This window comes from Xanthocytophaga agilis, assembly GCF_030068605.1.
Lineage (GTDB): Bacteria > Bacteroidota > Bacteroidia > Cytophagales > 172606-1 > Xanthocytophaga > Xanthocytophaga agilis.
The window spans coordinates 346,029-461,371 of the sequence record NZ_JASJOU010000004.1 but is presented as its reverse complement, the minus strand read 5'-3'; the positions used below and the strand labels follow the sequence as shown (position 1 = coordinate 461,371).

99 protein-coding genes and 2 pseudogenes (2 of these 101 cut by a window edge) are annotated in these 115,343 nt (G+C 40.1%); 40 read left to right on the top strand and 61 right to left on the bottom strand.

Translation table 11 applies throughout. The features are described from left to right. Window positions 1-532, top strand: partial view of a glycosyl hydrolase family 28-related protein gene (locus QNI22_RS15150; protein ID WP_314511804.1) — the final stretch only. The gene continues 1,628 nt to the left of window position 1, outside the view; the window shows 532 of its 2,160 coding nt (coding positions 1,629-2,160); its start codon lies off the left edge, out of view; it ends in the stop codon at window positions 530-532. 270 nt (window positions 533-802) lie between these two features. Here QNI22_RS15150 and QNI22_RS15145 read toward each other — a convergent pair whose 3' ends face one another. From QNI22_RS15145 to QNI22_RS15065, 17 genes are all read right to left on the bottom strand, one after another. Further along, the gene (locus QNI22_RS15145; RefSeq protein WP_314511802.1) at window positions 803-2,863 is read right to left on the bottom strand and encodes a glycosyl hydrolase family 28-related protein; all 2,061 of its coding nucleotides are present in this window, start codon (window positions 2,861-2,863) and stop codon (window positions 803-805) included. Between the two features lie 769 nt (window positions 2,864-3,632). After that, on the bottom strand, window positions 3,633-4,865 hold the full coding sequence (locus tag QNI22_RS15140) for a glycosyltransferase family 4 protein (protein ID WP_314511799.1): 1,233 nt from the start codon (window positions 4,863-4,865) through the stop codon (window positions 3,633-3,635). A 75-nt stretch (window positions 4,866-4,940) separates the two neighbouring features. Beyond that, on the bottom strand, window positions 4,941-6,071 hold the full coding sequence (locus QNI22_RS15135; protein WP_314511797.1) for a glycosyltransferase: 1,131 nt from the start codon (window positions 6,069-6,071) through the stop codon (window positions 4,941-4,943). A gap of 868 nt (window positions 6,072-6,939) precedes the next feature. Continuing rightward, window positions 6,940-8,340, bottom strand: coding sequence for a hypothetical protein (locus QNI22_RS15130; protein WP_314511795.1), 1,401 nt, complete (start codon window positions 8,338-8,340; stop codon window positions 6,940-6,942). Window positions 8,341-8,370: 30 nt separating this feature from the next. Continuing rightward, window positions 8,371-9,393, bottom strand: a complete 1,023-nt coding sequence (locus QNI22_RS15125; protein ID WP_314511794.1) for a glycosyltransferase family 4 protein — start codon at window positions 9,391-9,393, stop codon at window positions 8,371-8,373. 41 nt (window positions 9,394-9,434) lie between these two features. After that, window positions 9,435-10,901: a lipopolysaccharide biosynthesis protein gene (locus tag QNI22_RS15120; protein WP_314511792.1), complete on the bottom strand. Its 1,467-nt coding sequence runs from the start codon at window positions 10,899-10,901 to the stop codon at window positions 9,435-9,437. A 657-nt stretch (window positions 10,902-11,558) separates the two neighbouring features. Further along, window positions 11,559-12,467 carry a polysaccharide pyruvyl transferase family protein gene (locus QNI22_RS15115; RefSeq protein ID WP_314511790.1) on the bottom strand — a complete coding sequence of 303 codons (909 nt, stop codon included), beginning with the start codon at window positions 12,465-12,467 and terminating at the stop codon, window positions 11,559-11,561. 58 nt (window positions 12,468-12,525) lie between these two features. Next, window positions 12,526-13,434: a glycosyltransferase family 2 protein gene (locus tag QNI22_RS15110; protein ID WP_313986933.1), complete on the bottom strand. Its 909-nt coding sequence runs from the start codon at window positions 13,432-13,434 to the stop codon at window positions 12,526-12,528. Between the two features lie 61 nt (window positions 13,435-13,495). Continuing rightward, a complete protein-coding gene (locus QNI22_RS15105; protein WP_314511788.1) occupies window positions 13,496-15,832 on the bottom strand; it encodes a GumC family protein in 2,337 nt (778 codons plus the stop codon). A gap of 9 nt (window positions 15,833-15,841) precedes the next feature. Continuing rightward, window positions 15,842-16,627, bottom strand: coding sequence for a polysaccharide biosynthesis/export family protein (locus QNI22_RS15100; RefSeq protein ID WP_314511786.1), 786 nt, complete (start codon window positions 16,625-16,627; stop codon window positions 15,842-15,844). 276 nt (window positions 16,628-16,903) lie between these two features. Further along, complete coding sequence (locus QNI22_RS15095; RefSeq protein ID WP_314511785.1) at window positions 16,904-17,953, bottom strand: NAD-dependent epimerase/dehydratase family protein; 1,050 nt, start codon at window positions 17,951-17,953, stop codon at window positions 16,904-16,906. Window positions 17,954-17,984: 31 nt separating this feature from the next. Further along, window positions 17,985-19,442, bottom strand: coding sequence for an exopolysaccharide biosynthesis polyprenyl glycosylphosphotransferase (locus tag QNI22_RS15090; protein WP_314511782.1), 1,458 nt, complete (start codon window positions 19,440-19,442; stop codon window positions 17,985-17,987). A 1,086-nt stretch (window positions 19,443-20,528) separates the two neighbouring features. Continuing rightward, window positions 20,529-21,479, bottom strand: a complete 951-nt coding sequence (locus QNI22_RS15085) for a ring-cleaving dioxygenase (protein WP_314511780.1) — start codon at window positions 21,477-21,479, stop codon at window positions 20,529-20,531. Window positions 21,480-21,514: 35 nt separating this feature from the next. Then, a complete protein-coding gene (locus tag QNI22_RS15080) occupies window positions 21,515-22,225 on the bottom strand; it encodes a pirin family protein (RefSeq protein ID WP_314511778.1) in 711 nt (236 codons plus the stop codon). Between the two features lie 222 nt (window positions 22,226-22,447). Beyond that, a complete protein-coding gene (locus QNI22_RS15075) occupies window positions 22,448-23,737 on the bottom strand; it encodes an IPT/TIG domain-containing protein (RefSeq protein WP_314511776.1) in 1,290 nt (429 codons plus the stop codon). A gap of 920 nt (window positions 23,738-24,657) precedes the next feature. After that, window positions 24,658-25,653, bottom strand: coding sequence for a phosphatase PAP2 family protein (locus tag QNI22_RS15070; protein ID WP_314511774.1), 996 nt, complete (start codon window positions 25,651-25,653; stop codon window positions 24,658-24,660). Window positions 25,654-26,406: 753 nt separating this feature from the next. Further along, window positions 26,407-27,276 carry a DUF5694 domain-containing protein gene (locus QNI22_RS15065; protein WP_314511772.1) on the bottom strand — a complete coding sequence of 290 codons (870 nt, stop codon included), beginning with the start codon at window positions 27,274-27,276 and terminating at the stop codon, window positions 26,407-26,409. A gap of 176 nt (window positions 27,277-27,452) precedes the next feature. On the opposite strand from QNI22_RS15065, the gene QNI22_RS15060 reads away from it, so the two are divergent. Continuing rightward, window positions 27,453-27,671 carry a hypothetical protein gene (locus QNI22_RS15060; RefSeq protein WP_314511770.1) on the top strand — a complete coding sequence of 73 codons (219 nt, stop codon included), beginning with the start codon at window positions 27,453-27,455 and terminating at the stop codon, window positions 27,669-27,671. An 85-nt stretch (window positions 27,672-27,756) separates the two neighbouring features. On the opposite strand, the gene QNI22_RS15055 is transcribed toward QNI22_RS15060, so the two are convergent. Further along, window positions 27,757-28,233, bottom strand: a complete 477-nt coding sequence (locus QNI22_RS15055; RefSeq protein ID WP_314511768.1) for an SUKH-4 family immunity protein — start codon at window positions 28,231-28,233, stop codon at window positions 27,757-27,759. Between the two features lie 546 nt (window positions 28,234-28,779). Between QNI22_RS15055 and QNI22_RS15050 the strand changes: the two are divergent. After that, window positions 28,780-28,878, top strand: a pseudogene (locus tag QNI22_RS15050) (acyl carrier protein); the annotation flags it as partial. Between the two features lie 504 nt (window positions 28,879-29,382). Further along, window positions 29,383-29,862, top strand: coding sequence for a hypothetical protein (locus tag QNI22_RS15045; protein WP_314511766.1), 480 nt, complete (start codon window positions 29,383-29,385; stop codon window positions 29,860-29,862). A gap of 259 nt (window positions 29,863-30,121) precedes the next feature. Here the strand turns inward: QNI22_RS15045 and QNI22_RS15040 are convergent, their stop codons facing one another. The 3 genes from QNI22_RS15040 to QNI22_RS15030 all read right to left on the bottom strand — a co-directional run bounded on the left by QNI22_RS15040 (window position 30,122) and on the right by QNI22_RS15030 (window position 31,860). Beyond that, window positions 30,122-30,472 (bottom strand): hypothetical protein, encoded by a 351-nt coding sequence (locus tag QNI22_RS15040; RefSeq protein ID WP_314511764.1) that lies wholly within the window; start codon window positions 30,470-30,472, stop codon window positions 30,122-30,124. Between the two features lie 14 nt (window positions 30,473-30,486). Next, window positions 30,487-31,125 carry a hypothetical protein gene (locus tag QNI22_RS15035; RefSeq protein ID WP_314511762.1) on the bottom strand — a complete coding sequence of 213 codons (639 nt, stop codon included), beginning with the start codon at window positions 31,123-31,125 and terminating at the stop codon, window positions 30,487-30,489. Between the two features lie 90 nt (window positions 31,126-31,215). Beyond that, a complete protein-coding gene (locus QNI22_RS15030; protein ID WP_314511760.1) occupies window positions 31,216-31,860 on the bottom strand; it encodes a hypothetical protein in 645 nt (214 codons plus the stop codon). Between the two features lie 692 nt (window positions 31,861-32,552). On the opposite strand from QNI22_RS15030, the gene QNI22_RS15025 reads away from it, so the two are divergent. The 14 genes from QNI22_RS15025 to QNI22_RS14960 all read left to right on the top strand — a co-directional run bounded on the left by QNI22_RS15025 (window position 32,553) and on the right by QNI22_RS14960 (window position 41,145). After that, entirely contained in the window at window positions 32,553-32,750 is a 198-nt protein-coding gene (locus QNI22_RS15025; RefSeq protein ID WP_314511759.1) for a hypothetical protein, read from the top strand. A 916-nt stretch (window positions 32,751-33,666) separates the two neighbouring features. Then, a complete protein-coding gene (locus tag QNI22_RS15020) occupies window positions 33,667-34,032 on the top strand; it encodes a helix-turn-helix domain-containing protein (RefSeq protein WP_314511757.1) in 366 nt (121 codons plus the stop codon). A 3-nt stretch (window positions 34,033-34,035) separates the two neighbouring features. Next, window positions 34,036-35,628 (top strand): DEAD/DEAH box helicase, encoded by a 1,593-nt coding sequence (locus QNI22_RS15015; protein ID WP_314511755.1) that lies wholly within the window; start codon window positions 34,036-34,038, stop codon window positions 35,626-35,628. Next, a complete protein-coding gene (locus QNI22_RS15010) occupies window positions 35,625-36,044 on the top strand; it encodes a hypothetical protein (protein ID WP_314511753.1) in 420 nt (139 codons plus the stop codon). The genes QNI22_RS15015 and QNI22_RS15010 overlap by 4 nt, the downstream gene beginning before the upstream one ends. 72 nt (window positions 36,045-36,116) lie before the next feature. After that, window positions 36,117-37,292 carry an AAA family ATPase gene (locus QNI22_RS15005; protein WP_314511752.1) on the top strand — a complete coding sequence of 392 codons (1,176 nt, stop codon included), beginning with the start codon at window positions 36,117-36,119 and terminating at the stop codon, window positions 37,290-37,292. Between the two features lie 197 nt (window positions 37,293-37,489). Continuing rightward, a complete protein-coding gene (locus QNI22_RS15000) occupies window positions 37,490-37,987 on the top strand; it encodes a hypothetical protein (RefSeq protein WP_314511751.1) in 498 nt (165 codons plus the stop codon). Between the two features lie 136 nt (window positions 37,988-38,123). Next, on the top strand, window positions 38,124-38,399 hold the full coding sequence (locus QNI22_RS14995; protein WP_313979493.1) for a helix-turn-helix domain-containing protein: 276 nt from the start codon (window positions 38,124-38,126) through the stop codon (window positions 38,397-38,399). Between the two features lie 6 nt (window positions 38,400-38,405). Then, window positions 38,406-38,552: a hypothetical protein gene (locus tag QNI22_RS14990; RefSeq protein ID WP_314511750.1), complete on the top strand. Its 147-nt coding sequence runs from the start codon at window positions 38,406-38,408 to the stop codon at window positions 38,550-38,552. 40 nt (window positions 38,553-38,592) lie between these two features. Further along, the gene (locus QNI22_RS14985; protein WP_314511749.1) at window positions 38,593-39,009 is read left to right on the top strand and encodes a hypothetical protein; all 417 of its coding nucleotides are present in this window, start codon (window positions 38,593-38,595) and stop codon (window positions 39,007-39,009) included. Between the two features lie 137 nt (window positions 39,010-39,146). Beyond that, window positions 39,147-39,401 carry a hypothetical protein gene (locus tag QNI22_RS14980; RefSeq protein ID WP_314511748.1) on the top strand — a complete coding sequence of 85 codons (255 nt, stop codon included), beginning with the start codon at window positions 39,147-39,149 and terminating at the stop codon, window positions 39,399-39,401. 241 nt (window positions 39,402-39,642) lie between these two features. Then, window positions 39,643-39,828 (top strand): hypothetical protein, encoded by a 186-nt coding sequence (locus QNI22_RS14975; RefSeq protein WP_314511746.1) that lies wholly within the window; start codon window positions 39,643-39,645, stop codon window positions 39,826-39,828. Between the two features lie 45 nt (window positions 39,829-39,873). Beyond that, the gene (locus QNI22_RS14970) at window positions 39,874-40,137 is read left to right on the top strand and encodes a hypothetical protein (protein ID WP_314511745.1); all 264 of its coding nucleotides are present in this window, start codon (window positions 39,874-39,876) and stop codon (window positions 40,135-40,137) included. Window positions 40,138-40,239: 102 nt separating this feature from the next. Continuing rightward, window positions 40,240-40,746 (top strand): N-acetylmuramoyl-L-alanine amidase, encoded by a 507-nt coding sequence (locus QNI22_RS14965; protein ID WP_314511744.1) that lies wholly within the window; start codon window positions 40,240-40,242, stop codon window positions 40,744-40,746. Window positions 40,747-40,758: 12 nt separating this feature from the next. Next, window positions 40,759-41,145, top strand: a complete 387-nt coding sequence (locus QNI22_RS14960; RefSeq protein ID WP_314511741.1) for a hypothetical protein — start codon at window positions 40,759-40,761, stop codon at window positions 41,143-41,145. Between the two features lie 108 nt (window positions 41,146-41,253). On the opposite strand, the gene QNI22_RS14955 is transcribed toward QNI22_RS14960, so the two are convergent. The 4 genes from QNI22_RS14955 to QNI22_RS14940 all read right to left on the bottom strand — a co-directional run bounded on the left by QNI22_RS14955 (window position 41,254) and on the right by QNI22_RS14940 (window position 43,901). Next, the gene (locus QNI22_RS14955; protein ID WP_314511739.1) at window positions 41,254-41,976 is read right to left on the bottom strand and encodes a hypothetical protein; all 723 of its coding nucleotides are present in this window, start codon (window positions 41,974-41,976) and stop codon (window positions 41,254-41,256) included. A 61-nt stretch (window positions 41,977-42,037) separates the two neighbouring features. Next, entirely contained in the window at window positions 42,038-42,610 is a 573-nt protein-coding gene (locus QNI22_RS14950) for a hypothetical protein (RefSeq protein ID WP_314511736.1), read from the bottom strand. A gap of 67 nt (window positions 42,611-42,677) precedes the next feature. After that, window positions 42,678-43,193 (bottom strand): hypothetical protein, encoded by a 516-nt coding sequence (locus tag QNI22_RS14945; RefSeq protein WP_314511734.1) that lies wholly within the window; start codon window positions 43,191-43,193, stop codon window positions 42,678-42,680. A 393-nt stretch (window positions 43,194-43,586) separates the two neighbouring features. Then, entirely contained in the window at window positions 43,587-43,901 is a 315-nt protein-coding gene (locus tag QNI22_RS14940) for a hypothetical protein (protein WP_314511733.1), read from the bottom strand. Window positions 43,902-44,216: 315 nt separating this feature from the next. Here QNI22_RS14940 and QNI22_RS14935 point away from each other — a divergent pair, with 315 nt between their 5' ends. After that, window positions 44,217-45,164, top strand: a complete 948-nt coding sequence (locus QNI22_RS14935) for a Cif family virulence factor (RefSeq protein WP_314511732.1) — start codon at window positions 44,217-44,219, stop codon at window positions 45,162-45,164. Between the two features lie 107 nt (window positions 45,165-45,271). Here QNI22_RS14935 and QNI22_RS14930 read toward each other — a convergent pair whose 3' ends face one another. From QNI22_RS14930 to QNI22_RS14915, 4 genes and pseudogenes are all read right to left on the bottom strand, one after another. Next, window positions 45,272-45,703, bottom strand: a complete 432-nt coding sequence (locus tag QNI22_RS14930; protein WP_314511730.1) for a MarR family winged helix-turn-helix transcriptional regulator — start codon at window positions 45,701-45,703, stop codon at window positions 45,272-45,274. Between the two features lie 26 nt (window positions 45,704-45,729). After that, entirely contained in the window at window positions 45,730-46,230 is a 501-nt protein-coding gene (locus QNI22_RS14925) for a GNAT family N-acetyltransferase (protein WP_313976512.1), read from the bottom strand. A gap of 377 nt (window positions 46,231-46,607) precedes the next feature. Beyond that, window positions 46,608-47,456 carry a CheR family methyltransferase gene (locus QNI22_RS14920; RefSeq protein ID WP_314511728.1) on the bottom strand — a complete coding sequence of 283 codons (849 nt, stop codon included), beginning with the start codon at window positions 47,454-47,456 and terminating at the stop codon, window positions 46,608-46,610. 115 nt (window positions 47,457-47,571) lie between these two features. Beyond that, window positions 47,572-49,164 (bottom strand): annotated as a pseudogene (locus QNI22_RS14915) (methyl-accepting chemotaxis protein); the annotation flags it as partial. An 868-nt stretch (window positions 49,165-50,032) separates the two neighbouring features. Between QNI22_RS14915 and QNI22_RS14910 the strand changes: the two are divergent. From QNI22_RS14910 to QNI22_RS14880, 7 genes are all read left to right on the top strand, one after another. Further along, complete coding sequence (locus QNI22_RS14910; RefSeq protein ID WP_314511725.1) at window positions 50,033-50,614, top strand: leucine-rich repeat domain-containing protein; 582 nt, start codon at window positions 50,033-50,035, stop codon at window positions 50,612-50,614. A 142-nt stretch (window positions 50,615-50,756) separates the two neighbouring features. Next, window positions 50,757-51,140 carry a hypothetical protein gene (locus QNI22_RS14905; RefSeq protein WP_314511723.1) on the top strand — a complete coding sequence of 128 codons (384 nt, stop codon included), beginning with the start codon at window positions 50,757-50,759 and terminating at the stop codon, window positions 51,138-51,140. Window positions 51,141-51,183: 43 nt separating this feature from the next. Beyond that, the gene (locus QNI22_RS14900) at window positions 51,184-51,828 is read left to right on the top strand and encodes a hypothetical protein (RefSeq protein WP_314511721.1); all 645 of its coding nucleotides are present in this window, start codon (window positions 51,184-51,186) and stop codon (window positions 51,826-51,828) included. Window positions 51,829-52,129: 301 nt separating this feature from the next. Beyond that, on the top strand, window positions 52,130-52,615 hold the full coding sequence (locus QNI22_RS14895; RefSeq protein ID WP_314511720.1) for a hypothetical protein: 486 nt from the start codon (window positions 52,130-52,132) through the stop codon (window positions 52,613-52,615). A 266-nt stretch (window positions 52,616-52,881) separates the two neighbouring features. Then, on the top strand, window positions 52,882-53,370 hold the full coding sequence (locus QNI22_RS14890; protein ID WP_314511718.1) for a hypothetical protein: 489 nt from the start codon (window positions 52,882-52,884) through the stop codon (window positions 53,368-53,370). A 15-nt stretch (window positions 53,371-53,385) separates the two neighbouring features. Beyond that, on the top strand, window positions 53,386-53,730 hold the full coding sequence (locus QNI22_RS14885; RefSeq protein WP_314511717.1) for a hypothetical protein: 345 nt from the start codon (window positions 53,386-53,388) through the stop codon (window positions 53,728-53,730). Between the two features lie 131 nt (window positions 53,731-53,861). After that, window positions 53,862-54,344, top strand: coding sequence for a YybH family protein (locus QNI22_RS14880; RefSeq protein WP_314511716.1), 483 nt, complete (start codon window positions 53,862-53,864; stop codon window positions 54,342-54,344). 226 nt (window positions 54,345-54,570) lie between these two features. Here the strand turns inward: QNI22_RS14880 and QNI22_RS14875 are convergent, their stop codons facing one another. Both QNI22_RS14875 and QNI22_RS14870 read right to left on the bottom strand, forming a co-directional pair. After that, complete coding sequence (locus QNI22_RS14875; protein ID WP_314511715.1) at window positions 54,571-55,026, bottom strand: hypothetical protein; 456 nt, start codon at window positions 55,024-55,026, stop codon at window positions 54,571-54,573. Window positions 55,027-55,210: 184 nt separating this feature from the next. Then, window positions 55,211-56,053, bottom strand: a complete 843-nt coding sequence (locus tag QNI22_RS14870; RefSeq protein ID WP_314002293.1) for a DUF3667 domain-containing protein — start codon at window positions 56,051-56,053, stop codon at window positions 55,211-55,213. 292 nt (window positions 56,054-56,345) lie between these two features. Here QNI22_RS14870 and QNI22_RS14865 point away from each other — a divergent pair, with 292 nt between their 5' ends. Beyond that, on the top strand, window positions 56,346-58,532 hold the full coding sequence (locus tag QNI22_RS14865; protein WP_314511714.1) for a TonB-dependent receptor plug domain-containing protein: 2,187 nt from the start codon (window positions 56,346-56,348) through the stop codon (window positions 58,530-58,532). A 326-nt stretch (window positions 58,533-58,858) separates the two neighbouring features. Next, a complete protein-coding gene (locus QNI22_RS14860) occupies window positions 58,859-59,128 on the top strand; it encodes a hypothetical protein (RefSeq protein ID WP_314511712.1) in 270 nt (89 codons plus the stop codon). Between the two features lie 60 nt (window positions 59,129-59,188). Here the strand turns inward: QNI22_RS14860 and QNI22_RS14855 are convergent, their stop codons facing one another. Continuing rightward, complete coding sequence (locus QNI22_RS14855) at window positions 59,189-61,300, bottom strand: hypothetical protein (RefSeq protein ID WP_314511711.1); 2,112 nt, start codon at window positions 61,298-61,300, stop codon at window positions 59,189-59,191. Between the two features lie 229 nt (window positions 61,301-61,529). Between QNI22_RS14855 and QNI22_RS14850 the strand changes: the two genes are divergently transcribed. Continuing rightward, window positions 61,530-62,636 (top strand): helix-turn-helix domain-containing protein, encoded by a 1,107-nt coding sequence (locus QNI22_RS14850; RefSeq protein ID WP_314002300.1) that lies wholly within the window; start codon window positions 61,530-61,532, stop codon window positions 62,634-62,636. A gap of 81 nt (window positions 62,637-62,717) precedes the next feature. Next, a complete protein-coding gene (locus tag QNI22_RS14845) occupies window positions 62,718-64,754 on the top strand; it encodes a DUF4932 domain-containing protein (RefSeq protein WP_314511709.1) in 2,037 nt (678 codons plus the stop codon). Between the two features lie 613 nt (window positions 64,755-65,367). Here the strand turns inward: QNI22_RS14845 and QNI22_RS14840 are convergent. The 9 genes from QNI22_RS14840 to QNI22_RS14800 all read right to left on the bottom strand — a co-directional run bounded on the left by QNI22_RS14840 (window position 65,368) and on the right by QNI22_RS14800 (window position 80,478). Further along, window positions 65,368-65,889: a hypothetical protein gene (locus tag QNI22_RS14840; protein WP_314511706.1), complete on the bottom strand. Its 522-nt coding sequence runs from the start codon at window positions 65,887-65,889 to the stop codon at window positions 65,368-65,370. 377 nt (window positions 65,890-66,266) lie between these two features. Further along, window positions 66,267-68,495 (bottom strand): rhamnogalacturonan lyase family protein, encoded by a 2,229-nt coding sequence (locus QNI22_RS14835; RefSeq protein WP_314511705.1) that lies wholly within the window; start codon window positions 68,493-68,495, stop codon window positions 66,267-66,269. 88 nt (window positions 68,496-68,583) lie between these two features. Beyond that, window positions 68,584-69,651, bottom strand: a complete 1,068-nt coding sequence (locus QNI22_RS14830; protein ID WP_314511703.1) for a glycoside hydrolase family protein — start codon at window positions 69,649-69,651, stop codon at window positions 68,584-68,586. A 133-nt stretch (window positions 69,652-69,784) separates the two neighbouring features. After that, window positions 69,785-72,658: a glycosyl hydrolase gene (locus QNI22_RS14825; RefSeq protein WP_314511702.1), complete on the bottom strand. Its 2,874-nt coding sequence runs from the start codon at window positions 72,656-72,658 to the stop codon at window positions 69,785-69,787. Between the two features lie 45 nt (window positions 72,659-72,703). Beyond that, entirely contained in the window at window positions 72,704-73,837 is a 1,134-nt protein-coding gene (locus QNI22_RS14820) for a glycoside hydrolase family 88/105 protein (protein WP_314511700.1), read from the bottom strand. Window positions 73,838-73,879: 42 nt separating this feature from the next. Then, window positions 73,880-75,235: a rhamnogalacturonan acetylesterase gene (locus QNI22_RS14815; RefSeq protein ID WP_314511698.1), complete on the bottom strand. Its 1,356-nt coding sequence runs from the start codon at window positions 75,233-75,235 to the stop codon at window positions 73,880-73,882. Between the two features lie 44 nt (window positions 75,236-75,279). Continuing rightward, window positions 75,280-76,671: a glycoside hydrolase family 88/105 protein gene (locus QNI22_RS14810; RefSeq protein ID WP_314511697.1), complete on the bottom strand. Its 1,392-nt coding sequence runs from the start codon at window positions 76,669-76,671 to the stop codon at window positions 75,280-75,282. Between the two features lie 432 nt (window positions 76,672-77,103). Further along, a complete protein-coding gene (locus QNI22_RS14805; protein WP_314511695.1) occupies window positions 77,104-78,744 on the bottom strand; it encodes an alpha-L-rhamnosidase-related protein in 1,641 nt (546 codons plus the stop codon). A 93-nt stretch (window positions 78,745-78,837) separates the two neighbouring features. Continuing rightward, complete coding sequence (locus QNI22_RS14800; RefSeq protein ID WP_314511693.1) at window positions 78,838-80,478, bottom strand: carboxylesterase/lipase family protein; 1,641 nt, start codon at window positions 80,476-80,478, stop codon at window positions 78,838-78,840. Window positions 80,479-80,855: 377 nt separating this feature from the next. Between QNI22_RS14800 and QNI22_RS14795 the strand changes: the two genes are divergently transcribed. Together QNI22_RS14795 and QNI22_RS14790 are read left to right on the top strand one after the other, a co-directional pair. Beyond that, window positions 80,856-81,578, top strand: a complete 723-nt coding sequence (locus QNI22_RS14795) for a 3-ketoacyl-ACP reductase (RefSeq protein WP_314511691.1) — start codon at window positions 80,856-80,858, stop codon at window positions 81,576-81,578. A gap of 64 nt (window positions 81,579-81,642) precedes the next feature. Beyond that, window positions 81,643-82,680 (top strand): aldo/keto reductase, encoded by a 1,038-nt coding sequence (locus tag QNI22_RS14790; RefSeq protein WP_314511690.1) that lies wholly within the window; start codon window positions 81,643-81,645, stop codon window positions 82,678-82,680. Between the two features lie 76 nt (window positions 82,681-82,756). Here QNI22_RS14790 and QNI22_RS14785 read toward each other — a convergent pair whose 3' ends face one another. From QNI22_RS14785 to QNI22_RS14760, 6 genes are all read right to left on the bottom strand, one after another. Continuing rightward, a complete protein-coding gene (locus QNI22_RS14785) occupies window positions 82,757-83,188 on the bottom strand; it encodes an acyl-CoA thioesterase (protein ID WP_314002318.1) in 432 nt (143 codons plus the stop codon). Between the two features lie 286 nt (window positions 83,189-83,474). Beyond that, window positions 83,475-84,041 carry a hypothetical protein gene (locus QNI22_RS14780; protein WP_313975915.1) on the bottom strand — a complete coding sequence of 189 codons (567 nt, stop codon included), beginning with the start codon at window positions 84,039-84,041 and terminating at the stop codon, window positions 83,475-83,477. 39 nt (window positions 84,042-84,080) lie between these two features. Beyond that, window positions 84,081-84,449, bottom strand: coding sequence for a hypothetical protein (locus QNI22_RS14775; protein ID WP_313975913.1), 369 nt, complete (start codon window positions 84,447-84,449; stop codon window positions 84,081-84,083). Between the two features lie 150 nt (window positions 84,450-84,599). Beyond that, window positions 84,600-85,010 carry a globin domain-containing protein gene (locus QNI22_RS14770; RefSeq protein WP_314002326.1) on the bottom strand — a complete coding sequence of 137 codons (411 nt, stop codon included), beginning with the start codon at window positions 85,008-85,010 and terminating at the stop codon, window positions 84,600-84,602. Window positions 85,011-85,090: 80 nt separating this feature from the next. Continuing rightward, the gene (locus QNI22_RS14765; protein ID WP_314511687.1) at window positions 85,091-85,633 is read right to left on the bottom strand and encodes a heme NO-binding domain-containing protein; all 543 of its coding nucleotides are present in this window, start codon (window positions 85,631-85,633) and stop codon (window positions 85,091-85,093) included. A gap of 62 nt (window positions 85,634-85,695) precedes the next feature. Then, complete coding sequence (locus tag QNI22_RS14760; RefSeq protein ID WP_313975907.1) at window positions 85,696-86,139, bottom strand: response regulator; 444 nt, start codon at window positions 86,137-86,139, stop codon at window positions 85,696-85,698. Between the two features lie 411 nt (window positions 86,140-86,550). On the opposite strand from QNI22_RS14760, the gene QNI22_RS14755 reads away from it, so the two are divergent. The 4 genes from QNI22_RS14755 (at window position 86,551) to QNI22_RS14740 (ending at window position 91,358) form a co-directional block, all read left to right on the top strand. After that, window positions 86,551-88,350 carry a tetratricopeptide repeat protein gene (locus tag QNI22_RS14755; RefSeq protein WP_314511685.1) on the top strand — a complete coding sequence of 600 codons (1,800 nt, stop codon included), beginning with the start codon at window positions 86,551-86,553 and terminating at the stop codon, window positions 88,348-88,350. Between the two features lie 95 nt (window positions 88,351-88,445). Beyond that, complete coding sequence (locus tag QNI22_RS14750) at window positions 88,446-89,873, top strand: hypothetical protein (RefSeq protein ID WP_314511683.1); 1,428 nt, start codon at window positions 88,446-88,448, stop codon at window positions 89,871-89,873. A gap of 136 nt (window positions 89,874-90,009) precedes the next feature. Further along, window positions 90,010-90,459, top strand: a complete 450-nt coding sequence (locus QNI22_RS14745; protein ID WP_314031417.1) for a hypothetical protein — start codon at window positions 90,010-90,012, stop codon at window positions 90,457-90,459. Window positions 90,460-90,494: 35 nt separating this feature from the next. Next, window positions 90,495-91,358: a hypothetical protein gene (locus tag QNI22_RS14740; RefSeq protein WP_314511681.1), complete on the top strand. Its 864-nt coding sequence runs from the start codon at window positions 90,495-90,497 to the stop codon at window positions 91,356-91,358. Window positions 91,359-91,528: 170 nt separating this feature from the next. Here QNI22_RS14740 and QNI22_RS14735 read toward each other — a convergent pair whose 3' ends face one another. Beyond that, a complete protein-coding gene (locus QNI22_RS14735; RefSeq protein ID WP_314511679.1) occupies window positions 91,529-92,302 on the bottom strand; it encodes a pentapeptide repeat-containing protein in 774 nt (257 codons plus the stop codon). A gap of 191 nt (window positions 92,303-92,493) precedes the next feature. Between QNI22_RS14735 and QNI22_RS14730 the strand changes: the two genes are divergently transcribed. Continuing rightward, a complete protein-coding gene (locus QNI22_RS14730) occupies window positions 92,494-93,351 on the top strand; it encodes an alpha/beta hydrolase (protein ID WP_314511676.1) in 858 nt (285 codons plus the stop codon). A gap of 81 nt (window positions 93,352-93,432) precedes the next feature. On the opposite strand, the gene QNI22_RS14725 is transcribed toward QNI22_RS14730, so the two are convergent. From QNI22_RS14725 to QNI22_RS14715, 3 genes are all read right to left on the bottom strand, one after another. After that, complete coding sequence (locus QNI22_RS14725; RefSeq protein WP_314511674.1) at window positions 93,433-97,071, bottom strand: PAS domain S-box protein; 3,639 nt, start codon at window positions 97,069-97,071, stop codon at window positions 93,433-93,435. Then, the gene (locus QNI22_RS14720; RefSeq protein ID WP_314511671.1) at window positions 97,068-98,279 is read right to left on the bottom strand and encodes an ATP-binding protein; all 1,212 of its coding nucleotides are present in this window, start codon (window positions 98,277-98,279) and stop codon (window positions 97,068-97,070) included. The genes QNI22_RS14725 and QNI22_RS14720 overlap by 4 nt, the downstream gene beginning before the upstream one ends. An 839-nt stretch (window positions 98,280-99,118) precedes the next feature. Continuing rightward, the gene (locus QNI22_RS14715) at window positions 99,119-99,532 is read right to left on the bottom strand and encodes an EamA family transporter (RefSeq protein ID WP_314511670.1); all 414 of its coding nucleotides are present in this window, start codon (window positions 99,530-99,532) and stop codon (window positions 99,119-99,121) included. Between the two features lie 191 nt (window positions 99,533-99,723). On the opposite strand from QNI22_RS14715, the gene QNI22_RS14710 reads away from it, so the two are divergent. The 3 genes from QNI22_RS14710 to QNI22_RS14700 all read left to right on the top strand — a co-directional run bounded on the left by QNI22_RS14710 (window position 99,724) and on the right by QNI22_RS14700 (window position 102,110). Further along, window positions 99,724-100,734, top strand: a complete 1,011-nt coding sequence (locus tag QNI22_RS14710) for an NAD(P)/FAD-dependent oxidoreductase (RefSeq protein ID WP_314511666.1) — start codon at window positions 99,724-99,726, stop codon at window positions 100,732-100,734. A 2-nt stretch (window positions 100,735-100,736) separates the two neighbouring features. Then, complete coding sequence (locus QNI22_RS14705) at window positions 100,737-101,057, top strand: 2Fe-2S iron-sulfur cluster-binding protein (RefSeq protein ID WP_314511665.1); 321 nt, start codon at window positions 100,737-100,739, stop codon at window positions 101,055-101,057. A gap of 111 nt (window positions 101,058-101,168) precedes the next feature. Beyond that, window positions 101,169-102,110, top strand: coding sequence for an EamA family transporter (locus tag QNI22_RS14700; protein WP_314511663.1), 942 nt, complete (start codon window positions 101,169-101,171; stop codon window positions 102,108-102,110). A 27-nt stretch (window positions 102,111-102,137) separates the two neighbouring features. Here QNI22_RS14700 and QNI22_RS14695 read toward each other — a convergent pair whose 3' ends face one another. The 10 genes from QNI22_RS14695 to QNI22_RS14650 form a co-directional block, all read right to left on the bottom strand. Next, the gene (locus QNI22_RS14695) at window positions 102,138-102,959 is read right to left on the bottom strand and encodes a CheR family methyltransferase (RefSeq protein ID WP_314511662.1); all 822 of its coding nucleotides are present in this window, start codon (window positions 102,957-102,959) and stop codon (window positions 102,138-102,140) included. A 39-nt stretch (window positions 102,960-102,998) separates the two neighbouring features. Continuing rightward, a complete protein-coding gene (locus QNI22_RS14690; protein WP_314511660.1) occupies window positions 102,999-105,320 on the bottom strand; it encodes a PAS domain-containing protein in 2,322 nt (773 codons plus the stop codon). Window positions 105,321-105,408: 88 nt separating this feature from the next. Then, window positions 105,409-105,990, bottom strand: coding sequence for a hypothetical protein (locus QNI22_RS14685; RefSeq protein ID WP_314511657.1), 582 nt, complete (start codon window positions 105,988-105,990; stop codon window positions 105,409-105,411). Then, a complete protein-coding gene (locus QNI22_RS14680) occupies window positions 105,987-107,786 on the bottom strand; it encodes a chemotaxis protein CheA (RefSeq protein ID WP_314511654.1) in 1,800 nt (599 codons plus the stop codon). The genes QNI22_RS14685 and QNI22_RS14680 overlap by 4 nt, the downstream gene beginning before the upstream one ends. A 74-nt stretch (window positions 107,787-107,860) precedes the next feature. Further along, the gene (gene cheB / locus QNI22_RS14675) at window positions 107,861-108,910 is read right to left on the bottom strand and encodes a chemotaxis-specific protein-glutamate methyltransferase CheB (protein WP_314511652.1); all 1,050 of its coding nucleotides are present in this window, start codon (window positions 108,908-108,910) and stop codon (window positions 107,861-107,863) included. A gap of 10 nt (window positions 108,911-108,920) precedes the next feature. Beyond that, on the bottom strand, window positions 108,921-109,280 hold the full coding sequence (locus QNI22_RS14670; protein WP_313975876.1) for a response regulator: 360 nt from the start codon (window positions 109,278-109,280) through the stop codon (window positions 108,921-108,923). 65 nt (window positions 109,281-109,345) lie between these two features. Beyond that, a complete protein-coding gene (locus QNI22_RS14665) occupies window positions 109,346-109,870 on the bottom strand; it encodes a chemotaxis protein CheW (protein ID WP_314511650.1) in 525 nt (174 codons plus the stop codon). 55 nt (window positions 109,871-109,925) lie between these two features. Beyond that, the gene (locus tag QNI22_RS14660) at window positions 109,926-113,618 is read right to left on the bottom strand and encodes a PAS domain S-box protein (protein WP_314511648.1); all 3,693 of its coding nucleotides are present in this window, start codon (window positions 113,616-113,618) and stop codon (window positions 109,926-109,928) included. Window positions 113,619-114,294: 676 nt separating this feature from the next. Beyond that, window positions 114,295-115,281, bottom strand: a complete 987-nt coding sequence (locus QNI22_RS14655) for a Kelch repeat-containing protein (protein ID WP_314511646.1) — start codon at window positions 115,279-115,281, stop codon at window positions 114,295-114,297. A gap of 12 nt (window positions 115,282-115,293) precedes the next feature. After that, window positions 115,294-115,343, bottom strand: partial view of a Gfo/Idh/MocA family protein gene (locus QNI22_RS14650; protein WP_314511643.1) — the 3' end only. The gene runs 1,084 nt beyond the window's last position; only the last 50 of its 1,134 coding nucleotides appear in the window; its start codon lies beyond the right edge, outside the window; its stop codon occupies window positions 115,294-115,296.

Genomic DNA, 115,343 nt, shown 5'->3' with positions numbered 1-115,343 from the left:
TGGCAAAACAGAATTACTGGGAGGGTTGATCTATCCAGCCAAAAGTATGACAACATCTGATCCGCCTGCTTTTATCTGTGAAAATGCACAACATTCGCTTGTATTTGGAGCCAGCTCCTACACTACAGGGATGATGCATCCGGTATTGATTCGGGAAGTACAAAATGGTATAACCAAAGAGCTCAAATACAATGGTGCCATACGCTTTATGATGCCCTTGCATGTAGGTATCAATGGTGCCTGCTCTGGAGGTTCTTCGGCCAGAGTGATAGCAGATACTCTTCAAAGAGAGACAATCTCTATATGGCCTGTCCCTACAGATCAGGCAGTTGAACTGGAATGGCCAGAGCAGGAAGAGGAAACAGTAACTATACAGGTAGTCTCCTTACAGGGGTCGGTTGTCTATGAAAAAACTGTATCCCATACTACCCACCACCAGTTAGCCACCAATCAACTGATGAATGGGCTTTATATTGTTAAAATACTAGTGGGTCAAAAGGTCTTTACAGAGAAGATGATAGTTGTGCATTAGAGTTAAATAAAGAGTTACTGACGAAGATATCCACTGAATGTTGTCAATTTAAGGATTTTTTTATCCTTACCTTTTTTGTCCTCCTGAAAGGATCTCGTGGCAAGACCGGTGGCTTTTGGATTTGGAAATAATTATTTTCTCCAAAACCAAACACAGCTCTATTTGTCACGAGGTCCTTTCAGGAGGACAGGAAGGGATTTTTTAAACCCATTCTTCTTGAGTTGACAGCATTGGATACCAACCTATGCTAGTATTTTTCACAAAGCAAACTCATTTTTCTCCTGTTGTTATATACAGTGGTACAGCAGTACCTGCGCCTCTGTTGCTGAACTGCTTTTTATCAGTAGTAATACTCTTTCTGCTACTTTTATTTCCATTGCTTACCATAGAAGTATAGCTAGCAGCAGGATTGTAGGCATTAACCACATAGGTTAATTTTAGCTTTGCCTTATTGGATATAAATGCAGGGAGGTCTCTGTTCTGAATGTTTTTTACAGGATACAAAAAACCACCTAATACTTCCACAGAGCCCTGATCGGATTCCAAAACTGTTCTTGGACCTTCTGTTTTTAAGCCCAATATCCATAAAGATCCTCCTTTCTGTGTAATAATAGGCTTACCTAATGGGACAAAATGTGCCTCAGGATTTAGCTGGCGAGCCCATACATGTTGTGCATATGCAAAGTTCCAGGGCATAATTGTCGCTACATTTTCCAGAAATAAGTCCCCTGCTCCTTTTGTATTCTGATAAAAATACTTTCCTCTGGCATACACATCATTGTCTATATCCTTTACCACCAACACCTGCGAAGAAGCATGTTCAATAAATACTCCACCCCAGAAAGGAGATTTGCGTTCGTCACTCAAATTAAACCGCTCAAAGTATACTGTATCATGCTTGCCTTGTTCAAACCGAAATACAGGTGCTATCTGTGTAGAGTCACTAAAATCGTTCTTACCTCCAATATCTATTCCTGACTGCATTCCCATCAACTGTCGTACATTACCCTTAATGACAAGTGTTTTGGAAATAACATACCGGAATTTGCCTTTTGGAAAAAAGATGACTTCTTTACCAGAGTTAAGCGCTTCCTGAATAGCCTGAGTGTCATCTCCATTCGGGTCATCGGCAGAGGCTCCATAGTCGGTTACACTGGCCCATTGAGTAAGGTCGTTCTGATGAAATTGAGGTGTTTCTTTAATGGATAACGAAAAAGTCTCAGGTTTGTCTGCCCGGTTACCAGAGGCAGAGCCATTTACGGATGTACTGACAAACTCTTTGATCGCTGTACCTTTGGCGACGACACTCTGATTTTCCATAGTACGCTGATAGCCCTTAACTGCTACATTCCGTATATAAAGATTACCTGCCTGGGTATTTGTATCACTCTCATTCACAATAGGACTGATTGTTGCAGGTTCGCCATTTTTAACAAATTCCGCATCCAAAAGTGTAATCAAACCATAATTATCAGGCCGTTTAGCACTCTTAAGATCTTTCCGACGTGCATTCAGAATAACAGGAACCGCATTTTTGTTTTCGCTTCGGATTTTTCTTAGCGAAAGGACGTTGCTCGTATTTCGGATAGAAGCTTTTTTCTGATCTTTTAGGGTAATGTATTCGTATGTCTGGCTATATTCTGAGCCATACACATCAATGCCATAATCAAAGCCTTGAATAGTTACATTCTTAAATAGACAGGGACCTGCACCCTGGCGTTTGAGAAGAATACCTGCTACTCCCTCACCATCCCCAGACACAATAGTGACATTTCGCAGACCTGCCAGATTAGTCCCTACGAAATCCAATGCTACAGCTCCCGGATTTCCATTACCGGTATGTATGGTCAAATCATAGATCAGGTTGTTAAAAGCATTGATGCCTCCTCCATTTTTGCTCTCTTTGTTATTAACTTTATTGGAACCTGTAGCCAGACAAGCTTTGGGAGTTTCCGGATTTGAAAATTCAGACAAATGGTCTTTTAATCGAATGATTGTTTCCTTCTGACTTTGTCCCTGTATCGTTAGCCGGGCTCTCCACAAGCTATCTTGTTCTACAATATGCACCCACTTGATAGGTTGGGTAACCAGATAGGTACCTTTGGGAAAATAGAGTGTTCTGTCTTTGCCTATATTCTCGCTGATGGCTTGCTGAATGGCTTGGGTATCATCGGTAGAGCCGTCTCCTTTGGCGCCATACTTTTCCCTGACATTGATGACAGCTGTTGCCGGAAAGTGTTTCTCTCCACTGGGATAGGCTTGTCCTGCACAGGTTTCAGGTTGTAGGCTTAGCAGCAATCCGATAAGTATATAAATATAGTTGGTTGGCATACATACTGATTTTTAGCTGGTTGTAGTATTTTATTGATCTTTACCTGAGTTTACTCTTTGTCCTTGTCTTCATTCTTCTTCGTTTTTTGCTCTTTTCCTTCGTTTATTAAGTCTCCCGATCATTACTATTCCATAGGCTTCTTCATTTTTTGCTTGTCTCTGTCTGAGTTGGTTTCTAGTCCAGAGCATATCTCTGCTTATTGCCTTGTCACTTTTTTACTTGTCTTTTCCTAGATTGGTTTATTGTCCTTTTCATCACTCTGCCTACCATGTTACTTTTTTGCTTGCCCAAAAGAAGGGCACCAAATGAGAATTTGGTGAGCCAGATTTGTGTGTTAGCAAAAAGGGCACTTTTTCCCGATCCTTCTGCCCGCAGGCCAAAGGCCAACCTCGTGGGAAAAAGATTGCCAACGCACCTACACTACCTTACACGATTGAAATTATCGCAACTCTCTTTGTACCGATTTTAGTATTATTAACTTTCAACTTCATTCCTTTGTCCTGCCTCTTTTGTCATATATGCGTCCTCTCCTTCCCTATCTTCCTCTCCACTTTTGCCTTTCCTCCCTCTCTGTCCTCCTGAAAGGAACTCGTGGCAAGACCGGCGGCTTTTCCTACTGGAGAAAATATTTTCAGAAACCAGAGACCACTCTATTTGTCACGAGATCCTTTCAGGAGGACAGAGAGAGGAGAGATAGAGAAAGAGGCGATCCTTTCAGGATAGCCCAAAAAGGAATTATACCATATAATCAATTCACCTAGAAAGTTGTTAAGCGGATTTAGCTTTGCTGGTTCCGGATACGAGTTCTTTTCCAACAACGGGTTTAACCGATTCCAGTATTGGTTTGACTGACTTCTCTTTCTGAAACTGGCGTTTGTACCCTACTACAGTCTCGATGGTTTCTTCCATAGCTTTCAGGTGTTTTTGTAGAGAGAAAGATTGCAGATAGCGTTCACGTCCTTTTTTACCCATGCTTTTTTGTAATGCAGGATCTGACATCAACAACAGTAGTTTCTCTGCAATTAATTGAGGCTGTTGAACCTGCACCAGAAAGCCTGTGTCTCCTTCCACTACAATATCCGGTATACCTCTCCAGAGAGTAGACACAACCGGTAACTCAAACATCATGGCTTCTACCAGTACATTTCCGAAAGATTCCGATTCGAAATAGGAAGGAAAACAGAATATATCCGCCTTCACAAACTCCTGCCACTTTTCATCACCCGTCTTTGTACCCAAAAACTGCACATGATCCTGCAGATTATATTCCTGAACTTTTGCCCTTACATCGTTCTCATACTCATTGGATACAAACTCGCCAACCAATGAAATACTGAAGTTATGGATTATGTTTTTCAGCAATCGGGCCGCTTCAATCAGCACGGTTACGCCTTTGTCTTCACGCAAAACTCCCACAAACAGGATGTTAGTCTGCTCCTTTTGTGCTCGTACCAGAGGCAGGTATGGAGTGGCAGCATCTTCCAGGCCATTGTGGATGATATATACCCGATCAGAGTTAAAGTACTTTCCATCAGCCGGATTTAATGCCGAGAGCTGAATAGATGCATCCGGAGAACCATAAGCCCACCTTGCAAGCTTTTTAAAGAGTCCGGGCTGCTGCTCTAAATAATCAGAAATACCCGCAGCCCGAAAGTGATAGATAACCTTCTTGAAAAACACACGGGTAATACCCAGTAAAATAATATCCCGTATAATAGGTGTCCGGTTAGGACCTGCCGGAGGATAATACAATGTATTTACATTCTTACTAAAGCGTAGTTTCAATACCTTCCAAATCACTTCAAACAAGTGAAATATCTTCTTGAATCTGAAGTTACCTACGGATTTAAACGAATCCGAGAAAGACATGCGCACATGATAAATTTTGATTCTGTCAAACTCTGCATCTACCAACCGCTTAATCATCATGGCTTGTCCCATATACGGTGGAGGGGTCTGCCCTACCACTAAAATTTTCACAGGTTTTTCGTTCATTTGCATGGTATTTAACTGAAGTTGTATAGGGTATTTTTACAACAGCGAATTACCCTATACAGCCTCTAATAAAAGAAAGAGTTACAGACACAAAGGCACCGGATTCTGTTCAGTATATTTATCTAGAAGAACCTGTGCAATCTGATTAATAATAGCCTTTACAGACTGTTGTTTGGTTGTTATAATAATCATCAGTTCTTCCCCTGTCAGTTTATCCGGATCTGTAATATCCAGAGCCAGAACAGGCAGATTATGCATTTTGGCCTCTACCATCGTAAAGCTTCCTCTTCCATGCATATCCAAGCTCACAAACAAATCATGTGAGGCATAATAAGAGGATAGATCACGTCGTGGCTTAGCCCCTAAAAACGACACTTTTAATTTGTATTTTTCTGCATACTGTTGAAATACAGCCCTATCAGGGCCTTCTCCTATAATGGTGAACTCATAATTTATCTTTCCTTCCAGTTGTCTTAGCGCTTTCAGAATAAACATAATACCTTTCCATTCCAGCAACCGACCTACAAATAGTAACTTAAGCACTCCTTCTTCTTTTGCTTTATAAGCAGAAAAGTCAACCTGAAAATCATTTTTATTGACTACATAATAGTCAGGTTGCAGGTATGCTTTCTTTCTCACAAAAGGTGGCAGAATATTTCGGGTAGCGGTTGTGGCAACTCCTATTTTCTGTGCCTTGTATAATCCGCTTAATACAAACGGATCAACAAAGGATGTATGCTGGAGAACCAACCTCAGCACCTCTTGTACACGTCCTTTCCAACTGAATACAGATAAAAAGCGAATGGGAACGATTTCGCCACTGGCAATAGGTCCCCAGGTAAAGTATGGCGAAAAGTACCATAACAGGGAAGGAAACCTATACGAGCCTACACTCGCCCGATGTGCATGCTGAAACTGGTTTCGGGAGTACCTTTTGAGTAAAAAGAAAAACAAAATAAGCTCCCAGATATAAGGGACTACCTGCTTACCTACTGACGTTTTCTTGAATCCGTTAACGGCTACCGGCAAATCAAAAAAAAGAAACGTAGTATTGCTGATTCCTTTTTCCCTGAACACCTTCTCCGCTTTTTCCCGGTTGAAAGGACGGGTTACAACAATAAGATCAGAACATTTTGCCGCTAATTGTAACAGCTCTTGCCAGCCTGTTTCAAACTCACTACCCCGGTCTGGCTCGCAGTGGTAGGATGACATAATGGTTTTCATATCCATAGCCTGTAAAAAATATAAAAAGAACAGAAACTGCTTCATGAATACAATCCTATGCCTATACTGAATGGATTATGAAAAATCGATTATTTCATGTCCAGTCAGTTTATTCAATTGTATAGGTTTTCCTATACTGATTACATTACTCTGCTCCATATCTTTGAATCTATTTTCTCAGATATGTTATCATTCTTTTGTTTATAGGTTGTTCCTGGTTTAAATTGTTAGATGATTTATTATTCCAAACACGGTGGTTCAGTGTTTAGACTATTAACAATGCCATTGCTTTATTTCCTCTCTTCTTTCATTGTTCAAAACATTCTTCCTACAATCTGTTACTGTTTTGCTTGCTAGTATCCATCTTTGTTTATAGCCCAGAATATCTCTCTTCCTACGGCCTGTTACTTTTTTTGTCACGCCACGGCGTGATAACCAAAAAAGGGCACTTTTCTCCGATCCTTCCTCCCGCAGGCCAAAGGCCAACCTCGCGGGAAAAAGAAGCCTCATACACCTACACCACCACTCGCGATTAAAGTTTCCATGGCTCTCTTTGTATCAATAAAAAACCTTTCTCATACCCTATCCTCCTACTCAACCGCTCTCTGTCCTCCTGAAAGGATCTCGTGGCAAGACCGGCGGCTTTTCCTACTGGAGATATTTTTTTCCTCAAACGGTAAGCTTGGCTCTATTTGTCACACGTGTCCCGCCGTGGTGGGAAGATTCTTTCAGAAGGACAAAAAGAGAAAGCCTGTCGCCTGAACAAAAGAGTAACGTCTGTGTCCACACAAGGTGTTTGTTTCAGAAAGACAAAGGATATTCCTTTCTCAAAGAATGCTCTCTGAGTATCCCTTTTCTAAGCAGATACTAGTTCTTTCTGTATTAATTCTTCCTGTGGTTTTTGTTTGGCTTTGGTCAGTAGTTGACTATATAAAACTTTGAAAAGCATCATTCCAGGCAATAAGGCCTGTACAGTTTCCAGGTAGTTTTCGAATGTCGAGATAAATACCAGCATGATCAGTAATACGCCCATGGCAAAAGCCAGATAGGTATTGACCTTGTTTTTTCTCTCTTTAAAAAACACAAAGAGCAAACGGATCTTCATAAAGAAATACAGGATACATCCCAGAAAAAGACCAATTCCTATAAATCCAAACTCAGCAAACAGAGAAAGTATTGAAAAGAATGGTCTGTGCATGGTTGAGTTTCCATACCGATCGGAACCGTGGGTATACTCTAACCATGTATGCTGAAATAGTTTCCGGAAAGGCTCAGATACTTCATTGGGCAGGAAATTCATTTTTGAACCATAGTAATTGCCCGAGCTAATCAAGCCAGCCCTGCTGGAATATTGCCCTGGCCCCAAGCCGATCAGAGACACCAGCGGATATTGCTCTGGTAGCTTATCAAAAGCATTATCCATCGCTTCGAACTTGGGGGAATCCCGATCCTGGTAAATCTGAAAAAACACAGCGGTTGTTTTTGAAATACCCGGAAAGAAAAACTCCAGCGGAAGCAGCATCAGCAAGGCCATAGCCACACCTCCTATTATCTTGGATAAGTCACTGAAAATAAGGTTTTTTCGATAAAACAAAATGGTAAACAATAACGCCCAGACCAGACTCACAAATACATGTAACACTCCAGCCAGCATGATCGACAACAGACCTATCAGTACTACATAATAATATTTGCGTTGCTGTAATACATAAGGTATAAACAGGAAGATGAAGAAAATCATACTGATCACAAAGATCTGATTTCCAAATCCGGCATTGCCATTCAGTATAGCATCTATCCCAATAGTACCCTGTACCGAGTCGCCATTGATGATGTAGGTGATGCCTGTTACAGTCACAATCACAAACTGCAGAATGCCTATGATTCCTTCTATCAAGATAATCCACTTTAAAACAGGAGCATATTTCTCATAGGAAAAAGCCGAACTGATACCTCTTCCGGGAATTACCAGCAAGAGAAAAAAGGTACTGTAGGTAAAGATGGCAACTACACTGTTTCCCAACAGAAAAGATGTTCCCTGATATAGGTAAATGATATAATAAAATCCCAGCAGTACTACTATGCCTGTGATAGCCATTAAGGTACGTTGCAGCACTCTACCTGAAGAAGAACGTACAATAAACCAGAATAACGCAACAAATGGCACTACATATGAAAAGATCTTGATAGGCAATAAGCTGAGGCTCAATGCCACCATGAAAGATTCAAAATAGGGCTTTGCATATTTTTCGTTCATATAGCTGACTTAGTAATAATATGCCCTCTGTCAGGCGATTGCTTCATGCAGTTGCTCTAACCGATTGGCGTACATTTCGATATATAATTCACTATACAGATGTGCAATGGACTGGGGAGTAAACCGCTCGCGGTTAACACGCCCGTTTTCCAGCAACTGTTCCCGGTATTCATCATCTTCAATCACCCGCAGGATACCCTCCCGAATGGAGGATATATCAAAGGGGTCTACGAGACAAGCTGCGTTGTCTGCAATTTCAGGCATAGAAGAAACATTGCTTGTCACTACTGGCCGTTCCACCATGTTTGCTTCTACAATAGGCAATCCAAACCCTTCGAAGGTGGATACAAATACCAGCATATCGCTCTGTATGTATTCCTGAAGTACCTCTTCATCTGTCAGATTGGATTTCCAGGAGTAATCAATTTTATGTTTTTCCAGTAAAGCCAGCATATCTGCAGAAGGCTGTCCGATAATCCGAAGTGCACACGAAATGCCTTCCAAGGCTGGAATCAAACGACTCAGGTTTTTATTGGGTTTTACGCCTATATGCAGCAATACAGGCTTACGTTTAGTAAAAGCTTTTGGATGTGGTGTAAAGTGGGGAGAGATGCAGTTATAAATCACACGTATCTTCTCTTCCGGATAATCGACATGTTTGAGCAACTCGTTTTTGGTTGTTTGTGAAATCACTGTTACCATCCCAGATCTGTACATAGGAATCTTTAACCAGAACCACCGGTGAACGGCCTTCTTCAAGGCGTTGGTAGAGTACATCAGGTTTATATCGTGAATCGTCAGGATGGTTTTGTTTTTTCTCAGAAAGAAAGTCAGATAATGTACATCGCCTGTCACATGGTTGATATCCCCCTGTGGCCTGAACAAGACTTCCAGTATATTGTATAACTTCTTGGTAATCCCGCTATTCACCTTTGAACTCACAATAGTTGTTGCTTCGATAAAAGAAGGCAAACTGTTACGAATGCTCTTGAACAGTATTTCTATACTGAACAACTTGGTTCCGGGATTTCTCTGAAAAAAAACAACTTTCATAGCCTATAGAAATAATAACTAATTGACATACAAAACCGGCTCTATACTTTCCGACTTCCTGAAACACGCAGGTACACACGTGATACAGAGTTAAACACAGGTGTTAATACAGATGGAAGAAGGAAATACAGCGCAACAAAAACAGTAACACTCCAGATCACACCCTGAATAGCAAACCAGATCCATTCCGGAGAGAGTACAGGAATTACTGCTGAAGAGATTGCCAGAATCAGGAATGTAACTCCCCCCATCCAAAATGGACGCGACAAATGTTGTAATGATCCCTGAATGCTTATTGGCGCTGTTTTTAAGGATAGCACATACGCCACAGGCAACAAGAGTAGACTTCGTACAATAGAAATATACCCCACATAAATCAATGGCAACTTACTTACAGCGGCTAACAATGCCAGGTTAATTACCACATTAATCAATGTAAATCGGACAACCAGATCAGGTCTTCCGGTACTGATCCATAAGGTATTTGTATAATAATAGATCATGTAGATAGTACCTCCGATAGACACCAGCTTAAGCAGATCTGCACTTTGTGCCCAGGTAGCGTTAAAGAAATACAGAATTGCCTCAGGTGACAGAAATACAATCAAGGCCAGAACTGGCAGCAACAAGGTAAAGCTGGATTCTATAGCCTTATAGAAATACTTTGTCAGTTGTGCTTTGTCATCTTGCACGGATGAAAAAAGTGGTAGCATTACTTTGTTGACAGATGTATTGGCGGTTTCGATGGTTGACTGAAATACCTTGTAACAGAAAGAGTATATACCTACGGCCTCTGTACCATGAAAGAATCCTATCAGTAGCTCAATGGAGTTCCGGCTGAAGTAGGTTAAAAAGTTGTTGATCATCATCTTGTAGGAGAAAGGAAACAGCTCCCGAAAATGATCAATGGAAAACGATAGCCGCGGTATCCATTTGGTCCAGAACCAGAACAATACGGTAGACAATCCCATAAATACCAGTTTCTGAAATACCAGTGCCCATACACCATATCCCATAAATGCCATCGTTAAGCTAACGACAGCCGCAGCCAGCAGACCTACAATCCGGATTCTGGCGATAAGCTTGAAATTCATCTCCCGGGTTAGCTGAGCTACTTGTACCAATCCGGATGGACCGATCAGAAAGACGAGGCCGGAGGTTTGTAGTACGGGTGTAAGCGAGGGTTCTTTGTAGATGTCTGCAATAAAAGGAGCAGACAAACAGAGTATCGCAAATACACTAGCCCCTAACCCTATATTGATCCAGAAGGCGGTATCCAGATGGGCACGTTCCAGTTTTTCTTTTTGTACAAGGGCAGCTACCATTCCTTGTTCTACCAGCACGTTTCCAAAATCAATAAAGGCGGTAGCAATGGCGACCAGTCCAAAATGGGTGGCACCTAATAATTTTGCCAGAATAAAGAAAACAAGTGTGGAGATGATCTTTATTCCAAAACCTTCAATGAAAGACCATACAATGCCTGTTTTTACTGTTTTCTGTTTATTCATTTGTAAGGGTTTTAAGCTGTTTACAGCATTTTAGATCTCTCTTCCTATATTTGTTCAGATTCCTGAACTTTGCTCTCCCGCTAACTTTTTCATTTTTTTCACTCTTCCTTCGTCTATTCATTGTCCCTCACATCATTCTTCCACAGGCCTCTTCATTTTTTGCTTGCCCAAAAAACAGGGCACCAAATGAGAATTTGGTGAGCCAGATTTGTGTGTGTGCAAAAAAGGGCACTTTTTCCCAATCCTTCCGCCCGCAAGGCCAAAGGCCAACCTCGCGGGAAAAAGACTCCCTACGCACCTACACTTCCGCACACGATTGAAGTCAACGTCACTCTCTTTGTGACGATAAAAAACCTTTCTCATCTCTATCTTCCTCCTTTTCCTTCTTTGTCCTCCTGAAATGAAAGTTCTCTTTTCATTCCTTCAGCCCCCTTCGCTGTCCTCCTGAAAGGATCTCGTGACAAGACCGGCGGCCTTTCCGACTGGAGTATATTTTTTTTCTCCCAGAAAGTAAATGCAACTCTATTTGTCACGAGTTTCTTTCAGAAGGACAGGGAGAGAAAGCCTGTCACCAGGACAACACTATCAACAGAGTGACGAGTACGTCCAAAAGAGAGTATTCTCAAAGTGTTTTTTCTTTATTACAGGCATCTTCTCCTAACTAAGAATGGTTGTGTACTTGCTCTTAACCTTTTCCAGGCGGTCTCTTAGTTCATCGGCGAGGGAGGTTACTACGCCGTTCTGGCTTAGAGAGGGTTTCGTATTTTTTATATCTGCGAACTGTTTCAGGGTTTCTTTCCACTTAAAATTTTTCTGATAGGATACAAAAGCCTTCGCCAGGTATTGGGTAGCCATATCACCGAGCATACCTTTGGTTTTTACCTGGATGATCTTTTCTGCTTCCTTGACTTCGCTATAGAGAGGAGGCATCTGAACAGGATTGTAGGTGGTCTGTATGGATTGTGTCCAGTCCTGCCATTTGAATTCACTGATATTCTTGTACCCTTTTACAGGTATCCAGGGTACTCTAAGTGTATCGGCTACTATGGCTCCATGCATGGCTTCGGTAATGATAACTTCAGACTTGAGTATCTCTTCCAGAATTCTGTCTTTGTGCCACATGGGGCTTATATAGTGGTAGCCAGCCTGTTCGCACAATCCGGCCCAGTCAAAGCGGGTTTCGCTTTCCCAATGCGGCATGTACGAAAAAGCATAGGTCTTTTTGTAGGAAGGGAATGAAAAATGTGACAACAACAAGGCTCCATCGGCTACTGCCATGGACTTATCCAGTCCCAGGTATTCGGCAGTGAGTGGCCCTCTTACACACATGATTTCATATGATGAATCTAGGCGGGGCTTCACACCATACTTACCATAACCTGTACTAAAGATTATCTTTCGGACGGCACTGCTGTTTTCCAGCAAGGGCAATCCAAACAATGAGCCTATACCAAAAAAGGAAACAGACGGATCCTCGTCAAAAAAGTCAGCTAACAATGTAGGAAAGATGGTTGCATTCAAGGCATCTCCAAAATTCACATTATCATCAAAATAGCAAAGTTTCATAAGCAAAAAGGTATAGGTTGTAGGATGTCACATCTAGGGTATTGGCAATTCCTTTCTTTCAGGAAGGTTGCGGCTGTACACGTCGAAACTTATTCAGAATCAGATCATAAAATTCCTTTCGGTTCCAGAGATACTTAAAATACATTTGAGCAGGGATGCTCACACTACGATCCCGAAGGCTATCTACAAAAGTTTCCAGAGCAAACTTTGTAAATGACCGTTGTTTAAATTGATGAAAAGAACTTTCCTTCCCCTGTTGTCTGAAATATGGTTCCCATTTGGCAAAGAAGGGTTCTACCTTCTTGAACTTTGCACGATACTGTTTGGATAGTCGCCCTGTTGAGTTATACATAAAATATGTCAGGCGTTCGTCACAATAATCTATTTTCATATCGTGCAATGTCATCCGCATCCATAAATCAATATCTTCTGCATGTTTTAATGTCAGATCAAACGCATTCAACTTTCGAATGGACGCATTTCGCATCAACATCGTAGATGGATTGGGCGGAGTCCAGCAATTGTCTACCAGCTGATACCATATATTGTCCTTAAACAGCTTGGTATGAGATGGAACCGTCTTATTTTCATACACTACCCAGGTTCCATTGTATACCAGATCCAGTTCCGGCTTCTTTGTAAAAAGCGCCATCTGCTTTTCCAGCTTGTGAGGGTCCCAGTAATCATCCGAATCCAGAAAGGCAATAAACTCTTCTTTCGCATGCATCACTCCTGTATTCCGGGTACCACTAGGCCCCTGATTTATTTCGTTTCGGACTACCCGTACCCAATCCTGATCCAGGTAATTGCTCTCTCTGAGAAAATCCTCTATCAGAAAAGAAGAGCAGTCATCCACTACAATAACCTCAGATGGTTGCAGTGTCTGTTTCTTCACAGAATCCAATGCCCGAATCAACTCCTCTTTGCGGTTAAAAACAGGTATTACTACAGAAATGGATGCAGCCATAAATTACTTCTGTTGAATAAAATCGGTTGTTAAGTTATTTGTTGAAGCCCTGCCAGATTCACTAGCTTGCAATCTTCTTATAGTAATTGGTAAGCTCTTTAGATACACGGGTTGCGTTGTATACAATCGCACTTTTATTCTTGAGATTATGGCGATTCAGAATAGTGTTCAGCCTTCCAATGTTCTCCCGTTTGGTGACATCACTGCGCACAACCACCAATGTATAATCCACACAACTTGCAAAAAGCAGGTAATCTGAGATTAACCCTACCGGACATGTATCTATAATAATATAGGTGTAGGTATGCCGTAGTTCTGCCAATAACTTCTCAAGAGAGCTACGCAGAAAGGCAGCCCGTGAACTTTCAGAAGCCTGTCCTGCACTGATTACATCCAGCGAAGGAATAGAAGTCTGGCTCACTACCACTTTTGATGGATCAGGAAGGAAGTCAATCAGACCAGGAGCGGTTTCCAGATTGAATACTGTCCCTACATCAGACTGATAAAAATCTGTATCGATCAGCAGTGTTTTATGTCCGGCTTTGGCAAAAGCTACGGCCAGGTTAATGGCACAATAGGTTTTACCCTCATTGCTGGCCATAGAGGTGATAGCTATTACCTGCTGATTTTTAAATCGTATGTAGTGACGGATTTCCTGAAAAGCACTGTCATTATACGGATGCGTAGTCAGTGGTCTGTATTTCTTGCTGTTAGAATCGAACATGATAGATGCAACCACAGAGAGGTTTGTCTCTTTTTCCAGCTGATCTTCACCTTCAATCCGCTTATGCATATAATCTTTCACAGATAAATAACCTGCCGGAAAGATCAGTCCCAGCAGAATAGCCATCAGATACGTCAGGGTTGCATTAGGCGAAACAGGTTTACTACCGACTTGGCGTGCCTGATCCACAATGCTTTTGTCTGGTGCACTGGAGGCAATAGCAATACTTGCCTCTGCACGTTTCTGAAGCAGGTACTTATAGACATCATCGTTTAGCTGAAACTTACGCTGAATTGTATTCAGATTGCGTTCGTTGGCAGGCAACTGGTTAATTCTGGCTTTTACTTCATCTACCCGATGCTGGTTTTCATTGAGAGCAATTTGCGAAGATTGAATCAAGCCCTGAACATTATCAGCTAATGTCTTTTTGGTATTGGAAATCTTCTGATCCAGCACTTTCAGTACAGGGTTGTTATCTGCGTTGGAGTTATAAGCCACAGATACCCGTTCCTTATTCAACGTATTGAGATCTTCGAGCAATTTGGTTAGACTAGGATCATTTATTCCGGCTGCAGAGGGCGTTACTACACCATCCATGGTAGCACTACGGGCCAGATAGTCAGCTATATACTGGTAGTACATAAGCTGTGTTTTACGGTCTACCTGCTTCTCTTCCAACTGGTTCAACAGATCTGTATAGGATTGAGCTGAAACACCTACATCAATCACATTGCTTTGTGACCTGAACTTTTCCAGCGAGCCTTCCACTTTGTTCAGTGTGTTCGATACCTTATCAATCTGGTTGTCTATGAAGCTGAGGGCGTTCATACCCAGCTGATTTCTTTTTTGCAGGTCATTATTGACATAGACACTGGAAAGCATATTCAGAAACAAAGCTTCCTTTTCCGGAACTGTTCCCTGCAATGATAAGCTCACAATGTTTGATTTTTCTGCAATGGGTGCCACACCCAGCTTTTGCTGATAGGATTCTGCCAGATCTTTTACCGAACGGTTTACAAAATAATAGTCATTCTTCCAGAATTCGGCTTCTCTGGTTTTTGCAGGCACCAGCATAAAACTGATAAGAGGGCTCACGAAAGGCTTGCCAATTACCCCTTTTTGAGAGAAGATAACTTCGTCCTGTATTCCCAACGGCTTTTGGGACCGATAGTCATATATGGTAGCATTGTGCTCCTGCACCTCTACAAGAAATGTATTCTTATCCAGAAAAGAGATTTGTATTGGGGCATCAATCAGTTGTGGTCTGTTTTTCAGCAACCGAATCTCGATGTCCTGATGATATACTTCTTTGGAAAAAAACTTTTCTACAGGTTTAAACTTTAACTTGCTGTCTGTCTTATATACGTTGGTATAGTTTTCAAGCTTCTCTACCGTTTGTTTTACTACAGAGTAAGAAGTAAGTATCCCAATTTCATCCTCTATAGCCGCGTTATTCTCCAACAGTTCAAGTCCATTGATAAACTTTTTGTCATCACTACCTTTTTCATTCAGGTTCTGTTCCTTTAGCTGCACAGAAGCCTGCACCATGTATTTTTTCTCAGTTGATCGTAAATATATAAATGCGACTACCAGCATCAGTCCTACACTGATAGCGAAAAAGTGCCACTTCCGAAGAAACTTTGCGAGCACTAATCGTACATCAATATCTTCCATAGCTTTATTCTATTTTAAATAATTGAGTATTAAAATTGTGCTGGAAATGGCACCAAAGAGTACCCCAAGTACTGACAAGGTATTGACATTGCTTCGGGCATATTTTGCTTTAAAAGGCTGCACATAAATAGCATCGTTAGGCATCAGGTAATAATATTTTGATGAGAGCACATCAGGATCATTTAAATCTATTACAATGGATTGGGTTCCCTCCTTTGTTTGTCGTACCAGCACAATGTTGGTACGGTTCCCGAAATCTGTAAGGTCACCTGCCATGGCTAAAGCATTCAACAACGTTGCATTGTCATTGTATATGTAATAGTATCCCGGATTATTCACTTCACCGAGAACGGTAACTTTGAAGCTAATCAGCTTTAAGAGAATGGTCACATTGCCGACATAGGTTTTCACTTTTTCCTGCACTGCTTTTTGTGCTTCTTCAACAGTCATACCAGCCACCTTTACTTTTCCTACTTCTGGCAAGGTTATATCTCCTTCGGCATTAATGGAATATCCATTTATATACAAACCCGCCGGATTCCACTGCTGCACACCATTTTCCGGTACTATATTGAAATAATCGGAGGTTTCTTTGTTTAGCGTTTTTATGCGTATTGATAAAACATCTGTTGGTTGCAGCTTGTACACAGGTAATGTGTTAGGCGTGGTAACAGGCGAACTTTTATTTAGTGACGGATTAGGAAAATAAACTATATGATGTTTGGGTATACAAGCATTTACTAAGAACCATAGCGCTATTATCTTGACTAAATTAAGTGCGTTTTTTATTCTCATAAGGTAAGTGGTATAATATGAAATTTGGTGTCTGATCTCACCCTGCCGTTTTAATCCTGTGTTTCAATCCGATTTGTGACTTTACACAAACATTTCTTATGAATTATGATCTCTTTTTTCCAACATATCTGTACTGAATGGCTAATAAGTGTCCTGTATTACCACCTAACACATGATTAAAGCGTAGGTGGTAATGTTGTTTATACTAGAAATAACCTGATATGGCAGACTGAGACAAGGCGTTTTTGCAGTATAGGGTCTATACTGTTTTAAAAATCATGCTTGCTGCATCTGATATGTTGGAGCAGTATAGAAATACCTCTTTCTCGGAATGTCAGGTTCAGGTTTACTCACCTGAGCACTGATGGTTTTGTACCAGTTTATAGTTTCTTCTACTCCCTGCTGGATAGAATATGGAGCTTTGCCCAATACGTTAATGGTGTCATCCATAGGAGTCACATAACTACTGGTCATACTTCGAAAGCGTCCACTGGTAATTGGAAAACGAATTTTAAAGGCAGTGAGAATATCCCCAATACTAGCCATAGTTTTTACCAGTCCTGTAGGGATTATATTTACTTTTTTACCTGTCAGAACCTGAGAAACTGTATTTACCCATTCTTTTAGTTCAAACGGCTCATCGCCAACATAAAAAACCTTTCCATTTACTTTTTCTTCTTCCAGCGTCAGTATCTGCATAATCTGAAAGACTACGTTATTTACATATCCATAGGATCGGATAACATTTTCCTTGGAAGGATGGAAGTACAGGCCAGACTTAAGCGTCTTAAAGAACACATCCCGATACCGTAAAGACCAAGGTCCCCAGATGGTTGTAGGACGAATAATGGTCCAGGAACAGGACAAGGAAGCGTGACGGGTAAATTGTTCTGTCAGGATTTTAGTCATCCCATACAGATTGACAGGATTATAATCTTCATCGTGTTGTGGATAATAGCCTGGCTGACATACAAACTGTGTAGAAGTTACGATAAGCCGCTCTATTGAAGGCGTGTTCTTCACACATTCCAGTACATGTCGCGTACCCTCGGTATTCTGAAGATAAGCAGCCATATCCTGTTGTTCGTCTGTATCAGCACGTGCAGCCAGATGTACTACATGTGTGGGTTGGTAATCAGAAAATACTTTTTGCAGTGCATCCTGATCCAGGATGTCACAATTGATCCAGTGTGGTTTATGCGACACATCCAAAGGCGGATTCCAGTCTACATTCACTACATCAATAGCATGTTTCAGGCAATAGGTTATCAGATTAGTCCCGATGAATCCAGATCCACCAGTAACTAAAAGTTTTGTATTGGTCATAAGTACAGGAAAAATTGACTACATGGATTTATTAATAGGCAAATTTCTCACCTACTATCATGTTCTTCACTGTGAGGAATATGATCTTGATGTCAAACCAGAAATTCCATTTTCTGATATACGCCAGGTCAAAATCAACCCGCTTCTGCATCAGATAGAGTTCTCTGGTTTCGCCTCGGTATCCTTTTACCTGAGCATAACCTGTAATACCAGGAGCTACGGCATGTCGCAAAGGATACTCCGGAATCAATTTGGAATAGTACTCCAGTTGACTGACCATATTAGGCCGGGGCCCTACAATAGACATATCACCTACAAGTACATTAAAAAACTGAGGCAATTCATCCAGGCTGGTCTTACGTAGAAACTGCCCTACAGCAGTGACACGAGGATCTTTGAAAGTAGCCTGAACTTCTGATTGATTATTAACACGCATGGTACGGAATTTCAGACATTTGAATGCCTTGTTCCGTTTGCCAGGCCGATGTTGCACAAAAAATATAGGACCTGGAGAAGACAGTTTTACTGCCAGTGCAATAATGGGTATCAGCCAGGAGAATATAAATACAATCACCATCAGCGAAAACACTATATCAAAGATGCGCTTCAGGATTGTATTGAATTTATTCTGCAATGGATGCAACCATTGATCGCACACCACCAGATCACCTACGTAACAAATGTTTTTTTGTTCTGGCCAGATATATCCTGAATTAGGTAGTATCAGACACCGGATAAAACATTGACCTGCAAAGTGTGAAATGGCTTCTACCTGTTCCTGCTGATGAGCGGGCAAGCTGATAAAAATATGCTGAATCTGATGTTCAATGCAATATTCTCTAAATTTCTGAAACTCTTCTTCAAAGTCTTTGTTCGGGTCAACCAGATGATCAAAGCTTCCGGCAAATTTACTTTCTCCCCACTTTCGTGTCAGTTTGTTAACTAGTTCCTGACTATAAATACCACTACTCACTACCACAAATTTTCCTGAAGCCAGTTGCAGTCCTTTCTGATAGGATACCTGATAGATACCACGGGCAACAATCAAAAGAACAATAATTCCCAGGTAACTCTGAATGAAAAAAGGATAATAGCCAATAGGCAACCGAAGAGCAGACAGTATCAATCCTACCATACTGCCATGAAGCAGCAAAGGTCCCCAAAGATTGGAAAAAGAAATTCCTTCTTTAAAGGAAAAACCTCTCCTCAGGTAGGATTTACTGGGCAAAAACGCAAACACCCACCATGCCAGGCAAAAGACAAGGGCAATAAGTGGGTAGGTAATTTTGAGGTGTACAGTGCGGGCCGGGTGCAGATCCAGCAGAAATTTGAATACACCATAGATAATAAGCGATTCAATACCTAATAACAAAAATCGGCCCCACTCATTACTCCGGGTATCAACCGCAGAATTAGCCTTTGACCATGCATAATTAGTTATGCCGAGGCTATTCCCCTGTACATTGTTTTGTAAAACGAATTCTTTCATAGCAACAGGTTTGTATGGTTTATTACAAATTCCTATGGTTTGATGGATCTGTTTGTTGTCTGTAAAAAGTGATGATAACAACAAACCCAGCCTGCCTGAAGAAAGTCCAGGCCTTTGAAACGGCTCAACATATTCCAGAACTAACACCGGTACCTTACCAGACTTAGATTGCTGAAAGCACCTGAAAGATGCAGTCACCCGGAATCAAAAATATGCACTTAAAAATACTTAGAATTCTAGGGTAAAGTCGCTTGTAAAAGCATGTTTACCTATTCCAGTTATAACCTATTTAGTAGTGATTATTGGCTTATACGCACACAAATATTTAAGGTTACACTACATTCTAAATTTGAGGCTTTATGTAAATCTATTGGAAAGGGGAATGAAAAGCAGCATTTTTAGTATTAAGAAAATGTTAATTCTAGTTAATATTCCGCTAATGTTAAGTTAATGTTACGGATTTAATCATCAAATAGGAATAATACAATTGATTTACTAGATCTTCATACTCTTAAATGAATTCTATATGCAATAAGGCAAAAAAAAGACCTGAAAGTTTTTTCAACTAAACCAGAAAAACACAATTGCACCCCCAATAGCATCCCTCTCCATACAAACTACATCACCCTTCAATAATCTAATTACCAACCCTGTAACTCTATAAATGGCCTTTCAATAAGTCTGCTTTTTTCTATTCAATGTTAAGTACACGAAATATTTTCTTAACATTGGCTTAAAAATAGATCAACCCAAAAGAAAGACACTAAATCAAAAAATCATCAAAAAGTTACATCAATAAAAGTAGCTTTATTCATAAAAATAATTTCAAACAATTTACTACTCATCCCTTCCAAGGCAACTAAATAAGTATCAGATAACCTACTCTTATAAAAATCCTATTATAGCCTATAATAGCCTGCAAATGAATAGTATCCAAAAAATCTCCCTATATATTTTTCACTAGCATCCGGATCATATAAAAATGGGTGATAGAATGTATACTTTCAGCAAGTATAGCACTCTATCACCCATTAAAACTGGTAATCAATCTGACTTACTAGTTACTGAACAGCGCCATCGAATCCATTAGTCTGCCAGTTGTACCAGACGTTTTTCGATATCCGCCCGATGTGCTTCATATTGACTAGGTAATTTTAAATTGGTACCTAATTCCAGTAAAGGTTCATCAGCAGTAAAGCCTGGATTGTCTGTAGCTACTTCAAACAACACTCCGCCTGGTTCACGGAAATAGATAGCATAGAAATAATTACGATCTATTTGTTGCGTCACGTTAAAGCCTTTTTCAGCAATTTTTTGACGAAACTGTTGTTGAATCTGATCATTGGCAACCCGGAAGGCCACATGGTGTACTGTACCACCTGCTACCTGACCTGGTTTTTCACCAGCTGCTTCTACCAGATCCACAATGGAAGCATTCGGAATAGCATCAGTAGCAAACCGATAACGATTCACATGCTGGTCTATGAGTTTGTATCCAAAGATGTCTGTCAACACATCGGCTGTACCTTTGATGTCTTTCAATGTCAGCGTAATATTATGAAACCCTTTGGTAGCAACATTGGCATTCACCTCTGGCGTTTCCCAAGGCTTACGTATATCAGGTGTTTTGGAAACAATCAATTCCAGTTTCAACCCATCCGGATCAAGGAAAGGAACATACGTCTCACCAAATTTCTCAGCAGGTTTGTTAAAAATGACATTGTGCTGCTCAAATCGTTTCAACCAGAAATCCAGACTTCCTTCAGGTACAGAATAACCGATTTCCGTAGCCATTCCTGTTCCTCTTCTTCCGGGAGTGATTCCTTCCCAGGGGAAGAAAGTAAGAATAGTACCAGGGGTTCCTACTTCATCTCCAAAATAGAAGTGGTAGGTATAAGGGTCGTCAAAGTTGACAGTTTTTTTCACAAACCGTAATCCCAGTACATTTTTGTAGAAGTTGAAGTTACGTTGTGCATTACCTGCTATGGCAGTAATATGATGTATACCTAATATGCGATTTTCAGTGTTGGTTTCCATGGTAATAAATAGAATAGAATGAAATAATAAAGTTTTTAGTGATTCACAGGTACTTCAATAATCAGGAAGCGACTTTCTATGTTGGTTTGGATAGAGATACTGTTAGTATCCCATATTTCTAAAGAATCTTTTTCATTGAGTGTCTGATCTCCTATCGTCAGGTTACCACTGATGGCATACACAAACAAACATTTGTTCAGTGGGTTAAAGGTATAGTCTATATTTTTGCCAGCGTCAAAGTATCCTAGTGACAGCTTTGCATTCTGGTTAATCCAGCAATGCGCCTGTCCCTCTTCGTTGCTGACAATAGTTGTAAGTTGATTTTTACGTTTTTCTTCCGGAAAATACCTGCGTTGATAACGGGGCGAAATGTTTTGCAACTTGGGCTCAATCCATATCTGCAGGAAGTTCACTTCCTCCTCTCCTTCATTGTATTCTTCGTGCCGGAGTCCGCTGCCTCCACTCATAATCTGAACCCAATCTTTTTCCACTACTTCCGAATATCCCATTGAGTCTTTGTGATTCATCTTGCCAGCCAGCATCACTGAGATAATCTCCATGTTGGTATGTCCATGAAGCCCAAATCCATTGCCAGGGGTTACATAGTCGTCGTTAAAAACCCGTAACAAACCGAAGCCACTGCGTTCAGGATTATAATAACTCGAAAAGCTAAATACGAAATTGCTTTGTAGCCAATCCAGTTTTTTGAGGCCACGTTCACCAGCAGGGATAAGTTTCGTTTTCATTTTCTACAATATATAGGTTTGTGTATCTATTTTCTTTATCTGTCAGATTAGCGATCTCTTTTGCAATTCTGATGATACAAAGATACGGCATTAGTCAGGGCGACTCCAATAAGGTAGATTAAGAAAAAAGCTTAATGTAGATTAAGTGTGAGACATACGGTCTAAAATAAAAAAGCACCACATCACTGTGGTGCTTTAACGATTATAGTTAAGTATATTTTATTAAGGGGCAACAATACCGTATGCTACCGTTGCTGAAGTTTTACCATCTGTAAGATCAACAGCTTTGCCGTCTTTCCAGTATCTGACTACACCAAGGTCACCAGCATTATAATCATGTCCTAATACATATACATGGTTGTTTAACACATAGATTCCTTTTGCATAGCTACCACTAGTACCATGCTCAAGATTTTGAGCAGTTCCGTTTTTCCAGTATGTAGCAACAGGAATGCTGTTTTTGTATTCATACCCTGCCACATACACATCAGATCCAACCACAGCAAGAGCTGTTGCTGCTGAACTAACTGTAGAAAGAGGCGCTTCCACTCCATTTTTCCAAAAAGTAGCAATTTCATTTCCACTTGCATTATATACATACCCTGTCACATACACATCCCCGTTTACCACAAATATACCTGTTGTTCTGGCTTCCATAGACCCATCTGTCAGATTCATCTGCTGGCCATTTTTCCAGTATTTAGCTACATATTCATCTTTACCTGCTTCGTATCCATAACCAGCTACATATACATCGCCATTTACTGAAGCAATACCAGTAGTATAATTGTGATAGTCTCCATTGGTTAGTTTTACTACTGTGGTATCGTTTTTCCAATATTTAGCTACAAGAGCACTTTTGCCTGCTTCGTATCCATAGCCAGCTACATATACATTACCATTGCTAGCAACTACAGATGTGGCATATGTGTTATATACACTGTCTGATAGGTTTTTGGCTGTACCATTTTTCCAGTACTTCGCAACAAGCACTCCATTATAAGACTGACGTCCGGCAATATACACATTACCATCTGACACGCTCATAGCAGCAGAATAATCACGTATAGTTCCATTGCTTAATGCAGTAGATGCAGTAGTAATGGGAGAAGATATCCAATACTTGGAAGCATTGTTATCGTATCCGGCAAAATACATCTTCATCAAAGTAAAATCTGTTGCTGTAGTAGTAGCTTTACCATCCATGTTCAGACTGATTTTGCTGGAGAATGCCTCTTTCGGTACAATCACCTTCATTTCGGTAGCACTGATGCTTACAATTTCTGCAGCACGGTTGCCAAATGCGATAACGTTTTTCTCAATGTTTGTATTGAAATTATTACCTGTAATGGTAATGGTATCACCTACAAAAGCACTGGCTGGACTAAAGGATGTTACCTGAATAGCTGGTGCTTCATCATCTTTACAACCTGTCATGGCAAAAGCGGCTAGACCCATGGCTATACCGAAGCGAAGTAAATCAAATCTGGTTTTGCTGTAATTGAAAATCATTGTCTGGTACTGTTAAATTAATTGATCCGGTGAATCCTTCAGTATGAAGAATTTACAGCAATGCTACTTACAAAAACAGACGTCACCAAAATAGTAATTTCCAACAACAGGTAATATTTTTCTGTAAAAGAACCCACACGATTAGCAGAAAACTATCATCGGACTGGAAAATAACATACTATCCATTAACTTTACATAGAATTGTTACTGTAACAAATAAACCAATATTTCTAGAAAAAGCTTGTAATGAGGCTGTTCTAAAGCCCATTATTAAACAGACAACAAATACTCCATATTGATCTAAAAACATAATATGGCCTGGTATTATAATTCAAAACTTTATAACCCTGTTATATTTTCTTATCATACATACAATCGTGCTCGTACAGTATTTATACTATACTCTGGCATCACATACACTGTTTGGTAAATCAATCCATCTATAAATCAATTATAAGACTATCATATACTACACTAAACTATCTATACATACCACGGTTAAAATACTAGTTATCCAAGCGCTAGTAACACTGATTTTTCTTATGAAAATCTCCAGGATAGGAACAGAGTACCAGATATATCCTTATCGTGTCCCGTCACAATCTACCCTTTTTGTCCTCCTGAAAAGAACTCGCGCCCAACCACACTGCTTTTGGATTTAGAGAGGATCTTTTCTCTCAGAAACCGCAGATGGCTCTATTTGTCAAAAGATTTTTCGGAAGGATATAAAGAAGGGATGAGCCTTCTGGACAGGAAGGACAGATTTCCTTTCAGAATAATAAAAAAGAGAGGGAACAGAGAAAAGAGATTTTTAAGTGACAATCTATGGAGCAGATACAGCGCCATAGTAAACGCAAACATCCTGCACTCCTTCTGGTATAAAGGAATGCAGGATGTAAAGGCAAATAGAAATGATATCACTACTCTGATGTATGCTGCCAGGCAACTTTAGACAATACAGGATTTGAAGAAGGGATTGTCTTCTTTCTCCTGCCTGCTATTTTCTCATGGAGTTTTGGCACCAGCAATCCTGTAGCTGCTCCGATCGCATAACCAATTACAATATCAGAGACGAAATGTTTTCCGGCTGTATACCGATAATAGCCAGTAGCAGCAGGCCACACAATAGCATATGACCATACCAGCGGCTTCCATTTGGAATCGGGATAATAGCGCGAAAAAGTACTGGCTGTAAAAAACGACATAGCAGCTGTCATGGCTACGTGTCCGGAAAAGAAGCTTTCCCGTCCTGCCTGTGTCAGCTTTACTTCATTGGATACATGTGGGTTATATACATAAGGACGAGGACGAAATACCATTGCCTTTGTTAGTCCGGTAATACCCCAGCAAATCATAAAGGTTTCTGCATGCATCAGCGAAATCTTGCCAAAATCTTTACGCGTTTTCTCGCCTGCCAGATACAGCCAGGGCGACATTACGGATGAATATAAAAGCACATTACTGGCTGCATGAGCCGATGAAGAATAATGATAGGTAGCCCCTCTGTCAACAGTCCAGATAGACTCTCTCTGCAAAGAAGCCAATTTATTAGCTGTAATAGCTCCTGCATTATTCTTTGCAACCAAAGCCGCCCCGGCCAGTACAACCGAACTGGTAAGAAAGCCTACTTCACGCACCGGATGAATCACATACGGAGATGTTGATTCTGTTTTTTGAGCAGGCTCTGACTGGAGCAACCATCTGGAAGGAGTGTCTTTTAACGAATAGTTGTCCGATAACGAATATTCTCTCGTTGTTAAAAGTTCTGAAGTCTGATTCAGGCTTATCCTGGAGTTGACACCAGATACAGACTCTTCCTGGTATACGGTATCTTTTAGCTCCAAGGATTGTCCACTGGCTTGAATCATTCCTACGCATGCATACATCAGCAGGCTCACTCCAACTATTTTTTTCATTCTTTACAAGTAGATTAACAGAAACTTTACAAAATTAAGTATACAGATTACGTTATCCGAATTTAAGATTGCAGGTATGATAGCAGAATTAAAAAGATAGACAGTCTAGCTTTATTAAACTACTACTCACCAAATGGTTATTTGTTGTAAATCTTGACGCAGAGCATCTGTACTATTCTTGGGAGAGGTTGTATGGTAGTCTAAGTTCGTATTTAGACTATAGGTTTGTTGTGTGACCAGTGTGCAGGAACACATTCTGGCCAACAGTTTCTTTCTAACGTACAAATATACAAATTCGTATGTCTGTATAGATTTTTGTGAAGATTTTTGTAGAAGGTAAACTACTATACATGTATTAGTGCAGATTTGGATGTGTGTTGTTCTTGGAAGTATTCTACTACAAAAAAGCCCAAGCCAGTGAAACTCCCTGAAAGTGCCTTCGGGGCTAGAATACCCTAAACACTCCCTCTTTGTCCTCCTGAAAGGATCTCTTGACAAATAGAGTTGTGTTTACTTTCTGAGAGAAAAAAATATCTCCAGTAGGAAAAGCCGCTGGTCTTGTCACAAGTTCCTTTCAGGAGGACAGGAAGGAGAGATAGGTTCTTTCAGAAAGACAAAAAGGGAGTGGAGTATTCCTTTCCCTTCAGGAGAACAGCGAGTCATCCTTGTTGTCCGTCGTTGCGTGTTATCACCAACGACTTGTTTTTCACTATCCAGAGTAATAACACTAACCTGGGAGTAGAAAATAGACGATTATTTCAGGTATTTATCGGCGTCTACCAGAGTATACTCTATATCATCCCGGAAAATGCTTTTCAGTGATCCTATATGGGCTACTCCTATGATCACCAGAATCCGTTTGGCATGGGTTTGCATCTGAGTAGTTACAATATTGGAATAGATCTTATAATCTCTGTTTTTAAATACAGAAATCAATTCAGCACCGATATATTTAGGATTTACAAAAGCGGTATCTACCATTGCATCCGGATTTTTAAACTTCCCGTTTGTAACCCGTGCAGGCACCATATAGCGTAATCTGTAAATCAAATTATAGCATTCCGGCTTATTCAGAAAAATCATATAGTCTTTCAGCGAAAGGCTATTGTTGCCCAGGGCCGTATATTTTTCTCCGACAACTTTTCTCAGATCAGTAGTAGCCTGTTTGTACAGATCAATGTGCTCTCCATTATCCAGTATACTCTGTGAAGTACCACCGGGAGCATTGACACCGTATATTTTTTTGAGATTGGCTTTTTTGGCTAATGGAAAAGCCAGCTGATATATCTCACCTCTCCCACCGTCCATATCTGCAATATCCAGTTTGTTTTGCTGATACAAGGTATACAGGCTGTCGAGTTCGGTCTGCTCTTCCGGCAACCGTTCTACCAGAATCAGGTCAGGGTGATAAGCATTGATTGTGCGAATCACTTCAGCCAGTTCTTTTTGTCTGGAAGGAGTCAAAACATCAGTATTGGGATTGTCTTTTTTATAAATCTGCGCCAGGTGATCTGATCCAAGCAGTAAAATATCTGTTTTGGGTTGTTGTGCCTGAGCAGGTAAAATGGCAATCAGTATTAATGCGATCAGCCAATAGCCTATGTACAGTTTTACAGAGAGCATAGTGTATGGATTTGTTGGAACTTAAAATACACCACTCTATGATCACCACGCTAAAAAGTAACCGGAACATCTTTCAAACCATCGGGCGCAGTTTTTGTAACAATTAGATTTTCAACATCTTATAACACATAAAAATTTGTAAGGATATTCGATTATTCACTTAGACAAACCCGATCATGAAAATCTATTCTGTTATAAAACCAGCCTTCTATGGTGTAGTCGGTATGACACTTTACCTGATGGCATCCTGTGGCTCCTCTGCCAACAAAGATACAGATATGAACCAAAGTGATAGCACAACGACAGATAGTACTGCTGTTCCGGCTGATACAGCATCTGCCAGTACTAAATCCAACAACGCAGCAGAGATACTGGCAATGCTGAGAAGTAGATAGTAGTAACAAGATATATCTTAACAGATTTGTTCTTTCTGGTTTGAACCAAGATTGCTGGTAAGCACTTACTAAATCACAAATACTATTACCAGAATTCTATTTTCCACTCCCAAGTAAAAATATTCCACAAACTCAGTTCTTCTTGAATGGCTTTGGGATCTATTTTGTGAAGTTCGTTTATCAATAACTCTATGTCACTTTTACGATTTGAGGCTATTGATTCATAGAATGTATCCAAAGCCTGAAAAGATAAATTCATGCACATCAAATCAGCATTAAGATATTGTTTGATCTCCTGATTATCTGCATCAGGAAGTCGCCATATTTCGCGGGTTTCAACTTGAATACAATAATAGGCGCCACTATCACTTTCTCCTATAGCAATATAGGATTCTTCCTCAAAGAAACGATAATGCCATTGGGTACAAGAGTCATAAAAGCTAATAAATAAATCAGGACGATCTTGTAAACCACAGTGCATAAGAAAATTGGTTTCATCCTCTGAAAGTTCAAATAAATCCAGGCAATGACGATCAAACTTTATTATATTGGCGTTTTGCATATATTAATGTCTCTTTCTCTCTCACTATTTGTATGCAACCAAGGTAGCAAAACACGCGGAAAGAATTAGATAGGACATATCTAAAAGAAGACCAGAATTTCCATTTTTTAGTAATTCTTCTTTTTTTACTATCTAAGTCTATTTAGACAATATATAATTCATTGTGTTCCATATCTTTCCTGAAAATGAATTCTGCAAACAAAAAAACACCCGCTTTCCTCTTTTTGTCCTTCTGAAAGAACCTTGTGACAAATAGAGCCATGTTTAGTTTTTGAGAGAAAAATATATCTCCAGTCGGAAAGGCCGCCGGTCTTGTCACAAGGTTCTTTCAGAAGGACAAAGAACGAATGAAGGAGATACAGAAGGTTGCTACTTTCAAGAGGATAAAAAGGAAATCGGAAGAGAAAGGACACTTTCTTGATAAGAATAAAAAAGGGTAAAAGAGTGAGAAAAGAAATTTTTCCTTAAACCCCTTAAATGAAAAAGATATAAGACAAGATAAGCCCTATAGCTCTGTATAACTAATCACCAAACGGCACTCCTATGAGCCTTGACAGTGTAGAACTACTAATAGAATGGGAAAATGCTTTTGCTATCTCGATTCCAGATCTGGAAGCAGAAAATATAGTTACAGTCAGCGACGCTACAGAGGCGATACTTCGTCAGGTGGCATTATCTCCGACTCCTCATTGTAAGTCACAACGGTTATTTTATCAGTTTCGAACGTATTTTGAACAAACATTTCATATACCCAAAGAAAAATTCCTCCCATCAGCACATAGTATCAATGTATTTCCGGCAACGGATACACTATGGGATACAATAGAAGCTGACACCGGATGGTTAGTTCCCAGAGTTCATAAAGATGAAAGACCGTCAGAGTTCCGGTTTATGGGTTTTACCTGGGGAGAGTATAAACAGTCTACACCCTATACAATCCGACACTTTATTGACTATGTATTTGCACTAAACTACACAAAGCTGGTCTCGTTGCCTGTTGTCTGCAATCGCTATGAAGTAGAGAAAACCATTATGGGCATCACCACACACTGTCTAGGTGTACCTATTCATCGCATCAGACTGGATACCCGGTTTGTGGATGATCTGGGACTTGATTAACTTTCGGAGCAAATCATACCATTCCGATATATGCAGTTATCCTGGAACGACCTGACCATTGACATTTCAGCCATAGATACAAGTGTATTGTTTCATAACTGGCAATGGCTTATTGGCAAGGATAAACATGTAATGATGATTACCAGTCTGGGAGATGCTTTTCTACAGGACACAAAAGGCTACATATTCTGGCTGGATGTAGCTCAAAGGCAAATGCACCTGATAGCTGACTCCTATGATACCTTTCAGTTACATCTTCAGAAAGCGGTCCATATAGACGAATGGTTTTCTCCTGAGTTTATCTTTGAGCTGAAACAACAAGGACTCCATCTGGCTCCTCAACAAATTTATACACATCAGAATCCATTGATGATAAGCAATACTACACAGACTACCATTAAACCCGCTAATGTCATGCTGTATTTCCAAGCAATGGGCCTAATCAGCCAGCAGCTCAAAAATATAACGACGGGTATAGAGGTTAATGGCGTCCCTCTTTGCGATAACTGATTCATTATCAAGATAATGAAAAGGAGTAGTAAAGTAATACTAAGAATATTATTCTTATTTAAAGGGTATTTCCTTTCGGAGTTAACTAAACCACCAGCTTAATAACCCCAACCCCATTTTGAATACTATATCGATTTCAACCTTTAGGCTCACAGACTACATCTGCATTTATATTAATTCCTGTAGGATACACAATCTGATAGAACTTTATCTTTCCATTCTGCCATTTGGTTAATTAATCTAAAAAGTACTCTGTATTTTACTGCTCAGTTTTATATCCATCATTAGCACCACTGACAGGAAATAGATATATGTGTTTCATCACTTCATCCACAAGACCATAGACACTCACCAAATCATCGTTATAGGAGACAAAATACAACTCCTCTCCCTGCATGTAAGACAAACCAGCCAGTATATCATCACATAGAGTCAAGGCTTTCTCACTTTTCCGTTCCACTGCATGTATACGTCTAAACTGGTACAGATCTACCATATAATTTAGCGTTGTATTGTTGACATACATCTTATCAGGATCTATAGGCAGATCTTTCAAAATACTATTTTGCTTAAAAAAAGCAAACACCTCGTGCTTTTTCTCTTCTGTCATACTATATATAAGATTTAGCTATTCATCACCAGTTTTTCAAATAGACGCTCTACTTCACCCTGCCCAATCTCAACCATATACAGAGTCTCTCCAAACTCCATTTTTATTTGTTTAAGTGCCTCAGTCCTTTGTTTATATCGCCACCGATCCATATCAAGAACTTTTATACCCTGAACCCAATAATTATAATACCCAAAAAGATCAGAAAACTCGATCAGATAAATACTGTCAGGAGCTTCTTTTTCCAATATAGACTGACTCGAAGGATGACCTCGTTTAATCTTGCAAGCGGGCGAATAGTAAAATGCTCTATTTTCCTGTTGTATAATTACTTTTGTAATAGCAATTGGAACCAAACGTTTAAAATCCTCCAATACCTGGTAGAAAACATCCAGTGCCCGAGCCTCATCACCTTCACATTCCTCCAGAATGATATTTTTCCACCCTGCTGTGGACTCACTCCATTTGAACCGATAAGCTGACCATTCATGAAACATATGAAATGGTGGCATTTCAGGATTATCTATACCCAGACTATGGAAGGCATAGTCGTACCCTCCAATAAACTGAGCTAACGCACTGATGCTATTTTTTCCCAGATACATCCCAGGACAAGGTTTAATTCTATCTAATAATTGGTAAATGTTTTCCATGAATGTGCAAATGTTTTTCTAATCAATAGGCATTGCTCAATGTTGCCAACGTAAGAAATATCCCTTACGAAAATCAGTAATATAGCATTCTCATTGTTTCTTTATCGTTTGGATATATTCATTATATTCTTCGAAAAAATGAAACAAACCAGGTGAATAGTTGGAACTATAATAGGAAATAATCTTTTGCCAGGAAGGAGGTCCAGGATAGAATTTATTTTTCGCAATGAGCCAACTTTCAAAGCCTTCCATGATATGCCAATCGGTAATTCCATCCGGATCTCTCAGATACCAACCACGTAGAAACGAATCCAAACAAGTAAGTGTATTGTGACCAATATACATAGGTGTTCGTGTTTGAAGTTTTTCAAGTAGTGCTTCTATCGAATAGTGATCATAAGGGGCTACTCTGGAATAAGGGACTTCTTCATATGCTTGAAGGTCTACTTCCTGATAAAAACGATCAAACAACTCAAAGAAATGAAAGAAAGCGTCATACTCATCCTGATTTACTAGACAGATTATCCTTGCCCAGGAACATGTACAATGCGGACCTGCCTCCAGTTTTTCTTCAATCCAGGATTGGAATTTATATTCTAAATATGCTTCTGAGACTGGTGGCACTTTTCGAAAATACCAGCCATCAAAAAACGCCTTTAAGCAGAAAACAGATTTTGTTCCTACCAGATTTGGATTGATCCGAATCTGATCTATTAGTTCTTTGGCTGAGTACATACATATTGAATATCTATATTCTGTGATTGAGCAAGTTCCAAGCCTAACCGGATATTTTCCAGCTGGTCAGAATTGAGTAGTTTAAATAGATTGTCGGCTTCAGTTTGAGTAAAATGCAACATACAGAAAGAAATGATTTAACTCTTAAAAATAGTCATTTCTTCCGTTTTTTATAAGATGATTTTGTAAAAAATTATCAACTCAAAAAGCATATTTTCCAAAGCAAAAAAGCCAAAAATATAATACACTGAAAATCAGCACATAACAAAAATCACTCAAAAACAAGCTTTCTCCTACCCTTGCTTTTTAAAAGGCATTACAGACCATTAGAAGCCTTTAGAGCGATTTTGCTATGTTTCGGAACTATTAATCGACTCGTAACGAAAAATGGCTTATAAACGATCTTTCATGCCTTAAATCGCATTTCTGAGCCAAATCGCCCAGACCCCTAAAAAAATATATAACCTGAAACGCGCTAGAATCGCGTATTTGAGAGAAATCCTGACCCAGAACGCGTATACGCCATTCTCAGGCGGTTTAGGAATCGACGTTTTTCGGTTTTTGGACATCCGAACATTTGGTTTAATCAGATTCCGTAGGACGCTGATTTCGTGTAGGTACTATTTGGATTTGTAATCCAACACAGGAATGTAGGGGCGACTGGCAGTCGCCCTGTTTCCCACAGGTACAGCATGGGATCAATCCGAAATAGTTGTCTGATAAACCTGAGCATTCGTGTATGGAACCAGGGCGATCTGCCAATCGCCCCTACATTTTATGCCTCTAATGCCCTATTGCTGGTCAAATCTACCCTCTCTCACGCTTTTAGAACACATGAGAGCGATTTTAAGGCAAAATCGCATTCTGTATTGACCGCACGGATATTTTAGCTTATAGAGCCTCTTTGGGGCCTTAAATTGAATATTTCATATAGATCGCGGACCATGCCTCCATACCATAGCCATTTTTTGGCTTTTTCCTAGATCAACTATTCAGAACATAGTTTAATTTTGGATGAAATCAATCGTATTCTGCTTCTTATGGGATCTTGTTATTACACAGTTATAAACATCTCATCTTATCCCATCTGAATATCAGCAAAATACAGAAAATTTTCTTATTATAATGTTTAAACATTTCTTTCCACAGAATAATACAACAACTAACCCATCAATAATTTTCGCACAATTTCAGATAAAAAGTAGCTTTTTTACACAAAAATGTTTGGCAGATATTGTTCGATCTACTATATTTGTTTCCATAAGAAAATCACTGTTCCGGATGTATTTTTAGGACAAAAACAAGGTTATAGATTTCTAACAATCACTATCCTTTGTTTGTCTTACAGTACTGAGGGGGCAAAAAAAGAGCCCGTTACGAGAACGAGCTCCCTGATACCAAAGGATGTTTAGGCCTAGGAAACTTGACCATCCCTTGGCGGAATAAACCTCTCTTCTGCGCTAACAGAAAAGTGTTTTATTTTTATCACTTACAAACAGATTAATTAAATAAACACTGCTGTAATGAGTTGACTATGCAAAGGAAAAACTGTTATAAAAAGCTATTGAAAGATAGATAACAAACAGGAAAACAACTTCATAGGAATCTTATCTGCTGCGGTGCTATACAAAGATAGTGAAAAGTTTAGAAATGCAAGTTCAGACTTGTCATTTTTCGTAGTGTCTCTCCTGGACACATCAACACACTGTTACTATCTCATATTTTTTTATCTGTTTTACATCGTTCTCTCAGCGGGTTTCTGGTCGATTATTTCTGATCGTTTTTCACCACTAACCCCAAACGTATATGCACACTTCCTACAAAGAAGTTATCAGCTGTTTATCACGCATTGAAATCCTATTGTCTGACATCAGACCCAATCTCTCACAAGTATCCGACCTATTACAGGACAATGAACGCCTGGGCGGAATAGAGCTGGCTATGGAAATTACAGGCCTGGCTAAATCGACCATTTATCATCTGGCTGCCGATGGACTCATCCCTTTTATGAAGCAGCGCAAAAAGCTCTACTTCAGCTCCCGTGACCTTTACCAATGGATCAAGGATGGCAAGCACAAAACCCTTCAGGAAATGGAGGAAGAAATCCAACGCCATCTGTCGCAAACTCATCAGTCGCAAACTTCTAATCTGCTAGCTACCTCAACCCGCTAATCGATGCAACAAACGGATAATTTGACTCACGCCACTAGCGTGAATGGCGAAGCTTTGCCCTTACCAGCCAGTGAGTTGCCTAAAAACAAGCAAGCTTTCTCCTTACGGGATTATCAGGAAAGTAGTATTACAGAACTGACCAGACGGCACCAATCCGGTGCCAGTCGTCTGATCTTGTGCCTGCCTACGGGAGCCGGTAAGACGGTCACCTTTGCGGAGATGACACGGCGTACGTTAGAGACAACACCTGAGGCACGTGTATTGATCCTGGTGGATCGCATGGAACTATTGCATCAGGCGGCAGCTACATTGGAACGATCCGGATTGCAGGCTGGTATAGTAGATGCCAGCAGCAAACAGATGCCAACTACACAGGTAATAGTGGCAATGGCAGAGACCTATTACCGGAGAGTACAGAAAGGCTGGTCATTACCGGATCTTAAGCTACTCATTATAGACGAAGCGCACAAAGGTAATTTCCGGAAAGTAATCCAGCTGCATCCGGATACGCCTATTGTAGGCGCTACGGCTACTCCCCTGTCTGCCAGTAAGCGAATTCCCTTAAACACCTACTTTAATGACATTGTAGTCGGAACTCAGATTCATAGCCTGATCGAAGCAGGACATCTGGCGTTGCCACGTTATTTTGCTGTCCCTATGGAGATTAAAGCGGGTAGAGCGTTTGATGGGGACTATAAAATCAATGAACTCTATGCCGACTTTGACAAACCGGCCCTGTATCAGGGGTGTGTTTCCAACTGGCAAAAGCATGCGGAAGGTAAAAAGACGGTGATCTTTTGTGTGAACAAGCTACATACACTGCGCACTACCCAAGCCTTCCTGCAAGTACATGACCAGGTCAGATACATCACTTCAGACACCCCGACTGATGAACGTCACGCAACACTGCAGTGGTTTGCTCATACGCCTGATGCCATTCTGGTGAACTGTGGTATTCTGACTACGGGCTTTGATGAGCCAACGATAGAGTGTATTGTCTTAAACCGGGCTACCCGTTCATTGTCTCTCTATCTGCAAATGTGTGGACGCGGATCACGTACGACAGCCACCAAGGAGGAGTTTATCATTATAGACATGGGTAACAATATCAGAGAGTTAGGCTTTTGGCATGAACCCTATAACTGGGAATCTATTTTCCGCAATGGTTATGCAGCAGTGCTTCAGCATGCACCTGTCAAGTCGTGTCCGGAGTGTCAGTCTATTGTAGCGCTGAGCACGCAAACCTGTCCCTATTGCCAGCATACCTTTAAGCGCAAATTAGTGAATGGAACGTATGTGTATGAGGTAGAAACACAGGAAATTGTGGTAGACTGGACCTATCTGATGCAGAAAGAATGGCATACAATGAATGTCATCGAACTGATTATGCGGGCATCAATGGGTGATCCGAAAAATAAACGCAAACAATACCCTGTCCAGTGGATTATCAGCTGTATCCTCAAGCGGGAAAATCCCCGTCCGATGCTCGAAGAGTTTGCCCGACTGCGTGGCTACCAATCGCACTGGGTAGATTATACGCTGAAAGCGGCAGGTATCTCTACCCGAAAAACAGCCCCGAAAGGAGGCAAACGATGAGCCACTCATCGAAGAAAAAGCAGTCTGAGTATAGTTTGCCACTGGCAGCTCAACTGGCTGTAGATGACTTTAACAGGGTATTGAAACTGATCAAGAAAAAAGCACTCGACAAGCTGGAACAACTCAACAAATCACAACAAGCGGACTTTATGCACGATGAAAAAGCCTTTCGCCGGTATACTGCTATCCAGGCTGATTTCGATGTACTTGTCCAGTTTATCCAGGTCAGTGAACTGACTATCCAGTGCTTATGTGAGCAGTTGTTGTATGCTCCTTTACAGATCAAACATTACCAAAAACTATGGATTGCCAATGATGCTCTTAAGCGGCATAATCAGTCACTGGACGAGGCTAATGAAACGCTGATGGATATGCTGCTCACTTACTATGAACAACAGCAAACCGTCCCTTTTTAATACAATTTATAAACTTTCAATACAGTACCTTTTTTCCAATCTAACACCACTTTTCATTTTCTTTTTTTCTTTATGCAAGACGAATTTTCACGCCGGGTATCTCAATTTCGTAATGAACAAATGCAACAGTTTTCTGGGCAGATAAACGGACAATTTAACAGCAAAAATGAATTCAGAAACGAATTTACACATTCTACCGCTGCTGTTAAACAAAGTATTGAGATAACCTTAGCCTATCAGGTACGCAACACCAAACCTGCACTAAGCATCGGAGAAAGCAAGCTGATAAACAAAGGCGAGTTTGTTACTGTAATTGGCGCTCCTGGCTCAGGAAAATCCAATTTGATTGAAGATCTAATGGCAGGCTTTATCTGCCATGTGACGAACACTCCCTATCCGCACAGTCTGGTAGATTTTCATTATCCGGCAGCTACCGCTGACAGTCGCGGATTATTCATCGATTTTGAACGCCCATTAGATGATGTGGCCTGTTCACTGGGACGAACGCTCAAAAGGGTTTCTATCAATGAGTCGTTAATCCGCAATAACCGTTTTCGCAATGTAGAGGTACGCTCCATGCTTGAACTGGAAACCGCTGAGCAAAAACGCAGTGAGATACGGCTTCTACTGACAGAATCACTTAAACAGGGAGCACCCTTTGACTACCTGATACTGGATGGTTGCCTGGATCTGACCACCGACATGAATGACTCAAAGGATGCGGTTCTGGTGGTTCGATGGATCAGAAAACTGGCCTCAGAATTTAATCTGGCTATCATCTGTACACTTCATCCCAACAAAAACACCACCACAGCAGCAGGTCATTTTGGCTCGTTTCTGCATCGGTATAGCCGGGCGTTCTTACTGCTTCAGATGATGGAGCAGGCCGATGGCATGCGTCAACTGACTTCTGACTTTGATATGGGCAAACTATCCCATAGTCATTTGCCAGTAGAGCAATATTTCAAGTGGGATGCCAGACATCACTTTTTCGTGTCCGCAGCACAACCTCAGGTTTCTAAAAACGGAAATACCATCAAGCTAAAAGAAGTAATTCATCAGGTATTTACCCGCCAGATGAGTACCCAGATTCCCTCAGCTGACTTTAAGCGACTGTTACTGGAAGTGTCTGCTCAGAATGAAAGTAAGGTAAAGCGCCTGATTAGCGAAGCAGTTGAATTTGGCTATATCCGCCTGGAAGGTGAACGTAACACAGGCATGTATTACTTAACCAGTTCTACTGACTGACACTACTTATTGGTTCAATGATGTTGTTAGTTCATAGGGTGGGTTGGTGCATATATACCCCCTTATAGGGGGGTATATATGCACCAACCCACCTTACGAACAAATGAGTCAACTTGCACCAGCTTTGAGCCAACTTTGAACCAGCATCTGACTTTACTTTCATATATGATTTCAAAACCTGTTTACAACTCTTATTCATGCAACAGACTACTCCCATACAACCGTCCGAAACCCGTATCCAAGCTTTATGCTTTCAATGGCACTGGAATACGTTTCCTGCTTACAGAGGATTACTACATACCCATAACAACAACAGCCATAATGCCATCAAAGGTGCTTTAAACAAAGCTTTAGGGATAGTGAAAGGCGTATCTGACCTGGAATACTTCTTTGCAGGCAAAAGCTACTTTATTGAACTCAAAAACCTTGTAGGGTATCAAACCTCTGAACAAAAGCAGTTTCAGAAACTGGTAGAATCACAGGGAGGTTCTTACCAGATTGTGCGCAGTCTGGAAGAGTTTCAGCACCTGATAGAGGGTATTCATACACACTGCAATCATCCAGTAAGCAGGCATCAGGCAACCTGTATCCAGGTTATTTCTGAAACCAACCGTAACTCCGGTTGCAGTGTTGACTCTTGCTCACCCCTAACCTGTATACAGGTTAAGCAGCAAAACGACTGTGACTCCAATTAGGTTTTTATATAACCGGAGTTGCAGTTGTTTCTCTGGATAACTGGAACTCCGGTTGCTCTTTTCGATAACTGGCATACAGGTTAAAAACCTTTCAAACCCTACGAATCCTACAAACGCTACTAACCCTTTGATCACGATGAGTTTACAACATATCGGCCAACGTATTTATCATTTACGGGTAGAAATCCTGCAAATACCCCAATGGGAGTTTGCTCAACGTACCGGAACGGCACAAGGCAATCTGTCCTCGCTGGAAAAGGGACGTTCGCTGCCCTCCTGCTTTTTCCTGTGGTCGCTACAAACCACTTTTCACACAGATCTGAACTGGTTGATCACCGGAGAAGGCGAACCCATTCGCCCTTCTGGCAACAAACGCAAAAACACACTACAAACCACTGAAAACCAACCATAAACGTAGTTGCGATTATCGCAAGTACGGTTGGACTGGCGTTTGGATAATGCCGACCTTTGTATCACTAAATCGGTCAGAAAAGGGGCTTACCTCTCTGCCTGCAAGCGATCCGGAACCTTGACAGCAGCACAACCCAAAGCCCCACTCTCCTGACCCTTTGTATACTCACATTTTCCATCAACCAAACAAAGCTATGGCATTAACTTTAACATTATTAACCTCAAGAACAGACTGTGACAAAGTCCTTGACCAACTTTCAGACCTCAAAAGCGATCTGGAGTTCAAGCAGATCTCCCTGACTCGTAGCCGTGAAAATGCTGCTGACCGGGCCTCTGACATCGAAGCTACCTTAGCCTCCTCTGAAGCTGAAGTAGATTCACTTACATCCATCATCGCCGTATTGCCGGAAGGTACGACCAAAACCGAAATGGAAAACCGCAAAGTAAAAGCGGAATACAAGCTCTTTACAGCACAGCAGCGCAAGCAGCAATACGGTACAACGGCGGTAGTGCTCTATGAATCGCAGCTGGATGAGATCGAGCAACGGTTATCAGTAGTGGATGGTTCGATGTCGACTATCACCACCCACAAGGCGACGCTACCCGCCTAATCCAGGTAGCAAAAAGTAAGGATTAAAACGAGAAATACTAACTGGAGAAGCAGTAGACTTTTAGTTTACTGTTTCTTTTTTTGCGAAAGATGCCTGCTCCAATTCCCTTATCCACTTTCTAACCATACATACAAATTATGCAACTACGACTTTTATTAAGCGCCCTGTGTTTCGTCTTCGGTCTGGCTATTGGAGTCTTTATAGAGCATAGACTTAATCCATCTGAGGTATACGAATGCGAGGTGATTGACTACAGCCAGATAGAGTCCATCGTAGCCAGACAGGTAGTCTCCCACCCAATTCAGCCATTAGATGTAGAAAAGATCAAACATGTGAAGAGCTTTACCTATGCACCTGTTTTTCAGATTGTGGATACGTGTAAAGGGCCGTAAATGGCTAAAGTTGGTACAGAAGAGGTCAATATAAGAGACTGTCTCTATTTCTCTTCTCCACAAAAACACTCTTCTTTTTTGTCCTTCTGAAAGAATCTTGTGACAAGACCGGCGGCCTTTCCTTTTGGAGTGTTTTTTTCACAAAACAAACAAGGCTCTATTTGTCACAAGATTCTTTCAGAAGGACAGGGAAAGAGCTTTTAGAAGGACAGTGGAAGTGTATTTAACCCAAATAACCCCTATGGCAAAATCAATATACGATTACCTCCAGTTTGTGTTAGACAACTGGAAAACCTCAACCCTGGGTTTATTTACCTTCTCAGGATACATTCTCTGGCTGATGAATCGCATCGACACACAATCGTTCGTTTCGCTGCTAGCCTTTATTTCAACAGTCGGTTTCTTCTCCATGAGAGACCCCAAATAACGTTACTCATTCACAATCTAAACCACCAAAACACAGCTTGTTTCTATGTCTGCTACCTCTGCTTCCAATATATCAGCTCTTGACCAAAAGTTGCTTATGAAAAACCTTACCCTTGCCAACGATCACCTGGCTTCCGAGAAAAAACGGCTTGAAAACGAAAACCTACACCTTCAGTATAGGCTTAGTAACCAAGAGATGGAAATGGAAACACTCAGAGAGCGAATCGAGGAGCTGGAAGGCGAAAACGAGGTATTGCATACAGAAGTCACCGAGCTGAAGGAGACACTCAACAACCTGCCATCAGCTTAACCACTATTCCATTTCCCGTCGTTGCGTGTTCTCACCAACGACTTGTTTCCCACCATTCAGGTTGGTGATACTATAAGATAACTATTCTCTAACTACAAGCCTATGCACTTTCAATACCTGATCATTCACTGTACCGCCACTCCTGCCGGACGCTGGGTTTCGCCAGAAGACGTCAAACGTTGGCACACTGCACCCAACCCCTACGGCAACGGCTGGAAACAAGTCGGCTACTCTGACCTGATCCTGCTTGATGGCTCCCGTCACCAGTTCATTAAACACAACAATGATCAGATTATAGACTCGTTCGAGATCACCAATGGTGTAACAGGCATCAACTCTATCTCCCGCCATCTATGCTATGTAGGCGGTCTGGACAAAACTTTAAAACCGGAAGACACACGTACCCTTCAGCAAATCGAAACGATGTTAGCCATTATTCATGAGGTGCTTACCTACGCCCCTCATGTAAAAATTGCCGGACATAACCAATTTGCCAACAAAGCCTGTCCCAGCTTCTTTGTCCCAACCTGGCTCAAACAGGCAGGCATTCCCGAACACAACATTGAATGGAGAGGCTCAGTACCAGCTAATAATCATGTAACACAGTAAACCAATAGTACGATGACAAGGACTTACACTCGCAAAGACGACAAAATTAAGATTCGCAGAAGAGATCACATTTATGGCTTTCTGCTGATAGACGGCTATGCCTATGAGTTTAACCGCTATTACCTCCCACTAGGAGAACGCCAGAGCCGCATACCCTATGAGGAATGGAGAGACCTCATACGCAAACAAGCACGCTATCGCCTTGAGATTTCGAAAGAGGAAATACAAAAACTCACACCTTTCTTCAAAGACAAAGCAGGTTTTCAACCAACCAGCAAGGGACTATCTTTTGAAGAGGACAGATGTTTCTATCTCTACAACGATGGCTGCCTCCCCGATAAAGCAGTCCACCGAAAGAAATATGAAGCACGCCTGGAAGCGGTATTGCAATTTGCCTAAAGGGCACTGGTGACGGTATAAAACAACAGGTTCGGATGTGTGTCCGAACCTGTTTGGTTTTAGTAGTATTATTCTCTCAGAAACTAAGTAATCATTTATTGAGAGTTATTATCTCCTTAACGTTCCCTGATCAGAGACAAGAATTCCTCCTGCTTCCTCCTTCCATTTGAATGTATATACTTTCATTAACTCCATATCTACATAGCAGTCAAGCTCTGGATTAAATACTTCATCCAATTTGATCTTCAGAATTTTTTTATCTGGTTCATATGACCAGAATCCCTTTGCCTTGTTTACTACAGAACTATTTACAATCTTTTGCAAACTAACCTCTTGCCCTTTAATACCTCTAAAGAAAAACTTAAAGATTGTATCCCCTACACTCATTTTATAAATTCCGGAAAGTTGTTCAATACCATCTTTTTTTATTTTTCGATCTACTACTATGAGGCAATTAGCATCTAATGATACATTTGCTTTCATGCGAACAAGCTTTTGGGATTTAAAATCTTCCGATTGCTTTATCTCAGCCAAATTAATCTTATAAATACAAGAATACGACGCTTTGGGACTTGCATCAGGAGTAAGAGAGAAGTCAAGAGTTTTACTACGTTTCTTCTTTATCTCCTTTCCAGACAAACATAGTGAGTAAGTTCGGGTAGAATCATAGGTAATAAACCTCTTTTCATTAAATGACTTTCCATTTGTAGTATAATAAAGTTTATTATTTTTATCTGCATCATATCCATAGATTTTCCCCGATAATTCAAGCTCTTGACCCCAGCAGTAAAAGGAGCAAAGAATAAATCCAAACAAAACACAAACTCTCATATGTTAGTACGAAATTCGGCTTATACTCATTCTTCATGAAAATATTTTCATATCTAGCATATCAAAAATTTAGTGCTAAATCCAAAATAGTTGCCTGTAGAATCATGTTCTCCAACATAATCTCACTAACAGTTTGATTAGCCATACTACTATCAGAAAAAACGCAATTTTCCTTACAAAAATGAGAATCAATAATAAAATACAAATTCTTATCCTGTCCCTCTTCTAACAACTTTGCTTTAAGAAGAACAGCAACAAAATTTTTGTATTTCAATTTATTAAAATTCATCCGTGCTAAAGAGACTATCTTATCATCTTTTCGACATGGATCTACCAGATTGATAGTATAGCCAGGAACAAATCCTCCAGCAGCAATGATAAACTGATTATTAATGTTAGTAAAGTCTGATATATAGTAATTCAAATCTCTTATAGCTGCACTATCTACTCCCTTCACATTTTCAGCAATTTTCTTGAGAAGATTCAATTGAGACTCTACTATAGAATACATTAACCGCACAGAAACATCCGAACATCGATTATTGCTTTTTACAGCATCAGTATCCTCCTGACAAGAGAAAAATAAAAGCACAAAAATCAATATATATGTTAGCTTACTTTTTCTTAACTCCATACTATCCTGTTTAGTTATGGCCTATACCTAAAGGCGATTAAGTAGCTTAATGGGAACTGTTATTCAATTAGATCTCATCATTTTTCCTTTGTAAAGAACTAAATTTTTCAATAGCCTTTACAACTATCAAGGCTATTTCTTGCCAATCCTCATGAGGTTTATTGTGCCACTGGAGACGAATGGATTGCTGATGATCATATAAGCAGACTTCGTAGGACGTTCCATCCAGACTAAACATATCACTTTCAGGAATTCCAATTGTTATTTTTATTGCCTTCAGTGTATCTACCAGACTTTTTAATTCATTTGACGGACATTCTAAAAGGTCATATCCAGGGTTTAGAATATATCTTTCTCCTTCAGCAAACGTGCTTTCAAACAAAACATACGTTTCACCCTGCTTTCGAATGTCCCACAGCTTATTATCTTCAAAAGAAGGTCTGAATACAATCTGTAGAATCTTCTGGCCAATGCCACGCCAGCCTATATCCTCATACATAAACCGTTTTTCAGAGAGCGCTGCTTGTTTTTCTTCCTTGTCCCGAAGTTCTTGTAAAAACTTCTTTCTTTCTGATTTATTCATTTTTGTTGATGATGGCTAGCTTGTGGGTAAATGCAGCGGTTACTTCAATTATGTTTATTTCTCCTTTATACATTACTGTATTTCATAATCTTATCTATGCGAGTTGTAGCTCTTATCCTGTTCCATAACTTTTTCAATTTTGAAGGTTTTAGTAAAAACCTCTCTTTTTTGTCCTCCTGAAAGAATCTTGTGACAAGACTGGCGGCCTTTCCGACTGGAGATATATTTTTCTCTCAAAAACTCAACATGGCTCTATTTGTCACGAGATCCTTACAGGAGGACAGAAATAGTGTTTTTTCTTTATTTACAAACCACTTTTCCATAAAAGATATGGACAAGATAAGGTTGTAGCCTTGTCTTGATTAAGAAATTACATACTTACACAGATACACCTTAATCCAGTTCTTCAGCTGAGATTTCCATTGGCTTTCCTTTTTGCCTATAACGCCAGCCCTCATTTATAGCCTTCCTGATACACTTTTCAATAAGAGACGGCGTTATTTGTTTTATCAGATTGGGGTTCCCAATACTCTGCAATCTTTTATACCCAGTGTTGATTAATAATAGTTGTCCACCTTTCATATACTGAACGGGGACAATCAATGGACCTCCGATTTCCTCTAGTACGGAAATTCTCTTCCGAACCCTCCACACAAAAAGTTCTCCATTTATAGTAAGAGTTCTAAATCCTTTTTTAGGTAGTGTCATTTTTAAATGTTTGCACGTATTGTACTACGTCTGCTCAATAGCCAAATTATATACCTTGCTATTGAAAGGAAAGATTGATGTAGTCTACATTAATGCGATAAATCAATTACAAGTAAACCAATAAATAGTTGCTAACCATTATCTGTCGTAGCTGTGATGTGTCATAGCCGGCAGCACCGGGAAACCTTTCCTTTCGTCAATAAAAACGGGTAATTGATACACCCCTGTCCTCCGTTAGTCAATCTAATTTCCTCATGAGTAACGGCTTGGTACTTTTGAGTAAGTGCAAATATACTACTCCACTTTATCACACATATGAAACTGATCAGAATACTACTAATTATCATGTTAGCAGGTGCTTTACCTATTGATGTAAAGAGCCAACGTATCACTAAGAATGTAGATGCTTCCCGAGTAGAACTGGAAGCCATAAACAGTAGAATAGAGCAGCTATATGTAACGGAAAATGTGAATGCTTTGACCAGCTTATACGCTAGTCAGTTTACTTTTTTTCCTGAGTATAAGCCTGCCATTTTTGAATTGAAAGCATTAAACCAATTTTTTAAGGACTGGTTTACGGCAGGAGATATGAAGACATACAAGAAAAAAATAACTACTGTGGAGATATATTCTGGTCATTTACTCGAATTAGGCACTTTTAGTTTCCATTACTCATCCACTAAAAATCCACAAGGTGAATACAAAGGACATTATATGGTCTTATGGAAAAGCGACAACAATGGAAAATTGAGTATTCTATCAGAGACGTTTGGAGCAGACACCTATATTGAACCTGAAATTGTGCCGTATGCGGATGTTCAGGTTGAGGAAACGAACTTCACCGCTATAGCTAAGGTAAATAAGACATTGTTGGCTGAAATTGAAGAATTTGACGCAGTGGTGTTAAAAGCCGTAGCGAATGGTGACGGCAATGCGAGAGCTGACGGATTTACACAGGACGCCATCCTTCTGTCAAACTTTGATTCGATTCGGGTAGGAATGGATCATATCAGGCCGAAGATGCTCAAAACCTATACACCAGACATATCCTTTCGTGTAAAGCACTATTATAATCGGATATATGATCTTGGGGAGTATGTTTTTGTAACTGCTCAATATAAAGGCGGGTGGGGCGATTCAGCCAAAGGAGGAAGATTCAAAGGCAATATGTCTAATCTTCTGAAAAGAACACAAAACGGAAAGTTATTGATGCACAGACAAGCTGGAAACAGAGACAGCAAGCTAGTGCTATTCGATAAATAACAATCACCTGATCAGACAGGTAGACAGAAATACTCTCGTATATCGATTCACCCCTTCCTTGGCTTGTGTGGTTAGTTAACAGGCAGAAAGTATTCCTGCATCCAGCATCAATCGCTCAGTAACGTCCGGATAGCCTGCATGTGCCCTACCAGTTGTTGCTGCTCTTTGCCGGTAAGTTTGTTGAGGAGTGTTGCAATCTGCTCTTCGGATGAAGCATTAAGTTTGTTAAAGAGTGTTTGGCCTGTAGCTGTCAGTGAGACCAGGGTGATGCGGGCATCTTCACTGGATACCTGCTTTGAAATAAGGCCACTTTTCTCGAACTGCTTCAATACCCTACTCAAGTATCCTTTATCAATCACTATATTAGACATAATCTGAGAGGCGCTAACAGGTTGAAGACTATGAATCTCATACAGGATACGTGCTTCCGCCAGTGAATAGTCACTGTCCAGCAAGTGGTTATTCAGCAGGCCAAGCAGCCCGGTATAGTAGCGGTTAAAGGCTCTGATATCGTCTATGATATGTTGTTTATCTTTCATACAAATCTCTTGTCAGTAGTTGGTATTCAGGCAAGTGTCAGGTCATAACGCCGCTCTGTAAGCGGTTTGTCAAAGCTTTCAGACGGTTTTTCTTCTGTCAGAACAAATCCATAGCGGGTATACAATGCAGTAGCAGTATGTTGCTCATCTGTCGTCCATAAATACGCATGGGATATTCCTTTTTCGTGCATAAAACGTACAAACTCCTGCATGAGGTATTTACCCAGACCGATACCTCTATACTCAGGAAGGAAGATAAAATACCGTAATTGTACCTGTTGTGCACGATGCTGTGCTACCAGGCAACCCACTATTCTACCTTTGTGTTCGCAAAGCCAGACCTTATCCTTAGCAGCATCATATTGCTGACCGAACTCTTTCAATCCATCCAGTACATATGCTTCAAAGTTTATCCCATAGTTACATTCCTTTGCGTACAAATCTCCATGTATATACGCTATATATCCCAGATCTCCGGGCTGTAAGGTGGTCCGGATCTGGATGTCTGCTAATGAAACTGTTGTCATAAAGTTAGTATGTAAGAGATAAATAATTATCGATATAGCTATCTGTAATGAGTACAGGAGCTAAAGTTTGATTGGTATACCAGGCAGAAGTCATCTACAATTAGTTGACTATATCAACTAATACTTCAGCAAAGCACGCAAAAAAGGTTGAAATTGTCAACTAATTAATAAGGAATATATTTTAGTAATACAACATGTATCGTATCCTATGTTATAATGAACATAGTTGGTATTGTTTGTACCAAACCAAGGGCAGCAAGTTTGCGTGATCGCCGTGGTGTGATTGCGAGAAGATAAAAGGAGAGGTTTTATAAGCAATAAGATAACTAGTAAGACAAGTTCTAAGTTATCATGGTAAGAAACATATACCTGGTTACCTATATTTTTCTATAAATAGCCGGTTGTATCTGTTCAAGCGGAAGATTCATGCCAGACGTAGATTCGGAATGGCCAAGCAACAACAAACCACCTTCTCTTAGCTTGGCACACAAACGTGCAATCACCTTTTCCTGGGTAGGCTTGTCAAAGTAGATCAGCACATTGCGACAAAACACAATATCACAATGTCCGGGTATGTCATAGGTACTGTTCATGAAGTTCAGTTGCCGGAAGCTTACCGTCTCTCGTAATTCAGGTACAATCCGGTAAGTGACAGGCTTTTTAGGATCTTTACTGCGTAGAAAATATCGCTGTTGCAGCTGCATGGGAATAGGTGCAACCTGTTCAGGCGTATAGACAGCAGTTGTTGCCAGTTCGAGTACCCGTGGGGATAAATCCGTTCCCAGAATAGAATAATGCAAGGCAGAAGGACAGCGCCTGGCAAACTCATGCATCACCATCGCCATAGTATAAGGCTCTTCACCGGAAGAGCAACCCGCACTCCAGATTCGTAAAGGTTGCTGACTGGATACATAAGGACATACCTGTGGCAGAAAATACTGGGTTAGAAAATCAAAATGGGCAGACTCCCGAAAGAAATCGGTTTTATTGGTAGTGACTACATTAACAAGCGGGATAAGCTCATTCGCTTGTCCCTGCGAACTAAACAGATAGTTACAATACTGATGGTAAGAGGACATACCCAACGCCTGTAACCGCTTTTGCAGTCGGCTTTCCAGCATAGGTTTCTTTAAAGGATTCATTCTAATTCCGTACTGACCAAAGATAAAATGACTTAACTTGTCAAATTCTTTTTCGGTTAGTCTGGCAATCTTCCATGCTTCCATAGTAGTAAAAAGGAAACACCAACAGGCTTATTTCGTAAGACAAAAGATATTTTTTGAGTAATTGGAGGCCGTGTGTGCCTGTACCGACAACAGGCCTCCAACCGGAACTTATCGTTTAAAATCGTTCATAATCTGCATCTGAAACCTCGCTATGTTCATGCATATCCAGCGTTACACCCTTGGATTTGCCTTTTTTAGGTAACGTTGCATGAGAACTACCTTTAGTCTTGCTAGTGCTGGTGCTACGTGAAGTATGCTGTTTTACCGAACCGATGTCAAAGAATGCGATGGCTTCTCTTAATTGCTCTGCCTGCACAGATAATTCTTCGGAAGCAGCGGCATTGGACTGCACTACCTGACTTAGCTGCTGAATAGCATTATTGACTTGCTCTGCACCTGAGTTTTGTTCCATGCTTGATGCTGAGATTTCCTGCACCAGACGAGACGTCTTTTGGATATCCGGTACAATCTGTTCAAGCACTTTGCCTGATCTTTCAGCAATTTCTACACTGGATTTTGATAAAACGTCAATTTCTATTGCTGCCAGCTGACTTCTTTCGGCTAGCTTACGTACTTCAGCAGCTACGACCGCAAATCCTTTTCCATGTTCACCCGCACGGGCTGCCTCTACTGCTGCGTTCAGCGCAAGCAGATTGGTCTGACGGGCAATCTCGCCAATAATGGAAATCTTATCCGCAATCTGTTTCATAGAATTTACCGTCTGATTCACAGCCTGGCTTCCTTCACGAATGTCTTCCGAAGCTTTCTGAGCGATTTTTTCGGTTTGCTGCGCATTGTCTGTATTCTGATCAATATTGGAAGCCATTTGTTCCATAGAAGAAGAAACCTCTTCTGCGGATGCTGCCTGTTCTGAGGCACCTGCCGCAATCTGCTGGCTGGCAGAAGCAATACTTTCAGAGGCAGTAGAAACATAAGACAATACGTCTTTCAGTTTGCTGGTCATAGCCCGCAGGTATTCAATCAGCTCACCCAGTTCGTCTTTACCGGTTTGCTTGATCTGAATAGTAAGGTTCCCTTCCGAAAGAGCTTTGATTGCTTCTTTGGCAGTGTTAACCGACATGGAGATCGATATAATAATCCATAAAGAAAGTCCAACAGAAGCAATTGTACTGAATACAAGCAGATAGGTCATATTGCTCTGTCCATCTGCATAAATCTGATTGGTATCCGCATCAATCTTAGCTAACTCTGCTTCATTGTTTCTAACCAGTTTGTTCATAACAGCAATGGCTTCATTAGCAGTAGTATTGGCAATACCATTAGAAAGTTCAAGGGCCGCCTTGTTGCTGGAGTCTGTATTAATGACTACTGCCAGTGTTTTCACTCTGCCATAAATTTTCCGGTATTCATGCCATTTTACCATGAAGTTATCTACATCCTCTTTGCCTTGCTGATCTACCAGTCCCTTTAACTCGTCCAGGCGTTGCTCCATCTCCTCTATTCTTTCTTCTCCCTCTTTTGCCATTTCCTGTAATACTTCAGGCTTGGTAATGATGATCAGATTTTTTTCATTTTTAGTTATGTACTGAAGATCTTCTGACAGTTTTCCCGCCAGCTTGATTCGGTTTGCATGTGTTTTTATAATGATTGTTACCCAGTTATTAAGGGCATTGGCATTTCGATTTCCTAAGTAGAAAATAAAACCACTTGCCGCAATTAACAGTGTAAAGGCAATAATCAAGCGTGCTTTGATAGAAATTTGCATAGAGTAGATAGTATAATATATCAGATGATTATAATATAGACGTGTGGGATCACTTGGGCTTCTGTATGTAAAGCCCAATACCCGTTAGTGATTGATAGATAAGCTCAATAGAAATACCATTATTTTTATGGAGATAATTTTACAACTATTAAAGAAGACATTCAGATACAGGCTAAGACCATTGTCTGGAGGATTTAGACACTGTTAGCCTTAGAGATGTTTTTCAGCCATTCTTTTTGTTTCTACTTTTAAAATTAGCCCCTTTCATGTAATCTTTGTGTAACGTATTTGTATCAGGGCCAAGAGTATCAGGTACTTCTTTCTGCTATCTACACCTGTTGACTGTGCTGATTTCGTTATGAAATTACAATTCTCCGGAAAAGATCAAAAATACAGACAGGAGGTATGAATGTAAGAAGGATATGTATATATCACAATGTATTCCCTGCAATACGAAACGGCTTATTCAGGAAGGAAATTACCTACATTCTCAGTAATTAAGTTGTGTAACAAAAGTTAGAGAACAACTACAGGTGTAAAACAAAAATAGATAGTTACAATCACGCAGAAATGCTTAAGTAGTATTCTGTTTGGAATATATCACACTAAAAGTCAGACAATTAGAACAGAACATTATCTTTCCAACTAACAGTATAAACTATATCTGTGGATGCAAGTTGAAAACAACCCTTCCAAATATCATATCTAAACCTACCAGGTAAGTTTTCATCCTTCATTTTACAAAAGAGTATAACACAAGGTGGATAACGATAAGAAACAGACAGGCTATGGGTTAGAAGCAATACAATAAACAGACAATTTACTATAATTCTAGCATTGATTAGTATATATGGAGAATGAAATAGAAAATCTGAAACGGTTATTACTTTCTACAACGGATGAAAATGTGAAGTTGGGATTAACGATCTGGCAAAACAATGCAGGTTTAGCAATTACTTTTAGTAAAAATGACCGAAAGCATATCTATAAACGCATCGCAAAAAACAAAGAACTTGTTCTTTATTGTTTAGAATCTGACTTCCCCGAACCAATACAAAGAATACAAAAACTGGAGCTTAGACATTCCAATCTGAAAGACCTTCCTGCTTCCGTAGCTAGACTTCCCTATTTGAATGAGTTGGATCTCCGATATAATGAATTGCAGGTAGTACCGGAAGTTGTTGGGAAATTAAAAAGTCTAAAAAAGCTGGAATTGGGAATGAATGAGTTCAGTCAAATTCCTGAAGAAGTATTCCATCTCAAAAATCTGAGGTATCTGTGCTTTTGCAGTAATTCAAATTTTAAGTTGGATATGGATAGCCCTATCACTCAAATGGCTAAAATAGAAGTGCTTTGCATAAGTGACGATCAGCTTTCTGAAAGGTTAAAAGATAAGCTTAAAGAGTTGCGGCCTCAGATTGTCTTTAAATAGTAAATAACCTACTACTAGCTTATCACTGCATTGGCAAACTACCGTGCTCTTTTTGGTAGCCGGTGTCAGCCCCATTTCCAGGCAGTTATGCTAGTGTAGGCGAAGCCTATGAAAAACAACAATCAGGTTCAAAATACTCTTTATGAAGAACATCTTACTTATACCTATTCTATGCTTGTTGGTAGTTTCTGGATTTACAGCTAAAATTTATTTACCTAAAAATGTCAGTTTATCATTCGTCGATTTAAAGACAAATATGAAAGTAACTGATTATGAGATTACAACTTCTTCTAATCCATATGAGGAGGAAGAAGGAACTCGCTTTAGTAATCGTCCGGTATATCATTCCTCTAAAAATGGTACTATCGCCATTCCTGTGAATGTATTTTTTAAAAGATATCTTAAGAATAAAAATAAGGTTAGCAGTGTTTATGGAATATTTAGAAAAGATGGCTATAGAGAAACATTTTTTAAACTTCCAATAGCTGAAATAGATACTATTATCTTTGTTGAACCATTGAAATAGTACTAGTCTATTGTTCAAATATCGGCAGTGACAAACTTTAAGTATGAAGCAGCTATTCTCTATTATCTTATTTATTGCTTTTTCATTAGTATTTAATGCTCAGAAAGAACAATATGCCTATTTCAAATTTGATCAGACCAAGGAGCCCTATTTGCCCTATTTTGTTAGGATAAATGATGATATTCTTTCGTATGATAAGAAAGTCCATAAGGTAAAAATTAACCCTCAAAAGCTGGATATTCTTGTTTTTGTATTTAATAGGATAGAATTAGAAGATTCTGATCCTTATTCCTATATAGTCAAGTTTCGTCCTGGAGAAACCTATATTATTAAATCTAAATATCCCGAGTTTGATCTATATCCGGTTTCGGGGAAAAAACAGGGATTTGTAAGGTTTGCAAAAACAAATATATCTGATTCATTAGTCGTATCTAAATTTGGTAACGTATTTCAGGATACAGTTAAAACCAATGGATTTACAAAATACAAAGCCCATCCTAAAACTGCTTTTCACCATGAAGTAATTTTTTATAAACTGTCTGAGTTAAATGAACGGACTCCAAGAACACCACCGCTCGACAGTATGTATATACTTTTTCTTCATGGAGAATATTATAGTGTGATGTATGACGGCAAGCTTACCAAATTATTGATTACTCTAGATCCGTCTCCTGGTAAGCCGAAATAACTGTAACTAAGATGGCCTTTCCTGGAGGTTTTTACCCGGATCACAAACATAGAATTAGGTTGATAAAGCTACCCTTCTGAATGATACAAAAAAGCAATCTTGTATGAATCACAAGAAAACTCACAAGTTCAAATTCCAAGAGCAGAACTACTAAATGGCTTTTAATCTAACATTTACACTTTCTTTGGTTTCTATGTTTTTATTTGTATGTATATATACAAATAAAAAACCTTCCTACATATCCACTCAAAATAAATATAAAGTAGACACATCCTATATTAAAAAGGAAAACTTCAAATTTATGGTTGTATCTAATTATATTTTTAATGAAAACCAGGAGAGGCCTATATATTTTTCGCAAACAGTAGGTTTAATCGTTAATGGAAAAGTCTTGTATTCTCAGAAACATGATGGAAGATATGCTTCTATAAAAACAAAATCAGGTACACTCAAATATTTGGATAATTTTATTTTAGAAATTGGAGTATACAAAGCTAATAACCAAAACTACTTTGCAGTTGAAGGTTGGGGAGGATGCAATTCTTGTTCCCTTTATTATTTGCTTATAGATCAAACAGGTAAAGTAGTCTATAAGTTATTTTGGATTGAAAAAACTGAAACGATTTATAGTAAGTTTGGCAGCATAGAAAAAGTATTTAAGAATGAAAATGATCGAAGTAGATATCTTCAAAGAAAATACTTTTATAAAGAACCTATATGTCATAAGTGTCTTCAATCAACGAAGAAGAATTTATTTAACGATCCATATAATCCACAAAGTGACTGATGTTTTAGATAAAGATATTACTGTTAATAACCATATAGAGGAACAGGTTTGAGTATCCACTCGAACCTTCTTTACATAGTACTTATTGCATTACAACAAATACGCCTATCTAAAATCTATACGAAGCTTTGTAGACTGCTCTTACTTATGCTACCAAATATCTTTTATCATACAAACCTGCTTTCATAAAACGCCCCTACAGAATGATTGCCTAATTGTAGGGTTGACGATGCTCAAACATTCAGCAATTGAAAAAATAAACTCTTATGGAGTATAAGTATATAATCTTTAACCTACGCAAAAACAGAAGCGAAGAATATAGCTGGGACAACCTTCCTGACTGGTTTTGGAGTTTATTTATTGACAATCTGGGAAAGTTTGGTATTACAAAAATAGGATTTGAAAGAGTTGTAGATCAGAAGGATATGGATAAATCTGGCCTACAGGACTATTTAAAGGAAGCAGGAAAATTAAAGTATGATCCTTTTCATACGCGAAACGAGAGTTCTATACAGGGATTTTATTTAACAGAACAATTAAAAGAGAAACTTAAAACTATTCCTCTTGTGTACTTTAATGCAATAGAAGAAGATTTACCTTTTGATGAAATCATTTTCTTTAAAGATGACAGTGAGAAGTTTTTGGTTGTTCCTTATGAGAACTTCGTCATGTTAAAAAACTTTTCAGAATCCGAATATGACATCCTTATGTCAATTGATAAAAGGTTTATAGGAAACATTGATTCTTTTAACTAAGTTATTTTCCTAACTATGAGATTACAAGTATTGGTTGCTAGCCTAATGGTATTTTTTTCCTGTGCGGATAGCTCAAAAAATGAATGCATGATAGACTTGACTGGTTACAGATTTTCATCAGTTACATATTTTAATAAAGCGACATTCAATATCAGAGGATATGATGTTGTTAAGTATATAATGAATTCTACTACCATTAAAGGTCCTGTAAAAGGGTCTATAGTTAAAGAACTCAAACTTGTTCATAGGACAAAAAATGATACAATTTCACTAACTGTTTATGGGGATGATCATAGATATTTTCGTTTAGGGAAATGTTTTTATGAAGCAGACCAACCTATTCTTCCGCAAAACCTCTGAGTTGTGTTACTCTAAAAAAGTGATGAGGCAATAAAGAATTCAAACTCCTATCCTATTCCGATTCATACAATTTCCAGACTGTTGTTCTTTCTATGTTTGTGGTAGATTAAAACTACTACAAACATAATACTATGAGAAAGAACACCTGGTTTATCATTGCATCCCTTATAGGGCTGGCCTTTATACAGTATGGCTGTCAATCGGCTCAGTCCAAAACACAGACCGAGCTGGAAGAAGCCAGAAAGGCTATAGCAGAAAGCAACTCCATCTATTTTCAGGCCTTTACCAAAGGAGATTCCTCTATTTTTGTTGAACGCTATGCAGATGATTGCTGTATCCTTGCTCCCAATTTGCAGCCTATTTGTGGCTCCAAAGGGGCACTTGAATTCTTCCAGTTGGCCTACCACCAGATGGGTCTTCGCAATGGCAAGTTTATTACGACCAAAGTGTATGGTTTGGGTGATGACTATGTAACAGAAGAAGGCTTATGGCAATCATATGATGCCAACAATGCTTTGATGGATGATGGCAAATTTCTGGTACTCTGGAAAAAGACGCCCAAAGGCTGGAAGATGTATCGTGATTCGTTTAGCAGCAATCACCCAACACAGTAAAGTAGATTCTTTTCAAGTTTGAGGGAAGAATCTCGTTTCTCTTCCCTCTCACACTCTCTGTCTTTGTGCAAGGGAATTTCCCTCTCTGTTTTCCTGAAGAGACCACTCTCCTTCCTTGTCCTTCTGAAAGAATCTTCCTGCTACGGCGTGATAACTAGGGCTATATGTAGCTTATAAGAGAATCTATTCGAGAATAAAAGATCGGTAGTCTTGCTTATTGCTGGTCTCAAGGATTGTCCAGCATATATTTCCAACCCCATTCTTTAAAATAAGCGTTAAGACTGTTAAGCCGCTCATAGCAAAACTCGCCAAAATAAAACCCCTTACTGGCATACGCCTTTCTACAAGAGAAACATATTTCAAAATAGGCAAATGGTGTATCAGACTCATCATAGAATATGATTCCATGATGAGGTTCATAACAGAATGCTTGTTCCGCTAGTGTTCCGTCTTTCGGAGTTATTCGTTTATAAAAAAGATTCAGAAAGGAGTTCATTTCCTTACCCGTTAACTCCTTTCGTTCCTGAACAACAGAACTATCCAAACTAACTAACAAGCTGTCGGCTTTCCAATCCCATATGCTTACATATGTTGGTTTTATCTTCCCTGTATGTTTATATATTTCTATATCTATCTTATTTTTAGGCATTACCTTCACCCTATTCACAAAACTAATCACCACAATTTTACGAGTCCTCTTCACTAATGAAACCGTATCCAGTGACTTTACCTGTGAGCAACTTTTGAAAATATCCTGATAAATCTGAGAAAAAGTTTTTGGAGAGTATAGAATCAGAAAATGCTCAGAAGTAGCTTATTAGTCATTTTGGAGAATAGAATGTATATATAAATTCATTGAAGACCAATTATTGCATAAGTAGAGCCCCATAGATAAATCCTACAATTCCCGCTAATAGAAAGAATAGCATATAAGCTATTACATAGTTTATCAGAGATTTAAAAGCGGAAGCAAAATAGCTTTTCCTGTAAAAAAACAATGCGCCTACAACTGAATAGTATATAGCAGCAATGGATGTAGATAGTACGCTATCTATGATAAAGTGTGTTGGAAAATATAGGTATAACAAATAACCCGGAATAGAAAACAGGGCGCTCTGTGCCATTGTATAGGTATTCATTAGCAAATGCTCCGCATAGGTGTATCCCTGCTTTCTAAAAAACACACTGGAACCTAAGGCCAGAATTGGAATCAGGATAGCATACATGAATTGAGGATTCTGAGTAATAAATTGCTGAAACTGCTGAACTCTTGCGTTGGCTGTCTGATATTTTTCCTGCTGTTTTTTATTTTTAAAAACGGGCTTTTGCGTTTGTACCTGTTCTGTCATCTTCTGAGTAAAGGCATCCATATCCAGTATGGAAAATCCTATAAATGTACTGATACCTAACCAAAGCAACAGATATTTAATGGGATTGGTGTATATAATCCTTCTTCCTGTAATGTAGTCAGCTATTACCCCCTGAGGTCGGGTAAACATCTTCGTTGTTGTAAAAAGAAACCCTCTGTCAAAATCAACCAGTGACTCATAGGCCAGTGATAGCAATTCCTTGATTGTTAATCGGGGTTGCAGCTGTCGTTGTCCGCAATGTCCACAGAATGTTTCGGTTACCAAATTGCCACAATTCTTACAGTCGGCAGGTTGAATATCTTTTGAAACAGTGGTTTGTGAGGTTTCAGAGTGTATCATTTTATGTGAGCAGGCTAGTATACTTTCACTGCAATCTAGTAACTATTCTCGTAACTTCAGATAGGCTCCTGTTTTTCCTCCGACGCTGTCCAGTAAATACTCATTTTGCTCTCACTCCAATTCCCGGATAAGTACACTTTTAAAGAAGTGCCAGCAAAACTGATACCCCCAATTACTGTATACATTGGCAAATCCCATTCGTTCATCGAACAACTCAAAATCAGCAAGTCACTAAAATGATTTTAGAGGGATATACCTATACAAAACACCAATGCACACATTAAAACCTTCTATGAAAAAAATCTTCTACTCGGCTTTATTGCTTAGTATATCCTTCTCTACCTGGGCCCAGGATAATGCTGCATCCAATCAATATATAAATATGAGTCTGGAAGAACTGATGAACGTACAAGTTGAATCAGCTTCCAAGAAATCAGAAAACTTGTTTGATACCCCATTTTCAGCCTCAGTTCTTACCAAAGAAGAAATCCGAAAAGCAGGAGCAACCAGCATTATGGAAGCTCTACGTCTGGTTCCAGGTGTGATTGTCCGGGAACAAAGCAATGGCAACTATGACATTCACCTGAGAGGTCTGGACAATGTGCCCCCCAGTTCTTTCTTTATGAATTCGATTAACTCCACTACACTGGTTATGATAGATAATCGTCCTGTATACAATTACCTGCAGGGTGGTACCTACTGGGAGACACTCCCCATTGACCTGAATGATGTAGAGAAAATAGAAGTAGTGCGTGGCCCTGCAGCAGCTATGTATGGACCTAACGCAGTATCTGGTGTTATCAATATTATTACACAGAAAAATGCTGGCAACGTCAAAAATGTTCAGGCAGTAGCCAATGCACAATATGGAAGTCTGAATACCCTGATTGCCAATTCCTCTATAGGACATCAGTTTACCAATAAGCTGTCTGCAACTGTCAGCGGAAATTATCAGTCCAGAGGACGGGATGTATCCTATTATGATCTGAAAACGGACCAGACAGTTGATTCACCCAGTAAGTTAACTCACAATACAATAACCCCGCTGTTTGCCAAACCAGACCGGTCAATGCAGAAGTATGGAGCAAACGCATTTGTTAACTACAAGGAAAACAATAACATACGATTTGATCTGGCAGCAGGGTTACAGGGTTCGGAGGTTCAGAAAGTAAGTGCAGAAAATACGGTAACACCTATGTCTGTTATGCGTTCCAACTCTACCTATGCAGATCTGAAAGGAGTAATTTACGGGTTAACCAGCCAGGTTTCGTATATATCAGGCGAACAAGACCCTATCATCGGTCAGAGAGGTAGCAAATACGCCTTCAGTGCACTGGATGCGGCCTTTGAATATGAAGTTAAATTGAAACACCTCTCTATCAAACCAGGGTACAGTTACCGCAAAGCGTTATACGACGATACTAAATTCTGGAGTGCGGAAAATTCAGAAGGGGTATTAAGTGGCCGATATTACATTACTACGCATGCAGCTTCGGTAAGAACTGAATACAATCTGTTTCAGGATAAAGTACGGCTGGCAGGAGCTCTCCGGATGGATAAGTTCAACTATCCCGACAAATGGTATCTGTCATATCAACTGGCAGGAACCTTTAAACCATCCGATAGCCATCTGTTTCGTGTAGTGTATTCACGGGCTTTCCGTTCTCCGTTTATCTATGATAACTACATTAATCTGGCTCTTCAGGCTAACAGTGAGCAGGTACATTCCACTACGCTGGTTACAGGAAATAAGAACCTTCAGCAGTTGCAATCGGATATGGTTGAGCTAGGCTACCGGAGCAAACTGGCCAGTAACCTTCAACTGGATCTGGAAACATACTATATCCAGACCAGCAATTATACCAACCTGATTGTAGGTCAGAGACAGATACAGCCTGGCGCTCCGGTACAGGTTACAACCTATATCAATGTACAAAACATTCCGCTTACAGTTAACCAATGGGGAACTACACTTTCTTTGAATTATGTACACAAACAGCTTCAGATAAAACCGTTTGTATCCTGGCAGAAAACATTGTTGTATGACTATTCTTATTACAACAACACAGCCGATGGAGCACAAACCTCTGATGGATCTGATCCTGCCACAAATAACATCAACTCAGGAATAGGAACAACCAAAACACACAAAGCAACTCCTTCTGTGTATGGTGGTGCCTTCATAAACTACCAGTTTAATACGAAATTTAATCTGAACATAAATCCGTATTTCTTTACTAACCAGACACTGTCTCATCAAAATGCAAGCTACACTGTTAAATCTACAGCTGTTGATACCTACAAAGTAGATGCAAAAGTGTTTGTCAATGCAAAATTCTCTTACTCACCCAGCAAGGTCGTTACGATCTTTGTAACAGGCAGAAACCTTCTCAACAAACGATCTGCTGAATATTTTCATACAGATGCTATTGGCAGTATGTATCTGGGTGGTATTAATCTCAACCTCGGATCGTTGTAAGTTCTGCTCTGGGCTGAGTACAGAGGATGCTGGTAGTTATCACTATCAGCATCTTTCTTTTTATAGTCCGTCCAAACTTTTAACTTGCCAGTCCAATGTTGTAAGGAGGTATTTCCGGATTCTTTCCGAAAGAGTCGTAATCTACTATCTGTCAGAAAATTTCATTATATGGCTTATCCCGGATTTTGCTGTGAGTTTGTGTTATGCAACTGCTGTCTATGTTTTTGAAAAGAGTATAGACACTGGTTAACTTTTGAGAAATTCCCCTTCCTGAGTTTATTTATAGTTCCTTTCTTCTTTCTTCCACAGGACTCTTCATTTTTTGCTTGTCTTTTCCTACATTGGTTTATTATCTCTTTCTTCACTCTTCCTATCATGTTACTTTTTTGCTTGCCCAAAAGAGGGGCACCAAACGAGAGTTTGGTGAGCCAGATTTGTGCTTTAGCAAAAAAAGGACACTTTTCTCCGATCCTCCTGCCCGCAAGGCCCAAAGCCAACCTCGTGGCGGAAAGAAGGCCAACGCACCTACACTTCCTTTCGCGATTGAAGGTATCTTTACTCTCTTTGTAGCTCCTTTTTTGGGCTTTTTTAAATAGAATGATATCCTTAAAATTCAGGATAACTCATGTAATCCATTACTTATCAGAACATTTTTATCAGGGCATTTTTTGCAGTCCTTCCCATTTCACTTTCCATTTTCCATCTTTGGGAAAACCAGGATTGTTCGTTGCTGCGCCATCATACCCGGCACACATCATAGCAATAGCCGCCAGGAACCCTCCATTTCCAGGAAGATACAATCGCAGGCGTTCATCCTGAAAGTTATGTCCGTTTGGTAAATAGGTGTTGGTTCGGATCGGCATTAGCAGGGCATCAACGGCTTTGTCTGGCAGTCCAAGCCGGGTGGCAGTCATGGCTGTCATCGGGAAGTCCCATCCCCATGTATCCTGCCAGGTCCAGGTGTTCCAGATCAGGTCAAAAGTACGCCGCATAGCTGCTTTATCCAGAAGAGGCGTAACAGGCAGCATTCCCCATGTGCCTAGTACCGAAGGGTGATCGGTTTTATATACAGGGTTAGTATATGAATCAGGGGCACTTTCTGCAGCCAGATATACCCCATTGGCTTCTGGCAGAGGTGACAGCTTAGTTAATACTTCATCCCATTCGGCTTTTCGGGGCATTCCCAAGCGTTCCCGCCACTGCTGAGCCACCGATAAACCCCAGTGCCAGTAAGCCAGTTCATAGGTGGGGTTAAAAGTCTCTTCCGGTTTGTAACGTTCCTGTGCCGGAATCACTCCTTTTCCTAACACATACTTTCCCTTTGCCGGATCAAACCAGGCATAAGAGGCCATAAAATCAGCTGTCGCAAATACGAGATCTTTGTATTTCTCCAGCTTTGCCCGATCCTGTTTATCCCGGTAACACAGTTCTGCAAAATAAATAAAGTGTGGTTGTTGCCAGATCAGAAAAGCGCCTACAGAGGACGGACTTTCCTTTCCTTCCGGATCGGTCATCTTCTGCCAGCGGGCTCCTGTATATCCCTGACGCTTTGCCAGATTTTGTGCTTCCTGATACACCTGCTGATACCAGTTGAGGCTATGTTCCAACAGATCAAGCCGATTCCAGAGTGCAAAATGGATTGCATGCCACCAATGCATTTCCAGATGTGGCTTGCCAAACCAGCTATTGTATGTTAACCCTGTTTCCTGTGGGGGTTGTGAGTTTACACATTGTATCTTTGTCAGGTATTGAGACAAAATGATCCGTCGTTCCAGTTCATGGGCACGGGGGTCTGTACTTCCGGCAAAATCAACAGCCCCTCCCCTGCTCCAGAAGGCATTCCATCCCTGTACACTACTGGCCTGTGTTTCTGTAAAAGAGGGGACATCACTTATAGAAACAGGAGAAAACAAACAGGATAACTCAAATACATCTGCCTTGTCGGCAGGTGAGACTACAAAATAATGTTTTTGTGCCTGAGCAACCCTGGCATTTCCTTTCCATTTCAACAGTGTATAATACGTTGTGGTATCTAACTGATGTAGAATAGAAGCCAATTGTGGCTTTGTAGTTTCTACATTGGATATATGCTTGTCAACTTGTTTATAGTTCGTCCCGACATCAGTCCAATCACCTGTAGGATAGGGAAAACGCAGGTTTACCTTGAGTCGTCCCTGGGCGATCAGTTTGGATTTTATTTTTATACTAACCTCATCCTGTTGTGCATGTCCATATGTCCAGACCACAACGGGTTCTCCTTCTACTGAAAACTGACTTTTAATCTCTCCTGTCCAGGGATTCAGTTCCTGGCGGGTATTTTTAATATCCTGAACAGAGACTAGTGTACCATTCTTTTTGTAGATCTCCAGTCCCAGATTGCCTAGTTGCAGCCGGTGCGGATTTTGTCGAAACCAGTTAGATGCCTGCTTGTTGCGTTCCGGTTGAGACCATTGCACACTATAGGTAACTTTTCGTCCATTCAGGGTATATTCTTTCAGCGATTCGTTAAACTGATAACCGACTGTATCCCGAAAACTATGCCACCCCCACTCAGACTGCGTACCCAGCGGTACTCCTTTGGCATAAAACTCCGGAAAGGTTTGCAGGCCGGTTACATCGACTGTAAACGCAAACTTTCCATTGCCTACAGACAGCGAAGCTAATGTATCTGCTTTTGTATTGATTACCTTGTGTCTTTCGACTACTGCCTTCCTGTTAATAGGAGTCTGGGAAGAAATGGTGGTAACATGCCATAGCAGAACCAGCAAAAAACAGTACTTTACAAAACAGTATGTATGCATGCAATAAACTTTCAATGTATTTCCTGTTTGTATTAGCGTATTCTTCTTTCTTTTTACCAGACCTCTAATCAATTTTCCGGATTTCTATTTGTATCTTGACTATTTTACAATCCGGATGCAGATCTATTCAGTCCAATTTCTTTACATGATTGTTATCTATTTTGCAAAAATGATCTCTGTGTGAGTCATTAAAACTATGGAAAACTGGAAAGCCATGTTATTGCTGGTTGCCTCCTGTCAGGGCATTCTGTTAAGTCTGGCATTACTCACTTCGTTTCGAAAGAGGATAGGTCCTTCTCTTTTTCTGGGCCTTATCCTGTTGATTATTTCGCTCGAACTCCTGAATGATTGGGCGATACAAATTCATTACCATCAATCTCCGGCAGCTATTCCCTTCTGGTTGCTGGAATCATATCTCATCATTCCTCCTTCCCTTTACTTTTTTATTCTTTCTACCACCCGTTCTGATTTTCAGTTTACCCGAAAGCATCTGCTGCTATATGTACCTGCCGTTGCTGAAATTATAATGGAAACAGCAGCCACCATTCGATTCCGGCTCACAAGACAAGTAACAGATCTCTTTCGTATTCCTGCCTGGTTCTTTTTTACAGAGATACTACCTGTTATTGGAATAATAGCTGTTCTCATCTTCTTTGGCAAACAGTTACGTCTTCTTTCAAAAAACCAAAAAGCCTCTTCTCAGACACGTCAGTCTCTGATAAAACTCTATAGCTTCTTTGCCACCTTTCTGCTGCTAAGCATTTTCTGGATAGCGGATGCAGTATTTCTATTGCCTGTGTTTCCTTTTGAGGAAGGAATTATGATTGTATTCCTGTTTACATTAGCCTATACAGGATATTCTAGCTTTACATTCTTTGATACTCCACAAACTTCGGATGTTCCGTTAACAGAATCCGAAACCCAATCTGAATCCCCATTATTTCCGAATTATAATGACAGAACAGAGCTAGCCAGAATGGAAAACTTGTTGAAAGAGACAAAACTATATACACAACCCAAACTTTCACTCGAAGATCTGGCAAATGCCCTTCACCTCCCCTCCCGTTATGTCTCCTATCTGATCAATACGTATCGTGCTACCAACTTTCATTCGTTTATCAATACGCATCGGGTAGAGGAAGTACTACGAAAAATAAATGATCCGGCAGAGCAGCATAAAACTTTATTAGCTCTGGCTCTGGAATCAGGCTTCAATTCAAAATCTTCTTTCAATCAGGTTTTCAAACTCCACACTGGACAAACACCCTCTACCTATCTTCCCAAAATCAGGGAAAAGGTCTGAAAACGCGTTTTTGGACGTCCGAAAAGATGCTCTTAAGCGACACCCTTGTGTCGGATGGCTTTTTTTGCTCATAAAAAACCCATGAAAAAAGCTTCTTACTGCCTTTGTTTAGTTCTGTCTGGCTGGCTCATGTCGTATACAGGTATGAGTCAATCCTCAACCCAGGGTATCTCCCAAAAACGTATTGCGATTGAGTTTAATCATAATGTCGAGTTTCTGGGCTTTGTCTTCTTTCTGGGTTCTTTAGGCTCTCAATACGAACAAACCGAAGACACCTATTTCAATGGAATCAAAAAGAAAGAATGGCATGCCTTTAATCTTAGTCTCTATCGGAAATATAAATCCTATCAAGCCAATAAGGATTTACAAACAGTAGCCCGGTTTATTGAATCACTGGGAGGTAGTAGTCTGATCCGGTTGCTGATTCAGGTACCGGAATTTCCTCATGCCACACTGCCAGCTTCTATGCCAAAAGAAGAAGTGCTGTTTTTCTCTTCCACAAATGATTCGCTGGAAGCTTATTCCCATGCACAGGAATTTTTGCAGGCAGCCAATCGGTTTTACAAAGAGGTGCACTTTGAAAAGTATTTCCAGGAAAATCAACGGCTATATGATCACTCCATGGAACAGATCAGGAAGAATATGCCTCCGGAAGGATTCATTGATGCGATGGAGCAATTTTATAGAAGGCAATTTGATGGCTACCAGCTGCTTCCCAGTCTTACTATTCCGGCAGGAATGGGGTTTGGTCTACAGCTAACAACAGCCGGAAAAACAACTATCCTCAATGCCTTTGGGTCATTTGGCCCTCAGCGGTTTGCCAAAGATTCCCTACCGGATATGGGGTTTGCCAATCCCAAACGTTTGCGTGAACTAAGCATTCATGAGTTTGGTCACTCGTTTGTTAATCCAATTATTGCCGATTTGCCTGCAGAATTGACAGAAAGTACTAAATCTTTATTTGATACGATCAAAACGGACATGGAAGATCAAGCCTACCAAAACTGGAAAACCTGTCTGGATGAACATTTTGTACGGGCTGGCGAAGTTATGATTTCACATAATCTGGGTTATTCCCAGGAAGCAGAGGATCTGCTTCAGTATTACATTACAGGTCGTAAATTCATTTACTTGCCTGTCATTATTCAGGAACTGAAAGTATACAACCAAAATCCTTATGTCACCTATGCTTCCACTGTACAAAAGGCATTGGAAAAACTACAGAAGCAAAGCAATGCAGTATCAGATCGTGCAGATACAAATGGATTGTGGAATTCTCCGGAACAGATACAGTTTCATACAGAGGACATAGATCTATTCTGGAAGGTATTTGACAAAATGTATCCTCGTATTCAGGGCAGCATCCTTCAGAAAGAATACATAGAGGCCGGAAGTGCAGGCTTACAAAACTTTATTAAAAACCGTATCGAAAGTGGTAACAAACTTGCCAAAACAATTCGGAAAGAGTTGGATTACTACCAAGCAATACGAGCCAGTTCACTCTCTATTGCCTCACGCAAAGAACAGTTTTATATATGCTTTCACAATCTGAAACAACTTTATCCCGAAGCTCAGTTTCCGGATGTTTATTTTGTGATTGGCAGAAAGAATACAGGCGGCACTACCTTCAAGGGAGGTTTACTTATTGGAGCAGAAATGTTTGGACAACCCACGGCTACCTTTACCCCACGCATTCCTATTGACTATCTGGATGAACTGATTTCTCATGAACTCATTCACTTCCAACAGAAATATAGCAAAAACAACTCATTGCTTGCTCAATGTATACGCGAAGGGGCAGCCGACTTTCTCGGTGAACTTATCAGTGGGGCACACGGCAATCAGGAAATGTATCACTATGCAGAACAACACAAACAGGAACTATGGAAGGAGTTTCTCGCCCGTAAAGATGACAACAACTGGCAGGGATGGCTATATTATTCAAAAGACACTTCACGCCCTAAAGATCTGGGCTACTGGATGGGTTACAAGATCACCCAATCCTATTACCAGCATGCTACTGATAAGTCACAGGCAATAAAAGATATACTCACTATTCAAGACTTTACAGGCTTTCTTGAAAAAAGTAAATGTGCTGAGCTATTTGTCAACCCTTAAAACACAACCCTTATCAGGATATACATATCTGAACTCTGTTCACATGTAAAAAATATTCGAATTATGGTCAAGCCTATAAGAAAAAATAGACACGCAGGCTTGTTGAGAAAAATAAAAAGTGAACAGAAATCGAATCACTTTTGGTTTTGACCATACTTCCGTTCATTTTCAACTTTGACTGGAGTTCCGGTCGCTTTTTGTTTTGACTGGAACTATGGTCACTTTCCAGAAATATTCGAACTCTGTTCACTTTTATCTTTAACCGGAAGTATGTTCACTTTTCAGAGTGACTGGTATTCTGTTCACTTGTTGGTTTAACTGGAGTTCCGGTCATATCTCTCTGTAACCGAAACTTCAGTTACAATTGATAACTAAAGGATCTTTCCCATCCCTGCCCTCCTGTAAGGCACCCACAACATTCTTTTCTTCCCGAAAGAACTATACTCTCTTTTTGTCCTTCTGAAAGAACCTTCCCGCCCACGCTGATGCGTGGCAGGCAGTTGTCGGGACAGATGTGACAAATAAAACTAATTTTGGTATCTGAGAGAATCTGCTCCAAATCCAGAGGCCGGTCTTGTTACACCTGTTCTAATAAGGGCAGGAAGGTCTAAACCTACTTAGTCTTAACTAGTTTAACAGCTTGACTTGACTTTGGGTTTTTAATTATGAGCGTATCTGATAAGTCTTTTCTAATGAAATAAAAACCAGTACACATACTATTAGTGTTTTCTTGGATGTGCTTAGATATATAATCCGACGAATAATTACTTTCCAAAAGAGGCAAGTGATTGCCATCTTTTGGGTAAAATTCTTTCCCTTTCTTATATAGTTTAAAACTAATAACTACTATAATTTTTGATGAGTCTAATTCTCTTGTTTCAATATCTAAAAATTCTCTTTCTAACCAAGCATCATAAGGAAATAGTTCTAAAGAATCGATCTTTAATGTATCTTTATTTAGAAAAAGCAGTGTTTTATAAAATACTCCTTTTTCTTTTGCGTCCTCTATGGTAGGGCTAATATTAGAGTAATATAAACCTCTTTTAGTACTATAAAAAGAAGCCATGATTGCCAGTAAAATTACCAGACCGAATACGCCTAGAACACCTAAAGTCATAAATAAGATCTTCTTCATAAAGATTATTCTCTCATTTTAACACACCGGAATGTCAATGCTTTTAATTTAAACGTTTTTCCTCATCTTTCCTTCTGAAATAATCTCTCCACAACCTGTCCTCCTGTAAGAAACTCTCCCTCTTTGTCCTTCTTAAAGGAATGTTTTATCTTCCTACCCTCTTTTGTCCTGGCAGGCTCTCTCCTCACTGTCCTTCTAAAAGAATCTTGTGACAAGACCGGCGGTATTTGGATTTGGAGTGTATTCTTTCTCTCATAAACCAACAATGTCTCTATTTGTCACAAGATTCTTCTAGAAGGACAAAAAGGTAAGAGTAATTTTTTCAGGAGAACAGTAGAGGAATGTTCCTTCCTTTCCAAGCTGGGATTCTCATCAAGCTATTGCTTTACAACTTTCACTACTTTAGAATGATCCCCAGAAGATATTTTGATAATATACGCACCTGCAGTAAGCTTTTTACCCACTGTCAGGTGGTCTTTTCCTGTTCCGCTATCCACCAATCTGCCGGATGATTCGTAGATCTGGTAGTGAAATACTCCTTTGCCAACCTGAATTTCAAATCCATCCACAGAAGGATTAGGCCCAACAGATACCTCTGCCCAATCCTCTGCGGGAGTCAGGTCAGGGCTTATGCGTGCCGAAGAAACAGAGCCTGTGCTATCTGTTCCCAGGTAAAATCCGGGGTGTGGAGGCTGATTATAGGCTACGTTCTGCCAGGCAATGCTCAACCGATACTGACGATCCTGCATCAGTGTAGGCATCCGGTATGGGGTAGGTATGGTTGTGGTAAATATCAACAACTCCTGGTTGTTGGCATTACGCCAGATTATTTCCTCACGCCAGTCTCCAAACAAATCAGCACTTAAACAGGGAGTAGCTTTGGTACCATTGTTAGAGGCTGCTCCAACACTAAATGCATTCAGTAACAGATTGCTTGTGCCCGCTACATAATTCCATTTGCTGATGGAGGTTCCATCCAGCAATTCCCGAAGCAGATCACCATCCCACCAGGCAGCGAAATTTATCTGAGAAGGACGAGTTGCTGAAATCTGAACACCTTTTGCCGAATACAACCCACCCCGTGTTGCCCAGGCTTCATACCCCAGATAACGGGGATCTATATCAATAGCAATGCCTCGCCCCACATCACCCTGATTAGGACCAGGTCCACCCCATATCAGGGTGCCAGTACGTGCCTCTCTGAAATCCAGTGGATAATTGCCATAGGAACTGGGCGACTCATGCGGAGAAAATACTTCCAGCCCTGGTCGGGAAGGGTCCATGTCTGACATATGCAAAGCATCCCCATGACCTCGTCCTGTTGTATACATACCTTTTCCATTGTCATCAATGGCACAGGAGCCATACACAATCTCATCTTTGCCATCTTCATCAATATCTCCCACTGTCAGATTATGATTGCCCTGCCCCCTATAGCTGAGATAGGTTCCTGTACTATCATCACTATCAAATAACCAGCGCTGCGTAAGCTTTTTATTCTTAAAATCCCAGGCAACCAGTACAGTACGGGTATAGTATCCTCTGCACATTACCAGGCTGGGACGTTTTCCATCCAGATAGGCTACACAAGCCAGAAAACGGTCAATTCGGTTGCCATAGTTATCACCCCATACAGCCCGCATTTCATCCGGAGTAGGATTGTCACCCGCTACCGGATGGCGTTGAGGTACGTATTGAACTGTAGACAAAGCTGCACCTGTTCGTCCATCAAACACAGTCAGGTATTCCGGGCCTGATAAAATATACCCATATGGGTTGCGCCAGTCTTTGGTGGTATCGCCTATCGCTTTTCCACGTCCATCAATGGTCCCATCAGCCGTTTTACAGGCTATTTCGGCTCGCCCGTCACCATCCAGGTCATATACCATAAACTGCGTATAGTGTGCACCAGCCCGGATATTACGCCCCAGATCGATGCGCCAGAGCTGCCTTCCATCAAGTTTGTAGGCATCCAGGTACACGTTTCCGGTAAAGCCACTCTGGGAATTATCTTTAGCATTGGAGGGGTCCCATTTCAGAATGATTTCGTATTCTCCATCTCCATCCAGATCGCCCACAGAGGCATCATTGGCATTATAGGTATAAGCTACATTATCCGGAGTTGTACCTCCCGAAGGAACTGCCAAAGGAACAGACAGATATTGCCGGATTGATGTATTGGCTTCCAGAGTAAATGCATTGCCATCTTTTACCCCATACCCTATCGGAAAGTACCATCCATAATAGGCAGGTTGTATATAGTAGGTATTGTCCCGTGTCAGATCTGCTGTGCTATCAATCCAATACGTTACTGTTTTCAATAACTTTCGATTCAGCTTTGCAACACGCCAGTGATCTGTGATACGATATACATCAAAACCCGACTGCTCTGGGTCTGAAGTAAGCAGTCTCCAGCTAATAAACACTTTGCTGGTATCATATCGCACGGCCACTACGCCACGATCCAGATCCTCCGCCTTTATACGCTTGTTTCCATAGTGGTGGTCAGAGATCTGTGCCTGAATGTCTGATACAGAGAGTATCCCCAGAAACAAAACAATCAACTGTACACGACGATACAGCAAAGAAAAGTAATTTATTTTCATACAGGATTACGTTAAAAAGTGATGAGATCAAAAAATAAACTGAAAACGAACCATGTGAACTTTATATACTATAGAGGCAAAAAATAGTCTATACAATCCGGAACAGAAATCCGGTGGAAGTCATATACCGGCCACCCTGTGAGGCCGTAAATAAATAGGCAGGCTTTCCTTTATGGAACAATACCTGAGGACGTTCAAATCGTCCATATCTTTTTAAATGTGCCGGTGCAGGTGGTTGTTGAATATAATGCTCGGCTTCCCACCAGGCAATCAGAGGTTCGTTCCACTGCAAACCATCCTTTGAATCCAGAAACAGACCTACCTCCTGATTAAATACACCCATATCCCGTGCCAATAGCTGAAACCGCCCTTTTTCACGCCATACAAATGCGTCTTCAAACTGGCGGTTATTGCCTTTACCAGAGAAATCGATCACCGGATTTGCCTCGTATTTACGGTATGGTCCTTCCAGTTTGTCAGCAATCGCCAGCCCATACTTGCGATTGCCCCGGATAGGCTGTCCTTTGGCAGCTTCATACTCCTGTGTATTCCATGACTTGTAGTACAACCAGTACTGTCCATTCGGATGCCGGACAAAGGCAGGATTGGTAGTACAATGATCATCCCATGCTCCAGCGGAGCCAGGTTCCAGCAAGGGATGATCCGGTCGTTTCCAGGGGCCAGACAAAGAATCTGCAATGGCTAATCCAATTCGCTTGGTATCTGTTTTCCCATTGGAATTACCCATATAGAACAGGCAATATTTTTCATCTATATATTGAATATGAGGATTGTGGCAGGTTGTTGCATCCCAGTAGCCGGGACGTGGTGCCAGCACAGTCTCTACATACTGAAATGGATCTTCCGGTGAGTTAGCCACTGCATGAGCAATTTCAGAACCATTGATCCAGCCACTCATCTTTTTAGAGGCGTTCCAACGTGAAAAGAATACATGAATTTTCCCATCTGGCCCTTCAATAGGACTGTTGCACCAGACATACCAGTTCTCCATTTCCAGTATACGCCCTACGGGCCTGAGTCGTTTACTGAACTCCGATACTGAAGGATCGCCTGTCTCTGCTTCCGGTATGGAGGAAAGTCCATATCCCAACCATGGAAATAAGGCAGCACTAGCAATAAAGTCCCTGCGTGTCATGAGGTATCTCTGATCAATGAAAATACTCTTCTATATCACACTCCGGCATTCCTTGCAACAGGTAGCATATATTTCTTCAATAGATTTTTCTTCAGTTGTACCAATGCTTCTGCCACAATCAATCAACACCAGGTTATTTAGGAATGGTTAATTGTACAGGTGTCAGAGATACCTGTCCCACAATACCTGACTTCTGAGGTTGCCAGTGTGCAGCTGTAAATACACCATCTGTGCCGACATTCTCTTTCCTGCGGGCAGAGACATTGATATTGTAAAACTTCTGCCACCGTTCCCCTTTTTGATCCTTATCAGCAATGCGGTTTGCCATCAGGTTGGTAACAGAGATCTGTAATTGGTTCTGAGCCTTGAGTAATGTCGCTGGAATTACAATCTCGTAGGAAGGGCCAAGCAGTGTACCCACTGGCTGTCCGTTTACCTCAATCCGGGCATGTGTGTACACGCTATCCAGTGATAGCAGGTATCCATCTGCTTTTCCATCTGGCTTTGCAAACGAAATAGAATACGTAGCTGTTCCGGAGAATGCCTTCACTCCTTCTGCTGGAAATTCAGTCCATGATTTCAGGGTGGTTGTTTTGATATCTTTTGGTAAGGAAGGACCACCTTCTGCAAAATGAATTGTCCATTCTCCAGCCAAAGGTTTAGCACTTCCGGCAGGTTGGTAATAGTCATAGGATTTTCCGGAAACCACATTAGCATACTCTTCCAGCAGGCAAGACTCTCCGGGTGCCAGTTGCAAATAAACCTCTATACTGGTTGGGGTAGTTTTGCGAAGCGTTGCTAGTCCCAGCTTTCCTGTCATTGGATTGTATATCCCTGCAGACTGCGCCGGACTTTGGAGAGTAGTCCATCCAGCAAATGGCTTCCGTGTCCGGTTAACAACAAAATAAACCGTACGATCTCCTATTTTCCGGCGGATATACTGCAAACCGGCATCTGTAATTGTTTCTCTGCGAACATGTGCAGCCGTAAGTAGCTGATCCAGATGATCACCTAGCAGAATCATTCCCTTACCCACTTTTGCAATCTGTAACCCGGTAGATTCTGTAGTTTTAAACGATATCTGTTGTAGAAGATCTTTCAATGCTTTTTGCCGTTGAGAAAGATTGCCTAATCCTGGAACATCCACTGGCAGTTTGTTATGAATAGCAATTGTTGCTCCATTCCGCGCCAGTTCGATTAGTTTTTCCAGAGTGGCTATAGGCATAAGTTGCGCTTCCGGAATCAGCAATGTCTGATAGGCGACATTTCCTGTCTGTAACAGATTAGCAGACGAAGACAGATTAGCAATCTGGCGATCTGAAATAAAGTCGTAACTATATCCTCTGTCCACCATCAGTTGCGCATCGGCTTTCAGGGTAGTACCGTTAAACTCTGCCCCTAATCCATCGAAATGTTGTACCGTTCGTTTGCCAGCCTCTGCATACATATCATAGATTGGAAAATAGACCAGCACATCGTTGTCTGATTTTCCATCCTGTAAGAAAGACTGACATCTGGTAACATAGGTGTTCAGTGTACTAAAATCTTTCCAGAACGGATTGGAAGGATGAAAATGAACTGCAGCATAAAATAACCATCCGGGCCATGACTCATTTGCAGGCGAATAGTTAGTACCATGGTAAAAGATATGGTTTACCCCACCCAGCATAAAGAGATCCAGTGCCTGCTTTACATCCCCCAGAGAGGACAGGAAGTGTTCATTCAACCAGGTAGCAGATTCCGATGAAGTCAGCTTTTTACCCATCACATGGGCTGCTGACGAAGCGAATTTGATACGTAGTATGTCAACGCCTTCAATCTCAGGAATATCACTGACAGCATACAAATCCAGAATATTGGCAGGTGATCCATGTGCCTGATTTCGGTTGATACGTCCGTGATCTTTTGCCCATGTATGCCATTCCATACTATATTTTTCCAGCAATAACTCTCCTAATGTCTCCCGGTAGTCGCTTCGTACCCGTTGGTTTTGCTCTTCCGAATCTTTTCCAAACAAGGCTGGCAGGTATTGGCGCAGGTCATAGCCTCTGCGGTTCTGAAATTCCTGCAAAAACAAAGGTGTCCAGTTGGCTTCACCCTGCGCATCATCTACCTCATAGGAATCATTGAAAAAAGCCCGCAATCCTGTCAGATTATGAGACTGAAATGCTTTGTCAAATTGCTGAAGATAGTTTTTGGTAGCAGTTCCTGAGAAATGATCAATCACATTGCCCTCTCCTCCAGGTCCGGCGCGTTCTACCATCTTTCCATGCCATCCCTGAAAAAGGGCATACAAAGTCCAGTTACCAGCAGGAGCTTTCCAGTTTAGCTGGCCATTAGCCCCAACTTTATCTGTCAGGTTCAGTGCGTCTCCCTTATCGGAATATGCCATCAGGGCCTGCAAAGGCAACGGTTTTTCAAATCGAACCTGATCCAATGCCAGTGCCTGTAAATTTTTATTTTTATAAACCGGTTCTACCAGCTCTGTCATCTTTACAGTATGTCCTACGGCTCTCACAATAGGCTTCTGTGTAAACTGGACAGGATCTTTTAAACTTTCGCCCCCTTTTACTGTATAGGTCTGGCAGACAATGTATTTACAGGCGTCTTCGTCTGTTACCCACGGACCGCCAAACGGCCATCCGGATGCCTGCGCCATATCAATACCCATATTCAGTCTTTTGGCCTCCTGCAATGTATGTTCGAGCATTTCCATCCATTTGGGCGATAGAAACTCAATAAACTGATCTTCGTATCCTTTTACCCCATAGATAGGTGTTATCTCTAATCCTCCTAATCCTGCCTTCTGATACTGCTCCATCAATGCAGTCAAGTCCTTCTTATTGACTGCACTTCCCATCCACCACCACCGGGACCAGGGTTTTTGTTCATAGGTAGCAGCAGGCCAGGCAAGTTGGGCACTTACATTTGTAGAAATAAGGAATGCAAGTGCAACTACTCTCAACAGTTTGTCGGGCAAATAGTATCGATATGCTAAAAAATTCATACGAGTTGATTGTATGGTTTGAGGTATCATACGTTAATAAACGTGCTATTTGCTTAACTTATATACTTCACTTCCTGCCAGAAGAAAACACCCTAAGCCAAAATCTTCAAAGTTGGGTTCTTTTTCATAACTCAGTGGCTGTCCGTCTTTGGGTTCTTTGCCTGTACCCTGTACATAGCCCAGAAAGCCATTGTCGTGCACACAATCTGTTGCCAGCGCATTCCAGGCTTTTGTAATAATAGGTTTGTAGGTTTTCTCATCCAGCAATCCTTTGCGAAGGCCCCATGCCATTCCATACGTAAACAAAGCTGTTCCTGTCAGTTCTTTGCCTCCATAGTTGGTAGAATCATGCAGACTCACATTCCAGAATCCATCCTTTCGCTGAATAGGCACCAATGCTTTCATCATTTCCAGATACGTTTTCTGGTATTCTTCCCGATGAGGAGCATTGGCAGGCATGACATCCAATACCCGTACCAAAGCTGCCACTGCCCAGCCATTACCTCGTGACCAGTAACAATCCTGTCCGTTAGGTTCTGTATACGGAGGATCAAAATCCTTGTCCCGCCACCACAAACCATCAGCAGGATTGTATAGCCCTTTGTCACCCTGTATATTTTTGGAATGGTCATACATCTGGTACATTTTTTCATAATAGCGGGTATCATTATAGATCACACCGAGCTTTGCCATTACCGGCATAGCCATCTGCAAGGCATCAACCCAGGTCCAGTCGTCAAACTTACTACTACTTACCAGACTATCTATTGAAGCCTTAATATCCCGTATACGTTCTTCCTTTTTATCAATCAGATATAAATCAATGTACGTCTGGCCACAGCACTGGTTATCTGCATTTCGGGTTTTGATACCATCCCGTAATCCCCATTTGTGACTTTCACCCCAGGAAACAGCATAGTTGTAATAGTCTTTTTTAGGTGCAATCTGATACAAAGCCATTAGTCCTTCATAATATACCCCTCGTGTCCATATATTGCTTGGGCGGGTACGATCCGGACTTACAATAGGTTTACCCGTATCCGGCCATTTTTTCATGAAGTAGGCATTGGCCACTGTCATGGATTTGAGTATCTTTTTCTTTTTAGGCAGATCCTGTCCAAAAGAATGTATACTAACAGCCAGAAATAAAAAAATAACAATTTGAACTCTCGTATTCATAAAGAGATATAGATTAATAGATTGTAAGTCATGTAATGATACTCAATTGCCATCAGGCTTGATAACCTGCACCAGAGGGCTTAGCGGTAAACTCCATGTTTCAACCGCATCTGGTTTTGCCGGATCAAATGCAGGGATGTTTTCTTTCAAATACTGAGCTATTGGCAGTTTGGCAGCCTTTATTCCTACCACGATACACTTTGCTATTTCGTAGGCTCCATATGTACTAAAATGCGTATTGTCTTTTAACTCTTTTTCCTGTCCCGGAAAAGAACCAGCCGGGTAATGAACAAATGCCTTCAGCGATTTTTCAGGTCCCCAGGCTTCATACAAGGTTTTACTCATAGCATTCAGATCTATCAGAGGCACATTTTCTTCACGTGCAACCTGTCGCATAGCCTCCGGATAGTTTCCCAGTGTATTGACAATATGCCCTGTAGAATCAAAATTGCGGCGATGCATGGAAGTCACCAGAACAGGGCTTCCCCCTCGTTTTCGTGTTTCTGAAATAAAGTATTTCAGGTCTTTTTTATAGCTGGTAAAAGGACCGATGTTGGGGCCGGTTTGTTTTTGATCGTTATGGGCAAACTCAATAAACAGATAATCGCCCGCCTTCATAAGGCTTAGTATTTTTTCCAATCGACGTTCCTTAATAAAACTACTGGCAGACTCTCCTGATTCGGCATGATTAGCAATAGCTATTCTGCCTGATTTAAAAAAGGCAGGAATCATTTGTCCCCAGGCAGCCCAGGGCTCCCTATCCTGGTCAACTACTGTCGAATTGCCTGCCAGGAAAACTGTTGCTGCCTCTTTGTTGTGGGTAATTTCCAGAGCACAAACTTTAGGCAGTGTATTCCCAAACTCCAGTGTTAACTGATTATCCCAGTGCAGATAACTTAATTCTCTGGGTTTAAGCTTTACCTCGGAAGTATCTGCAATTCGTCTATTTCGTACATTTACAGTAAACGTTTGTGTAACAAAATGACCTGCTTGTGTCTGTACCTTCTCTATCATCAATCGACGGCATTCGGCTTTGACAGTAGTGAGAGACTCACCCTCGCTATCACCCAATGTAACCTGTACATCATAATTTCCTTCAGGTACATCTACTGTAAAGAAAAAAGGGTTGTCGCTAGTACAAAAATCACTCTTCAAAGCATCTTTTCCCCCTCTGCTTACTGCCTGTACACTGGCCTCTGGCAAAAATCCATACCCCAATACTTTCGAGTAAAGTGTAACCGGAGTAACCGGCAAGAATCCTTTTTCAACTTTACCCGAACCAAAATCAAACCGTACATGATATGAATCTTTACCAGACCCAGCGACATTCTGTGCGTTAGCCGCTACACTTATGCACAGAAATAGCCCTACCCACAAAGAGTCTCTTTGTATTTTCATAAAAGTAATTTGTTGTATGGACACACTCAAAATGTTATGATGGCTCATCTGGCAGCTTTTAACTGCACCGAGCTATCATTAATTTCAAATGTATTCTTCTTCAACAAATGAATAATCTCTGCACCTGCCAATAAAACAGGTCCATATCCATGCGCTGCATATACATTGATGGGACGATAGTAGTAGAAAGCAGGATCAAACCCCATTCCGGTTCCCACACAGGTTCCTTCCACCTGACCTTTCTCATTTACCTTTGTAGAGACTGCATTCCAGGCAAGCAAGGCCATAGGTGCATAGGCCAGAGAATCCAGCCATCCCCTGTTTATAGCTCTGGCAATCGAATAGGCATAGATAGCAGTTGCAGAAGTTTCCAGATAAGAATCTTCCCGGTCCAGCAACTGGTGCCAGAAGCCCACTCCCGACTGATAGGCCGCCAGACCTTTGGCATGTGCCTTCAGCAATTCTAAAATAGGGCCTCGCCCCGGATGATCTTCCGGTAATACATCCAGTAGCTCTACTTTGGTCATAATAGCCCAGCCATTGGCACGAGCCCAGTGAAATTCAGGATGTACAGTCATGCCTTCTACCCAACCATGCATGTATAATCCCTTTTCCTTATTGAACATTCGCTGAGAAAACTGCAATACCTGCTTTACTGCATCATCGTAATATTTTTTGTCACCAGTCAGCTTACCCATTTGCGCCAGAGCGGGAACACTCATAAACAGATCGTCCAGCCAGAGTGTATGCATCTGAGGTCTGTTTCGGGCTAGTGTTCCATCTGCTAAACGAAGTTCTTTGGTAGTGATATAATCTATGTAATTGTCTATCAATGGGCGCAGTTCTGCTTTATTGCCTGCTCTTACAGACTTGATCAGAGAGGCACACATAGCGCCTGCATCATCCAGTGCATGAGGGGTCAGTACAGACCGCAATGGACTTTGGGCTTGTGGATTCTTTTTAGCTAACTCACGAAAATGTGGGGTTATGTCAGCAATGAATTTCAGGCGTTTATTGGTATAGTCGGCGTATCTTGAGTCACCAGTAGCTTCTGTAGCCAGTAACATACCCGCATAGGTGACACCCCATTCATAACTAAGCAGCCTGAAATCACCTGGTTTTAATATAGTTTCTGTATTGATTTTTTTATACTCTGTAACTACCTCATTGGTATTTTTCGTAACCAGTTGGATTGGGGTTGATCCTTCCAGGTATCCATGCACTCTATTCAATACAGTTGTGATGCTTTCAATGGTAGGTGAGCCATAGGGAACCGGATAATCTGGTTTTAACAGATGCAAAGGCGTGTTGGAATCGTTTCCTTTGGGTGGATTATTCTGTGCGGAGGTGGTATAAACAGTTCCCAGAAAAACTGAGAGCACAAATCCATTTTTTAATACCCGAAGCATCGGGTGAGTAGGGTTCAGACTTTTCATTCGGAGTAGAGGTCTAACATTCTTTCTACTCTTTATTAGACTGCATTATGGATTATTTACCAAGAGAATTGAGAGTATTTACAAAAATGTGGAATATTTTTTGAATGCTAATATTGTTTATTGTTTCTAAACATCACTCTTCCTAAACTTCTACTTTTCTTTTGCTTGTCCAAAAGAAAAGTAGGGAAAGAAAAAGACACTTTTCTCCGATCCTCCCACCCGCAAGGCCAAAGGCCAACCTCGCGGAGAAAAGATTGCCAACGCACCTACACCACCATCTACGATTGAAGTAACCAAAACTCTCTTTATAACATACTTATTGTGAAATGTTTGTGCCAGTCTTGTGAAACTTCATAAGCATAATTGTATGCGTTTTTCGTTTTGACGTGAATTCTGTACAATATATAAATAGCACGTTGGTATTTTTGCTATCTACTTCTGAAATATATCTGCATATTTTCGGATAAAATAGACAGGTGTGCAACTCCAGGCATGGCAGTAGCTATTTATAGGATAAAAGCCATAAGGGGAGATTTTGTCATCAGAAGGGTCATAGACTTCCCAGAATGTATCAGCGCCTTTCCGGATCATACCACCCCAGTAGGTAAGCAAGGCTTGTTTAGCCATATCTGACAGGCCACTTTGAATCAAGGCTTCTATATAGTAGTGATACAGGTAAGGGCCTCCAGGTCGAACTACATCTTTCTCGGTCTGTAATTTCTTCAAGGCATTCCGAGCTTCGGATTTTGTAGCGACCCCGCTCAGAATCATCCAGATTTGTGAGGCATAAGATATCTGTCTGTTTGGTCCGCTTACAAATACTCCCATCTTCTTATCATACATTCGTTTTCTGGCACCATCTGTCATTTTTTTGATCATTTCGGGTAGTTCAGCTACTTCAGACTCTTTACCTAGTTGTTTTGCCAGTTCATAGGTATTCTTCATAGAATAAATGATAATACCCTGAATGGCAGCAGTTCTGTCCAGATCATTTTTCCAGTCCACAAATAACCACCATCTGTTTTTTGCAGCAGTTGCAGCATCAAATACACCATACGGATCCATGTATTTTTTAGGGTTCTCCATCTGTTTCTTTGCTATCGGCCACAAATCAAAGGCCGTTTCCCTATCATTAGTAGCCCTCAGGTATTCTTTGAGTGTCACATTATAAAGCAGTGAGTAATCAAACAGAAAAGGAGCGCCAGCTTGTGGATGGGGCTCAGGTGTTTCAAAAACGTTGGAATGCAGATACCCATCATTCTGAGCCAGACCAGCCAGCAGATACAGGCAACGTTTGGTCAGGTCAAAGTTCCGAAAAGAGTATTCATTGGCTAGTGACTCCAGATACAAATCACCAATCCATAACCGCCGATCTCGTTTAGGACCATCTTCATATACTGTTTGCATACATTCCTTTAACGTAAGCAACCCTACTTTATCAATAGCCGCAATCTGTTCAGAAGTACCAGAAGCCAGAGCGGAAGGCATTGCAGGAACAGATGTTGTAGCTTTACAAACCAAATCGCTGATACGAAAGTCAAAATAATTGGAGGCTCCCAACAACTCTATTTTCACATAACGAAATGCCATTCTTCTGGGAATAGTAATGGTAGCAGGAACTTCCATTACAGTTATAACTTCATCCTGTAGCCATGCCCGACTCAAGCCTCCAGGATATGGATCAAAGGGAGTAGCTAATTCTGCTGGAACTTCGCCAAAAGTTAGTTTGAGACGAGCCGGAGCATCAGACGTCCCCCAGATTGCCTGCAGAGAAAAGCTTACATATCCAGTCAGGTGTTCACCAAAGTCGGCAACAACACCTGACCGTTTCTTGATAGAAGTTTGATAGAGTGTATCTAACGGAGCACTTTTAACAGCTTTCCATCCCTGAAATGCAGTTGCATCCTGAACCAGATTAACCAGGTAAAGAGGATGCTTTTCAGATTCAACAAGTTTGGGTTTGTACAGTTCCGCCTTTTGCAACCAACTCTGCCGTTCTGCCTGAAAAGCAATTTGTGCATTCCCACAAAAACTACTCAGTATAAAGCCAAAGAAATAAAAATATTGTTTCATCGTGAGAATCAGATCGAAGGTTCATATACACTAATCCCTTCCTTATCTCATGTGATATAAGATAAGGAAGGGGGTACATGTTAATTTGTATCCTTAAAGCATCCGGCTTGGAGTGATTTCCAGAAACTCTTTGTCATGATGGTATTTTTCCACACACTGATTATCAAAGATCATAGTAGCTCCATTGGCTGGTGTGTATTTTTGCCATACAGGTAGGCCCTTGTGATTGGGATTGCCTGTCTTAGCAAAGTTGATCCAGGCCTGACTTACCTTTTGTGCCAGAGTTATAGCCTCTTTGCCTCCTCCGGTCATTTCCTCACAACGGCTGATATTATTAAAGGCAAAAGCGATTTCCATACAATGTACAGCCTTATACTCTCCATCCTGCACAGGCGATTGCCAGGTAAACAAATACATATACACAGGAGCTTTACCTGTTGATTTCAAATCAGCCTGCTTGATAGCACCTCGTCTGAACATATCATCTATATCAATCAAGTCTGTTGGACGAGTGTCTGCTGGATAGGCTTTTTTTACAGCAGACAGGTAGGCATCTGTTTTTTCTCCATATTGCTTCTGTAAACGGGCTTTGATTTCATCCTGTGAAGCTGTTCGTAAAGAAGGGTCTCTTAATGAAGCCATAAATTCGTTTTTGGTAGATCCCACCATCAGCGGAATATCACTTGAGAGAGCTATTGCTTCAGGTGCAGTAGGCTGATAAGGCAAGAATGTTCCATCCTGAGTAGGCCCCCACCCCAAACCAAAGCCAGGAATTTCTTTGCCTTCTGCTTTTAGCTGTTCCTGCACTTTACGCAATGCCTTTTTGCCAGCAGCGGCCAGCTTATCATAGGGTACTTTCTGTATAGAGTCAATCTGTGTAGACTTTAATCCCAGTTCCTCAAGAACTGCCGCACTAATGCGTCCTGAAATAGACTTTTCCTTAAAGTTCAATCCACCCCCACCACTCTGAATAATAGCTTTGTGAAATAATCCTTTTGCAGAAGGAGCATTCATAAGTGTACTCACCTTTCCACCGCCTCCTGATTGACCAAATATGGTAACATTGTCAGGATCTCCACCAAAACGAGCAATATTGCCTTTTACCCATTGTAGTGCTGCTACCAGATCCATCATGCCTACATTGGCAGAAGATTTGTACTTTTCGCCATAGGCAGACAAGTCCAGAAATCCCAGGATATTCAGACGATGGTTTACAGACACTACTACAACATCCCCTTTCTTACTAAGATTTTCTCCATCATAAGAAGGTAGTTCCTGAGAAGAACCCGCCGAATACCCTCCCCCATGTAGCCAAACCATAACCGGGCGTTTTTTGGTATCATTGATACCCTGCGACCATATGTTTAATCGCAGACAATCTTCATTGGTATATCCCCAGTCGTGATGAAACAGGAATTCGCTTTCGTCGTTTACTGCTGTTGTAGGATCTATCAGTGGACAAACAGGACCATACGTCATAGAACTGCGTACACCTTCCCAGGATGCAGGTTTTACAGGAGGCATAAAGCGGGCAGCCTGTGCATAGGGAATTCCTTTGTACGTAAATATACCGTTGTGAATATATCCCCGTACTTTTCCATATTCTGTTTGTACAACAGCAATTTTAGCTCCTGAAGTAATAGGATCTGGTGAAGGTGCAGGCTTTTGCGCTACACTATACATATACATGCTCTGTAAAAATATACAGAGTAGCAGAGTAAATGGTCTTTTCATAACAAACTAGTTAGGGGTTATAGGAAGGATTACAGGTACAGAAACCAATTATGAATATATTGGCTATTATTGTCACACAATGAGACAATAATACTAAACAGGAGATAAAACACCAAATTTTTGGATTACTTACAGTATAAATAGAATTTATTAATGATTCTATTTTTATGTACCCTTTACATTACCCATGAATAAGACACTATCTTTCTTCAGAAAATATAGTAAAAATTCAAAATTACCAGAATTTTGTAAGCACAACGAAGAAGAAACTTTCCAAAAGGGAATTATTCTGGCTCTGGTTGTGTAAAAGACAATAGAATCAGGTATACTTCTGAAACACTTATTCCATCAACCTTAATCACATACTTTTTTATTTTATGGAATCTCTTAAAGGAAAAACCGCATTAATTACCGGAGCAGGCAAAGGTCTGGGCAGAGCTGTAGCATTAGCCCTTGCGCATGAAGGTGTCAATCTGGCTTTGCTGGCTCGTACAGAATCTGATTTGCAGGAAGTAGCGTTAAAAGCTGCACATGTAGATAGTTCTATCAAGATTGCCACTACCACTGCTGATGTATCAGATTATGCAGCTATCAGTGCAGCCATTACCAGATTAAAAGAAGAAGTTGGTTCTATTGACATTCTGATTAACAATGCAGGAGTAGGTAAATTTGGCAAGTTTATGGATCTGGATGTGGATCAATGGGAAAATATAATTAAAGTAAACTTATTGGGAGCTTATTATGCCATCCGGAATGTACTTCCTGAAATGCAGCAACGTCAGAGTGGTGACATAGTAAATATCTCCTCTACAGCTGGTCAGCGGGGAGCAGCACAGACAAGTGCCTATAGTGCCTCCAAATTTGGCCTGATAGGCTTATCAGAGTCTCTGATGCAGGAAGTTCGTAAATCCAATATCCGGGTGTTTACTATGACTCCCAGTACGATTGCAACAAACATGGCAATGAGCCTGAATCTGACAGATGGCAATCCGGAAAAAGTATTACAACCAGAAGACTTTGCTGAACTACTGGTAGCTCATTTAAAACTTAATCGCCGGGCGTTGGTAAAAGATGTAGGTTTGTGGTCAACCAACCCTTAGCAAAGCCAGTAATCATTATTTTCAGATATACATTGTCAATCAATTTTTTACTACAATCTACTCTATGGAATACAGATCACTCGGAGCATCCGGATTAAAAGTTCCAGTCCTTAGTTTGGGAACAGCAACCTTTGGTGGTGGCAATGATTTTTTTAAGGCCTGGGGCAGCACACAGGTAGCCGAAGCATCCCGCATGGTAGACCTTTGCCTGGATGCTGGGTTAACAATGTTTGATACAGCTAATGTTTACTCTGCAGGTATGGCGGAGGAAATTTTGGGCAAAGCTATTGAAGGACGTAGAAATCAGGTGTTAATCTCGACAAAAGCTACCTTTCAGATGAGCAATAACCCCAATGATCGTGGGTCATCAAGACATCATCTGATAAAAGCATGTGAAGATAGTCTGAAACGGTTACAAACTGACTACATAGATATTTACCATCTGCATGGCTTTGACAATACAACGCCTATAGAAGAATCGTTGAGTGCTCTCAATACTCTGGTGCAAAGTGGTAAGATCAGATATATTGCCTGTTCCAACTTTTCCGGATGGCAACTGATGAAAGCTCTTTCTATTTCTGAACGCTATGGATGGGCACGCTATGTAGCCCATCAGGCGCATTATTCGCTGTTAAGCCGTGAGTTTGAATGGGAGCTCCTGCCATTGGGCTTGGATCAAAATGTAGGGACTATTGTATGGAGCCCGTTGTCATTTGGTCGGTTAGGTGGTAAATACCGCCGCAACAATCCACTACCAGCCGATAGCCGAGTAGCACAGGGTGGTGACCAGGGTCCACTTCCGTCTGAAGAACTATTGTATAAAATTGTGGATGCCCTGGATGAGGTAGCTCAAGAAACCGGGAAGACTGTAGCCCAGGTAGCGCTGAACTGGTTGTTGCAACGTCCAACAATCAGCAACATCATCATTGGAGCCAGAAATGAAGAACAACTCAAACAGAACTTTGGTGCAGTAGGCTGGAATCTGACTACTGAACAAGTGAAGAAGCTGGATGCTGCCAGTGACAGAGATCCGATTTATCCTTACTGGCATCAGCGTGATTTCCCGTATCTCAAACCTGTACCTGATTTTTATAAAAAATAAATCACCGATTGCAATCAAAAGCCCTGACAACACAAATCATCAGGGCTTTTCTATTTCCAACACCAACCAGAAAACTTTATACCTGCTGAAAGTCTTCGCTTTTAGGCAATTCGCTCAACCTTTGTATAAACTCTTCAGGCAACACGGTTAACTTTCGTTTTACTACATCCATCCAGGCTCCATCTACATGTATAGTAGCTGCTTTTACTCCGTCCGAACGATACATATGCTGTGTAAATGACCACCGGGACATATCTGCATTGGACTTTGTGACAAAAGTCTCTATGGAAATGGATTCATTCAGACCTACTTCCCGGAAGTAGATTAGTTCTTCTCTGAACAGAATGGGACCAATTTTCAGAGAAGAAAATGTTTTATAATCCAGTCCACATTGATTCAGTAACTCTACCCTTGCCTGAGCTGCAAAATCAGCATAGGCAGAATGACGTAAATGCATGTTCGCATCAATCTGCGACCATAACACATTACTCTTAAAAATATTTTCCACGTTAACTAACTGACGGTTAATAGTTTGTAAACAAATAAAGATTCGTATGAATAAACATAAAAAGTATCAGAGACCTTGCCAGAGATAGTATGCGCGACTACTATCTTCCAAAACCAATATTAACAGATATTTCGTTCACTTACTACCCTGATGCTATGCTTTTCTCTGGTTTTTATAACAAACTATACCCCAACTAAATAGCTAAAAAATAAAATACTCTCAGAGGAATCCTTCTGAGAGTATTCATTACTACCGGAAACATGTTTCTTGGTTTACATTACACTACCTAGCTCATTACATATGTCCACTCTTGGCCTTTCAGTAATGGATGTGGTCCCTGTAACATATTATCGCCAATCTGTAAGGTCAGATCACTAAATTCGACATCAACAATCCGGGGTTCAATCGTAAACTCAAAATAGTTTTCCTCCGGATTGGCTATCTCAAAAACAGAATAACGATCCGGCCAGAACTCATGAATGAGTGCTATACTAAGAGGTTCTGCAGTATCAAATACAATAACCCCATGCGCATCACTACTTCCTTCCAGTACCATTCCCGAACGAGTCTGTAATTGACAATACACACTGCGAACTACCATTTTATTGGGATCACTAATCTGAATCACCAGTTGCTTTCGTGTTTTCTTAGAAGAACTAACCAGTATAAAGTCTTTCTCTGGCTTTGGCGTATTATTTAGGACCAAATGCCCTCCTTTTTGTTCCCATTTGCCATTGGCTATTCTGTCAATCATGCCATAACTGTAAAAAAACTCAAATGTGAAGTCAGGCTTGATCCATAAGCCTGAACCTACTTCCATTGCACCTTGCAAATAATATTCTCCAGTTTTCATAGATAGGGTAAAAATGGTTTATTGTTTCGATTTTATTATTTATGCTTCCAGCTGAAAAGGAAGATCATATTCTTTTATAACAGGTTTGGAACTACGGGTTTTTACGACTACACGTGCTTTCAGTGTATCGCCTATCACCAGATAGTTCTTAATATACTGATCCTGATGCACCATCCACGAATGATCCTCCAGTAAATAATCTGTAACACCAGCTTTGGAAGCCTGATATGCCCAGCGTTCTACGGCCAGCGGTTCATAGTTGAGAATATGCCCCAGCCAGTAGACCTGAATTCCAGGCAATGACTTATTTCCCAGCTCTGTGCAGCTTTCTACCGCAATTTTTAAAGAAGAGTTATCTTCCAGGTCTCTGACAGACCATTCATCCAATAATGTTTTTACGTTTGACATAGATGTAAGTAGTAAGATGTAAAATAGATTAAGTAGGATGCAGGTGTTTCCTGCGTTTGTTTTTCCGTGTTTTTTTTTTGTAATCTGCTAGCTCTTCTGCTTTACAGATTACATAGTTTCATAGTTGTCTCACCATTTTCAATAAGTATATCAGGCATTATATACTGACATCATTGTTCTTGTTATCAGTTGATACATATCCTTCCACGCCTGTTCGGTTTCCATATCCCATCTATCTTCCAGACGTTGCTTCATCATCCATACTAGCGAATCACCTACAATGGCGTAGTGCTCTGGTCTGGCCCCATATCGTATATGTCGTTTAGCCAGTTCCTCAAGCTCATGTGTCACTTTATCACTATACTGAATGCTACGCACCAATAGTGTCATCATGCTGGTAAACTTCCGGGCTTGCAGTTCTATATCATTCCGAAAAAATGTATGCAGAAAGGGGGCTTCTTCAAAAAGTTTCTGATAAAACAGTTCTCCCGCTTCCTGTGATTGTACCATCACAGCACTCCACGAATTTTTAATAATCAATATCTGCCTGTCTGTCATCATCGTACAACAATAAGTAATAATCGTATAGTTACATTTTGCTTCTCCCACTCCTCTCTGAACTTATACTATGGAACTCTGATTTACACCAGTGTCACCGAAATTTTACAAGCCTTCTCGCCATTGGCAGCCTGATAATGGCGCACCTGTATCAGTGTTTTTTCACCATAGTGTGCACTAATCCCCTTGATGATCCCCACACCCAGACTGCTCAGGTGTCTTCGGGAAGAATAATCAATTACTACTTCCCGCTGGTTTACACGTGTACAAAGCAACTCCGGAGGTGTAGCATTACGATCACTATGACGTACCGCTTTATGCATGGTATTTTCTGTATGCTCCAACACATCCAGCGTTCTCCATTCCGGACGAATCATTCCACTATATATTTTGAATAAATCTGCTACGATAAACTGCCCAAAATCTTCCAGTATCTGCTCTACCGACTTTTGCTGATTGCCAGCAATCCCCGAAATCAGCGAGATTAGTTCCTGGTCCGGATAAATCTGGGTTGGCAGATAGATCTTCTTTTCTAATCCTTGTGAATTCAGGAGAGCCAGCCATGCTGAAGGGCCTGATCGATCTCTAAGGTATTTTTGTAACTGATTAAAAATGATTCCGTGCATTTGAGTGAGTGTCTGGTAATTGTTTTGTATGTGATTAAACTAAAAGGTGGTATAGAAGTAATTCAGGAAGCAATAGCATACCGCATACCTTCTACTTCTTCATATATATTTTTCAGATCTTCGAGTCGTAATGGTTTTTCCAGAATTTTCCATACACCAGATTTCTCCATTTGAAACGCCATTTCTGGTTCAGGATAGGTGCTGGACAGCACTACTACCTGGCATTGCTTTTCTATCAGTCCAGGTAAAGCCTTTATTTTTTCAACAAACTCAAGTCCACTCATCAACGGCAGGTGTAGATCCACAAAAATCAGTTCGGGTAATAACTCACCTACATATTGATTACAGGTTAGGTAGTCTAATGCAGCAAAACAATTGTCATATACCAACTGCTTTCCCTGAAACTCAGAAAGCTTTAATAACCGAGTATGAATAAAAGTATCAATCGGATTGTCGTCAATAAACATAATAGTCTGACAGAAAGAAGTATACGTTTTAAAGATCATCTGGCTGAAGGATTTGGGGTAATAATTGAAAATGGTTGCATGGTTGTTTACTTTTAAGAGAAAGTATGATTAACTGTATCAATATTGACAATGCAAACATATCACACTCCTGAAGATCAACCTATTATTAAGGGTATACAGCAAGTGAACAACTAGCAAAACCAGGTATACAAAAGGTGAACAATGGGTATTTGGAGTCTTTATTTGCCTGTCAAAGCATAAAACGAAACCATTCTCAGAAAAAAATGAACCTACAGCCTTTACTCCATCCGGAAATCTGGTATTTCCTTACACGTAGTTCCAACTCTATTTCTAACCGCCAAGATTGCAGCCTCTCTTTATAGATCTACAATCCAGCGATACAATACATTCTTCCATCATCTATCATTCACTTTTACACCTCGTCTGTCTATGAGGATCACTGCTCTATTGTTTTTGTTTGCAACTATTTCACTGCAAGTCATTGCTCAGAACAGCAAAACAGATAGTCTCAAAAACCTAATCCAACTTTCCAAACCGGATACAGCACAGGTTAAGCTTCTAAACGAACTTGCGTATGAATACTGGAGCACAGATCCGGAACGAATGCTTTCCTATACCCATAAAGCATTATCCTTATCTAACAAACTGGCTTATAAGCATGGACAGGCCCGTAGTCAGCAACTCATTGGTGTATATCACTGGCAAAAAAGTGAGTTTAAAGAAGCCATTGCCTATTTTACCAAAGCCAGACAATTATATCAGGCTATTCATGATCTGAAAGGCGAAGCCAAAAGCATCGTAAATATGGGGATGGTTTATAAGCAGCAGGGAAATGATGTTCTGGCACTGGATAGATATTTCCAAGGGTTGGGACTACTTAAAGATGTGGATGATAAAGACACAAAAGCGGGGATACTTAATAATATTGGGAATATTTATAAAAACCGTCAGGAGAATGGAGAAGCGATTTCATTCTTCCAGCAAGCACTGACACTCTGGAAACAGATTAACAGGCAACAGGCTGTAGCCGGAATTTTAAGCAACCTATCAGAGGTATATCTCAATCAGAAACAATATGACCAGGCACTTAAAAGCAGTCAGGAAGCCCTTGCTATCTTCGAAAAGCTACACGACACCAATGGAGAAATTATCTGTCACAATAATCAGGGAAAAATCTATCTGAAGAAAAATTCCCCGGAAACAGCTCTTCAGAAGTATCAGACAGCGTTGGAGTTAAATGCAACCTATCAGAAAAAAAACCTGCTTGCTTCTTCACATAATGGACTTGGTGCAGCCTATATACAATTGAAGCAGTATACAAAAGCTATCGACCATTATCAGCAGGCATATCAGTTGTCCAGCACCAAAAATATGATTCAGGATCTGCAAAACTCCTGTTCCGGTTTGGCCCTGGTATATGCTCAAACCAAAAACTATGAAAATGCATTTCGGTTTCTGCAACAATATGAAAATATCAAAGACTCTCTATTCTCTCAGGAAAGCGGCAATCAGCTTACCAAGTTGCGTGTCAATTATGAAAACGAGAAGAAACAAATAGAGATTAATCTATTACAAAAAGAAAAAGAGCTGGCTCAATCTACCCGTAATCTGATTGGGTTGGGAATGGGAGCATTATTGGTTATTGCCCTACTGGTACTTTATCAGCAACGGAGTAACCTTCGCAAGAAAAAAGAACTGCTTGTTAAAAATGAAGAACTGTACAAAGCTCAGCAGGCTCTGGCGCAGGCAGAATTAAACAATAGTCAGTTGCGGGAAGGACAGCTACTCGAACAACTGGAATTCCGTAATAAATCGCTTACCACACACACACTGAATATGATTCAGAAAAATAGTATCATGGAAGAGATTCGGGAAACAGTAAGTGAAGTATTAAAATCTGCACCAAAAAATGAACCTTCGTCTATTTATAGTCGCCTGATGAAACTGGTCGACTACAGTTTTAGCCTGGACAAGGATTGGGATGATTTCAAAATGTATTTTGAACAGGTACATCATGAGTTTTTTTCCAAACTGAAAGAGAGCCATCCGGAACTTAGCTCTGGTGAATTGAAGTTGTGTGCACTGGTACGCCTGAATATGAATCTGAAAGAGTCTGCTACTGTATTGGGTATCTCACCAGAAAGTGTGAAAACAGCCCGCTACCGGTTACGTAAAAAGCTGGAACTGGAAGAAGAGACCAATCTAACGGACTATCTTTTATCATACTAACTTTATTGTAGTTTACACTCTACCTATCTTACTAATCTTTCCAAAAGAGTAGTGCCACATACTTCTGATACAATCAATCCCATTTACAATACATTATGATACATTTTGAAGGAGATACTATTTATCAAAATAATGGTAAAACAAAGAAAAGCTGGGCAGTATCAGCCTTTCTGGAGACCTATAACGTATTGGGAGAAGAACCTTTGGAAACACAAAACAAACTATTTAAAGAAATTATACCTATTGCTGAAGAATATTATGATACTTTATCCGAAACAGCACGTATACGATATGATTTCTGGAAACAAATAGAGCTGAACAGGATTACTCCACAAACATTTACCTACACAACTCAAGTAGCTACAACTATCAAACAGTGGGAGCTGACTATCAGTCCGGAAGGATTGTATTATAGAGACATTTCAGGATCATATAAACAACCTAACCAACTCTTACCACAACTTATCAGTGATTTTTGGTTCTATGGCCCTTTATGGCCTATTCCAGATCTGTATACACGTAAACTGCTTGTCGCAACCATCCGTAATGCATTCATGCAGGTGGGCAGTATTGCTTCGTATAAGCATTTCCAATTGTTTGAGTACCCTGTTATTGCCAATACGAAACAATGGACGTCAGGTGATTATCATGCCAGTTCGTTTGTTATTGTCCGTGATTATGGTATAGAATATGGAGATCAGAATTTTCATGATGGGCTTCTCTTTCTGGGTTTCTTTTCGTTTGAACATTGTCTGAACTGTAGGGATCTAGCTACCAAACAACTAGGACAGCAAGCCGTTTCAGAAATCAATCGTCTTACTCAACCTGACAATAAACCTGTAACCAATACCTCTGCTAACATCATTTCAACTAAACCTGCTATATCCAATGAGCGGTCCAAGCAACTGTACATGGACAATGGCGGACAGATTCATTATATCTATCTGGATGGATTTGGAGATGAATACCATGCCACTCAGGCAGATGAAGCACAATGGAAGCAGGAGTTGATACAGAAGTATACAGAACGACTCCAAGAAGAGACCAACGAAACCTTACTAGCTAGTCTGTTGCGTTCACTTGCCTATCATAACGTCACCAATGGAGAAGCTATTTTGCTGAATCGGGCGTCTACAGAATCACTGCGAAACCGGCAAGCTATCTTTATGGCACTCTGGAAGGAAAATAAAAGTGAGAATGCAGTTACTATTCTGCTGGACTTTCTGAAAGAGAAAAATATTGACTCCTACTGGCATGATTATGCATGGACTTCTCTCACCCGGATGCCCGATAGCCAGACAGCAAGGAACTGGATTGTAGAATGCCTGAAAGGTAATAACGAGCGATTCTTCCAGAAAGCACTGGATGTTCTGTTTGTATGGAGTCTGAATGGAAAATCCGGCCTTACAGAGTTACTTGCTTCAGGACAGCTTTCGTGGCAAAACAAAATCAACAACCCCGAATTTTATCAGACAATCACAACACTTCAACAAATTTTCACTGAGCAAAATAATCCAAACTGAGCCATTGGTCGGTTTGTACACCTTTTGTCTACCTGTATTTAGATGAGTGTCAACCTCTTGTATACTCTCAAAAACAGGTAGTTACATTTCCCACCTCTACCTTTGTGACTATCAAAATGAAACAACCCATTTACATATGTCACAAATTTTTCGATTTCTATTAGGAGGAGGATGGTGGACACTCTGGTATATTCTCTTCTACCTTTTTACCGGAGCGGTCAACGTAGCCTGGTTTGAAGAACTATTGCAAATGACCAAAAAAGGCGAGAGTGGTCCAGGTGCCGGAGCTGCCTATATAGGGCTCATCTGTTTGTCGGGGCTGCCTGTACTATTCTTCTCTGTTATCCATCTTATTCTGGGAATGCGTCAGGCAACAGATTCACGAGCTTTTCTGGCTGGCTTCAGTGTATTATTTATGCTGGTAATCCTGGTTTGGATGTTTGTAGGTACAGCTGGAATAGCAGGAGCCACCTATCCTGGTTTTATACTGTACTATCTGGGCTTTGCACTTATTACATTTATCAATCTGGTCTTATTATGGATAGCACGTCATGAAATGTCATTGCTTTCTATACTTAGTCTCTGATTCTTTCCTACTACAACTATCCTCCAGTTACAACTATGAAAACAGCCATTATTCTATTTGCTTTCATTACTATTTACACATCTGCTCTTGCACAGAAAAGCACTATTGCATACAACAAAAACAAATCAACCTCCACGAAAATGCTTATTACACCTTCACTCAAAACACGTCTGATACAGTTTCTGCATGAATCCTTTGAAGACTCCAAACAAGTATCCGCAGCAGAAATGAATCGGGTAATGGATTCTATTCTTAAAAAAGCAGTAAATTATGGATTAGACAATGAAGCAGATCTGGCAACTTATGTTATCACCTCCTATGTATTGGGTGAAAACTTTGACAAAGAAGTTCCGGAGGCAGCCAAGATATTAAACAATACAGGTTATAACAGCAACCAGAAAGCTGCATTTCTGGAAACCTGGACAATGCAGGTAATTCAGGCGTTGGAAAATGATGATACATTGGCCCAGCAGGTAGCAGCCCAACAAGCGGCTAATGGTCACACGGAAGCATCTATGTCTGATTATCTGACTATGCAGAAAGAGTCACATCTCTATCAACAGGCAGCAAACCATATAGTAGAGTTGCTGATTCATGGAGATGCTCAATCAGTTATCAAGCAGTTTAGCCCTAACTTTATGAAACAGTTAGGTATGGAACAGGTTGAAAAAGTATTTCAAACACAAATGCTGCCATTTTTTGCTAATGCCAAGGGTTTAGGTAAAGCTTCAACAGTAACCATGACCCATGATGCTTTTGGCAGTGAGGGATTTGCCTTCTATCTCACTCTTATCACTCCCACTGGAGACAAACCTTTTATTGTATATATGGTCAATGAAAATAACCACATTGTACTGGCAAACCTGATCGTAAACAAAACATACGCAGATATGCATTAATTCAATTCTGAAATAGTATCTATTTTGTGCACTCTTACTAAGTAACAGGATGGATATAGTCCATCCTGTTTGTCTGTTTCTGAAAAATATTTTCAGAAACAGAGTATCACAAAAACAGACTCTCACTACTATCCACCAAAGTCTGTATAAAGGTAGGAACGATCGTATTTTTAGTCTTTTTTATCATAATGCATTGTCTTTTGAAAAGAGTCCCCTCCTATTTTAGCATACTTAAAATCATCTCCTCCATTAAATACAATACCACTCAATTCCGTATCCTTATCAAACTTAGTGTATTTCATATTGGCAAATCCCTTAAACTGAGCATTCCGAAAGCTGCTTTTTTCAGAGAAAGAAGCATACTTGAAATCTGCATCTCTTTCAAAAACAGCATTTTCAAAACTAACACCTTCTGAAAACTTTACATATTTAAAATCTGATCCGTTTTTAAACTGTGCCCGGCTAAAGTTGGCAAATTGTCCGAACTTAGTGTATTTAAACAAAGCTAATTGTTTAAAAGTACTTCCAGCAAAAGACAAACCTTTTTCAAAATGAGAGTATTTAAAAGCACTTGCATCTTCAAATGTACAGTTTTCAAATGCTACATTTTCTGTAAAGTCTGCCTGATACAGCTCATGATCTTCATTATTTGAATAATAGCCTATGACATCTCCTGTAAATGTGCAATTGCGAAAGGTAACAGGCACTTCTACTGTACTGATATAATGTTTGTTATCTCCTGGTACAAACTTTTGCATTCCTTTGGTCTGCAATTCCATATTTTTCAATCGTGTCAGATCCAGTTTACCTGTAATGGTCACATTTTCATAGCTAACAGCTTTGCCTTCATTAATTTTGGTGATTATTTCCTGAGCGTCTATACTCTTCTGAGCAAAAACAAAACTTGGCAATACTGTCATCAGTAAAAAAAGTAGCTTCTTCATAGTTTGAAAGAGGTTAAATGTAAAAAGTCAACATAGTCTTAGAGATTACCAATAAGATGCAGTTTGAATGAGGCAGGTTGCATGAACTTCTTATTTGCATAAAATTTTTCTTCCTTGCCAGACAACCATTCAATCAAACAACACATTGTGGTTTATACAATCCTGTTCATTCACAACAAACCACATCCCAAATGAAAATCTTGGTTACTATATTACTACTTATACTCGCTACATTCTCTAGATGTACTCAACCTTCCCAATCGGTCGAGTCAGAAGAAAAAACTCAGTTTGTTTATTATTCGGAATTTGTTCGGGACTCCTTTCATATTCAAGTACAGGTTCCACTAGAGTATCTATCTCATCCAGATAAAAGATATCCGACCGTTTATTTACTGGATGGAAACTTTTACTTCCCGATGATGGCATCTACCCTGCATCAGTATGAACTAGGTGAACTTCTCGATCCTATGATTCTGGTGAGTATTGGTTATAGCTCTTTTAAAATGATGGATTCATTACGTGTACGAGATTATCTCTATCCTAAACCACTTACTTCTGATGAAATCAAGAGTGAAGGTGGAGGACAACGATTTCATCAGTTTCTTACCAAAGAACTCCTGACTAAAATTGATGCGTCATTCAGAACTCAAAAAAATAATCGTTGCTTACTGGGACATTCATTTGGGGGTTACTTTACTTTATATAGCTTATTGGATCAACTAGAAAATAGGTCCAACAGCTTTCAGACCTTTATTGCAGCAAGTCCTACGCTCTGGTATAATAACTTCTATCTGAATAAACTTCCTGCTGAGTTAAAAAACAGATCGCCCAATGATAGCCTACAAATTTTCGTGAGTGCAGGTGCGTTGGAAGACTCTGTCTGGAATGTCAAACCTGTACAAAAATTAACCAATGGCCTTCAGAAGGAAAAAATAGAAAAGATGGTATACAAAAGCCACATATACAATCATTTGGACCATATGGATGTGGGTGTATTATCATTTATCAAGGGGCTTCAGGCCTTTACTACCAGAGCAAAAAATCCATAAAGCGTCTAACTAAAAAACAGACGATAGACTATTACCTTTATAGGTAAAGAGTCCTGGAACTATTGTTTCTCTTATGTTGGATTAATGGACCTCCTGAAGTTTCATTACCTTGGGCAAGCGTACCACGAAAGTAGTACCATGACCTAATTCACTTTCTACCTCAACAATACCCTGGTGTTTTTGTATAATGCTATATGTGATAGATAATCCTAATCCTGTACCTTGTCCAACTGGCTTAGTGGTGAAGAATGGATCAAATATCTTGTTACGGGTTTCATCAGACATACCTAAACCAGAATCTCTCACAGAAATGACAATCGTGTCATCTTCATTTTTTGTTTCAACCCATATCAGGCCTACGCCATCAATAGCCTGAATCGCATTAGTGAGTAGATTCATAAATACCTGATTCAGCTGTCCGGGATAACATTCAATTTCAGGTAACGTTTTATCATACTCCCGTATTACTTGTATCCGGTTCTTGGTTTGTCCGGTCAGCAAGATCAATGTACTATCCAGACACTCATTAATATTAGCAAATTTACTTTCTGCCTCATCCAACCTGGAAAACATACGAAGTCCTTTGACAATTTCAGCTGTACGTGAAGCTCCCTGTTCTATTGACTGAAGTGTTAACCAAATATTTTCTTTGTTCTCCCGATAAAACAGCGACTGCTTGATATCTTTCATAGCAGCCAGTTCCCATGTAATTTGCTCTGTGTTATGAACCTCTTCAATACGCTCATAGTGGGCAAGGATTTGATAGATCTCAGACAGTGATTGCTTTAGATTGTCAACTCCTGCATACACAAAGTTGATTGGATTGTTGATTTCATGCGCAATTCCGGCAGTCAGCTGTCCCAAAGATGCCATTTTTTCAGACTGAATCAATTGTGCCTGGGTAGAACGCAATTCTGCGATAGTCTCCTCCATAGCTTCATTCATTGCCTGCAGCTCTTCTCCGTTAGAGCGCAGTTCTTCTTCAGAGGCTTTCAATTCCCGATAGGCTTGCCACAACCTCAAATCAGATTCACGTTGATCTGTAATATCCTGTGCACTAATCAGAATTTGAGTTACCTTACCATCTGAATCAAACTGAAAAGGAACGCCATGTGTACAAATCAGACGGTATTCATTTTGTATATTTCGGAGGTGGAACTCTATACTATGGGTTCCTTCTGTGGGAAATTCCTTCAGATATTGTTTTACCAAAGGCTGATCCAATGGTAGTACGGCTTGTTCCAATAAAGACTTTTCCTGCCCACGCAATTCTTCGTTGGAAGCCCCCAGAAACGTTTGTAAGGCATAGTTTGCATAGATCACAGCCTGTTGTTCTACATCTACCACAAACAGGAAATCAGGAGTAGCATTGGCTACACTCTCTACAAAACGTAATGCATGCTGAGCCTTCTGTTTAGCATCAATTCTATCTGTAATATCCTGAATAAATGAAACAACTGCTTCTACAACACCATTACTATTTTGCAATGGAAATATCAGATGATCATAATAAACACGTCGTAAGTCGGATTCATCTCCAAACTTATTTGTTAAATCCATATACTGATCCCTTACTATTACAACTTCGCCATTGTAGGCTCTCTCATAATATGCTTTTAAACCTGTCGCTTTAGAAACTTCGTCCGTCAACACATTATATTGCCCAACACGATATCCCACAGAAGGCAAACCAAGAAAAGAACGGCGTGCTTCATTCATGCGTAACGAGAATCCATACTTATCAAAAACCTGTATTGGCAATGGAGAATGATCAAATAAAGCATTGATCAACCTATTAGACTCGGATAACTCTTCTCTGGCACGTTTAGACTCAGTAATATCCATAGCTGTGCCATATAGTTTCACAACTGCCCCGGTATCATCCTTGCGCACCCGTACTATTGTATATAACCAGCGAATAGTCCCATCAGGAAGTACAACCCGAAGATCCCACTCAAATTCTTTTCCCAGAGATCTGGCATTATGAATATTGGCAAGAAACTGTCTCCGGTCATCGGGATAAATCAGATGTACAAATCTATTGATTTCGGGAAGTGCCGAGTGAGGCTCCATACCATGTAAACGATACATTTCAAGAGACCACAAAGTTCTCTCTGTACGAAGGTCTATTTCCCAACTACCCAAACGGGCCACTCTCTGTGCCTCCTGCAGATTGTATTCACTATGTTCAAGTTGTTCCTGAAATTTCTTCCGGGCACTAATATCGCGTGTACTGGATTGCAAATGAACCAGATTTCCATCTTCATCCTTCAGTAGACTCACCTGCGTTTCTACCCATACATAGCTTCCGTCTTTACATTTAAACCGATATTGAATCAATCGACCCTGTCCATCATCCATTGACTTTCGGCGGGCTTCTTCTATATGTGCGTGATCATCCAGATGTACAACGGTTAACGGATGTTTACCCACTAATTCATCTGGCAAATACCCTGTAAGTGACACAATCGCATCAGAAAGATAAATGTACGTACCATCCGGTTCATGAAGACATACAACATCTTTCGCATTTTGTGATAACAAACGATAGAACTCTTCACTTTTACGAAGTTTTTCTTCTACCTTATGTTTCTGTGTCATATCATAGCCCACACCCAGATATCCGGTTATTTCGCCTTCTTCATCTCGAATGGGAGAAACCGTCAGAAGGATCGGAAATGTTGAGCCATCCTTACGCACATACGTCCATTCACGAGTATCAAACGAATTATACTCTAACGGAGCAATCAACACTTCATATCCAGGTGTGATCTCCCGACCATATATGACAGACAATTGACCAGCTCGTTGCTTTAACTCATCCGAATCATGGAAAATATCGGGCGAACACTTCCCAATCAGATCAGCAGATGAATAACCCAACCATGCTCCGGCAGTAGTATTTACATGTGTAATAATACCATCTTCGTCTGTGGCAACAATAGACACAATAGCACTTTCCAATATAGCCTTCTGAAAGGCATTGGTTCGTGATAAATCTTCAGAAGCAATACGAAGCCTTTTAATCTGCGTCTTCTGATAGGCAAGAAAATTATTGATAATCTTTTTTAATGGCCGTAATAACAAAAAACCCAATGCCAGCAAAATGACCAGCGTAACCAAAGTAGTTTGCAGAATCCATTTTTTCAGATTATACAGGTTATGCTCAGCATCTTTAATGGCTTGTAAGCAGATCTGGTCGTATTCTTTACGAAGATATGCTTCTTGTTTAAGAATACTCTTTACACTTTTCTTTACTGCTGCTTTGTGATTAGGACCTGATGTTTGAGTTGTTCTTACCAGTTGAGCCACAGCCTTCATCATAGCTTTCCGACGTGGCTCAGCTTTCTGATACAGTTCAGATACCCCTATACTAACAGGATCAGAAAGCAATAAACCAAGACGTTTGGAATGTACATCTTGGTTCTGTAATTTCTTATTAACGGACTGCCACTCTCCAACATCTTCCTGTATCTGGAGTACATGTCTCTCCAACATTACAGGGTCTGTTGCCGCCTGTATTAGCAATGCATCCTTTGCAATTGTCTGAACATACAACTTTTGTCCGGCCACCAGGCTTACTCTATTGAGATCACATATCCTGTTTTGCACTTTGCGCTCTACTACCCATATGTTAATCAGTGCAACCAGGACAAACATTGCGGCTGCCACAAAAAATGACAAACGAATATTGCGACTAAGTTCTAACTGACCAATCACACTGCTACAGTTTGAAGTTGAGAGGTAAGAGATAATGGAAGTGCAAAACTAAAGCGAGTACCTTTGTCCAGTTCACTCTGTACATGAAGAGAGCTTCCCAGGTCTGCCAGATATTCCTGACAAAGCATTAGTCCTAATCCAGTCCCTTTTTCATTGGCTGTACCCCGACTGGAAACCAGTTCCTGTCTTGCTAAGAGCTTATGAATATTTTCAGGTGATATTCCTACTCCTGTATCTTCAACAGATACAATTACTTCATGATCCTTATTTTCCAGCTTTACTGTAATTACACCATCTACAGGGGTAAACTTAATAGCATTGGAGATAAGATTACGCAAAACCACACTCAGCCGATCTGCATCCGCATACACTACCAACGGGTCTGAAGGCCAGTCAATCTGAAAAGAAAGCTGTTTCTGGGATGCACTTAATTTATAGGCAGCCAAATGACTTTCCATTGTAGACTGCAGAGAGAAATGGGAAAGCACAGAAGGTGTCTGATTCATTTGTTCCCTTGACCAGCTTAACATATTGTGCAACATGGATGAAAGATCACCCAATGTATTGTTCATTTGCCCAATAACAGTTGTAAATTCTTCAGGAGTAAAGTTCTGTTCCTCCATATATAGCTTCGTAAATGCCATCAAGGACGCAATAGGAGAACGCAAATCATGGGAAATGATTGAAAACAACTTATCCTTTAATTTGTTTAGTTGTTTGAGTTCCTGATTCTTTGCCAGAAGTTCATTTGTGCGTTCCTGTATTCTAACTTCCAGAAGAGTGTTAGACTCTGTCAGTTGTTGAATAAGTCTCTCATTTTCAAGAGTAAGACGATATTTTGTCAATGCATTATCCATAATTATACGCAACTCCTGATTATTCCAGGGTTTCAATACATAATGGAAAATACCAACATCATTAAATGCACTCATTACAACTGACAAATCGCTATAACCTGTTACTATCATTCGCATAATATCAGGATATTGTTCTTTGACAGTTTTAAGCAATTCCAGTCCGTTCATCTGTGGCATTCGCTGATCTGTTACGATCAACTGAACCGGATGTTCTGCCAATAACCGGAGAGCTTCTGCAGCTGAGTTGGCAGTCAGAATAGTATAATAACGAAAGAAAGCACTTTTAAAGGCCAAAAGATTGTTTGGCTCGTCGTCCACATACAGGACAGTATAAGAATTAGATGAAGTCATGGCTTGATAACAGAGAATACCAACAAAAGAAATGACCTGCCACAAAATTACTTTATACACTCTCTATATATAAATGAAAAGAAACTTATACGTAACACAGGTATGATTCTCAAACAATTAGTATAGTAAGAAGGAAAGAGGGAAAGAGAAAAACGGCTAGAAAAGCCAATAAGATACAATAGCTATAATTTCTGGCTTAGAAACATAGATGCAATAATTAAAACATTTTCTTCTTTTTTTGAACAAAAACAAGATTTCAACTTTCATATATGCCTACACACCTATAGAATGTAAATCTCCTTTCGTATGTAAGTTTACCATCGATTATGTAATTATTATATAAATTTAAAACACTAGTCTGATCAAAACCTATATAGAAATACTCATCTTCTAGTTAAGTAGTAAAGCTACAATTGTGCCCTTGCATACAATTTATCCTATTTACTAAGGTCTCAATAGTACGTATAACAGACACAAATCTCTTGTAGTTTAACTATTATTTCCACAACACATTTAAGGTTATACTCCAAGTACCTGATTATAACTATTCTATAAAAAAGTGTTTAGTCTACCTTATCTTAAGTCAGGAATAATTTTTCATAATTAACACAACTATTAAAATAAATACTGCCTATACATTAGCTTAAATGTAAGTTATCTATTTTGCACATCACTAAACAAATCGTTTATGAAGAGATATTTCGAAAAGAAAATAAAAATTACACTTAAAAAGCTAATGTTCTTATAGTAGATTATTTTCACTTTTTCAGGCTGCATTTTTACCATTTGGGTTTTACTTTCAGTATTTCTACAAAGCCTTTTTCAGTAAAAGACATTTATCATAGAATTAAAATCATGGTACCTGCAATAATTAAACTAGCGCCTATTGCAGTTTTGACTGTAAGTGTTTCGCCAAGAAATATTACAGACAATACAATGGTCAATGCTACACTTAACTTATCAATAGGAGCTACTTTCGATACATCCCCTAACTGTAGCGCTTTAAAGTAGCAAAGCCAGGAAAAGCCGGTTGCCAGACCTGAAAGAATCAAAAATGTCCAATTTGTTTGAGTCAATGTGATTAACCCTTTAGCTTCTCTTTTATTCCAAACGATAATCCATGCCAGTATAACAATCACCAGAGTACGAATGGCAGTAGCCAGATCAGAACTTACTCCTTTAATCCCCATCTTGGCAAGAATGGTTGTTAATGCTGCAAAAACAGCTGACAATAATGCATATATCCACCACATAGTTTTATAATTATCCTAAGGAAAAATTTCTAAAATAAAACTTAACAAATTCAACTAATCTCCTCACCAAAATGTTATTCTAACAGAATATAACTAAAAGTTATGACTAATAAAAAATATTGATTGGCTGTATTCTGCAAGTTATTCCACTTTTACAAAGAATTACATACTATAAGCATACAAACAATAAAATGGAAAAGATAGTAACTGATATATGTATCATTGGAGCCGGTCCAGTTGGACTTTTTGCAGTATTTGAAGCAGGATTATTAAAAATGCGTTGCCACTTGGTTGATGCGTTGCCTCAGATAGGTGGCCAATTATCAGAAATATATCCACAAAAACCGATTTATGATATTCCCGGGTACCCGGAAGTAAAAGCACAGGATCTGGTAGATCGGCTAATGGAGCAGATAGCGCCCTTTCATCCCACCTTCACATTAGGCGAACGGGTAGATTCTGTCGAAAAACAAACTGATGGTTCGTTTATAGTAACGACCAATGAAAAAACAGAGATTACCTGTCAGGTAATAGTAATTGCCGGAGGGCTTGGTTGTTTTGAACCTCGTAAACCGGAGATTGAACATCTGGAAGAGTTTGAAGGCAAAGGAGTAGTCTATATGGTTAAAAATCCGGAATTGTTCAGAGATCGCAGGATTGTACTGGCAGGCGGAGGAGATTCCGCTTTAGACTGGACACTATTTCTCTCAAACGTAGCTAAAGAAGTAACGCTAGTACACAGAGGAGAAACATTCAGAGGAGCTCCAGACTCTGCTGAGAAAGTATTTGAATTAGCGCATCAGGGAAAAATTAATCTTTTGCTAAAATCAAATGTAGTAGCCATCAATGGTAATGGGCATCTAAACACAGTATCCATCTCTGGAAAGGATAATGCAATCACTACACTGACAGCAGACCACCTGATCCCCTTATTCGGACTTACTCCAAAACTGGGGCCTATTGCAGACTGGGGATTGACAATTGATAAATCAGCGATTTCGGTCAACACAGAAGATTATTCTACCAATGTAGAACGTATCTATGCCATTGGAGATATAAACACATATCCTGGAAAGCTAAAGTTGATTTTATGTGGTTTTCATGAAGCCGCATTGATGGCACAAAGTGCTTTTAAATATGTATATCCCAATCAGAAATTAAGTTTTAAATATACCACCGTTAATGGTGTAAATGCATTTTAATTATGATTCAGTTCACAATTGAAGATCGCAATGGAGAAAGGCAATCGATAGAGGCTCCTGATGATATGAACCTCAGCCTGATGGAAGTGTTGAAAGCATCTGAATATGATATACTGGCAACCTGTGGAGGAATGGCCTTGTGTGCAACCTGTCATGTTCAGGTACTTCAGGGTAATGATTTACTACCGCAGCCCTCGGATATGGAACTGGATATGCTGGATACTTTACCAAATGCGACCAATCACAGCCGACTTGCCTGCCAGCTTAGAATCTCAGAGGCAATGCAAGGTAGTATATTTCAGATAGCTGGGGAGTTACAATAACCTCTCTGTTGCTGAGAAATAGAAGTAGTAATACAGTAAATGTATGGAAGCTTTGATTATCAAAAATACTCCTGTAAGTTTACTGTATTACTATACCATACAATTCTGTTCATGACATCAGCCTCATCAACGCCCAGATGGCTAATTATTCTGGCATTTTTTAATATTTATGTAATCTGGGGTTCAACCTATCTGGCAGTTCGCTTTGGTCTTCAGGGTTTCCCCCCCTTCATCCTATCCGGCATTCGTTACCTGACAGCTGGAATCTTACTTTACCTTATAAGTCGTGCCCGCAAAGAAGAACAACCAGATGGCAGGTCTATTAGAATTAATGTAATCAGTGGCATTCTGATGCTGGTAGGAGGTTCAGGCATGGTTGCCTGGGCAGAACAATATATTACTTCAGGACAGGCCGCTATTCTGATAGCAACAGAGCCCTTCTGGTTTTTGTTATTGGACAAAAAACGCTGGAGTTTCTATTTTGCCAATAAAAGTATTATTGCAGGTCTGTTGATTGGCTTTGTTGGTATTATTTTATTTTTCCAATGGCAGGATCAGACACAACTTGCTACCTCATCTAGTCAATATGCATTTATAGCCTCTCTGGTAGTATTAGTGAGTGCAGTATTCTGGGTTATAGGTTCTTTGTATTCAAAAACCAATGCCTTTTCTGCATCTGTTATTGCCAATGCCGGCATTCAATTATTTGCAGCAGGAATAGGATGCTTTCTATTAAGTACTCTCACCCATGAATGGTCTTCCTTTGCTATACGAAATGTATCCTGGCAAGCATGGAGTGGGTTGTTATTCCTGATCTTTATGGGCTCTCTGGCAGCATATCTGTCCTTTGTATGGCTTATTACTTTCTTACCCCCTGCTTTGGTAAGTACTCACACGTATGTAAATCCGGTGGTAGCAGTTTTATTTGGCTGGATACTGGCAAACGAAACTTTGTCACTACTTCAATTGCTTGCACTGGTTGTAATTCTTATAGGTATATTACTTATTAACCTACCTTCATATCGATCAATAAGAACTACAAAGGCTAAGTAAAACCAGTTCCAGGAAATTGAACACAAACTATATTTTCTGATAAATCTTGCAGGAAGCATCGTAAGTGTAGAACAGATCTTTGTAGCCTTTGGGAAGTGTATCATAATAGCCAATACTGAGAAACCCTCCTTCTGGCAAACAGTCATGAAAAAGCTTCAACACTTTCATTTTTAGGACTTCATCAAAATAGATCATCACATTGCGGCATAAGATCATATCAAACACCTGTGGCATTTCGTCTTTTACCAGATTGTGCTGGTCAAAGACAATATTGTGAGTACTAACTTTATTAAACACCATATTCTCTTCTGCCAGAGAATAATAAGCATTTAGCTCCTTCTTTCCCTGTGCAGCAGCATAATTGTCTGTATACGTTTTCTGGTACAGAGAAGAAAACTTACCTTGTCGGGCATTTCGGATAGAACTACTATTAAGGTCTGTGGCAATTATAGACACATTAGAACTAATTTCCTCTTCTTCAAGTGTAATAGCCATCGAATACACTTCCTCACCTGTTGAGCATCCGGCATGCCAGATAGAAAGATTGTCCTTAGACTCATATACGGGTAGTACATCTGTCCGTAACTTAATCCAGAAGTCCTGATTCCTGAACATTTCGGTAAGTCCTACAGTAATCTCATCAATAAAGCATTGAATAAAACTGGAATCGTAGATAATTTTACGCCACAGACCCAATGAATTTTCCAGATTGTATTTGGCAATAATCCGGTTAATTCGTCTACTCAATGACAACGGTTCATAGTTTGAAAAATCCAGGCCATACCTTCCATAAATAGCGCGGATTAAAGAATCCAATTCTTCCTGAGTGAGTTGATTTGTATTCTGCATTCAACTTAACTTATTAATAACGACCTAAAATAACCTGAATCAGTCAGTGGAATGCTGTTGATTGGGATCACTATGAATAAACACAACCAATGAAGAAGAAAATCTATTGTCTTTAAAATCAGGTGCAATGAATGCGATAAATCGTGTCAGGGTACCATCTTTCTCCTGCACCTTTAATTTTATTTCTTTTAAGGATGCCTGCCCCATACTTTCATAAAAGGCTTGCCGCTCTTCATCACATACAAAGTACAAGTGATCTTGAATAAACATTGAATTTCCTGTCAATGCCGGTATTCCTAAAGCGTCCATGGCTCGGGCATTAATAGATATAATCATACCATCTTTGCCAACTGTGAGCTGAGGGATAGTGTGTTCTTTTCCTTTCAGAGTATATAGAATATCTTCATAATCATAGTTATTCTCCAGGTCCACAACCAGTCCGGCAAAATGATCTGCAAAGGCACCTACCATAGCAGAATTCAATGCAAGAACGGCTTTCTCTCTTCGTTCCTTAATTAATATATCGCCAATCTCTTCCTGTAATTCATGCTGACGGGTAAAATCAATCATAATCAGCAATATCTTACTTACTTCACCTGAAAGATTCTTAATTGGACTAAAGGAGCATACAAAATATTTCTCTCTGCTATCTTTTGTCAAGAACTTCAATACAACACTATTCTGCATTGGGTTCTTGGTGGCATCACACAGATGTTCTATATCGACATCTGCCTTGGTTGGATCAGCCAGAAAATCTCTAAAGTTACGGCTCGTGATTTCACTACGTTTATAGCCAAACTCTTTCTGGAACACATTATTAGAATAAATAACTCGCCCTTCATATGTTAACTCCAGACAGTATATGGATTGGTTCATCGCATTCAACTTGTGAATGTATTCCATCTCCTTTTCCCGTTGCTCTGTAGTAAATTGTGCCAGCTGAACAATCTTCAGTAGTTTTCCATCAATATCAAATATTGGACTATACGTACCTGATAGCCAAAGTTCTTTACCTCGTTTATTGATACGTTTGAATTCACCGGAATTAAAAGAACCATTTTTGATACTATCCCACATCATTTCATACCGCTGACTTACGAGCTCATCCATAGCAACAAACTGTCGCTCCTTCTTTCCAACAATCTCTTCCCTGGAATACTCCATCAGGCTCAGATACATCTCATTGGCAGAAATAATGGTTCCCTCTCTATCCAGTTCGATACTTGCATTCGTTTTGTTGATAGCCTCGATCATAGATTGAGTCAGGTTTGCCTGCCGTTCAATCTGACGAAGCTGTACATTGAGCTCTTCCTGCGTTGCAATAAGTTCTTGTGCGTTGTTACGCATCATTTCTTCTTTTGAAGCTAGTTCTTCAGCTATTTTCTGCGTCTGGGTTAACAGCTTCTGCGTATGTTCATTGATTTTGGCATTGTAGATCACCGAACCAAATATCTCACAACTGGTTTCCAGAAAATGGATTTCATGTGGCTGCAGCTTCCGGAACGAGGCCACTTCGACTACACCCAGCACTTCTTCCTTATACGCAATGGGCACCAATAGAATTGAGCGAGGTGTTGCCTCACCTAAACCTGATGTAATAGAAACATAGTGAGAAGGAACTTCTTCTATATAAATGGATTCTTTCTCTAAAATACATTGCCCGACAAGACCTTGTCCCCATTGTAGTCGTTTCTCAATAAATTTCTGTTTATTATAGGCTATACATCCTGTTAGTTCAATATATTTTTTCTCATCTTCTTCCTGGATCAGAAATACCCCTCCTTGGTTCAAACGACAGTACTCAATCAACTGACGCAAAAAATGCAGGCTTACCTGGTTCAGATTCAGATGTTGATGCTTGCGAAGTTCATCACCTAATAAGGTACTTCCTGCAATTTCCCAGTTTCGTCTACCTTCTTCATCTGCTTTCTCTTTTAGTTTGGCACGCATGGATAACAAAGCTTTTCCTATTCCTTTATCCCTATCCAGATTTAGTATATCAGCCTCCATGTTTCCATGTGATATTTCTTCTACAAACTTCACCACCTCATTTCTATCTTTATGAATAGCAGTAAGATAACCTGAAATGTTTTCCTGCCCACGAAGGTTCTGAAATTCAATATCCGCTTCCTGATTAACTATTTTTGCTGTTAGTATATCTAGCTGTTTTAAAGGTTCAATCCATTGTTTCCATATAGCATACCCGATATAAAAAATCAGGAACAGAGATATAAGTATAAATCCTGCTTTATGTAAAGCTGTAGATTTTCCAGAAAAAAAAGCTGTATATGTAACTATAAGACCAGCCTGAAAGCCCAGCAAGAGCAAGATCTTTGTTCCAGCGTTGAAATGCTTTAGCATAAAAGGTAATCAGTTGTAATATCTCATTTGATCTTAAACAAAAGTAAGCAAGTATATTTATGCATATTGTGCAATTATCCCCTACATCTTACTTAGTAGATTTTTTTATAGCATAAATCATATCTGGTTCAAAAAGCCAGATAAAGGAAGGGCTTGTTTGGTCTTTGTGTGAGTATAACTTACTTTGAATGATCCAGGAACTTGTATTTGCCTCTGTTTTAAAAAATGATTGAATTTCTGTGTGAGTAAGCTTTTGCAGATGAGGCACATCTCCATAACAAAATATATTCAGTCGGTTGGCCACCCAGGTTAATGCAGCTGCAGATAATACATTGTCCAGTTCCAGCAAGGCAGATTTCTGGAATATAGTCAGTTCATCTGCATTGAAGGGATCATTAACCCGCATCTTTGCTATAGCAACCTGTGCTTCGTCATTGTCCAGTAACAAATAACTCTTACCCTGAATTTCACCCTTTACTTCTGTAGTAAGCAAAAATGCTTCTGTATAATGTCCAAACAGATCTACAGGCTGAGTACACATCAAATTAACCTCTTTTACTTCCAAGGTATCGTTCACCATTTTCGAAAAGGCATCAGCAGCTTGTAACAATGCACCATTCATAAGGTCACGGACAGCAGCTACATCATAATCATTAAATACATTCGTCATACCGCTACCTGTTGAGTTTTAACAGAAGTTATTTTAGAATTTCGGAAAAGAGATTGAATAATAGAAGGTACATCTACTACCAGACAGACATTACCATTTCCCAGAATAGTGGCCCCGCTGATAAACTTCACATTCTCAAGGGGTTTTTTGAGGGGCTTTTCCACAATCTCTTTTTGTTGCAACAGCTTGTCAACAACAAACCCAATTTCTTTATTGTTAAATGAGATGATAATCACCTGAATTTTTTCGTCATCATTTGTCTTATGATATGATTCAAGCATTACCCCTCCTTTCGTCAGCTCTTCTCTATCTTTTAGCTGAAATAAATCATTCAGATAAACCAGTGATATGGTCTTGCCCAGATAGGTTGTAAACAAGTTATTCCCTATAGACCGAATTGCTTTCTTCTGAATAGCAACTACAGCTTTTGTATAGGATAAAGGCACAGCAAAATCGCCTGTCCGAAGTTCAAACAAAAGAGCACCTTTTACAGCCATAGAAGATGGCATCCGCAATGTAAAAGTAGTACCTATACCTACAACTGAATCAATCCCAATAACACCACCAATAGAATCTATTGCCTTTCGAACCACATCCATACCCACTCCTCTACCTGACACAGCGGTAACAGTTTCGGCACTGGAGAATCCAGGTTCAAATATTAACTGAATCTTCTCTTCTTCACTCATGAGCAAGGCCATTTCACGTGTGATAATACCTTTCTCTATTGCCTTTTTTGCTATTGTTTCTGCATGTATCCCTTTTCCATCATCTGTAATAGTGATGATAATTTCTTCTCTTTCACTACTTGCCGCTAATTTCAGTTTACCAGCCTCCGACTTTCCACTTGCCAATCGCCCCTGTGTTGATTCAATACCATGGCTAACTGCATTACGCACCAGGTGTACCAGTGAGTCACTTATAATTTGCAGAATGGTCCGATCTATTTCTATTTCTGTCCCTTCCAGGCTCAGATCTACTTTCTTATTTTCAAGAGCAGCAACATCCCTGACAATACGATGAAATTTATTAAACAATACATTCACCTGTACCAACCGGACATCCATGATAGAATATTGCAGTTCAGAGGTTATCCGTTGCAAACGAGCATAATCATTTTGTCTGGATCGTCCACTATTCCCATTCATCGCAATTACACGATCCTTTTCAATAATTAACTCTCCAATCAGATCCAGAAGATTATCCAGTTTTCGTATTGGAACATGAATATTGTCCGAAAATGCAATGGCAGTTTCCTCGTGTTCTGTTTGCTCAACTTCTTTCACTGCGTCCTCTACAGGTATCTGTGACATAACAGAACTGACTTCTGCCTGCATACTAACAGAGACAGGCGTATCAGTTTGACTATTTATTTTAACTGGCTCCTCACTAATTTTCTCTTCTGGCTTTTCTTTACTAGTCCGGATTAGCACTTCCAGTTTCGTTTTAATGCCTTTAAATTTAACAACCTTCTCAGGCGTTTTAATCTGCTCAATCAAAGCACACAAAACATCATTGGCTTTAAAAAGGTCATTAAAAATATCGGCATTAATTACCATGTTTCCGCTTTTAATCACATTAAAAACATCTTCCATAGTATGAGCCATAGTGGCAAGATCAGAAAATCCCATTCCTGCGGCATTGGCTTTCAGTGTATGGGTAATCCGAAAAATCGCATCTATCGCCTTCTTATTCGAATTATCTTTTTCCAGATCCGTAAACAGCTTGTTTAGCTGCTCAGTATTTTCCAGAGCTTCCGCCAAAAAAATCTCTTTTAATTCGTCGTCTCCTTTCATACTTACAGGGTGTTATTGGGATCTATCAGCAATTTTATTTGCAAGAGTTGTGTAGTTGGTTTTAAGAATACGTATCAGGAAAGACAACTTACAATGTATCCTGCCATATCATATATCGGTAGTACCTTTGTAATCACACCTTTTTCAATAGCAGACTTAGGCATACCAAAAATGACACTTGTTTTTTCATCCTGTGCAATTGTATGAGCATTCTCCATAAATAGTCGCTCCATCCCTCTGGTTCCATCTCTACCCATACCTGACAATATGACTGCTAGTGCTCTTTCTTTGTATACATCTGCTACAGATGCAAACAGACAATCTACAGAAGGATCATTGTATTCCAGAAACTTTTTATCCGTAAACTGTACAGATACAGTATTTCGTAAAATATCTCTTTTTAAATAGGTATTGGTATTTCCTGGCATCAGATACACTATCCCTGGTTGTATACATTCTTTTTCTTCTGCAACTTTTACTTTCAGTGGAAGTATGTCGTTCAGTCGATTACTGAAAGAATGTAAAAAGTCTTTGGGCATATGTTGAGCAATAACCACAGGTATTGGAAAATTCCCTGGTAACTTCTTCAAAATATCTTCAATGGCACCTGTTCCTCCTGTAGAAGATCCGATAGTCAGAATTTCATATTCCAGCCGAGAATAAAATGTATGTGCATGTCCGTTTTCCCTGCTGTTTTTCTTTGCAAGACCTTGTTTATTTACAGTTACTGCACTTTTTAACCGGGCAGTAAGTTGATGCTCCAGATCTCGTATTTTAGCATTACGTGTACTGTCAGGTTTGTGAATAAAATCAAAAGCACCCGCATTTATTGCATCAAATACAGTTAATTCGTTAGAATATCCTGCACCACTTAAAACTACAATAGGTGTAGGACAATCGCGCATAATCTGGGAAACAGCATACAGACCATCGTATTCAGGCATAATCAGATCCATCAAGATCACATCAGGCTTTAGCTGACGTGTTTTTTCATATGCCTCAAGTCCGTTTCCGGCTGTAGCGATCACATTCAGATCCTTGTCAGAACCAACGATGTCAGATAAAACCAATCGCATGAAGCTGGAGTCATCTGCTATCAATACCTGTATAGGAGATGTCTGCATCTGATAATCATCAGGCTATTTTACGAATAGCTTCTACCAGTTGTTCTGCAGTAAAAGGCTTGACAATATAATCAGAAGCACCAAGGCTTAATCCTTCTGCTACCACAGACTGTTGACCTACAGCACTAATCATTACTACCTTCGACTGCATCTCTTCCTCCTTGAATACTTTCAGAATATCGATTCCCAGCATATCTGGCAGAATGTTATCCAGTGTTACAATATCCGGCTGAAGTTCAATAGCCATGTCAATAGCAGCTTCTCCGGTTGCAGCCATCCCTACAATCTCAAATCCAGCCTCTGATAAAGCATCTTTGATAAGTGTTCTCATGTATAAAGAATCATCAACTACAAGTACTTTCTTTTTCATATATAATTTATTACGGATGGTTTTGAAGCTGACTTATCCCAGACTTCATTGGTTAAGAATTGTTTTTATAATTTATCTGTAGTACGTGCCAGTAGATTCTGTTCTTCTTTTGAGATAACTTTGAAGATATCTATCAGGACAATAATTCGGTTACCAGACTTAATAATCCCTTTGATATAGTTGCTTTCCAGAGTGGCGGACTGCACAATAGCAGGTGATTCGTCAATGTCATCCTTGGTTACTCTGAGTGTCTGTGGTACATCCTTTACCAGAATACCCATTTTGTATTCATCACTGGCGACTACCAGTGTATACTTATGTGTACCACTGGTAATATTTTTTTCCGTTGAAATTCCAAATTTGTCTGCCAGATCCATAATAGCCAGTACATTGCCGCGAATATTGCCTACTCCCTTAATATAACTCTGAGTCAGAGGAATGCGGGCAATGGATGGCGTAATAACTACTTCTTTAATCTGATCAATGGAAAGTGCATACTCTTCCTCTTCCAATCGAAACACAATGATCTGAAAAGTACTTTTGACTGCGTTGGTTCCTTCTTGTTTATGAACAGTTTGGATATCTTCCATACAATTACTTTTACTAAAGTTGCATAAATCCACTACGTATGATCTTACAAGCGTACTATACCAGTTTAAACTGACTCACACTCTTTTTCAGCTCCTCTGCAATCTTTGAAAGATTTTTACCTGTTTCAGATACATCATTCATTGCATTATTCAATGCCTTTGAAGAGCTAGCCATCTCTTGTGTACCAGCCGCAGTTTCTTCGGCCACCACAACAATCTTTTCAATATTTTTTACAACTACACCAATATTAGTCTGTTGCTCTTTTGTAGCCTCTTGTACCTGTTTTGATAAAGTTAAAGTGTCGTTACTTGACATGTTGATACTTTCAAAGACAGTTTGTGCATCCTGAGTAGCACGGGTTCCACCGACCACACTGTCTTTCATCTTATCTATTGCCTTAGAAGCAGATGCAGTATCTTTCTGTACATCTTTCACAACCCTTTCAATATCGATAGCTGATTTGCGGGAATCTTCTGCGAGCTTACGGATTTCATCTGCCACTACAGCAAATCCACGACCGGCATCGCCTGCCCGTGCAGCCTCAATAGCAGCATTCAATGCAAGCAGATTAGTCTGTGCGGCAATGTCTGTAATGACCCGTAAGGTGCTTGAAATCTCTTCTGAACGGGAAGTCAGAATATCAATAGAGTTGGCCGTAACATTAGCAGAATTTGAGATTTCACCCATATTATCCACTACTGTCCGTATGATCTTTATACCTTCCTGACAACTTGACTGGCCTTTTTCAGCTGCTTTGTTGATCGTATCAGCTTTTCCACCCATCTCATTGGATGCCCGTAAGATACCTTCTACCAGTTTAGATGACTCGTCAGTGCGAATAGCCTGTTCCTGTGCACCACCTGCCATCTGCGATATAGCAGAAGCTGTTTCCAGAATGCTGCTCTTCATACCTTCTGATTTTTCCATCATCTGGTCAGAAGCTGCCGAGATTGTTATTGCATTTTCTTCAATAGTTTTGAAGAGCTTGTTCATATTTTTCAAGGCAATGTTAATAGCATTACCCATATCTTTCAAATCTCCTTCGGCCTGCATCTGGAACTGCTGAGTGAGATCTCCCATAGACATTGCCGTTACAATACGATTGATTTCCAGTACTGGTGCAGAAACATTTGTCAATAACAGATTCAATGCATCTCCCAGCTCTTTCCACATCCCATGTACATCTGTGATTGTTAGTCTTTCTCTAAGCTGTCCTTCCATACCTGCTGATTTTACCAGACGATTGATTTCAGTAATCAGCTCTTTCAACATCTGCTTCAAACCTCTCAAGGTAGCAATCACCTGAGCAATATCTCCATCCAGCGTTAGACCCTGCAGCTCCATTTCTGCATCCAGATTGCCTTTTTTGATTTCTTCTATAAACTTGGTAGCAGCCTGGAAGCCTACAGTGAAATTGGTTACATCTGTAGCATATTTTACAATCTTAAATGGCTTTCCATTTAAATCAAAGATTGGGTTATAGCTAGCCTGTATAAACACATCTTTCTTGTCCTTACTAATACGTTTGTACGTTGCGGCATCAAACTCTCCACGGTTCAACTTCTCCCAGAAAGCCTTATATTCATAACTGGCAGCATATTCAGAATCTATAAATATACGATGGTGCCTTCCCTTAATTTCCTCCAATGTGTATCCTACTGTTTTCAGGAAGTTTTCATTTGCAGTAATGATAGTACCATCCATATTAAATTCAATTACAGCATTGGCCTTACCAACAGCTTCTAACTGGCCTTTATAATCTGCGTTTCTTATCTTTTGTGCAGTCACATCTGTGGCCAGTTGTAGCAGTTTTACTACTTTGCCAGTAGGGTCCAATACAGGTGTATAGGTAGACGCAATCCAGACTTCTTTACCCTTACGTGATATACATTTAAAATCTCCTGACTGAGCTATGCCATTGGAAAGATTATTCCAGAACTCGTTATACTCTGCACTTTGTCCATAAGACGCATCTACCAATGTGCGATGATGCTTCCCCCTAAGTTCACTCAGCGAGTCATATCCCATCGTCTCTAAAAACAACGAGTTTGCATTCAATACAGTACCATCTTTCAGATACTCTGCAGATGCGTATGAAGAGTCAATCGCATTCATCATGGCATCTATCTCACTGCGTTGTTCTTTTTGTGTCGTGATATCAAAACGAACCCCTATATATTTGATCGGTTTTCCATTACTACCTAATACTGGCGTAATAGTCACATCTACCCAATACGCAGAACCATCTTTGGCTTTGTTTTTAATTTCGCCCTTCCATACTTTCCCTCTTGAAATCGTGCGCCATAAATCTTCATACAAAGAAGCAGGCATATCCGGGTGACGAACAATACTCTGTTTCTGACCAATAAGTTCCTCTCTTGTGTATTTGGCGACACGACAAAACTCATCGTTAACGAAAATAATATTTCCCTGCAGATCTACTTCCGAAACAATGGCAGCGTTGTTCAAAGCACTGTTTTGCCCTACCAACTCCTGCTCTTTTCGCAACATTTCTTCCTGAGTAGCAGCCATCTCTTCCATGTTCTGGCGCAATTCCTCTTCCTGTGCCTTAAGCGCATCAGTCTGTTCCTGTGCTTCTCTTGCCAGGGTTTCTGCATCCTGTTTAGCTTTGTACAATGCAGTTATATCACTTGCATAGATAGCAATGGATGTTACTTCTTTATTTTCATCAAATAGAGGAGCATGTTTTACACTGTAGTAACTATCCTGACCAGAAGTTTTCAAATGATCGATAGACTCAACAACCTCACCTGCAAACACACGATCATATATTTTCTTTTTCTCAATCTGCTCTTCGGGGCTAAACATTTGCATGATGTTAAACCCTTTTTCAACCTTAAACCCTTGTAGAGTTTCTACCAAAACACTGTTAAAGTGAACAAGTGTATAATGTCTGTCTAATGTGAGAATAGAATCACTAGAGATGTTGATCAGTTCACGTACTTCTGTTTCCTTCTTTTGTACATCACTTAACAAGCGCTGCATTTCTTCCTGCGTGGCAGAAATTTCCTCCATATTCTGGCGTAATTCTTCCTCCTGTGCTTTGAGCTGCTCTGCATGTGTTTGTGCGTCCTGTAACAAAGTCTCAGCTTGTTCCTTAGCCTGAATTGTTTCAGTTATTTCTTTGGCAAAAATGACAATAGCAATTACAGCTCCACTATCATCTTTTAGTGGGCTGTAAGTCTGAACAAAATATTGCAGGGTGCCATATAAATCAAACTTTTCAGTAATCTCAAAGGACTCACCTGCCAATGCACGGTTATAATAACCTTTATATATTTCTTTCTGCTCATCTCCAAATATCTGCAGAATAGGAAATCCTTTATCAACAGTTAACCCATAAGGTTTATAGGTATCTTTAATTTTTTGATTACATACAACTACATTGTAATTCCAGTCAATTGCAATAATAGAATCATTTGTAGCATTAATTAAATCTGTAATGAAGGCATTTTTTTCCTCAACATCTTTCAGAATACGCTGCATTTCTTCCTGTGTAGCAGAAAGCTCTTCCATACTCTGACGTAACTCACCCTCCTGCATAATCAATGCTTTGTTTAAGGCTTCCATCTTTTCAATTTCTGCAAACGATGTATTTTCGCTCAGATCTAATCCTACAACTATTTCTGATGAAGTATCATGTTTTTTTCTGCCTCTTTTTGATGTTTCAGCAGACTTATTGCCAGCAGATTCAGAAGCTTTCACAGATGATTCGCGCTTTGCCATACAAGGAGTAGTTGGAGATAAGAATAAGATTTCAATAATAAACCTTTGCAAATCTACCTTTAACCAAAGGCAACAACAATCTGATAATGAGCATTTACAGGTGTCTGTAATATTTCGTAAGGAAAAATGAAATACCATTCTATCTCATACTCAATAAGAAGAAAAAAAGAAGAACAGCAATAGGAACATTGATTTCTTCAACCTTTTCTTATTATAGCAAAAAACAGCCGTACAGGCTGTTTTTTCGCAGAAAAAAATAGTTAGGACCAACCCCTTTCACTATATATATATTACGCAGTCACATTTCAAATTATACAGTATTTTTATTTTAGCATTTGACAGATTTTCTTTTATTTGAAAAAACCAGAAAGAAGTAAACATGAAAAGAAAATAAAACCCACGTTTATTTTGCCAGTGACCATTAACTTTTTGAGTTACATTTTAGTCCCAAAAGATATATTTCTGAGTCTGTAAATCAGTAAAACGACTAATTATTTCCATTTTACCGGATACTATAAGTATTTTTTGTAACAAGACAGATATTGCAATCTCTTCTTAGGTTTATAACTTTAAGAAACTGAGTCTTATAGATAATTTTCCAAAAGCATTTTACCTATACTTTACAACCAGAAAAACGTAAAGAAAACAGCTATCTTTTAGAACAATAAAAATAGCCTTATTCAAACACTTCAATAGAACTTAATTCAGGACCTCCTCCCTGATTGGCAGATCCTGCTGCTATGTATATTCTCTGGTTGTATACCAGTGCCTGCGTTCCATGACGCCCCGTTTGCATAGGCGCTAGAGCATGCCATGATTGAGTCTTAAAATCAAAAGCTTCTGTTTGATTATGAGCTAATTTCTGTGGACTCTCTCCTCCAATAACAATAATCTGATCTCCTAAAGTAACAGACGTACAACCAGCTCTCTGTGTAGGTATATTTTGCTCTTTTGGCAATGTACGCCATTGCTTCTTTGTAAAATCATAGATATCTACTTCCGGAACAGTCAGATCCAGTACATGCCCGATTTTTTGAGTAGAACGTCTTCCTCCAGCAATAAACAACTGATTTCCAGATACAGCAGCCTGTACATGATCACGAACATGCGGAGCATCTGGTAAAATACTCCATTTCCCTGTTTCAGGGTCATATTCATCAAGCCAGTTTACATGTCCATCCCAATGACCATCTGTAATACCATTCACCAGATAAATCTTATTCTTATAGATAGTCACACCAGCAGCTCCTCTGCGACGATTGGCAGGAATTTCAGCCCCCTTACGCCACTGATCTTTTTTGGGATTATAAATATAAATATTGGGAATGGGTGTTTCATGAGGAAAGTCGCCTGTAAAAGCTCCTAATACGTAGATCTCACCTTTATAGGCAATAGCCTGAAAATGGTGCATTTCCAAAGGTACAGAAGCTAGTTTACGCCATTGATTGGAAGCTGGGTTGTAAACATACATCGACTCCTTCTTTCGTCCACCAAACAGGTAAAACTGATTATCCACCCGCACAAAGGCATTTTCACATCTTACTTCTGGTTCACTAGCAGGAGTAAGCGTTTTCCATTTTGTATCGTTCTGCAAAAACGTAAAGCTCACCAACAAGAGAGCCAACAGGCTTCCACCTATAAAAAATCTTGTATCTTTTTTCATAGCAGGTTCTATTTAACTTAATGGAACAACCTTTCCTGTTTCTATGGAACGGTAAATAGCTT

Bases quoted from the DNA above. Each gene is read 5' to 3' on its own strand.
- QNI22_RS15020 (WP_314511757.1), top strand. From the start codon at position 33,667: ATGCACACTTCCTACAAAGAAGTTATCAGCTGTTTATCACGCATTGAA.
- QNI22_RS14805 (WP_314511695.1), bottom strand. From the start codon at position 78,744: ATGAAACAATATTTTTATTTCTTTGGCTTTATACTGAGTAGTTTTTGT.
- QNI22_RS14885 (WP_314511717.1), top strand. From the start codon at position 53,386: ATGAGATTACAAGTATTGGTTGCTAGCCTAATGGTATTTTTTTCCTGT.
- QNI22_RS14685 (WP_314511657.1), bottom strand. From the start codon at position 105,990: ATGACGAATGTATTTAATGATTATGATGTAGCTGCTGTCCGTGACCTT.
- QNI22_RS15140 (WP_314511799.1), bottom strand. From the start codon at position 4,865: ATGCAAATGAACGAAAAACCTGTGAAAATTTTAGTGGTAGGGCAGACC.
- QNI22_RS15095 (WP_314511785.1), bottom strand. From the start codon at position 17,953: ATGACCAATACAAAACTTTTAGTTACTGGTGGATCTGGATTCATCGGG.
- QNI22_RS15105 (WP_314511788.1), bottom strand. From the start codon at position 15,832: ATGGAAGATATTGATGTACGATTAGTGCTCGCAAAGTTTCTTCGGAAG.
- QNI22_RS14730 (WP_314511676.1), top strand. From the start codon at position 92,494: ATGAAAATCTTGGTTACTATATTACTACTTATACTCGCTACATTCTCT.
- QNI22_RS14745 (WP_314031417.1), top strand. From the start codon at position 90,010: ATGTCACAAATTTTTCGATTTCTATTAGGAGGAGGATGGTGGACACTC.
- QNI22_RS14895 (WP_314511720.1), top strand. From the start codon at position 52,130: ATGGTTGTATCTAATTATATTTTTAATGAAAACCAGGAGAGGCCTATA.
- QNI22_RS15025 (WP_314511759.1), top strand. From the start codon at position 32,553: ATGGGATCAATCCGAAATAGTTGTCTGATAAACCTGAGCATTCGTGTA.
- QNI22_RS14840 (WP_314511706.1), bottom strand. From the start codon at position 65,889: ATGAAGAAGATCTTATTTATGACTTTAGGTGTTCTAGGCGTATTCGGT.
- QNI22_RS14680 (WP_314511654.1), bottom strand. From the start codon at position 107,786: ATGAAAGGAGACGACGAATTAAAAGAGATTTTTTTGGCGGAAGCTCTG.
- QNI22_RS14905 (WP_314511723.1), top strand. From the start codon at position 50,757: ATGAAGAACATCTTACTTATACCTATTCTATGCTTGTTGGTAGTTTCT.
- QNI22_RS14660 (WP_314511648.1), bottom strand. From the start codon at position 113,618: ATGGCAAAGCGCGAATCATCTGTGAAAGCTTCTGAATCTGCTGGCAAT.
- QNI22_RS15045 (WP_314511766.1), top strand. From the start codon at position 29,383: ATGCAGTTATCCTGGAACGACCTGACCATTGACATTTCAGCCATAGAT.
- QNI22_RS15000 (WP_314511751.1), top strand. From the start codon at position 37,490: ATGCAACAGACTACTCCCATACAACCGTCCGAAACCCGTATCCAAGCT.
- QNI22_RS14980 (WP_314511748.1), top strand. From the start codon at position 39,147: ATGCAACTACGACTTTTATTAAGCGCCCTGTGTTTCGTCTTCGGTCTG.
- QNI22_RS14960 (WP_314511741.1), top strand. From the start codon at position 40,759: ATGACAAGGACTTACACTCGCAAAGACGACAAAATTAAGATTCGCAGA.
- QNI22_RS14985 (WP_314511749.1), top strand. From the start codon at position 38,593: ATGGCATTAACTTTAACATTATTAACCTCAAGAACAGACTGTGACAAA.
- QNI22_RS14770 (WP_314002326.1), bottom strand. From the start codon at position 85,010: ATGATGACAGACAGGCAGATATTGATTATTAAAAATTCGTGGAGTGCT.
- QNI22_RS15070 (WP_314511774.1), bottom strand. From the start codon at position 25,653: ATGAAAAAAATAGTTGGAGTGAGCCTGCTGATGTATGCATGCGTAGGA.
- QNI22_RS14975 (WP_314511746.1), top strand. From the start codon at position 39,643: ATGGCAAAATCAATATACGATTACCTCCAGTTTGTGTTAGACAACTGG.
- QNI22_RS15135 (WP_314511797.1), bottom strand. From the start codon at position 6,071: ATGTCATCCTACCACTGCGAGCCAGACCGGGGTAGTGAGTTTGAAACA.
- QNI22_RS14825 (WP_314511702.1), bottom strand. From the start codon at position 72,658: ATGAATTTTTTAGCATATCGATACTATTTGCCCGACAAACTGTTGAGA.
- QNI22_RS15145 (WP_314511802.1), bottom strand. From the start codon at position 2,863: ATGCCAACCAACTATATTTATATACTTATCGGATTGCTGCTAAGCCTA.
- QNI22_RS14835 (WP_314511705.1), bottom strand. From the start codon at position 68,495: ATGAAAATAAATTACTTTTCTTTGCTGTATCGTCGTGTACAGTTGATT.
- QNI22_RS14695 (WP_314511662.1), bottom strand. From the start codon at position 102,959: ATGCAGAATACAAATCAACTCACTCAGGAAGAATTGGATTCTTTAATC.
- QNI22_RS15125 (WP_314511794.1), bottom strand. From the start codon at position 9,393: ATGAAAGTTGTTTTTTTTCAGAGAAATCCCGGAACCAAGTTGTTCAGT.
- QNI22_RS15085 (WP_314511780.1), bottom strand. From the start codon at position 21,479: ATGGAAACCAACACTGAAAATCGCATATTAGGTATACATCATATTACT.
- QNI22_RS15090 (WP_314511782.1), bottom strand. From the start codon at position 19,442: ATGAAAGAATTCGTTTTACAAAACAATGTACAGGGGAATAGCCTCGGC.
- QNI22_RS14715 (WP_314511670.1), bottom strand. From the start codon at position 99,532: ATGTGGTGGATATATGCATTATTGTCAGCTGTTTTTGCAGCATTAACA.
- QNI22_RS14670 (WP_313975876.1), bottom strand. From the start codon at position 109,280: ATGAAAAAGAAAGTACTTGTAGTTGATGATTCTTTATACATGAGAACA.
- QNI22_RS15010 (WP_314511753.1), top strand. From the start codon at position 35,625: ATGAGCCACTCATCGAAGAAAAAGCAGTCTGAGTATAGTTTGCCACTG.
- QNI22_RS14935 (WP_314511732.1), top strand. From the start codon at position 44,217: ATGAAACTGATCAGAATACTACTAATTATCATGTTAGCAGGTGCTTTA.
- QNI22_RS14790 (WP_314511690.1), top strand. From the start codon at position 81,643: ATGGAATACAGATCACTCGGAGCATCCGGATTAAAAGTTCCAGTCCTT.
- QNI22_RS14720 (WP_314511671.1), bottom strand. From the start codon at position 98,279: ATGACTTCATCTAATTCTTATACTGTCCTGTATGTGGACGACGAGCCA.
- QNI22_RS15130 (WP_314511795.1), bottom strand. From the start codon at position 8,340: ATGAACGAAAAATATGCAAAGCCCTATTTTGAATCTTTCATGGTGGCA.
- QNI22_RS14810 (WP_314511697.1), bottom strand. From the start codon at position 76,671: ATGAAAAGTCTGAACCCTACTCACCCGATGCTTCGGGTATTAAAAAAT.
- QNI22_RS14945 (WP_314511734.1), bottom strand. From the start codon at position 43,193: ATGAATAAATCAGAAAGAAAGAAGTTTTTACAAGAACTTCGGGACAAG.
- QNI22_RS15065 (WP_314511772.1), bottom strand. From the start codon at position 27,276: ATGCTCTCTGTAAAACTGTACATAGGCTATTGGCTGATCGCATTAATA.
- QNI22_RS15080 (WP_314511778.1), bottom strand. From the start codon at position 22,225: ATGAAAACGAAACTTATCCCTGCTGGTGAACGTGGCCTCAAAAAACTG.
- QNI22_RS14950 (WP_314511736.1), bottom strand. From the start codon at position 42,610: ATGGAGTTAAGAAAAAGTAAGCTAACATATATATTGATTTTTGTGCTT.
- QNI22_RS14890 (WP_314511718.1), top strand. From the start codon at position 52,882: ATGGAGTATAAGTATATAATCTTTAACCTACGCAAAAACAGAAGCGAA.
- QNI22_RS14880 (WP_314511716.1), top strand. From the start codon at position 53,862: ATGAGAAAGAACACCTGGTTTATCATTGCATCCCTTATAGGGCTGGCC.
- cheB (WP_314511652.1), bottom strand. From the start codon at position 108,910: ATGCAGACATCTCCTATACAGGTATTGATAGCAGATGACTCCAGCTTC.
- QNI22_RS14850 (WP_314002300.1), top strand. From the start codon at position 61,530: ATGGAAAACTGGAAAGCCATGTTATTGCTGGTTGCCTCCTGTCAGGGC.
- QNI22_RS14940 (WP_314511733.1), bottom strand. From the start codon at position 43,901: ATGACACTACCTAAAAAAGGATTTAGAACTCTTACTATAAATGGAGAA.
- QNI22_RS15055 (WP_314511768.1), bottom strand. From the start codon at position 28,233: ATGCAAAACGCCAATATAATAAAGTTTGATCGTCATTGCCTGGATTTA.
- QNI22_RS14755 (WP_314511685.1), top strand. From the start codon at position 86,551: ATGAGGATCACTGCTCTATTGTTTTTGTTTGCAACTATTTCACTGCAA.
- QNI22_RS14800 (WP_314511693.1), bottom strand. From the start codon at position 80,478: ATGAAAAGACCATTTACTCTGCTACTCTGTATATTTTTACAGAGCATG.
- QNI22_RS14995 (WP_313979493.1), top strand. From the start codon at position 38,124: ATGAGTTTACAACATATCGGCCAACGTATTTATCATTTACGGGTAGAA.
- QNI22_RS14965 (WP_314511744.1), top strand. From the start codon at position 40,240: ATGCACTTTCAATACCTGATCATTCACTGTACCGCCACTCCTGCCGGA.
- QNI22_RS15015 (WP_314511755.1), top strand. From the start codon at position 34,036: ATGCAACAAACGGATAATTTGACTCACGCCACTAGCGTGAATGGCGAA.
- QNI22_RS14815 (WP_314511698.1), bottom strand. From the start codon at position 75,235: ATGAAAATACAAAGAGACTCTTTGTGGGTAGGGCTATTTCTGTGCATA.
- QNI22_RS14750 (WP_314511683.1), top strand. From the start codon at position 88,446: ATGATACATTTTGAAGGAGATACTATTTATCAAAATAATGGTAAAACA.
- QNI22_RS14700 (WP_314511663.1), top strand. From the start codon at position 101,169: ATGACATCAGCCTCATCAACGCCCAGATGGCTAATTATTCTGGCATTT.
- QNI22_RS14925 (WP_313976512.1), bottom strand. From the start codon at position 46,230: ATGACAACAGTTTCATTAGCAGACATCCAGATCCGGACCACCTTACAG.
- QNI22_RS14795 (WP_314511691.1), top strand. From the start codon at position 80,856: ATGGAATCTCTTAAAGGAAAAACCGCATTAATTACCGGAGCAGGCAAA.
- QNI22_RS15060 (WP_314511770.1), top strand. From the start codon at position 27,453: ATGAAAATCTATTCTGTTATAAAACCAGCCTTCTATGGTGTAGTCGGT.
- QNI22_RS15115 (WP_314511790.1), bottom strand. From the start codon at position 12,467: ATGAAACTTTGCTATTTTGATGATAATGTGAATTTTGGAGATGCCTTG.
- QNI22_RS14955 (WP_314511739.1), bottom strand. From the start codon at position 41,976: ATGAGAGTTTGTGTTTTGTTTGGATTTATTCTTTGCTCCTTTTACTGC.
- QNI22_RS14910 (WP_314511725.1), top strand. From the start codon at position 50,033: ATGGAGAATGAAATAGAAAATCTGAAACGGTTATTACTTTCTACAACG.
- QNI22_RS14900 (WP_314511721.1), top strand. From the start codon at position 51,184: ATGAAGCAGCTATTCTCTATTATCTTATTTATTGCTTTTTCATTAGTA.
- QNI22_RS15040 (WP_314511764.1), bottom strand. From the start codon at position 30,472: ATGACAGAAGAGAAAAAGCACGAGGTGTTTGCTTTTTTTAAGCAAAAT.
- QNI22_RS14865 (WP_314511714.1), top strand. From the start codon at position 56,346: ATGAAAAAAATCTTCTACTCGGCTTTATTGCTTAGTATATCCTTCTCT.
- QNI22_RS15035 (WP_314511762.1), bottom strand. From the start codon at position 31,125: ATGGAAAACATTTACCAATTATTAGATAGAATTAAACCTTGTCCTGGG.
- QNI22_RS15110 (WP_313986933.1), bottom strand. From the start codon at position 13,434: ATGGCTGCATCCATTTCTGTAGTAATACCTGTTTTTAACCGCAAAGAG.
- QNI22_RS14765 (WP_314511687.1), bottom strand. From the start codon at position 85,633: ATGCACGGAATCATTTTTAATCAGTTACAAAAATACCTTAGAGATCGA.
- QNI22_RS14830 (WP_314511703.1), bottom strand. From the start codon at position 69,651: ATGACACGCAGGGACTTTATTGCTAGTGCTGCCTTATTTCCATGGTTG.
- QNI22_RS14780 (WP_313975915.1), bottom strand. From the start codon at position 84,041: ATGAAAACTGGAGAATATTATTTGCAAGGTGCAATGGAAGTAGGTTCA.
- QNI22_RS15120 (WP_314511792.1), bottom strand. From the start codon at position 10,901: ATGAATAAACAGAAAACAGTAAAAACAGGCATTGTATGGTCTTTCATT.
- QNI22_RS14870 (WP_314002293.1), bottom strand. From the start codon at position 56,053: ATGATACACTCTGAAACCTCACAAACCACTGTTTCAAAAGATATTCAA.
- QNI22_RS15100 (WP_314511786.1), bottom strand. From the start codon at position 16,627: ATGAGAATAAAAAACGCACTTAATTTAGTCAAGATAATAGCGCTATGG.
- QNI22_RS14655 (WP_314511646.1), bottom strand. From the start codon at position 115,281: ATGAAAAAAGATACAAGATTTTTTATAGGTGGAAGCCTGTTGGCTCTC.
- QNI22_RS15005 (WP_314511752.1), top strand. From the start codon at position 36,117: ATGCAAGACGAATTTTCACGCCGGGTATCTCAATTTCGTAATGAACAA.
- QNI22_RS14760 (WP_313975907.1), bottom strand. From the start codon at position 86,139: ATGATCTTTAAAACGTATACTTCTTTCTGTCAGACTATTATGTTTATT.
- QNI22_RS14970 (WP_314511745.1), top strand. From the start codon at position 39,874: ATGTCTGCTACCTCTGCTTCCAATATATCAGCTCTTGACCAAAAGTTG.
- QNI22_RS14710 (WP_314511666.1), top strand. From the start codon at position 99,724: ATGGAAAAGATAGTAACTGATATATGTATCATTGGAGCCGGTCCAGTT.
- QNI22_RS14735 (WP_314511679.1), bottom strand. From the start codon at position 92,302: ATGAAGAAGCTACTTTTTTTACTGATGACAGTATTGCCAAGTTTTGTT.
- QNI22_RS15075 (WP_314511776.1), bottom strand. From the start codon at position 23,737: ATGATTTTCAATTACAGCAAAACCAGATTTGATTTACTTCGCTTCGGT.
- QNI22_RS14705 (WP_314511665.1), top strand. From the start codon at position 100,737: ATGATTCAGTTCACAATTGAAGATCGCAATGGAGAAAGGCAATCGATA.
- QNI22_RS14665 (WP_314511650.1), bottom strand. From the start codon at position 109,870: ATGGAAGATATCCAAACTGTTCATAAACAAGAAGGAACCAACGCAGTC.
- QNI22_RS14920 (WP_314511728.1), bottom strand. From the start codon at position 47,456: ATGGAAGCATGGAAGATTGCCAGACTAACCGAAAAAGAATTTGACAAG.
- QNI22_RS14845 (WP_314511709.1), top strand. From the start codon at position 62,718: ATGAAAAAAGCTTCTTACTGCCTTTGTTTAGTTCTGTCTGGCTGGCTC.
- QNI22_RS15030 (WP_314511760.1), bottom strand. From the start codon at position 31,860: ATGTACTCAGCCAAAGAACTAATAGATCAGATTCGGATCAATCCAAAT.
- QNI22_RS14930 (WP_314511730.1), bottom strand. From the start codon at position 45,703: ATGAAAGATAAACAACATATCATAGACGATATCAGAGCCTTTAACCGC.
- QNI22_RS14820 (WP_314511700.1), bottom strand. From the start codon at position 73,837: ATGAATACGAGAGTTCAAATTGTTATTTTTTTATTTCTGGCTGTTAGT.
- QNI22_RS14740 (WP_314511681.1), top strand. From the start codon at position 90,495: ATGAAAACAGCCATTATTCTATTTGCTTTCATTACTATTTACACATCT.
- QNI22_RS14690 (WP_314511660.1), bottom strand. From the start codon at position 105,320: ATGCTAAAGCATTTCAACGCTGGAACAAAGATCTTGCTCTTGCTGGGC.
- QNI22_RS14775 (WP_313975913.1), bottom strand. From the start codon at position 84,449: ATGTCAAACGTAAAAACATTATTGGATGAATGGTCTGTCAGAGACCTG.